The sequence below is a fragment of the Burkholderia sp. Ac-20349 genome (assembly GCF_017104865.1).
Taxonomy (GTDB): Bacteria; Pseudomonadota; Gammaproteobacteria; order Burkholderiales; family Burkholderiaceae; genus Burkholderia; species Burkholderia aenigmatica.
In genome coordinates this window covers 1-115,343 of sequence record NZ_JAAGPM010000002.1, presented here as the reverse complement: position 1 = coordinate 115,343, position 115,343 = coordinate 1, and the positions used below count along the sequence as shown (strand labels likewise).

Below are 115,343 nucleotides of genomic sequence, written 5' to 3'. Positions count from 1 at the left end.
TGGATCTCGCGCGCGCCCGGCCCGCCAGCCGCCGATGCGCGATGGTCGAGCCGTGCCAGCGCCGCATCGATCGCAGTCAGCTGGCCGCGCATGGCCGCTTCGAGCTGACGCACCGGCTCCGCGGGCAGGAACAGCGTATTGATCGCGAGCGTCACCGCGATCGCGTAGTTGACCGCGACCCACACCCACAACGTGGTACGCACCAGCAGTTCGGCCTGGTCGGTTCGATCGACGAACGTCTGCACGTAAATGACGACGATCGCGACGATGAAGAACACGACCCCGATCTTCGCCACCCGCATCATGTAGACGCTGAACAGGAACAGCGCGCTCGCGAGCAGAATCCGCAGCAACGGATAGTCGTAGGTGAACTTGAGCACGAGGATCGCGCTGCCGACCGCCACGGTCGAGCCGATCACGAACAGCACGCCGATCAGCCGCGTCACCACCACGTTCGCCTGCGTCACGTAGAACACGACGATCAGCGACAGCGCCAGGAGCGGCACCTGCAACGCCATCGACGCGACGATGACGAGCGCGCTTGCGAGCACGCAGCGCAGTGTCACGTTCAAGCGCCCCGGGTACGGCCGGATTTCGCCGCCGATGAAGCGGGCGAAGCGCTGCAGGCGGCTTGCGGCGGGATGCCCGGCGCTCATGTCACGCTCACCGTGCCGCATCGCGCACGGCGGCACCCGGCCGCAGCGTGGCCACCGCCGAGGTGCCGATCCGGAACGTCTCCGGGTCCGGGTTCCGCACCGCGATCTTCACCGGGAAACGCTGCGAGACGTGTACCCAGTTGATGCTGCGCGCCACGCGCGGCAACCCCTCCAGCACTACGCCGCCGTCGTCGGGCAATACCCCGTAGCTGATCGAATCGATCGTGCCGTCGAAGTGCCTGCCCGTGTCGCTCATCAGGTAGACGGTGGCCGGCATGCCCGCGCGCACGTCTTTCAGGTCGGTCTCGCGGAAATTGGCGATCACGTACCAGTGACGCGTATCGATCAGCGTGAAGACCGGCTTGAGCGCGGACGCGAACTGGCCGACCGTCGTGCGCAACGCAGCCACCCGGCCGTCGAACGGTGCGCGCACTTCGGTGAACTCGAGGTTCAGCTCCGCGAGGGCGATCTGCGCGTCGACTTCCGCGCGCTGCGCCACCAGCGCATCCACGCCGCTCACCGCCGCGGCCGCCTGCTGGGCCTGCAGCATCGCCGCGTTCAGCTCCGCCTGCGCCGCCCGTTGCGCGGTGCGTGCCCGATCGACGTCTTCCGCCGACGTATAGCCGTGCGCGAGCAGCGGCTCCACGCGATGCAGCGTATCCGTCGCCTGGTTGGCCTGCGCGCGCGACCGCTCGACCGCCGCCTTCACGGAATCGGCGTTGTACTGCTGTGCATTGACCGAGCGCTGCGTCAGCGCAATCTGCCGGTCGAGCGTGACCCGCCGGGCACGTGCCTGATCCAGCGCGTCCTGGTAGGGCCGCGGATCGATCCGGAACAGCAGGTCGCCACGCTTGACCGGCTGGTTGTCGCGTACCGGCATCTCGACGATCTTGCCGTTCACTTCCGGCACGACGTTGATCGTGTCGGCGTAGACATAGGCGTCGTCGGTCGTCGGCGCATGCTCGAGACGCCACAGGACGACGCCGAGCAACACCAGCGCGGCCACCACGATGAGCCAGGTAACGATGGACTTTTTGCGCGATGCGCCGGAAGCGTCGGACATAACGGTACGCGTGATCAGTGAGGAAAGAAGAGCAGCCAGAACGCCATCGCGAACACCGCGGCCAGTGCGGGGTAGCCGATCGCCACCGGCGCGAGCAGATCGCGCTTGCCGCACTTGCCCAGCACGACGTGGACAACCACGGTGCCCAGCACACCGCCGACGATGCAGAACAGCCAATCCGGAAAAGACGCGCCGAATACGGCAACCGACGGCGCGGGCGCGCATCCTTCGAGCAACAGGCTTGCCGCAATCGAAACGATGGTCAGGGCGGTGGACGAACGCATCTGCAAGGTACTCACGACAACGGGCAGGGACGGCATGACGGGATGCCGGCGAATGGATTCATGGATTGAACGAACAGGGCGCGAGAACGCGCGGGCGGGTTGCCGCGACAGCCGGACGCGGGTTCCGCCGCGTGGCGGAACACCTGTCGGGCCGGGATCCGGCACCGCGCGGCCCGATCTCCGATGTTAGAGGGCGGGGCGCGGCCGGAGAATCGTGAAATCGCACAACGAAACTGTGAAAATTTCCAATGCCGATCCGCGTCGGCCTGTGCCGTGCCGCCGGTCGAGCCCGGCGAAAACGCCGCCGGGGTGCGTCCTCGGCACCCCGACGGCGCGCGCGCCGGCCTAGAACGTATGACGAAGGCCGACCACCGTACCGACGGTCGTACCGGCGCCCTCGTGCAGCGCGCCGTTGATCGCGAGCCCGGTATTCATCAGGCCGTGGTTGTGAACCACGCCGACCTGCCCGTAAACCGTCGTCGCTTTCGACAGGAAGTACCGCAGCCCGATCGCGGTCAGCACCGAGTGGTTGCCGGTATCGTTGCCGTCGCTCGTCACCCATGCGCCCGCATCGGCTTCGACGGCAGGCGTGATGGTGTAGCTTGCGCCGGCGCCGTACACGCGGCTGTCGAACCCGCCGCTCACCTTGTAAAGCGCATAAGAACCCTTGACGGTCAGGCTGCCGAAACTGTATGCCGCGCCGATGGTGCGGCCGGTAAACGGAACCGTGCTGGGAATCGGCGTCCCCGCCGTGCCGCCCGCGTTGCCGTTGTAGAGCGCCGCCGTGACGAGGAACCCGCCTCGCTGATACTTGAGGCTCGCCGAATACTGCCGCCCCGCCTGGAAATCGCCCGCCTTCCCGCCCAGTCCGAACATCGCGCTGCCCTGGAAGCCGGCGATGTCCGGGCTCGTGTACGACACGGCGTTCTGGTTGAACAGCCCCGTCACCAGCACGCTGTCGACATAGATGACGGCGCCGCTGCCGAAATAGGCCACGTCGCGCGGATCGGTGCCGATCAGCGACAGCACGAACGGCGAGTATTGCAGGCCGGCCTTGACCGACCCGAAGCCGCCGCTCAACCCGATCCAGGCCTGACGGCCGAACATGTTGCCGTTCGAATTGCCGAACCCGCCGCTCGGGATGTCGATGCCGCTCTCGAGGACGAACGTGGCCTTCATCCCGCCGCCCAGATCCTCCACGCCCCGCAAGCCGAATCGCGATGCCGACGCGGCACCGTCGACCATCGCGAACTTGTGACCGTCGTTCGCGCCGGTCGCCGGATTCAGCGACTTGTTCGTGTAGAGCACGGCGGCATCGAGCACGCCGTAGAGCGTGACGCTGCTTTGCGCATGCGCCATGCCGGACGTCGCGCCCAGCGACGCAGCAATGGCCAGGCCAAGCGTTCCCTGACGCCATGTCGATTTCATGTCTATCCTCCAACCCAAGATCGTTATTTTCAATGTCGCGTCACGGCTGGATGCCGATCGGCGCTTTCGCTACACGTCACAACAGGTCCGTCACGGCCGGTTCTTGCGCCGCGCGGAGTCTTCCCGATCCGGACGCGTCACGTCCGGCAGAAACAGAACACGCATCGATGCGATCGACGACGCACCTGGCCGTCATCGACGGCATTGCATGTCGAACGGCAGGCAATCGCCGCGGGCCATTCGGCATTCGCTACCGAGGCGATCGAGCCGTCACCGCCCACGCCGACCCGCGCGGGCCAACGTTGCGGCAGCGGCCACGGCAGGCCGATCCGGCCCGATGCCGCACGCGGCTGATGGAGGGAAAGGCGGGCGCAATCGCGCGACGGACGGCCACGCGCACGACGGCGCACGTACGTCAGGAGGCGAACCGCGTCGGGCCCGCAGAGGGGATCGGCAGCAAGCAGGTACAGGTCGATGACGTCTGACCGATCGACGATGCGGTAGGCACAAAGGACTCCTTGACATACTTCCGGTAGGGATCGATTCGACGAAGCACGTTTGTCGCGACGTCATGCGAAACGATGATGACCGTATCGCAGCGCCGGATCGACGTGGACTGAATGCAAGACTAAAAGCAGGCCGGGGGGATGTGCCCCCCTCCAAAGGGGAGGCCGGAGTCTGACGACGGGGGGGGCGCGATGCGACTCCCCCCCTACCGTGGGAAAACCCTCATCGCAGTGGTGGCGACTATCATTAACATGATGTGGTGCATTCCGGACTATCCCCCATGAACTTGCCGTCCGAATCCGATGAGCCTCTCTGGAATCTCTCGCTGATACAGACAAAAATGGCGCCGCCGCGCCCGCCCCGGTTCCGTGTCGCGCGGCGGACGCTGTCGAAGAAACTGGCCGCGGCGGCCGAGCACGCGGTCACCCTCGTGATCGCGCCGGCAGGGTTCGGCAAGACCACGACGTTGTCCGAATGGTGCGAAGTACTGCGCACCCGGCATCAGCTCGTCGCGTGGCTGAGCCTCGACCAGGAGGACGACAATCCCGACCAGCTCGGCGCCTACCTCGTGGCTGCGTTGAACCACGGCACGGGCGGCATCGGTCAGCAGGCCGAAAAGCTGCTGCGCAACGATCCGATGACGCCCGGCAAGACCGTGATCTCCGTGCTGCTCAACGAGATCGCCGCGTGCGGCAAGCAGGTCTTTCTGATCCTCGACGACTTCGACCGGCTCACGTCTTCCCCGGTATGTGCGGTGGTGTCGCGCCTGTTGCGCTACGCGCCGGCCAATTTCCACGTGCTGCTCGGCGCGCGCGGCGAGCCGAGGCTGGCGCTTGCCCAGCTCCGGACCCACGGCCAGCTGCTGCGGATCGACGAATCGGACCTGCGCTTCTCCGCGGACGACGCGCAGGCGTTCTTCGCGCGTACCGGCACCGCGCCGCTCGACCGCGGCGCGGTCGAGATGCTGACCGACGCGACCGAAGGATGGATCACGGGCTTGCAGCTCGCGTCGTTGTCGCTGAAGGAAGAAGCGGACGCCACCAAGGTCGCGCGCGATCTCGCCGGCAATCGATTCGGCATCGACGCCTATCTCGACGACGCCGTCCTGTCGCACCTGCCGCGTCCCGTGTATCAGTTTCTGCTGCGGACATCGATCGTCGATCACCTGAGCCCCGGCCTCTGCGACGCCGTCATGGGCGCCGGCGCCCGCAGTTGGGAAAAACTCGACTGGCTCGAGCGTCACAACCTGTTCATCCGCGCGCTCGACGACGAGCGGCAATGGTTTCGTTATCACGCACTGCTATCCGACGCGCTGCGGCGGCGTGCCGCCCGGCAACTGGCCGATGAATTGCCGCGACTTCATCAGCGCGCCAGCCAGTGGTTCGCGGACGCGCGGCAATGGCCGGACGCCGTGCGCCACGCGCTTGCCGCCGGAGACGCGCTGCAGGCCGCGATCTGGGTCGAGAACTGCGCGGCGGCCTTGATGGATCGCAGCGACGTCAACACGTTGCTGAGCCTGATCGGCAAGCTGCCGCGTCAACTGGTGAAGTCGCGGCTGCGCTTGCGACTGGCAAACGCATGGGCGCTCGCGTTCCTGATGCGCATGCCGGAGGCCGGCGAGGTGCTGCGGCACGCGCAATCCGACTTTGCGCGCCATCATGACGATCGCACGCGAACGGAAGGCGAACCCGACACGGCGCTGCCGATCGAGATGATTGCCGTGGATGCGGCCATTTCCGGCTTCGACGACGACAGCTACCGGTCGCTCGAGCTGGGGCGCGAAGTCGTCCTCTCGTCGTTGCCTGCGTCCGCGTGGGTCAGGCGGCTCGGGGAAACGGCGCACATCTTCGGCCTGATCTACGACAGCCGCTTCGACGAAGTCGAGCGACTCAGGCAAGGCGCGGCCGCCGTCCCGGCCGACGATCACGACTTCATCTACGCCAACGTCTACCGCGAATGCATGTTCGGGCTGAACCTGCTGGTGAACGGCCGCCTGCCGGAAGCGATCACGCTGCTGGAATCGGCGATCGCGCATGCCGAGGCAAACGTGTTCCGCCATTCGGCGGCGGCGGCGGTTCCCGCGGGCTACCTGGCGGCACTCTGCTACGAGCAGAACGATTTGTCCCGCGCGCGGCAACTGATCAACGACCGCTCGGCCATCACGGCGGAAGCCTGCCCGCTCGGCTCCCTGTCGAGCTACTGCCGCACCGCGGCGCGGCTCCATGCGCGCAACGACGACATCGCATCCGCGCTGCTGTGCCTGCAACAGGCAAGCGAAATCGCCGCCTCCCGACACTGGCTGCGCATGCGCGCGTCGTGCGACGCGGAGATCGTCCGGCTGTGCCTGCAACAGGGCTGGGTCGATCGCGCCCGGGAAGCCGCCGACGCTCTGGACGCGCAGATGCCCGAGCAGATCCCGGCGCCGATGGGCAGTTTCATCGAGACGTGGGCAAGCTGGTGCGAGGTCAAGGCACGGCTCGATCTCGCGACAGGCCGGCCTGATCGGGCAGCCGAACGGCTGCGCGAGTTGAGGACCACGCTGTCCCGTGCCGGGATGACTTACCTGGAAGCGCGGATGTCGCTGTTGTACGCCGTGGCGCTCCAGCAGGAACACGCGCACGAAGCGGCGTTGGCCGCGCTGACGGACGCGCTGCGCTATGCGCAGCCGAACGGCATGATCGGCAGCTTCGTCGACGAAGGCGAACCGGTGCTGCGCCTGCTGACGACATTGAACCGCGAAACGTCCGAGCGCGGCGGCATTCAACCGGCCTTCGTCGATCGGCTGCTCGCCGCGTTCGACCCGCGTCGCACCCCGGCCGACGACGGCGACGCGCGCGACGCCCGAAACCTGCTCAGCACGCGTGAGATCGAGATCCTCAATCACATTGCCCGCGGCATGTCGAACAAGGAAATCGGACGTGCGCTGTGCGTCGCCCCCGAGACCATCAAGTGGCATCTGAAGAACATCTTCGAGAAGCTCAAGGTCGGCTCGCGCTTCGAGGCCGTCCAGAGCGCACTCGGCGTGACACCGACCGAGCGCGGCAAGGCCAGGGAAACCCATTCCTGAAACAAACGCAACGCATCGTATTCCTGACGATCAGTCTCGTCATTCCAGGCGTAACCGAACGAACCGGCGTTGCCCGATCGGTTCCGCATATTTCGACACCCAGCCGCTGAACAGCGCTCGCGCCGTTCGGCTTCATCCCCCAGGAAGGAGTTCATCGATGAGTAAGCTCACCACCGCTGCCGGTGCCCCCGTTGCCGACAACCAGGACGTGCAGACCGCCGGTCCTCGCGGCCCCGTGCTGCTGCAGGATCTGTGGCACATGGAGAAACTGGCGCACTTCCATCGCGAAGTCATCCCGGAACGCCGCATGCACGCGAAGGGCTCGGGTGCGTTCGGGATCTTTACCGTGACCGGCGACATCACGCAGTACACCCGCGCCAAGGTGTTTTCGCAGATCGGCAAGCAGACCGACCTGTTCGCCCGCTTCTCGACCGTGGCCGGCGAGCGCGGCGCGGCCGACGCCGAGCGCGACATCCGCGGCTTTGCGGTGAAGATGTACACCGAGGAAGGCAACTGGGACCTGGTGGGCAACAACACGCCCGTATTCTTCTTCCGCGACCCGCTCAAGTTCCCCGACCTGAACCACGCCGTCAAGCGCGACCCGTATACCAACCTGCGCAGCGCCGAGAACAACTGGGATTTCTGGACGGGGCTGCCGGAAGCCCTGCACCAGATCACCATCGTCATGAGCGATCGCGGCATTCCGCGCGGCTACCGTCACATGCACGGCTTCGGTTCGCACACGTACAGCCTCATCAATGCCGCAGGCGCGCGTCACTACGTGAAGTTCCACTGGATCTGCCAGCAGGGCATCGAGAACCTGAGTGACGACGAGGCAGCAGCCGTCGTGGCCAAGGATCGCGAAAGCAGCCAGCGCGACCTGCTCGAAGCCATCGACCGCGGCGACTTCCCGAAGTGGACGCTGTGCGTGCAGATCATGACCGAAGAACAGGCGCAGACCTACCGCTTCCACCCGTTCGACCTGACCAAGGTGTGGAGCAAGAAGGACTTCCCGCTGATCGAGGTCGGCGTGATGGAGCTCAACCGCAACCCCGACAACTATTTCGCCGATGTCGAACAGGCGTCGTTCGCGCCGTCCAACCTCGTGCCCGGCATCGGCCCGTCGCCGGATCGCATGCTGCAGTCGCGCCTGTTCGCGTATGCCGACGCGGCGCGCTACCGCCTGGGCGTGAACCATCACCAGATCCCCGTCAATGCGCCGAAGTGCCCGTATCACGCGTTCCATCGCGACGGCGCGATGCGCGTGGACGGCAACTACGGCCGCACCATCGGCTACGAGCCCAACACCCGCAACGAATGGCAGGAGCAACCGGCATTCGCCGAGCCAATCGAGAAGCTTTACGGCGATGCCAATCACTGGAATTTCCGTGAAGACGATGACGACTACTTCACGCAGCCGGGCGATCTGTTCCGCTTGATGACGCCCGAAAAGCAGCAGCTGCTGTTTGCGAACACGGCGCGCAACATCCACGGTGTATCGCAACCCATCATCGACAAGCACATCGAGCACTGCACCAAAGCCGACCCTGCGTACGGTGCCGGCGTCAAGGCCGCGCTGGATGCGCTGAAGGCCGGCACGCTGTAAATCATCCGCGCTCGCCCCCGTGCGGCTCGCGTCCACGGGGGCGTGCTCGACGGTGCGTTGCCGCGATCGAGCGAGCGGGTCCCGCCGGCCGGCGACGGTTCGCGCGATACCGCACCGGCAACGATGCCGACGTGTTTTATTCAAGGGAGCAATGGCGATGTTTGAAGCAATCAAAAAACGAACCGGTATTTCAAGAATCTTTTGCGGCTCCGTGCTGCTGGCCGGCTTGCTGGCCTCGACCGCGGCCTGTTCCGATCAGTCCGGCGCACCGGCTGCGACCGCTGCGCCTTCCACGGCTGCCGTGTCGGCCACGACCGCGAGTCAGCCGGCCGCTCATCCCCGGACGATCGTGTTCATTCACGGCATGTTCATGACGCCCAAGGCGTGGGACAACTGGCAGGCCTATTTCCAGAAGCTCGGTTATCACACCATCGCGCCCGCGTGGCCGCTGCATGACGGCACGCTCGAGCAGCAACGCTCGCCGGAAGCCCAGGCTGCGCTGGGCAAGCTGACGCTGGACGAGGTGATCGAGCGCTATCGGCAGGTGCTGCGCCAGCTCCCGGAAAAGCCCATCGTGATCGGGCATTCAATGGGCGGACTGGTCGCGCAGAAGCTGTTGTCGGAGGGATTGGCCGCCAAGGCCGTGGCCATCGATTCGGCGCCGGCGTCGGGCCTGATCGTCGCGAAATGGTCGTTCATCAAGAGCAACTGGCCCGTGATCAGCCCGTTCGCGAATGTCGATGAGCCCTTTGCGCCGACGTTCGATGATTTCCGCTATGCGTTTGCCAATTGCGTGCCGGAAGCCGAAGCGCAGCAGCTTTACCGTGACTACGCGGTGCCCGAGTCGCGCCGCGTCGGGCGCGGCACCAGCAGCAAGGTGGCGGAGATCGATTTCACGAAGCCGCACGGGCCGCTGCTGATGATTGGCGGTGAAGACGATCACATCATCCCCGCCGCGCTCAACCTCAAGAACTTCGAGAAATACAGCGACGCATCGTCGGTCGCGGATTTCCATCAGTTCGACGGGCAATGTCATGTGCTGATCGTGGATCAGAACTGGAAGGACGTGGCCAGCTACGTCAATGGCTGGCTGGACAAGCACTGAATGGAATGAACTTCCGCGCGCGTCGCGCAACGGCGCCGGCACGGCTACGACAGTAGCGTGAACCGGCCGTTGCGCGGCGTTGCCGCACGGTCCCGCAAGGGGTGCATTGGCGGCGAACTGCCGCGACGCAAGCGGCAAATCCTCTGTACCGCCAACCTTTGTTGAATCAGTTCAGCAGCACGACCGCTCCCGGACGTACCATTCAGGCTTCCCGGCGCACCGTCCGATCGTGCAAGGCATTCGTCAGGAGCGAATTCGTATGACCACCGCCATCCCCGAGATCTCGCCGGCCCTGCGCCAGTGGACCGCCAGCGTCGCCGAGAACAACGCCGCATTCGTCGATCGCGTGTACAAGGCCCTGATGATCGTCAAGCCCTGGCTGGATCTCGAAGCTCGACATCGCGCTCAAGCCGCGCAGCGCACACACATGACGGAAACCGACGAACAGGCTGCCGTACACGCCTTGCCCGAGGCTTGAAGCGGTTGCGTTTTCCTTCCCATTCCTGACCAAACCCATTCATCATGGAAAGCTGGACGATCGGTGCGCTTCTCAGCATGACCAACATCCTGATTCACGCGGCGGCGATGGTCCTCCTGGCTGTCGGTGCGCGTCGAATACGCCGCGCCCTCGACATGCAGCACGACACCATTCACGTGCAACTGCGCAAGCTGGTCGGCATCGTCACCTTCATCTGCATCACGCTCGGCACGCTGCATACGCTGGAAGCGGCTCTGTGGGCCGTCGTGCTGGTTCACCTGAACGCGCTCGGCTCGTTCAGCGACGCCCTGTTCTTCTCGCTCGACACGATGGCCACCCGCGGCGCGTCCGGCCTTTCGCTGACCCCGAACTGGCGAATGCTCGGCGCGATCGAGTCATCCGACGGCGTGCTGCTGTTCGGCATGTCCACCGCCTTCCTGTTCGCGGTCATTCAGGCCGACTTCGCAGCGATCGCCCAGTCGCTGCATCGCCCCGCGTCCTCCCGATAGCGGATCGACGGTCGATACCGCGCGGCACGCCGGTATCGGACAACTGACGCAACCCGCGTGCCGCACCGATTGCGCGCCGCGCAATGCGGCCTGTGGCCTGCGCGTTCGGGGGCCCTCCTCGCGACGCCACGCCCTCTTTCAACCTCGAAGCCGCGGATGGCCGAGTGTCGATCCCTCGCCGCACAATTTTCGGGTAGCCTGTCCGACGCACCTTTTGATAACGTTGCCGTTTCCGGGGCCGATGGACGCCACAAGCAGTCGCGCCGCCGCATAAAAAAATCGTTGTCCAGTTTTCGGTTGTGATGCGAGCGACGGGAAACCCATACTTTCCCCCCGCCCAACCGAGAAACGCATCATGACTTTTTCCCAGCTCCATCAACAAGCCGAACCGCTGTTGCTCGCCAACGTCTGGGATGCCGCCAGCGCCCGTGCCGCGGAAACGGCCGGCTACACGGCAATCGGGACGTCCAGCGCCGCCATTGCCGACTCACTGGGCTATGCCGATGGCGAGGGAGTCGGCTTTGACGAACTGAAGGCGTTGGTTGCCCGCATCCGGTCCGTTTCCGGCCTGCCGCTGACCGTTGACGTCGAAGCCGGCTATGGTGCGACGTCCGAGGCTGTCGTCGCCAACCTGCGTGAACTAGCTGCCCTGGGCGTCGTCGGTGTCAACCTGGAGGACAGCGTGGTGCGCGATGGCCAGCGTACGCTGGTGGACGTCGAGCCTTTTGTGCAGCGCCTGCGCGATATTCGTGCGGGCTTGCAGGCTGCCGGCGTTGAACTGTTCCTCAACGTGCGCACCGACACCTATCTGCTGGAGGTCGACCGTGCGCGCGAGGAAACCATCGCACGCGGTCGACGCTATGCCGAAAGCGGGGCGGACGGCCTCTTTGTGCCCGGATTGACCGACGAAGCGGATATCGCTGCAATCGTGGGCGGCGTCCCGCTCCCGCTGAACGTCATGTGCATGCCGACCCTGCCGTCGTTCGGGCGCCTGGCCGCACTGGGCGTCAAGCGCATCAGCATGGGCAATTTCCTGCACCAGCGGGCGCACCACGTGCTGCAGCAGCTGTTTGGCGATGTGCGCGCCGGGCAATCCTTCGATCCGGTGTTCTGCCATGCTGGTCACTGACACCCTGCAAGTCGACGCTTACTACCGCGCCTTGGTCGAGCGCGCGGCGGATCATGTCGGCATCTTCTATGTCGGGGTGAAAACGACGGGCGTGTTCTGCATCGCGACCTGTCGGGCGCGCAAACCCAAACGCGAGAACGTGGTGTTCTACACGGACCTGCGGGAGACGCTCAATGCCGGCTTTCGGCCCTGCAAACTCTGCCGGCCGACCGAGAACGCGCATGCAGCGCCACCGGACGTGGCCGAGGCCATCGACTGGGTACGCGCCCACCCGAAGGAACGCCTGAGCGACGCGCGCCTCAGGCAGCGCGGGCTCAGCCCGGAGCGGATCCGCCGCTGGTTCCAGCAGCACTACGGAATGAGTTTCCAGGCGTTCCAGCGTTCCTTGCGGATCAATACGGCACTGGAGGAACTGAAGGCTGGCCGTCGCACCATCGACGTCGCGCTCGACAGCGGTTACGACTCGCTCAGCGGCTTCGGCTACACCTGCCGGAAACTGACCGGGCGTGCGCCGACCGAGGCCGCGAACGTCATCCTCATCCACCGCTTCACCACGCCCCTGGGGCCGATGTTCGTGTGCGCCACCGAGCAGGGCGTCTGCCTGCTCGAATTCGTCGATCGGCGGATGCTCGAGACTGAATTCAAGGATCTTCAGCGACTTTTGCGAGCGCGCATCCTGACGGGAGAAAACGCGCACACACGCCAGGCCGAGCGTGAGATCGGCGAGTACTTCGCCGGTACGCGCAAGCAGTTCGATCTGACGCTGGACACGCCCGGCAGCCCATTCCAGCAATCGGTATGGCAGGCGTTGCAGGCCGTTCCGTACGGCAGCACGGCCAGTTATGGCGAGCAGGCGGAGAGGCTCGGCAAGCCCCAGTCGGTCCGTGCAGTGGCCGGCGCCAACGGCGCCAATCGCGTGGCGATCGTCATCCCCTGTCATCGGGTATTGGGGAAGGACGGGGCGCTCACCGGCTATGGCGGCGGACTGGCGCGGAAGCAATGGCTCCTCGAACATGAGAAGCGTCATGCATAGCGAGCGTCGGGAGGATGTACAACCCATCAAGGACAAGGTGGCGAATCGCTACCCGCCGTCTCCGAATCCCGAGGCATACTGGATCTCGGTTATTTTGTGAGAGGCATCGTGGTGGCGATGCCGATCTCGCTGCGTCAGCGAACGACGCCCGTCGACAGTCAGGTGCACGCCCACAATGGATCAGGATATTCAGAACATGCTCCGCCGCTATCGCGAGCGAGATATCGACCTGCCTCAGTTGCGCGTGTGGCTTGACGGCGAAAGAACGCGTGTGGGCGCACAAATCCCGCGCGGTGAATGGCTGAAGCTCACGCGCGGAAGCGAGGCGCAAAGCAACGGGGCAATCGCGCGCCTGCTTCCGGCCTGCGTGCACTGTCTCGGTATTGGCGAGCCGAAAGCATTCGAATCACGTCAGGAGTATCGGCAATACGCCGATCGTCATGACGCGGCCGTCGCAAACAGCGTCCTCGCCAACCTTCCTCAGCCTCAGTTCTCTTCCGAAGGACCCGATTCGGCAGGTTCGGTCATGTACTGTCGCTGCACCTGCTGCCGTTCGATCTGGGCATTCGTCGAGCCCGAGAAAGCGGATAACGGTTCGTGGAAGCGAATCATCTAGGCGCGGTATCCCAGCCATCGCCATCCAGGCGCCGTCGCAGCCGTGTATGCTAGTCGCCAGCCAGGCGCCGGGCCTCTGTCGTTTCAGCACGCCTGCGCAAGTCCGCCATTCAGCATTCAAGGAATGAGAGACTGATACCTATGCTCACGGTGCAAAGAAACCGATACTTCTCGGACATCACCGGTTTGATCGTTCTCGTGATCCTTGTGGCGATCCTGTCGATTTTCGTCCCGTCTTCCGACATCCCTCGCCCCCTGTGGGTTCCAATCTACGCTGCGTGGACTGTGTATGCGATTTATATCTGGCGCAAGGTTGAACCGGAAACAAAGCCCTGGCTCTTGATCGGCTTGTATTCGGCAGGTGGCGCGGCTGTGTGGTACGCCGTGACGCGAGCGATCAGTCGCTGGATTTTTGGGGCCGCCGAGCCCGAGCTTTCCAAAGGCTTCGACCTGTTCGTCGCATTGATGTGTTCCCCCGGCCTGACGTTTGTCGCGATCGCCGGCTGGGCGCGTTCACTTGTACGGCGCAAGCAAAGTTGAGGCCGTCGAAGCAATACTCGGCGTCGTACTCCACCAGCAAGCAGTGACCGAAAATGCACACAGCTGACGACGGGCGTCTCGTGATGAAACAGGTGAGAGCGGCCTTCTCCGAACGCATGAGGCCGACGTCGGTCATTCCGGCCGTCTCATCCCACACGAACGACTACGACGACGCGTTGCACTTCTCGAACCTGCGCTGGGATGAGACGACGGCTCACGACTGGACACAATACGCCGACGCCATTTACAGATTGACGCCCGAAGCATTCTGCTACTTTCTACCCGGGATCATCCGCGTTTCGGTCGAAGACAATCAGGTTGCACTGACGGTCATCGAGAGCTTGATGGGGTCGCTGGACAGATCGCCGGTTGCGGAATACTGGGATGACTATTTTCTGCAGCGCTGGCCCAAGCTGACAGACATCGAGTGCGATGCCGTGATCGAGTGGATTGTGTGGCTCAACGGACATCCGCTGTCGCCATTCTCGCAAGACACGATTCTTCGAGCGTGCGAAACCGTGGAACTGGTGAAGCAGCACCGGGCGGTGTAGCCGCTGCATGACGGCGATGGCTCGCGAGGGCGACCTGACGGATCACGGCCGGGACGTGCCGGAGGGCTTCCCCGGCGCTGGCCTCGGTGGCAGACCGGCCGCCGGGCTTGTCCAAAATGCCACCGCATATCAACGGGCGCATCGATCAACGATCGTCCTCCAGCCCTCATCCGCCACGGCTTTCGTGGCTACAGCTCGAGATCACCGTCGGGAATTTTTGAAGACAAGGCTTACTCCGCAAGCCATCTCCCGCGGTTGAACCCCATTAAAAGCAACAGAATCACCCTCAATCCAGATGCAATTAAAACCCCCAGAGAAGCTATATAGATATAAGAAAATCTACATAGCGGCCCAACCTTCTTCACCCCCCTTCCTTTAAGAAACATTCCTATAATTCAGCAAACGGAAATACGACATCGAGGGCCACAAAATGAGCGGCGCGGCAAATCCACTTTTCCGTTTTTCCTTACAGGATTATTCACCTGCCGACCGGTTCGACGCATGGCAGACACAGTATTCGATTGCAGAGTTTTCTTTAACCACGCCGATCGACCCGATCATTGACTACCAATTTATCGGATACACGCTTGGCAACATCTCGGTCGGTAAATGGACCTACCGTCATCCGGGGCGCGCGGCCATTCCGCTCTCGTACACGCTGAACCGTTCGACGGCGTTCATTCGGCGAGACGGGATGGACAACTACTCGTTCAACCTCCGGGACGCGGGAATCGTGCGCGGGGAAATCGATGGAAGGCCGGTGTTCGTACAGCCCGGGGACATCCTCGTCGTCGACCAGGCGCGTCCTTATCACCGTGAAATCCAAGCGGGCGACGCGGTCACGCTGCTGGTCGCGCGTGACTTGCTGCCGAACCTGCCGTCGAGCGTCCACGGCACCCTCTTCAGTGGCGGCATCAGCCAGCTCCTCGATAGTTTTCTGAGGAACCTGCTCGACCAGATCGGCACGCTGTCGCAAGCGGAAACGCTGCATGCCGAGCAGGCGACGCTGAGCCTGGTGAAGGCGATGCTCAGCCCGACCGCTCAAGAGATGTCGAATGCGCACAACGCGTTGCTGTCGACCCTGTACGTGAAGATCAAGGAATACATCCGGCAAAACCTCGAATCACCGGACCTGTCGCCGGATCGAATCTGCAAGGCGATCGGCATCTCGCGCTCGGGTCTGTACCGGTTATTCGAGCAGGACGGCGGTGTCGCGAATTACATCCGCAAACGCCGCCTGCTTGCGATTCACCGCGTGCTGATGTCGCCCGAGCGCTCACGGCACCGGATCGGCGACCTGGCATACCGGTACGGCTTCAACAGCAACACGCAGCTCAGCCGCGCGTTCAGGCTGGAGTTCGGTCACGCACCGAGCGACACGCGCATCGTCGCGGGGAACGCGCAGCATCGCTTGCAACGACACACGGATACCGACTACAACGGCTGGCTCGCGCAGATTCGCTGAACGACGTGGCGAACACCACGCGCGACGGCCCGGCGTGCAGTGCACCGGGCCGGACGGGCATCCTGCCGGGCGGTCAGGCGAACGCTGCCACGGCGGCAGCCGTGTCCTCGAAGATCCGATAGTGGCGGATCACGTTGCCGTCGATTTGTGCCACGACGGCGAAGTCGCTCTTGAAGGTCCGACCCGTCTTGCGCACGCGATGCTGCATGTAGCCGTACGCGAACACATGGTCGGCGGCTTCGGCCCATTGGCGGATCTCGAACTGCTCGGTCTCGAACTGCTCGGCCAGCGTGCCGAGCAGGCGTTCGACACCGGCCTTGCCGACGAAGCGCCCGTAGATCGGCAGGCTCTCGGGGCCCTGCGGCTCGAACACCGTCGCGTCGTCGATGACGGCGAGCGCGCCCGATACGTCACGGGCGCCGACCTTCGAGAAGAACTGTTGCAGCGGATTGAGTGCCATACGAACCTCCATGATCAGTGAATGGCAACGCAGGATTGTCGAGACCGGCCCCCGCCGCAACGCCGGTATGTCGCCATGCCGACGGCCAGGACTCGAACCGCACGAGCGTGCCGTCGACATGCGTCCAGCCGGCCGCGTCGACAGGCGGGAGGTGGCTGCGTGTGATGGTATGAAAGGGGCGGCCGCAACCGTTAGCGCTTTTGTCCCAATGCATCGACGATCCGTTTCTGTGCGCTCGCCCGCACCGCACGCCGTGTGGGTGGGACGCACAGTCAATCCATTGAAACGCGCCGGCTAACCGTTGCGCATCGCACTCGGTACATTTCCCTCCATCGTTGACTTCGCCGCGCGAGCCACCTCGTGCGCGTTGCCGCTTCCCGGGGGAGGTCAGCACCACCCCGCCCGCTTTCTTCATGCCGGTTCGCCAGCCGTCACCATCATGAGTCTCGAACAACTGTCGCCGTTACAGCGCGCCCCGCAGCCCCTCGCGGTAGCCCATGCCACGCTGACGCGTCCGGTCACGCTGCTGTTCGCGACGACGGCGGGATTCGTCGTCGCCAGCGTCTACTACGCGCAGCCGTTGCTCGACACGCTCGCGCACCAGTTCGACATCTCGCGCGCCGCAATCGGCGGCATCATGACGATCACGAGCGTCTGCTACGGGCTCGGCCTCCTGCTCCTCGTTCCGCTCGGCGATCTGTGGGATCGGCGCCGGATGATCCTGATCCAAACGGTCGTCTGCGCGCTCGCGTTGCTGGCAATCGCCACGGCCACGCGCACCTCCGTGCTGTTCGCCGGCATGGCGCTGATCGGCTTTCTGAGCGTCGTCACGCAGGTGCTCGTGTCATTTGCGGCCGGGCTCGCCGAACCGGCGGAACGCGGTCAGGTCGTCGGCACGGTGACGAGCGGCATCGTGCTCGGCATTCTGCTCGCGCGTACGTTCTCGGGCGCGATCGCCGACCTCGCGGGATGGCGCGCGGTGTATTTCACGTCGGCCGGCGTGATGCTGCTGCTTGCTGTCGTCCTGTCGCGCGTCCTCCCGCTTCATCGTCTTCCGGGGGTTGCCGAGCCGTATCCGCGCCTGATCGCGTCGGTCTTTGCACTTTTCGCGCAGGAGCGCGTGCTGCGCGTGCGCGCCTTCATCGCCTTCCTGCATTTCGCGGCCGCGATGACGCTCTGGACGCCGATGGTGCTGCCGCTCAGCGCGCCGCCGCTGTCGCTGTCGCATACGGAGATCGGTCTGTTCGGGCTCGCGGGCGCGGCCGGCGCGCTCGGCGCCGCACGCGCCGGCCGTCTCGCCGATCGCGGCTTGGCGCAATGGACCTCCGGCATCGGGCTCGCGTTGATGCTCGTGTCATGGCTGCCCACGGCGCTCGTGATGCATTCGCTCGCGGCACTCGTCGTGGGCGTCATCGCGTTCGACCTCGGCCTGCAAGCGGTGCACGTGACCAACCAGAGCCTGATCTACGGCGTGCGTCCCGATGCACGCAGCCGCCTGACGGCCGGCTACATGCTGTTCTATGCCGCGGGCTGCGCGTCCGGCTCGATCGCGTCGACCTGCGTGTATGCGCGCTTCGGCTGGGCCGGCGTCTGTACGCTCGGCGCCGCGTTCAGTGCAACCGCGCTGTTGTTCTGGTATGCGACGCTGCGCCCGCGCGCGTGATGTCCAAATGGAATTTATGAAGAGGTGGACTGCCGGGCATCCGATGTGACGTGGCGGTGGGTGCCCTCGATGCGACAACAACGACTTGGGGATGTCGATCGAACATTGTGTAAAAGGCCACCGCGTCCCAATATTGATCCGCCGTTTCTTGCAAGGCGATTCAAATATCATGCTTGATTCGCGGAATCCCGCCTTTTATCACGGTACAAAGACCAGCCCCATGCACATCGACACCGACTTCGAAGCCGCCGCGATCGACCACGTCGCCGATGCCACCACCGGCTCGCCCTTGCGCTTGCGTCTGCGCAGCGACAACGCGGCCGAATTCGCCCAATGGTTCGCCTTCGAGCTGGTCGATGTGCCGTCCGAGGGCATCGACGTACGCATCGAGGGCCTGGCCGGATCCTCCTACCCTAAAGGCTGGGTCGACTACCGCGTCTGCATGCACGCCAACGGCGGCGAGAAGGCGGCCTGGTGCCGCCTGCCAACGAACTTCGATGGCGACGCGCTCGCCTTCCACGCGCCCGGCCCCGCCGCGCGCCTGCGCTTCGCCTATTTCCCGACCTTCGACCGCGTCGCTGAGGACAATCTCGTCGCCCAGGCGACGCAAGCAGGCGCGACGCTGGCGACTCTCGGAGCCTCCGCGCTCGGCGAGCCGATCCGCATGCTCTCGTTCGAGGGCCGTGCACCGCGCTCGCGCCTCTGGTTTATGGCCCGTCAGCATCCTGGCGAATCGCAGGGCGGCTATTGTCTCGAGGGCCTCGTGCAGGCACTGTGCGGCGAGCTGCGTCCCGTCTGGGAGATCGGTGGCCACGCCGTGCACGTCGTCGTCAACGTCAATCCGGACGGTGTGCGCCTGGGCAACCTGCGCACGAACGCGCGCGGCGCCAACCTCAATCGCTGCTGGGACCGCGAGTATCCGGACGCGCCCGAGACGGCCGCCGTGCGCCGGCGCATGCAGGCGCTCGGTCTCGACCTGCTCGTCGACTTCCATGGCGACGAGGTTCTGCCCCACGTCTTCTCGGTGGGCGCTGACGGGAGCCCCGCCTGGACGCCACGCTTGCAGGTCTTGCGCCGCGCGTTCGACGAAGACCTGCTGCGACGCTCCCCCGTCTTCCAGACGGCGCGTGGCTATTCCGTCGACCGACCGGATCATGCGAGCCCGAAGAAGTGCATCCCGTGGGTCGCGGAGCAATTCGACGCGCTGGCGATGACCATCGAGTTGCCGTTCAAGGAGAGCGCTGACCGCCCACGGGACGATGCCGACGCCGCTGCATACGCCCGCACATTCGGACGGGCCGTGCTCGAGACCGCCCTGGCGCTTGCGCCGTCCTTGCGGCCTTAAGGTCCTTCGCGCCTTCCGTGGGGCATATGGGCGCCCCGGTTTGCCGAGCTTTCATTTGCGCGACGGCTTGAAGGTCGGGATTACGGCCATGCGCCCGGACTCTGATTCCGGTACAGGCCGGCTGTCCCTGATGGGATACGCCGGTCAAGATCTCGACAAAATAGCGTGCTCGATGGGATACAGGTCTACATTGATATCGAAGCGACGCACCGAAGACCTGCTGCGCTGCATAACGTCACTGGAGGCCGGAGCAGCGGGACGAGTCCGCAAAGCATGCAATGGACTCCGCTCCTCCCGTTCGCTCGAGAACAAAGTATTTTCCGATAGGCAAAAGGGGAGCTACTCGCGTCTCACGGGCATGTTACTGCCTTGCCTATTGAAATAATCAACGTTTTCTTCCGCATTCAAATATTCATGCCTCGACTTAGCAGCGCTTCACGATACGCACCCCCAAGGATTGGGTCGAACTTCCAGCTTGAAAACAACTTCCTTATTGAATTGCTTGAAAACATGTGCTCCAACGACGCAACAATCAAGCAAGATCGAATTTCCCGATCACCTTGCACATACAAATTTTCCAACCACCTCACCACATCAGCCACATCGCTCCTGGCTATCTTTCCGTCCTCTACAATCGAAACGAACCATCTCCCGAAATCCACCGCCGCAATATATCTTGAAATCAAGAACGACTGGGGATTGTCTGCCTCAACATAATCATTTGAAATGCACAATCCATAGAATTTCAAGAACAATCGCTTGCAATCACCAAACTCCATTGGAGGGACAATTTTCTCCGTGAAACTTCTCTTCGTAAGCTTGGCGTACAGCGACCCGAGCACCTCCGGTTGAGCGCTGTCCATAAATTTCAAAAGCTCACCGCGAGGAACTGATGCCTCGGAATTTTCGTAGAGCATTTCCAGCGCAAGCAACTCGTCGTTCATGATCGCATCACTCTAAATTGGATCACCTGCTCGGGTACGCTCGACCGAGAAGCCAATGACTCACTCGGGTCACCCGCCAGCCGCCGCAGCAGTCATTCCGCCCGGAGCGGCCCCTCCTACTGAAATTGCGCCGCATGGCTCGGCAACCGCACATGCGACGGCACGCCTGACACCACTGCATCTCGTAGGCACTGGCGGCCGTCTAAAAGCAGCGTTCCCGTCAACTGCCCGTTCAGAGCAGCACATGTCGTCCATCTAGCTCCGCACAACAATGAGGTGCCCAAGCATGACCACGTATGCCCGGCATTACAGCGGAACCGGTATCGAGCAGCCGTGCCCCTCCACTTTACGTTCAGAGCGACCGCATCGGCCTGCTGCGCAAGATGATGCATGCGCACAGTAGAAGTAATTCGATGGGGCGAACGCCGCTGCGCGCTGAGCGCATCATGCGCCTGCGGAACTTCCGAACGGAGGCAGCTATGAATCCCATCCCTGTGGGAGTCGACATTGGCAAGATCGTCTTCCAGATCCACTACATTGCGCCGAACAGCTGATAAATCATCAACAAATCGCTCAAGCGAGCGAACTTCCTCGAATATTTCGCCAACCTTGAGTCGTGCATGATCGGCATGGAAGCATGTGACGGCTCGCAGCACTGGGCTCGATCACTCAGCAGGCTCGGGCACCAGGTCCGTCTGATGGCTCCGCGCTTTGCCAAAGCATTCAACATCGGCAACAAGAACGATGCTGCGGACGCACGGGCAATCTGGCTGGCAGTGCAGCAGCCTCGCAATAAGATCGCGGTGAAGGGCGAGGCGCAACAAGCCGTGCTGGCCTTACATCCGCTGCGCCAGCAGCTCGTGAAGTTCCGCACCTCCCAGATCAACTGCATCCGTAGACTCTTGGGCGAATACGGCGAAGTCATGCCGGCGGGTCGGCGCGCCTTCGACGCGAATATCGCAGCCGTTCTCGATCGAGTCGGCGACCACGTCGCAGCACCGCTGATCGATACCCTCCAGGAGCAGTGCGCAGCCTTGACACACCTGGACGAGCCAATCACGCACATCGGGCAACGGCTTAAGCAGTGGATGAGCACCGACTTGAGCGCGCAAGCCATCGGCGCGATCCCGGGTGTCGGTCTGCTGACCGCCACCGCCGCAGTTGCCACGATCAGCGACGCGAAAGCATTCAAGTTCGGTCGCGAGTTTGCGGCATCCATTGGCCTGTTGCCCAGGCAAGTCGGCTCGGGTGGAAGGACAACGCTGCTGGGGATCAGCAAACGTAGCGACGCTTATCTACGTACGCTGCTCGTGCATTGCGCGAGCGTCATCAGCGTGCAACTTCGATCCAAACACCCCTGGGTTGAACAGCTGCTGAAGCGACGGCCTTACAACGTCGCGGTTGTCGCACTGGCCAACAAGCTTGCGCGCGTAATCTGGGCAGTGCACGCTCGCGGCAGACCGTATCTACAAGACTTTGTCAGCACAAAGCCGGCATAGCCCGACCTTAAACGTCAACGACAGAGGCGTGAAGTTCATCCGATCGCTCGGAGCAACAGAAGGAGATGACAGGACAGGTTGGACCGTGACTCGTTAAACCTGACTGTGCATTGGCGCTCATAGCGCGATAATTCGACCAGGCGCGAGCTCACGGCGTCTCGACACATCTGAAAATTCATCTTGACCGCTTCCGCCCCATTACGGTCAGACAGTCAACACGGAATCATCGGCCTTTGGAAATCACGTCGACCATGTATTTATTCAGATCGCGAAAATCCTGAACGGTCCAGGAGTGCGGCGCCAGCCTTACGCCGTTCTCCTTCAAAGTTCTCGGAATCAGGTCCCCGTTCGGACGGAGTATTACCGACGAAACAATGACGCCTGGATAATCATGGAGTCGCTTTTTGAACGCGGCAGTTGTGAGGTCAGGCGTGGCAGGATTGCTTTTCTTGGCCAATGGCCCGGTGCCCTTGATGTCTGCGCCATGGCACATAGCGCATCTCTGTATATAGAGATTTTTACCATTGATGTCTTGCGATAAGGCTAGTGAAGGTTGAGTCAACACCAACGCTCCTAGCGAAGCGATGAAAAATTCACTTATTTTCATTGGTCTTGCCGTATCGCGCAGATTGCCGGGTCGAGAAGTATAAACCCGCAATCGCCGAATGGACGTCCCTGGCCGACTGCAGACAGTGTGGTCAGTCATTGATTCCAGGGTCGGCTTGCCCCAAGGGCCGTGGTCGGCAAAGATAGCTTGCTAAATCACGGCGTTCATATAAGTACGCATTCTCTGCATCCGATTTCCCACTGGCGAATCAAGTTTCGAGGACTGATGCGGGTTACGTGACCCACAGCGCACACGAACCGGTCCTTTTCCTTCAACCCACGAAAGGTCGAATCCGGGCCAGTCAAGTCGTGCTTTTCGGCTGCGGCGCGTAGAGCGCGACTACAAGGTACCAGGCATGCAACGGGCTTGCCTTCCAGTTCGAGTGATGCCGCCATCACAAACTAAAGACGTCCCGCGTATCGCGCTGATCACCGTAGGTGTTCATCTCACACCCCTCCTCGAAGACCTCTGGAGGAACGGAGAAGACTTGGACCAGATCAATGGAATCTCATCGTATTCAAGTCAGGGACGGCCCGACGTTGGGAGACTCGAAAACAGAACCGCGCCGCACGATGTCTTGTGTCCGTGGAACGCTGCATTCGCCCCCTCGACCTTGAAACTCCCATCGCCGTCAGCGATAACGACTTCGCCATGCTCAGGACATACGCAACGGTCACCGATACGCCCAACCGCACGCCCCATCACTTTGCTGTTCGGCGCGCCTGTTTCTACGGTTCCACCATGGCTATGCCGATCACCAACTCGAATAATCCCGCGCATGTTTTCGATACTCCTGAATGACGTCTATTTCGTCAGGATCGTGTCCATACATTCGCCGATAGAGGTCGAGCATTGTGTAATCGTCATTTTGCTCAGACGTGTGACACGCCCAAGCGTCGTTCTGGTCGTACGGGGGACGCAATCCTTTATACAACCCCATACCGATCAACACGACGCCTCCGGCAACCACGGCGAAAGGGACGGCGACACAACAATGAAATACCCACTCTATCCGGCCGATTGGCGTGAAGCTGACAACAAGAACAAATAAAGGGCCGAAATAAATCCCGCCTCCGATCGCAGCCACACCGCCAATCAACGAGTTCCGGTGACGACGCAGTCCACGAGTATTCAACGCACCGTCCCCCATAACACCTCAAGCTACACTAGTACGAGAAGCCTTGACCGCGCCATGCCGGGTAGTCGCCATCGAACCGCTTGCCCCACCACGGCAAATACGCGTCACCCTCACCAGCCGCTCGAAACCAGTTCTGGTCGGGGTCAATCGGTGTCAGCTTGCTCGGCGGCTTTACAACGAGCGCGACTGGATGGTCCGGATCTGTTGTACCGGCAACCAGCGTATCGCCGCCCAAGTGATTCGCGCGACCAATCGCCAACGCAATATCGGTAAGCGCCGAACCTGCGCCCATGTCACCCAGTACCGCGGCGGTATTGAATGTCTGCTTCATGTGGTCGTATTCAGGCAAACTCTCGGTCAGTGATTGGGACAATGATGCAAGGCGAGCCGACGCAGCATCGCCGCCCTGACCGGCATCGTGCACAATAAATTTGAGATCCGTGACACCGATTCCTGCATTCTTGGTCGCTTGCTCAATTGTTGCTTTCCAAGCTTGCACGGCACGCGAAGCGCCCACCTTCGCTTCAAACTCGCTTGCATCTCCAACTGCCGGGCGCGCAATCCACGCAAGCGGCTCACGCTCGGTTTTGAATTCCGGCCCAGTCAGAATGAGGAGCACCAAGTTCTCATTCATCTGCTCGTCTTTCGGCGGGAAGCTCGGCGCATCCCAGCTCATCACCCAAGCGCTCTTATCCGGATGATCTCGCAGATAGTCAAGCGCGGCACTCAAAGAAGTGAAGCTGGCATTCGGGCCACCCTGAGTAACTTGCACATCCGGAGGGGTATTTTTGCTCCATAAATCTTTGAACTCGGAGTTTCCGATATTAAATTCTGCAACAACACGCTCTCTAATATAGTCGTGAACTTGCACCTTATTTAATCGATCTGACACGGCAATTCCGACGCGTATGCCTGCCAGCTCCCTCCACATTTTCTTACTGTCTGGCTTCACCGTGTAGAAGTAATCCGGATTCGTCACATACTTTTCCCCAAATAACAAGACCATCTGATCGATGTATTTTTCAAAAAAACCTTCGACCGTTTCCTGTCCGCCGTTCCCATCAGCAACGATAGCGACAGGTTGAAGCGTACTAAAACTCTTTGGGTCCGTTCGCACCATGTCATCGTTTTTGTTCGGCTTTGCCAGACCCATGGTCCATAGCAGTTGCCACTCCGTCGGATAGTCGCGTCGCTGGAGCGGGTTAAGCCATGCCAGTCCGACCACCTGCGCCATAAAGGGCTTATCGGACGATGCGGGTACTCCAGAGATAACTGCTGGCGCCGTCGCCCCGATCTCGGGAACACGGTTCTTCCACCAAGCCGTCGTGAATGCCAGCATCATCGCGGCAACCAGCAACGGGAGCAGGACATAACGCTTCATCAACGATTCCGATGTGAGTGCTTCGGGTTGTGGTGCATTCGCGTGGTGCGACCAAATAAAAGTGGCAATCGCCACAACAATAAAGGTGAGAGCACTGATCATCAACCTTTTTCGCCACGTAAGAATCATCGCCCCCCTTAGAAATAGCCGTCTAGGATCATCCAGCCGTCACGCTCGTCAATAATTTTGTTTGACATCCTGGCCTCACCATCATGCGAAATCCACGTCCCCAACTTTTGCTTTCTCATGACGCCGTCCAAGAAGTACTCACCGTACTTTTGGCTTGGGTCGCTTTTCGCCAAACTCGCGTTAAATCTCCAATCAGCTTGGACGCGAAGAGTAGCCCAATCGTCATCCGACAATTTACAAACGCCAACTGCCACATCATACGCAAGCGCCTTCTCCGCATGCTTCGGATTGGTCATCGTGGTTGAGTGGTTGGTCGGGTTATTTTCCTCAGTCCCCTTCAGGTAGTCGGTCAGGATCTGCTGGTTCAGCGGCGCCAATCCACCTTGCTGTTGCGGGTCTTGCCACCCCGGCTCTTCCGTTTTCACCCGACCATCCTTATCCATAAAGCCCGTTGCGTTCAGTCGGCGAATCCGTTGCCGCACGATCGCATGATCTTCGTAGCGTTGCTCAGCCTCGGATTTCGCATCACCAAGCGCAGGGGCCTTCCCATTGTAGTTATCGAGTGCGTCGCCCGGCTTGCGGTCTTCAGGTTTTTTGGCCTGGCGAGCCGACGCGGGAGGATCGTAATACTCGTTGAAGTCGCTGACCGCATTCGGACCGTCCATTGTTTTGCATGCCTTACCGCCATATTGAATTGCCTGTGGTTTGAACGGCTCATCGAGCTTCGGCGCACTGATCGTCACCGACCAACCTTTCGGCGGATCGCCATTAACCTTGGTTTTGACGAATCTCAGCAGGGAAAACACCCCTGACCCGAGAACAAAGGTCGATAGAATGTTCGCTCTCTCGATGTTGGAATTGGCCGCCAACATGGTTCGCCGGAAACTAAATTTCGTGACCGGCGAGGGGGGGTACCAAAAACCGGGGGTCGCACCTTTCCCGTATCGCCAGTCGTCCTCCCAATACCGATAGACTGTTCGAGGACCAGGCGGCAGGCCCACGTAATAGCCGGAAGCGAAAACTCGCTGGGTCAGTACGTTCCCCACGCCAATATCTCGCAGTTCCCCGTCGCTCAGTCCACGCCACCCCATGCCCTGGACGGTCACCGCCGAAATTACCTGATCGTGCGGGCAGCAGTACAAGGTTACCCGGCCGTAGGTAGACCCGTTTAGCCCATGATGCTGGCGGTCCAATGCAGCCTGAAAAGGCTTGCCGCCACTCGGTGACGGGCGCGTATTCGCCATATGCTTGTCGATATACGCCGCATCCATGTCGAATGGCCGACGCTCGTGGATGATGCTGAGGAAGTTTCCCAATGTCGTGATGCGAGCCTGATAGGTTTCGCGCCCGCGTCTACCGTCCTTGTCGAGCGTGCCGCGCTGTGTCCATGAGTCGGCAGCGCGTCCACCAAAATCATCCGTCATGACGCTGTATGGCGGATTCGCCAGCACATACGTATCGGCTACACAGCGCCCAGTCTTTCCATTGACGTCGCTCACGTTCTGTAGCTGATCGCCGAGAAATGCGGCCAGTAGACCAACCATGTTGCCCTGGCTATGACACACGACCGTAATCGGCATGTCCGCCTGCTTTCTTCGGATTGATTCGATCAACTTTGCAAGGCGTAGTGCAGCCATCACACCGTAGTGCCGCGCCGGGGTCGAGTAGACTTCGCGTGCCGTTATCGCATTCAGACTCTGCACTCTGAGCCAGCCAAACAACCGATCGTTGACGCCTTCGTGATACATGTCGGGAAGGCTCGAACAGCCATTCGCAAACGGCCCGCCACCCCAGTAGTTCTGTTCGTTCAGAAAGACGTTGGCCCCGTACTCCTTCAATTCCTCCTTGTTTGCCTTATAGCCCCATCGGAAATGAATAACCGGAGAAAACGACGGCGTCGACTTTACATACGTTTTGGAAGTCATCTTTGGGTTGATAAACCCGTCTGGCGTCAAACTGTCGATGTATTGCGCCGGTGTAAGCTGCCCTCCCTCGACCCCCTTGTGGGCCATCTGATCGTCTAGCCGACCGAGTCGCCGATTGAGCCCTTTGCACAGCCCTTCTTCGGCGGGCTTAAACCACTCCCCCTCGGAATTGACGCCGTGTACAAAGATCACGACGCCAGGCAATGGTGGACGTTGAATTGCAAGCGCATCTCCGCCAGAAAACTTCGTGACGCCTTCGCCGCTCGCCACTTGAAAACGTTTGCCCGATGCGGCGCCGGATGCGGAAGTCGATGGATTAGCCATGAGGTTCTCTCGTTCCTACTCGGTCATTCTTTTTCGAAGAAGTTGAAAGTCAGCTTTTCGAACTGGTTTGTGTCGATCTGCGAAAGACGGCCGGCCGCATCAGTCTGCCCGGAAACAAAGCCACCAGACGATCGCTGAACTTCACCGACAAAGTCCGTCGAAGGTTGCCCGTCCGTCGCTCTCACCAGTTTCGGAACACGACTGAGCGGCGCGTGACTAAACGTCGGCAGGTCAGCGCTCATACTGGCCGGACCATCCCATGTGTGACCGGCAGATTTCACGATGAATTGTCCAGGGCATCCCAGTTCAACATTCGAACCATGCAGCTTCAGATACGCTCCCCCTGCGGTCGTGAAAACCACTTCATCTTTCGACATGCCAATCAACTTGCCGCCGGCAGCGGTAAACTGAATATTCTTGGCAGAGTCGATCAGCGTATCGTTGCCCTGGCTTTGCAACTTGACCTTCCCCTGGTTCGCAATTGCCGATACGTCGCCGCCCTGCGAAAACAGTGCCACGTCGTGCCCGGCATCCAGTTTGATCTTCTGACCAGCGGCGGTTTGGACGCTTTCCAGCGCAACAGTATCGACGTTCTTGCCCGCATGCGTAGCGACGGTTTTCGGTGTAACGACACCGACGCCGTCCGGTGAAGTGATCGCGACAGCCGCCGCGCTTCCACTGCCACCACTGCCCTGAGCAGCCCCACTGCTCGGCCAACTCTGAACGGCTCCAACGAGATCCTGATGCGGCGTAGTATCGGCCGCAATGCCTTCATGCTGCGCGGCGTAGTCGCCGAGGCTTTTGAACAGGTCGACGCACTCCTGCATCAATTGAAGGCACTCCTCGCGATCGAGTTGATGCCCGCTCGCCTTCAATTGCTGCCATGCCGAGATAAGAACGCCCTTGCCACCCCGAACCGAAGCGTTCGCATCAGTGCGGACCTCGATCCCTTCTCCGCGTGGATCGCCCTGCCCGTTGTCACGTGGCTTCGTCAGGAAGCCCCCATTGACCGCACTGGCAGCGTGATCACTGCCAAGATGCATGCTGATCTGTTGCGACGTATCGTCGAATTGAAGTTGGTTCGCACGCGCGCCCTTGATCTCGCGACTGACGATACCCGACAGTGCCCGATTACCCGGCAGGTCGCCCGTATGGTGGAATTGTGCGGGGATGTGCTTGCCGTTACTCAGCACGCCAATGATCACGAGGCGATCGGCCTCTCCCGCAACGGGCGCGAGCAGGACTTCCATCCCCTTTCGCAACGGCATCGATATACCGAACCGCTCACCGGCCCAAGCGGTCAACACGCGGATCGGCGGACTGTCGGACGCGGTTCCACTCGTGCCGGCGCCGCTCTGGTGGGTGTGGTACTCACTGTAGAGCCCCATGATCTGGACGGAAGGTCGCCCAAGTTCGTCGCACCATACCTCTTCGTCGCCCGGCGTCACGACAACGCCAGTCAGCAGGTGAGCATGTTGGCGATCCGTGTAGGGATCGTATTCAGGTTTGAGAGAAATCCGACGGCGCACACATGAGAAGCTGTTTTCGTAGCGCGTATCAGCCTGATCATCGACCGGACGGAAGGGCTTCCGAGCCGTGGGGCCGCGCTCGAAATTGTGACTCAGTTCGAAAAGCTGACCTGCCTGCTCATGCACGCCGGCCGGCAGGTTGTTCCAAACGCTATGATGAATCGCGATGATCGTGAAATCCCGCTCCTCCGGCGACTGCGCATCAAGATGCGCCAGGCCATCGATGCCAAGCCAGGAGCCAACCGCGAGATTTCGAATGTTGCTGGTGCAGTCGATCTGCTCGCCCTGCATGTCGTAGGCCAGCATGCGATTGGCCGTCAGACGATCGTGATCGGCGGATGAATGGCCGGCGCGCGGGATGTCGATCTGGATATCAGCCAACTCGCGCGCCAGGTCGTTGCCGGCCGCGCCTTGATCGATGCTTGCATCGCGCGCCGCTTCGTCCATCGCGGCCGACTGCAAATTCCAGGAGGAACGCCCAACGTGCCCCGACACAAGCGTGCGATGGGGTGCAAACAGGAAAACCGAGTCGCGCTGCTCGGTCGCGGCATCGCGCGGGTGATAGCGCACCCGTCCTGCCGGCGCTTGGGGAAGCCCGCTCGATCCATCGCAGAACACCAAGGTATGAATCGGTGATTCGCCATCACGATTGCCATGCTCTGACTGCTTTGCCGGCCCAGCCTTCACAAACATCGTGATGCCTTCACGGCGACAGAGGCGCTCAAGGAACGCACTGTCTGATTCATTTTCTTGCAGGATCAGGGATCGTGCAGGATAGGCCGACGAGTCAAGTCCTGACAGATCGAATTCGAAAACACGGGCAAACGCAGCGCTGCGCGTTCGCCATTCGCTCAATACGGTCGAGATCACGTACGGTGCGTTCTGATTCAGAAATTTGCGCGAACGCCGACCTCGGCGGTGCAATGAATATGCGTCCACGATGCTGAGCTGGTAGCACGTGAGTTCGCCGTTGGACTGCCCCGTCTTCATGCCGTCGAAAATGGCATTGATGGTGTGCTCGGCACCTTGGTCGGTTGTGACGCATACGGAGACGGGCAAACCGAGAAAGTCGCGGTGGTCCAGATCATCGGATGTCGACACACAGGTCAGCGTGCCAGCAACGCCGGACATCAACGCTTCGTCTATATCGGCATGCTGGAGATTCAGTAGCGGACCGAGTCGAGCCTGCAAGGCTCCAAAATTGAGGCGGACAGGACGGCGATTCGCGTCGATACCCGTAGCGAACGCCTGGAGTTTTTTCGCAAGGCTGAGTTGCATGTTGCGCCCTCTTTTAACGTCGTATTGTCCGGCGCAGCGGGCGCGTTATCGACTTGCGCTTGCATACCCCGTCTTGGACACGTCCAGCCGTAAGGCGATCGAACGCATCCACTTCCCTCTCGAACGCACGATTAAACCACGTCGTCTACTTTCAGTACCCTCAAGTTGCTACAGCGCCCCGCACCGAATGAGGAACGCTCTCAGAATAATAGAATCACAAACTCAAGGCTTGAATAATGGCCCTAATTTTTGTCAAGGCAGTTTGACAATTTTAACGATTAACAAAAATTTTCGAATTGAAGGCGGATGGTCACGGCAAGGCATCCGACACCGATATAAGCGGCGCCCCACCTCGATGGGCAACTGCAGTACATCACCAATACTCCGAAACCCATCAGTTTATTTCTTACTATTGCCCTGAGCATAGATGACAGAACTATCAGGTGCCTCGCCATCTATTATTTACTTTTCGGAACGTAATCTGACGCAGTTCAGCTCCACGAACACCAATAAAACAATCAATTTGGCGTGCCTATCGGGGACCGTGCATCGGTTCATGTGTGCGATTCACGGAAATCGCTTCACTTTTTAGCTCGCCCCCAACACGCGCCGGTGATGTTCGTCGAGGGTCTTATCGACGCACCATTCGCAGTGCCGAATTTGCTCTTTGTCGTCGACGCCCCCGGTTTGTCCCTCGACGCACACTTTTCGAGAATCTGGCCCGATGGGCCGTTCTCGATCATGTCTGGTGTGATCTCGATGTACGAGCCGCCGACATTCAAAATCATCCCCTTCTCCGCGCGCAGGACCAACCGTCTCGAAGCGCTCTCGATCGTGACATCCTGCTGCGCCAGCATCGTCAACGCGTCGTTCTGGGCCTCGATCTCGATGGGGCGATAGGCCGACGAATGCCTAGCGGTTGCACGTGCGTGCGAGATGCTCCGTTGCGCCAAATAGCAAGCGCTATCTGGCATGGTTGCCTCATCTTGCGTCAACGTGAGCCTGCAGGCCGGTGGGAATGGACTTGTCCGATACCTGCAACGCCAACTCCGCCGCTACGGCATCCGCCCCGGCTTTGATGAAGATGTCGAGGTCGGCCGTGGGCAGGAAGCGCTTCATGACGGCCTCCAGCTCGCCCTTCCCGGTATCGTCCAGGCTACGATTGCCGTTCGCGAGCCGCGCCACCGCCGCGCGATAGCACCCGATATAAGCACGCTGCGCGGCAATCATGGCGAGTGGCTCGCCGGCTGGGCCGTGGCCCGTATAGAACAGTGCGATGTCGCCGGACAAACGTTCGAGCGCATCGAGGCTGCGCAGCCAGTCCGCCGTATGGCCGTCGTTCATGAAGGAATGGACGCCGTTGAAAACCATGTCACCGACGAAGGCGACACGCCGCTGGCATCCCGCGGTCCAGACCGAATCCCAGTGCGATTCGCCCGGGCCAAACTCCCTGACCTCGAACGGCACGCCATCGAAATGCAGCACGTCGCCGTCGCGCACGAAGCGATTGGGGAAGGTGCGCCGTACCGGCCAATCGTCGCCGAACACCGACTGCCACTGGACGGCCTTGGCATCGTCGATACGGCGCATGGCCTCGTCGACGCCCCGCGTGGCGATGACCGGCACATTGTCGAAACCGCGAATCAGCTCGCCGACACCGTTGTAGTGATCCGGATGCCCGTGCGTGATCAGCACCGCGAGCAAGGGTTTGCGCAGCGCATCCAGCCGATCACGCACCTGGCGCGCATCCGATACGGTCATCATTGCGTCGATGGCCACGACACCGTTCGACAGCTCGACCAAGAACGCGTTGGTGAGAAAGGTACGCGCACCGGAGGTGCAGGTCACCACATTGATTTCCGGCTCCTTGAAACCCGTCATTCGAAGGCTCTCTCATTAAGCGAAATCCCGCGAGACGTGCGGGACAGCAGGTTGACATCAATTTGCCCGTCGAGCAGGGCTTCGTCCGGCAGTCGTTAAGTGGCATACGCCACGCACAATTGCCGCGAAGCAGTCGGCCTGCCAATTAACGACAAGTCGCAAAAAAGCCGCCGCATTTCTAATTGCACACAGACCGCTAAACCGCCTGACCGGAATATCCAAAACTGTGCCATACCCTGACACTTCGTCATACTACAAAGTCATTTAGCGTCAGGGTCGCTAACACAACCTGGACATGAAGCGATGAACGCCATATCTTCGCAACATGTCCAGACGCAAAATCAGCAATGTGCTATGGGCCGCACTGGAACCGCTACTCCCGGCTTTCACGCCGTCGCCCAAAGATGGTCGATGACCGCGCAGCGCCGAACGGCATCCAGTATGTGCTGCAAACCGGTATTCCATAGAAAAATTTGCCGAAAGTGCTTGGCTTCGATGGACGTTTTCATGCAGTTTGATGGAGAAATAATGGAGTCGAGATAAAAAATCAGCGATGCCGGTGTCGCTTTCCGGGCGCACACAATCTGTTACGACAATGGCGAACCTGAATTGGATTGGAGTGCTATCTTTCGCCGGCCTTTCGTTTAAAGGACTCGTTGAAACGAATCGGCAGCAACGCAAGAAACCAGACTTCAGATTGAGCACAAGGAAGAGCATTCGCATGTTGAAGAAGATCGCCTCCGCATTTATCGTCACCGCGGCTGCGGTAATTTCACTGCCGGCCGCGGCGGACAACTGGGACAACGCGCTCGGCGGTGCGCTGGGCGGCATCGCCGGCGCAACCGTCGGCGATGCACTGGGCGGCCGCACCGGCGCGGTGGTGGGCGGCGCGATCGGTGGTGGCGCCGGCGGCGCGATCGCGGCAAACCGCGACGAGCGCGACGGCGCAATCATTGGCGGTGCGCTCGGCGGCGGCGCGGGCACCGCGGCCGGCCATGCGATGGGCGGCCGCAACGGCGGGCTCCTGGGGGCCGCACTCGGCGGTGGCGGCGGCGCGGCACTGGGCGGCAACCTCGGCCGCAACGCGCGGGAGCGCGACGATGCACGGGACCGCGACAACATGCGCAAGATGCGTCGCAACAAGCATCGCGACGACGAGGCGTACTACGACCGCTACGCTTACTGAGCGGTTCGTTGACGCCTGGCGAACGCGCATGCGATGAAATGAAATGCACGTTCCGCCCGTCAGGTCACACGGTGCATTTTCGCTGTCTGCGCGCCCGCCGAGGTCGCGCAGACAGCATGCAGCGCTTCCGCCGAATTCACGCTTGCACTACGCCAGCCCGGGTAGCGTGTCGCCAGCAGCGCCATCGTGAACGCCGCCCCCCATTTCGACCACATCGGTCGCACACTTCGCTTCGGAATCCGTTCATCACGCACAGCACGACAATGCGTGCGGCCACGCCGAGCGCAATCTCGAGAAGCTCAGCGCCATTTCCGCCGAGGCGTGAGGAAATCGCTATCGCCGAGGACGCAACGCATTCAAGCAAAGTGAATCGCGCCGTGGTTTGGTGGAGACCACCGCGTCTGGCGCTTTGCCGCGCGAGCGGAGTGACTCATAGACATCGTTTCAACTGACATGACGCGATGCGCCAAGAAAGGCTTCACATCAGTCGGCCCGATCGTCGACTGAACAACCTATACGCCGCAAATGAGCAGTTCGGTCCCGGAAGCATTTACGCTGCCAAATAGCGTCTTGCAGGGGGGAGATGAGCATCGTGCAGGGAACCGTCCGGTCGACGCGGCTGAACTTCGCGGTAACGGTTGGCGGTGCGGGAACTGTACTATTTCCAAACGGGATATGCACATCCTCGGGCTTTAAGGCCGGTACCGCGCTCAATTATCTCTACGGCGAGCTCTGTTGGTAATCGCGCATTGCGGGCACCATGTTCCCGCACTTATATTTATCGGTCGAGATTCCCAGATATGACCGCGATGGCATTGCCAAGTCAATTTGGTCCGACGGCCCTGATACTCTTTCGATAAACACAGTCCACCACGAGCGGTCGCAAGCGCTCGCATGTCATCAATTGTCTGACGCAATTTTAGGCCTGCACATTGCCGACACCAGTGCCCGAGCCAAATCTGACTAGCTATTGCCACCCATTCGTGGCCCATCGCACAACGAAAAGGGTATTTCGCGGCTGAACCCACATACGCATCCGTCAAACAAACCCCTCCCTTTTCTCGGGCGGCCGCCTGCAGACGTGCCAATCCATTGGGATCCACCTGCCCGGAGGTGGTTAATTTTGCGCAACGACCACACCAAGTTCCCCGGAAGATATCGTTTGCCCTGGCCTCCCAACGATGCCCCTTCGCACATTCGAATCTATATAGACGACTTTCGATCGTATAGCTGGATGAAAGACATTTTCCGTCTCTCTCTTGTGCTTTAGCGTGAAGCCGGGCCAAACCATCCGAACAACAGCTTCGTCGCGTCCCGTCACTATGCGCGCAGATCGGACACCAACGCCCCTCACTGATCTTCCTTCCCTCCACGCTCCACTCGTGCCCCGCTGCGCAACGAATTTGGTAACGCGCAAATAATCCAACGAATGGACCACTCAGAAGCGTCCCCCCTCGCTCTGCCAATTTACCCAACCATCTATCACGAATATCTTCCTGCCGACAGAATATGCATACCGGTGCACCGCTACTTCGATAGAGCAAGGTCAATGCCACACGCTCAAAAACGTGCCCATGAGCGCAAGCGAACTGATGACGTGAATTGACACCCATCCACTCACTCGTCAAACATTGCCAACCATATTTAGCAACGCACTGTCGCAATCTCTCAAGCATGCTCCCTCACTTCGCCGTCACAATCCCGCCGCATTGGCGCCTGAATTTTCAGCAAACCATCTAAAATTTCAGAACGCCCGCAACCCTGCGCTTTATTCGGAATCATCTGATCCTGAGAATTTAGGTTGCAGCACCTTTCTGACAGCCCCAACACCACGCACAAGAATTCATCCACACTTGCACATCAGCGGCATCAACAAGTCATTGGGAATTCACACATGACCACAAATGAATAAAGCACACCATGCCGCCAAAACGCAGTGACGCAAATCGCTCAAAGCAATACGATAAATTCAGGCGACGTCATTTTTTACATGAGACACAGCGAACAGCAGAGTTCGCATCTACACGGGCACACTACCAACAGCTCATACGACAGGCAGTTATCAAAATCTGCAATTTGCCAGCGTTTCGCGATATTTATAATTCTCTAGCCTTGAATTCAGGCATCAAAAAAAGCGCCCGAGGGCGCTTTTTTCGGAACTGACTAGCCAGCCGTCACGCTTAGAAGCGGTGACGCAGGCCAACCGTTGCTGCGGTTTGGCTGACCTTCGAGCTCGGGAACGCGTTGATATCGCCGTTGTAGATCGACGAACCCAAGCCGGCGCCCTTCGTGCCACGCTGGTACACCGCCTGAGCGTAGACGTCCGTGCGCTTCGACAGGTAGTAGTCGGCTTGCACGCCGAACTGATTCCAGTGAGTGCTGTTGTTGTTCAGTTTCGCATTCGTGTACGTATAGGCAGCGCCCAAGCCGAGAGCCGGCGTCAGGTTGTACTTCGCGTTGATTTCATAGTTGTCAGCGCGCAGCGTACCCAGGCCGTTCGTCTGGTTGTCGAGGCGCGATTGCGTCCATGCCGCGCCGACTTGTGCCGGGCCGAATGCATATGCTGCTGCAACACCATACGTACGCGTGCGGCCCTGAATGCCGAAGGCGTTGCCGCTCGTATCGACGGACGGGTTCACCGCGCCCGACGTGGACAGGCCAGCGTTGTTCGCTTGCGAGTACGCCGCACCCACCTTCAGGCCTTGGTACTGGTACGACACGCCGGCGCTGTATGCACGGTTGTTGGCAAAGTTCGTGCTGTTCGAGAACGAGTACGTGCCGCCGAATTGCAGACCCGCGTAGTTCACGCTTGTGTACTTGATCGTATTGTTCAGCGCGACGTCGCCGTTCGTGCTCAGACGGTCATTGTTCAGCGGGTGCGCGAAGTACGTGCCGCCCCACGAACCCGTTGCCGTCAGCGGCGCCAGGTAGTCTTGCGTCGCGTCGTACTGCTTACCCAGCGTGACCGTGCCGTACTGGCTCGACAGGCCGACGAAAGCCTGGCGGTTGAACATGCCGCCGTTGCCGTTCGCAAACTTGCCGTTACCGATGTTGAAGCCGCTTTCCAACGTGAAGATTGCCTTCAGGCCGCCACCGAGATCTTCCGAGCCACGCAGGCCGAAACGGCTCTGGTCAATGCCCGAACCCATCGAAAAGCGCGACTTGCCTTGGCCGGATGCGGTCTGGACGTTGCTTTGGTAGGTGATGCCTGCGTCCAGCACGCCGTACAGCGTGACGCTGCTTTGCGCGTGAGCGACGGTAGCGAACGATGCGGCAACTGCTGCAACGATCAGAGTCTTGTTCATTCGTGGAGCTCCCTTCTAAAAAGAGGCAGGTCTCGCGACCTTGTTCATAAACGGTCTGCAACCGCCCGGAGGACCTTGTTCTGTTGGTCATGTCCGGACAGATGCCCGTTTGGGAATCGCGAGTGTAAGAGCGGAGAAAGCAACGACCCTCGCCACAAAGAAGAAATTATGTATTTCTATTTTCACAATATCAAACCAACGAAAATACATAAGCCACTGTTATTAAATGATTTTTTTGCGCACCCCCGTGAACATTCACACGGTATCTTTGCCGCAATTTTCTTATGCACAGGCCTTGACAGTAGCCAAAAAACTACGCCACACAATCTCAACATTTCTCGAGCCAACCAGATCGCTTGTTCGTGCCCAGATTGATCGGCTTCATCCCGACGTACTCCCTAGGCAACGGTTGATCCATCGTCTCGATAGTCCTGACCTCCTCAGCGGGACTAGGAACGCGAGGTAGTTCCGAAAAAACTCGAACCCACAACGACAGCGGCGCACCGCCGGGTAAATCGCGGTGATATAACGGGGACACGATGGACATCGATCCACCAAGTTCACTCGATGGACTGGACGAGTCTGCGTTTATGTAAACCTGGAACTGCAGCCACATCCATTTTTGTGCGACGGCCTGCGATACAATCAGATAAGGATTCCTAAAATGAATCGTGCTTCGCGACCACAAATACCGGGTAAGCGCCTTGGGTGGTGCCAAAATCTGGAGGCCTGAGCCGAGTTGAACGGTCGATACCTGGCGTACGAACCCCGGCGCGGGCAATGGCAAATTGCAGCGTCAAGACTACAACACGATCAACGAGCAGCAGAACGGCGGGCGTAATCCGTACTCCAATGAGGACTCGAACCTGGGCCCGAAGAAATGCGGGTGTGGGAAGGGTACGAAGGTCCAACAAGAAGAGGTCGTGAAAGAGGTTCCGGCGATGGGGATGTATGGCATGCCTCTTTTGGAATCTCCCAATGGGTTGCCATCTTTTGGCTTGGGCGGAGCTGGGGCTGGGGGTATGGTTCCCGAATTCGTCATTCCGTGAGGAGCGTGATGCAAGACGCAATGAATCTTGGTTTCGAAAGGGCCGATGTCGCTTTGATCAGTCCGTGCCTGTCGTTCGAGTGGGCGATGGAGTTCGACGAAGGTCCTGAAATCTTCGATTTCTACAGGCGCGCGCGGGAAGCATTGGGCGATCGCCTGACGCACTACAACACCGGCGACGGACGCTGGAAGCCCATCAACAAGCGGGCGGAAAGTCTCGTCAAGACCTGGTGCGAAAACCCCGTCCCTTTTCCGAAGAAATTCTATTGCTTGATGGAAAATGGCGCCGATGCGGGGGCGACGGCCGGCAGCCTGCGAATCGACTTCGCCCATCGTCCGCATGTCGAACCGACGCCTGACGAACTCAAGCAATGGCGTGCGACCGAGCAGCGGTCACTCCCGATGCACACGATCCTCAATTTGACGTTGCCGCTCGACCATCCGCTGGTGACCGGCAATCGTGTCGCAGACTGGCTGTGCGAATTCGATATCGTGGCGAACAGACGCTTTATTTCGGGATCCTGTGGATTCGGGCTCAACTTTCCCATCAATTTTCCATCCCCCGATCTAGATACGGAAACCCGCAATCGGGTAGCCGCGTTGATGCAGCGATATCCTGGGTTCGATGTCGCGAGCGTCATGGTCGGCGTTGGCAACAAGTTGCGGCAGCGCGACCCCGAGTTCACGGAGCGGCATCAGGCAGCCATTGCGCGTCCCTATCTGAAACGGGCGAACTGGTTGACCTTCCTGAGCGAGAATCAGGTCGACTGGATCGGCGGCATTTCCGGGATCGAGGAACACATTGCCGGAACAGCGGTGCGTATGCGCCGGCTCAAACATGGTGTGTGCCTGCAGGCCACGCCGGAGCCGCAACTCGGAGACGCCTCTCGCGACGATTACGTTGCTGCATACAGTCCTGTGGCAAAACTGGTGCGGCCGGTCAGGCTCGATTCGGTGGATGGCGGCCTGCTGCCGTGGGAGTTTCGACAGCACGGGGTGCAGGATTGGCTCGATGTCTTCGATCGATCGAATCATTGACGAGGTATGCGTGATGCGAGTCGATATCACGGGACGCGGCATGGGCGTCGCTTATCTCGAAAAAAATGCAGAAGGGACCTCGCTTGAGGCTTCCGATCTGGTCATGTCTGATCCGTTGCCGTTATTTACCGGGTACATCGATCTTGGCTTTTATGTGAGCGACGCTCGCGAGAATCGCCGGGCATCGGCGACGGTCATGTCGTCGACATGGGATCCAGCGAGCGAAACGCAACGTTGGCGCATTGCCACGGATCATCTGCCGGCATGGCAGTGGCGGGTCGCGACCAATCTACTGGCGGCGATGGGCATTCGCTCCAGCATCGTGCACATTGAAGAACCTGACGCGAATGCGGTCGAGCGGGAGCTTGTCGTGGATCAAGGGGAATGGCCTCGCCCCCCGGTTGATGCGCCATTTGCGTTCGTGCAGAAGCTCGACGGGCGTGATTCGATTCACGAGTGTGAAGTACAAATCGAGTTCGATCAGCCCCTCGCCAAAGACGTCGCAACCCCGATATGTGCCGCGATCGAGACATGGGCGAACGTTGTCGCCCGGAGCGGCTTCGCTCCGCCGGGCGTCGATCCCGCGAACGTGGGAACGTTCGCGAGCGGCACCTATCAGTATGATTCGCATACGATTGCTTCGAGTTTCGACTACGTATTCAGAGTCGATCCGGCGTGTTTCGACGCACTCGTCGGCTATTTGTCGAGAATTCATCGTGACGGCCGAAAAATCCGTCGACTGACGGTGACCTGATGCCATGTCGGATAGCCGTACACGCTCCCCCGCTCCTGCCTCTGCCGATGAGCGTTCGAAGTGAAGTGGCGGTTGGGTACCCTCAGTGCGGCAACAACACGATGATGTAGATTTAATATTGCGTAAAAATAAAACACTGCAAAATATCGACCACAATATTCTCTCATAGAGAGTTATACGTCATCAAAATTGCGTGTAACGCAGTTTTTTATTCAACGACAACACATTGAGACCCCGGGCATCTTCTCTGAGAAACAACAACGCCCCACAGCAACCATCCCACCCTTTCCCCCGTACCGGCAATCGTCAAACAAACTGTACCGGTACTGTACAGAAAACCGTCGCTAAACTGACCTCCATCCCAGTCCAGAATCGAATGGAGAATCCGCGATGGAATTCCTCACCCTGAGCGCGCTGCCAGCCGGCATGCTGTTCGCGCTCGTCACGACGATCACGCCCGGCCCGAACAACACGATGCTGCTCGCGTCCGGCGTCAATTTCGGTTTCCGCCGCACCATGCCGCACTTGTGCGGCATCAGCATCGGCGTCGCGATCCTGATGCTCTGCGTCGGCTTCGGGCTCGGCGAGGTATTCAAGCGCGTCCCGCTGCTCTACACGATCCTCGAAGCCGCGAGCGTCGCGTACCTGCTGTACCTCGCGTGGCGCATCGGCACATCGGGCGAAGTGAAGGCGCACGGCGGCAAGCCGCGGCCGATGACGTTCATCGAAGCCGCCGCGTTCCAGTGGATCAATCCGAAGGCCTGGATGATGGTGCTGACCGCCGCAACGACGATCCGCCTGTCCGCCGACTACGGGATGAACGCCGCGTGGATGGCCGTCGTGTTCATCCTGATCGGCTTCCCGTGCATCAGCCTGTGGGCTGCGTTCGGCCTCGGCCTGCGCCGGTTCCTGTCGAACCGCCGCGCGTTGCGCATCTTCAACATGACGATGGCCGCGCTGCTCGTCCTGTCGTTGTATCCGCTTGTCGCGCATCTGCTGGCGTAGTGAGCGCTCACCGCGCGCCCGTTGAGATTCGTCCGATGCAGGCGTACCCTTTTGGTACGGGCGCGCGCAACCGTTTCGCCGGTTGCGCCGCTGCTGCCGGGAGAGTGCTGATGAAGCCATTGCTGAGGGCGGGCGAACACATCGAGGGGATGCACTGGATCGCCGAATATCACCCGCTCACGCACGAGATTCGCGTGCTGCGCGAAGACATCGAGATCGGCACCTACGGCGCGCCGCCGACGATGTTCGGCGAAGAGGAAGAGATGGGCGCCGCGAACCTCGCCGATCATCGCAGCCGGGAGGCCGCGCTGCGCGCGTATCTGCGCAACTTCGTGAAGAAACACGACGCGGAGGAATAGCCGGCGGCCCGACGGCCGCCGTATCGGCGGGCCGGCGCATCGCACCGGCCCGCGCTGCGCTCAATGCCCGAGCGATTCGATCTTGCCTGCCGGCTGCGTCACGCCATGCGGCCGCGCCATCTGCTTGATCAGCAGCGCGACACACGCGAGCAAGCCCGCGACGGCGATCGTCGCGAACACGCCTGCAAACGAGAAGTGCCGGCGCGTCAGTTCGGCGACGAGGAACGATCCCGCAATCCCGCCGAAGCGGCCGACGCCAAGCATCCACGCAACACCCGTGCCACGCCCTTCGGTCGGATAGAACGCGGCGGCAAGCGCCGGCATCGACGATTGCGCGGTGTTCATCAGCACGCCGGCCACGAATACGACCAGCACGAGCAGCCCGACGTTACCGGCCGCCTGCCCGATCGCATAGACGCTCACCGCGGTCAGCGCGTAGCACACGGCAATCACGCGGTTCGCGTTGAAGCGGTCCATCAGCACGCCGCACAGCACCGCGCCCACTCCGCCGAGCGGGAACAGCGCGGAGATCAGCGTCGCGCTCTTCGGCGTCAGGCCGGCATCCTTCAGCAGGATCGGCATCCAGTTGATCGACGCGTAGAAGATCACGAGCCCCATGAAGTATGCGAGCCACAGCATCACCGAGCCGACGATGTACGAGCGCGACAGCACGACGCCGAGGCCCTTGCTGCCGGTCTGCGGCGCGGCTTCGGTCATCGCGAACGAGCCGGCGTTCAGTGCATCGCGCGAGATGCGCGCGAGCGTCGCGCGGATCTTGTCGACGTTCTGGCCGTTGGCGACCATGAAGCGCACCGATTCCGGCATCTTGAGCAACAGCAGCACGCCGAGCAGCAGCGGCGTCACGCCGCCGAGGATCAGCACGCTGCGCCAGCCGAAATGCGGAATCATCCACGCGGCCAGGAAGCCGCCGAACGCGGCACCGAGCGGGAAGCCGCAGAACATCAGGTTGATCACGGTCGCGCGGCGCTTGTCCGGGCAGAACTCGCCCATCATCGTGACCGCGTTCGGCATCGCCGCGCCCAGCCCGACGCCGGTGATGAAGCGCAGGATCGTCAGGTGTCCGATCGTGGTCGAGAAGGCGGACATCAGGCATGCGACGCCGAACAGGAATACCGAGCAAAGCAGCAGCGAGCGGCGCCCGAGCTTGTCGGACAGCGGGCCCGACACGAGCGCGCCGCACGCGAGGCCGAACAGCGCGGCGCTCAGCACCGGTGCGAGATCCGGTTTGGTGAGGTTCCATTCGCCGAGCAGCGACGGCGCGATGAAGCCGATCGCGGCCGTATCGAAGCCGTCGAGCAGCACGATGACGAAACACATGAGGAATACGAGCCATTGAAAGCCGCCGAACGGCTGCTCGTTGATGAAGGTCTGGACATCGACCACGGGTGTGCGATTCATCGCTAGTCTCCTGTGTCGATCCAGGTTAGCGCTTTAGCGCTTACCTGGATCCCATGCTATGCGGTCGATCCAAGTTAGCGCTTTAGCGCTTACTTGGATCCCATGCTATGCGGTCGATCCAGGTTAGCGCTTTAGCGCTTACTTGGATCCCATGCTATGCGGTCGATCCGGGTTGGCGCCTTAGCGCTTACCTGGATCCCATGCTTCGCGGTCGATCCAGGTTGACGCCTTAGCGCTTACCCTGGTCGCATGCATAGCTAATTGTTTATAAGCGACGCGACCTCGGAACCGCGTCTTGCCTTTGTTCGCGCGCCGGCCATCCGGTGCGCCGCGCGCCGATGCTCTGCCGGCGCGTTCATTCATCGCAGAGGCCCGCCAACCATCAGCGGGCCTCGACTCAACATCGAACTACGTCCGGCACTTAACCGGCCGCATCCTGCTCCTTGAAGATCTTGTCCGCGAGATGGAACGCGGAATTCGCGGCCGGCACGCCGCAATAGATCGCGGTCTGCAGCAGCACTTCCTTGATCTCGTCGCGCGTCACGCCGTTGTTGCGCGCGGCGCGCAGGTGCAGCGCCAGTTCCTCGCCACGGTTCAGCGCCACCATCATCGCGATGGTCAGCAGGCTGCGCGTATGGCGCGGCAGGCCGTCGCGCGTCCAGATCTCGCCCCATGCATAACGCGTGATCAGGTTCTGGAACTCGTCGGTCACCTCGGTGCGGTTCTCGAGCGAACGGTCGACGTGCGCGTCGCCGAGCACTGCGCGACGCACCTTCATCCCTGCTTCGTAACGTTCCTGGTCATCCATCGCCGGTGCCTCACGCGGTCAGGAAATCGAGCAGCGCGCGGTTGAAGCCGTCGGTGCACTCGATGTTCGAAATATGCGCGGCGTCGAATTCGACGTGCTGCGCGCCCGGAATCGCGGCGGCCAGTGCGCGGCCCTGGTCGGGCGGCGTCGACATGTCCTTCGCGCCGGTCACGACGAGCACCGGCAGCGCGATGCCTTTCACCTCTTCGCGCAGGTCGGCCGCATTCAGCGCGTCGCAGTTCGCCGCATAGCCGTCCTTGTCGGTATGCACGAAGGTGTCGCGGATCGCATCGAACAGGCGCGGCTCACGCTCGACGAACGCGTCGGTGAACCAGCGCGGCAGCACGGCATCGGCGAGCGCGGCCATCCCTTCGGCACGCGCCTTCTGCGCACGCGGCGCCCACACTTCCGGCGAGCCGATCTTCGCGGCGGTGTTCGACAACACCGCGCGAACGATGCGCGACGGGAAGCGTGCGGCGAGGGCAGCGCCCGTCAGCCCGCCCATCGAGATCCCGCAGAAATGCGCGCGTTCAATGCCGACGTGGTCGAGCAGGCCGATCACGTCGCCGGCGAGCTGCTCGACCGTGTACGAACCGGCCGGCGCGTCGGAATGGCCGTGGCCGCGCATGTCGTAGCGCAGGATGTTGAAGTGCTGCGTGAGCGGACGGATCTGCGGTGCCCACATCTGCAGGTCGGCGCCGAGCGAGTTCGAGAAGACGAGCCACGGCGCGTCGTCGCGCGCGGCACGGTCGATCCGGTAATGCAGTTTCACGCCGTTGACAGTGGCGAAAGGCATCAATGTTCTCCTGGTGATTGCGCGCCCGCGTGCAGCGCGAGCACGGCGTCGACGTAGGCCTGCGCCTCGCCGACGTAATGAGCGGGATCGAGCAGCCGCGCGAGCGCGTCGCGCGACAGGTGCCCCGATACGGTCGCATCGGCGGCGAGCACGTCGAACAGCGTCGCGCCCGTGTGTACGGCTTCCTTCGACGCATGCTCGACGACGTGGTGCGCGTCGAGCCGGCCGATCTTGTCGCCGAGCGCGAGCATCACCGCTTCGCCGAGAATCAGCCCGCGCGTCAGGCCGAGGTTCGCGGCCAGGCGTTCGGTGTTCACGTCGAGGCCCGCGACGATCTGCGCGATCTGCGCAAGCGCGCCGCCAGTCAGGCGCGCGAGATCGGGCAACGCGTCCCATTCGGCCTGCCAGCCGCCGAGCGCGCGTTCATGTTCCTGGACCATCCCCGCGAACACCGTCGCGACGAGGTTCGGCGCACGCACGGCAGCCGTCAGCACGGCTGCGCAACCGACCGGGTTGCGCTTGTGCGGCATCGTCGACGAGCCGCCCTTGCCGGCGGCGGCCGGCTCGCCAAGTTCGCCGACTTCGGTTTGCATCTGCAGCGATACGTCGCGCGCGATCTTGCCGAGCGTACCCGTCAGCATCCCGAAGCAGGACGCGGCTTCCGCGATGCGGTCGCGCTGCGTGTGCCACGGCACGGCCGGGGCCGCGAGCTTCAGGTCCGCCGCCAACGCGGCCGTGACGCCGGCCGCCTGCTCGCGCAGGCTCGCGAGCGTGCCGGCCGCGCCGCCGAACTGCAGCACGAGCGCACGCTCGCGCAATTCGGTGAAGCGCGCGCGATGGCGCAGCAGCGCATCGAGCCATTGTGCGAATTTCAGGCCGAGCGTGATCGGCAGTGCCTGCTGCAGCCACGTGCGGCCGATCATCGGTGTCGCGCGATGCGTGCGCGCAAGCGCCGCGAGCGACGCACATGCTTCGTCGAGCATCGGCTCGAGCACGTCGAGCGTGTCGCGCAACTGCAGCACGGTGGCGGTATCGATGATGTCCTGGCTCGTCGCTCCCCAGTGCACGAACTTCGCGGCCTCGGGATCGTCGGCCTTCACCTGCGCGGTGAGTTGCTTGACGAGCGGAATCGCGAGATTGCCGCCGAGCGCCGCGCCGTGCGCGAGTGCGTCGGCGTCGAGCCGGCTGGCATCGCACGCGCGCTCGATCGGCGCGACCGCGGCGGCGGGAATCACCTGCTGCGCGGCAAGCGCTCGCGCGAGTGCAGCCTCGACGTCGAGCATCCGCTGGATCGTCGCGCGGGGCGACCAGATCCGGTTGAGCGGCTCGGTGCCGCAGATGAGGGAGGTCAGGCGGGCGCTGTCTTCGAGCATGGCATCAGATTGGGGAAACGGCGTGCGCCTATTGTCCACCCAAGCGTGCCGGCCTGCGCGCGAGACACGCGCCGGCACGCCGGTGGTTCAGGCAGCGGCCTTTTGCGTCGCGTCGATCAGCGGCACGCCGGTCAGCTTCTGCAGTTCGTCGAACGACAGGTCGGTGAAGATCTCGCTCACCGCGAGGCCGTCGGCCGTCACGTCGAGCACCGCGAGATCCGTATAGATACGGCTCACGCACTGCACGCCGGTAACCGGATACGAGCACTGCGCGACGATCTTGCTCTCGCCCTGCTTCGTCAGGTGCTCCATCATCACGAACACCTGTTTCGCGCCGATCGCGAGATCCATCGCGCCGCCGACCGCCGGAATCGCATCGGGCGCGCCCGTATGCCAGTTCGCAAGGTCGCCGGTCGCGGACACCTGGAACGCGCCGAGCACGCAGTAGTCGAGATGGCCACCACGCATCATCGCGAACGAATCCGCGTGATGGAAATACGCGCCGCCGGTGAGCAGCGTCACATGTTGCTTGCCGGCGTTGATCAGTTCATCGTCTTCCTCGCCGGGCGCGGGCGCGGGGCCCATGCCGAGCAGCCCGTTCTCGCTGTGCAGGAAGATTTCCTTGCTCGGGTCGAGGTGGTTCGCCACCAGCGTCGGCACGCCGATGCCGAGGTTCACATACGCGCCTTCGGGGATGTCCTGGGCGACACGCTTGGCCATTTCATCGCGGGTCAGTCGTTTCATTTGAATGCTCCTGTCGACCGGAGTTGGCGCTTCAGCGCTTACTCCGGTCCCATACAAAGTTCGGGCGCTCAGGCGGCTTGGGACGTGGCGTGTTCGGCGGCCAGCTCGGCCGCATGCGCGGCCTGCGGCACCTCGACGATGCGCTGGACGAAAATGCCCGGCGTCACGATGTGTTCCGGGTTCAGCGCGCCGAGCGGCACGACTTCCGACACCTGCACGATCGCGACCTTCGCGGCGCTGGCCATGATCGGCCCGAAGTTGCGCGCGGTCTTGCGATACACGAGATTGCCCCAGCGATCGCCCTTGTACGCCTTCACGAGCGCGAAATCGGCATGGATCGGCGTCTCGAACACATACGGCTTGCCGTCGATCACGCGCGTTTCCTTGCCTTCCGCGAGCTTGGTGCCGTAGCCGGTCGGCGTGAAGAAGCCGCCGATGCCGGCGCCCGCCGCGCGGATACGCTCCGCGAGGTTGCCCTGCGGCACGAGCTCCAGCTCGATTTCGCCGGCACGGTACAGCCCGTCGAACACCTGCGAGTCGCTCTGGCGCGGGAACGAGCAGATGATCTTGCGCACCTGCTTCGCCTTGAGCAGCGCCGCGAGGCCCGTCTCGCCGTTGCCCGCGTTGTTGTTGACGATCGTCAGGTCGCGCGCGCCCTGTTCGATCAGCGCGTCGATCAGCTCGGACGGCATGCCGGCCGTGCCGAAGCCGCCGATCATGATTGTCGCGCCGTCGTGGATGTCGGCCACCGCCGACTGAAGCGATTCGAAAATCTTGTTGACCATGTCTCTTCCTGATACGAACCCGCGGCTCGATGCGCGGCCTGTCGAGGGGACACGCGCGTGCCGCGTGCCGCGCCGGGGCCGATCTCGATCCCGGTATTTGTTCGCTATTCGAACCTAGATTCGATTAGCGAACGATGGGCCGATCATAGAGTCGCGCACAGCGCGTTGTCAAGGCGGGTTCCCTCGGGGGCCGTCGCATCGTCGAACGGCAGCCCGACGTAGTTTTCGGCGAGCGCCTGCGCGGCAGCCCGCGAGCGCGTCACATATTTCAGCTCGGCAAACTTCAGGCGATTGACGAACGGCGAATCCTCCGGCGACGAGTGCAGCATGTTCGTCATGAAGTACGAGAAGTGCTCGGCGCGCCACACGCGTTCGAGGCAGGTCGCCGAATACGTGTCGAGCAGCGTCGCGTCGCCGTTGCGGTAGCGCGCGCCGAGCGCGCGGGACAACGCGCGGACGTCGGCCACCGCGAGGTTCATCCCCTTCGCGCCGGTCGGCGGCACGATGTGCGCGGCGTCGCCGGCGAGGAACAGGCGACCGTGCTGCATCGTCTCGGATACGAAGCTGCGCATCGGCGTCACGCTTTTCTGCGTGATCCGGCCCTCGGTCGGCGTCCAGCCCGTGTCGTTCGAGAAGCGCGTGTGCAATTCGTCCCAGATCCGCGTGTCGGACCATTCGGTGAGGTCTTCGTCGGGCTTGCACTGCAGGTACAGGCGCGTGACCGTCGGCGAGCGCATCGAGAACAGCGCGAAACCGTTGTCGTGATGCGCGTAGACGAGCTCGTCGAGCGACGGCGCCGCGTCGGCGAGGATGCCGAGCCATGCGAACGGATAGACGCGCTCGAACGTGTTCAGCCGCTCCGCCGGAATCGTCTGCCGCGCGATGCCATGGAAGCCGTCGCAGCCGGCGATGTAGTCGCAGTCGATGCGGTCTTCGCGGCCGTCGGCATGCTTGAACGTGACGAACGGGTGCTCGCCTTCGACGTCGTGCAACGCGACGTCGCTCACTTCGAAGTGCATCGCGTGGCCATGCTCGACGCCGGCCGCGATCAGGTCGCGCACGACTTCATGCTGGCTGTAGACGGTGATCGCGCGCCCGCCGGTGAGCGCGGACAGGTCGATGCGATGGCGCTGGCCCGAGAACAGCAGTTCGATGCCGTGATGTTCGAGCCCTTCGCGACGCATCCGGTCGCCGAGGCCGGCTTCGTTCAGCGTGTCGACCGTGCCCTGCTCCAGCACGCCGGCACGGATGCGGTTCTCGCAGTATTCGCGCGAACGCGCTTCGACGAGGATGGAATCGACGCCTTGCAGGCGCAGCAGATGGGACAGCAGAAGGCCGGACGGACCGGCGCCGATGATCGCGACTTGGGTGCGCATTGTTCGTCTCCTGAACATTAATTCGAATCGTGGAACACATTTGAGCGCTTTCCCGACTATGCGGCAACGCGATTCAGGAGATATGTTGTATACGTTTTGACGATACTGGCCTGGCGATGGATACGCTCGATCTGAACCTCATTCCCTACCTCGTCGCGCTCGACGACACGCGCAACGTGAGCCGCGCGGGCGACCTGCTCGGCGTCAGCCAGCCGCGCGTGAGCACGGCGCTCGGCCGCCTGCGCGAGTATTTCGGCGATCCGCTGTTCGTGCGGACGTCGCGCGGGATGGAGCCGACGCCGCGTGCGCTCGCGCTGCTGCCGGCCGCCCGCGACGCGCTCGCACAGATCGAGCGCGGCCTCGTCGCGCCGCACGACTTCGACCCGACCGTGAGCACGCATACGTTCTCGATCGCGCTGTCGGACGTCGGCGAAATCGTGTTCCTGCCGAAGCTGCTGCAGGCGTTCGCGACGCGCGCGCCGCATGCGAACCTGCGCTCGGTCTCGCTCGCGCACGACGAGGTCGGTCGCGGCCTCGAAGCCGGGACGATCGATCTCGCGGTCGGCTACTTTCCCGATCTCGACGGCAACAACTTCTTTCAGCAGCGGCTGTTCACGCACCGGTTCGTGTGCCTGATGCGGCGCGGCCATCCGTTCGAGCAAGCGCCGCCGTTCACGGTCGAGCAGTTCCTCACGTGCGGGCACGCGGTGGTGCGCGCCGAAGGCCGCAGCCAGGAAGTGCTCGAGAAGTACCTCGCGAAGCAACGCATGCAGCGCCGCGCGGTGCTCGAGACGCCGCACTTCATGAGCCTGCCGTTCATCCTGAGCCGCACCGACCTGATCGCGACGGTGCCGCACGCGATCGGCTATGCGTATGCGGCGGAACACGCGTTCATCGTGCCGGTCGAACCGCCGCTCGCGTTGCCGCGCTTCGACCTCAAGCAGCACTGGCATCGCAAGTACCACAACGATCCGCGCACCGCGTGGCTGCGCGGCGTGGTCGCGTCGCTGTTCAACGACGAGCAGGACGAATGGCCGAAGTGAGTCTAGGGCCTGTTCCCGCTCATAACGGGCTTGCGCTGGCCGCCAGAAGGGCCGAGCGCAAGGAATGCGACGAAGCGAATACTCGACGTATTCGCGAGGAGCATGACGCGGCGATCGGCCCTTCTGGCGGCCAGCCCCACGAATGAATTTTTCCAAACAGGGGAACGCGCGTTGCCGGCCGTATTGCGGCGTCGATCGTCGCTTGTTTGGCTCGGCCAAACGGCGCTCCTCACTCCTTGCACTACGACCGGCAACGCACGTTCGCAAGCCCGTTATGAGCGGGAACAGGCCCTAGGCCTCATACGCGACCCGCAAAAGCATGAAACAATGCCCGGATTCCGCGCCGCCCCGGCGGCGGCATTCGATGGAGCAGATAGATGGCTAAAAAGAAGTCCGCACGGCCCGAGCCGACCGCATCCCGCCCGAGCCGTGAAGAAGCAGAAGACGCGGTTCGCGTGCTGTTGCGCTGGGCCGGCGACGACCCTGCGCGCGAAGGCCTGATCGACACGCCCGCACGCGTCGTGCGCGCGTACGAGCAGTTCTTCGCCGGCTATGCGCTGGAGCCGCGCGACATCCTCGCGCGCACGTTCAGCGAAGTCGACGGCTACGATGAAATGATCGTGCTGAAGGACATCCGCTTCGAGAGCTACTGCGAGCACCACATGGTGCCGATCATCGGCCGCGCGCACGTCGCGTATCTGCCGAATCATCGCGTGGTCGGCATCTCGAAGCTTGCGCGCCTCGTCGACGCGTTCGCGAAGCGCCTGCAGATCCAGGAAAAGATGACCGTGCAGATCGCCGACACGCTGTTCGACGTGCTGCAGCCGAAGGGCGTCGGCGTGATCCTCGAAGCCGCGCACCAGTGCATCTCGACGCGCGGCGTGCACAAGCCGGGCGTCGAGATGGTCACGTCGCGCATGCTCGGCACGTTCCGCACCGATCCGTCGACGCGGCGCGAATTCCTGTCGATCGTCGCGAATCCTTCTTCAGTGAACCTGACGAATACGTAATGGAGCAGACGAAGCAAGCGGCGCACGCGCCCGTCGTGCTCGTGACCGGCGCCGCGCGCCGGGCCGGGCGCGCGTTCGCCGAGTATTTCGCCGCGCACGGCTATCGCACCGCGGTGCATTACGACCGTTCGGCCGATGCCGCGCAGGCGGCGGCCCGCGCGATCGCCGAACGCGGGCACGATTCGGTTGCGTTGCAGGCCGACCTGTCGGATGCCGCGCAGATCACCGCGCTGATCGACCAGGTGTATGCGCGCTTCGGGCGCCTCGACGTGCTCGTCAACAATGCGTCGGTATTCTGGCAGGACCATTTCCCGAGCTTCGACCTCGCGGCATTCGACCAGGCGTGGGCCGTCAACTGCCGCGCGCCGATCCTGCTCACGCGCGCGTTCTACGAACGGGCCCGCGCAGCCGGCACGCAAGGTGTCGTCGTGAATGTGGTCGACCAGAAGATCAAGGAAAACTTTCACCGCGACCATTTCAGCTATACGGTCGCGAAAGCCGCGCTCGGCAACCTCACGCAGATGCTCGCGCTGTCGTCCGCGCCGGTGCTGCGCGTGAACGCGGTATTCCCCGGGCTGATGCTGCCGAGCGACGACCAGACGCAGGCCGACTTCGAACACGCGAGCCGCGCATCGACGCCGCTCGCGCGCATCGCCGGCCCCGACGACGTCGCGAGCGCGATCCTGATGCTGACGGGCAACGCGTACAACGGCGTGGATTTCGTCGTCGATGCAGGGCAGAACCTGATCCGCGTCGACCAGGACGTGCTGTACAAGCACCGCGCGCCCGACGGCAAGCACTGACCGCACGCGCGCGGCGACCAGCGGCCGGCGGCCGCGCGCCGCGTTACGGTTTCTCGGCGCTCCCGCCTTCCCGCACCTTGCCTTGCGCGACGCTCGTGCCGGCCGGCACGCTGTGCGTGAGCCACACGTTGCCGCCGATCACCGAGCCGCGCCCGATCGTCACGCGGCCGAGAATCGTCGCGCCCGCATAGATCACCACGTCGTCCTCGACGATCGGGTGCCGCGCATTGCCCTTGACCAGCGCGCCTTCGCCATCGGCCGGGAAGCTCTTCGCGCCGAGCGTGACGGCCTGATACACGCGCACGCGCTCGCCGATGATCGCGGTCTCGCCGATCACGACGCCCGTGCCGTGGTCGATGAAGAAGCTCGGGCCGATCTGCGCGCCCGGATGGATGTCGATGCCGGTCGCCGAGTGGGCGATTTCATTGATGAACCGCGCAAGCAGCGGCACCCCAAGCTGGTGCAGCGCGTGCGCGAGCCGGTGGTGCATCATCGCCAGCACGCCGGGGTAGCACAGCAGGATCTCGGTGATGTGCTGCGCGGCCGGATCGCCCGCATACGCGGCCTGGATATCGCTGACGAGCAGCGCGCGGACCGCCGGCAACTGCCGGCCGAATTCGCGCGCGATTTCGAACGCGCGTTCGTCGAGCTCGGCGAACGGTGTATCGACATGCTCGGGCAGGAACGGCAGCGCGCGACGGATCTGTTCGGACAAAATGCGCAGCGTGCTTTCGAGCGTGTGGCCGACGTAGAAGTCGACGCTTTCGTCGGTCAGATCCGGTGCGCCATAGTGCGTCGGAAACATCGACGCGCGCAGGCCGGTCACAATCTTGCAGATCGCGTCGCGCGACGGCAGTTCGCGGATGCCGCGCGGATGGCGCGTGCGATGGAGTTCCTCGCGCGACTCGCGCAAGCCGGCAACGATTTCTTCAAGGCCCCACTGACGGGCGGGTGATGTCGACATATGCCAATGCAGGCAGCCGCGCTCGGTCGCACGGCCGCTAATAAAGTGACGGGTTCCGCAAGATTACCGCGTTTTTTGTCCCGCAGCGGCACGCCGGGGATCGGCCGGACGGCCGATGGCGCCGAATCGCGGCGGCGTCAGATCGTGATGCTGCTCGCGTCGATCCACCGCACGGCCCAGTCGCGCGCGTGCGCGATCGCGGCGCCTTCGTCGTGAAACTGGAGCTCGATCGGAAAAAACCGGTTCGCAACGAGCTCCCCGTCGCTCGATCGGGAGATCACGACGTAGGGTTTGAACGAACCGTCACTGGCGCGCGCAGGCGCGCAGTTCAACAGATAACCGCGGTGCGTGAAGGCAGTAGTCGCTTGCATGAATCCGCCACCTCTAGTCCCTTGCTTTGTTGTTCACTACCCGTCTTAAAGGGTGCTGCGGCCCCCCGGCGCGGGCAGAGGCGGCGCGACCGAATCCCCTGTCGCCGCTTCGCAGGAAAAGAATCATACTCTGTAGAAAACGGGTGTTCTAGCTGAAATAAATCATGACAAATCAGTGCGCGTCGCGCGACCGCGGCGATCGCCCGCGCGCCTTTTCCCGTCACGCCCGGAACGGGATTTGCTTCGATCCGGCACGCTTCGCCGCGAGGAGAGCCGCGATGGAAACATCCGGTCAAATCGATCGTTCGCGCCCGCGCAGCATCGAGCTCGACAACGACGACACGCACGACAGTACGGTCGACACCGACGGCAAGAACCGCGAGGCGGCGCGCCTCGCCGGCGGCGGACCGATCTCGCCCGACGAGATCACGCGCAGCAACGCGTCGCTCGTCAATGCGATGCCGGAAGCCGGCGACGGCTTCGCCGGTTTCGACAGCCGCCCCGGCGGCAATCATCCGGCGTTCGCGCTGCGCGCGGGCTACATGGTGGTCGAGAAAGGCTTCGACGCGCCGCAGCCCATGAGCGATGCGCTGTTCGGCCCCGTCCACCGGATGTACGGCAGCGCATACTGGCCCGGCCACCAGCGGCGGCCGGAGCGCGTATTCGAGCTGACGTCCGTACCGGGGTAGCGGGCGCGGCGTTTGAATCGATCGTTCGTTTGCGAACCGGCATCGGCCGACGGCCGATGGCTGGGGATCGGCGCGCCACTGTGCGCCGACCGCGCACGGGTAACCGCGCGCTGCAACAGCGGACGATTCCGCGCAGCGGCACCGGCGATTTCATGCATGCCGTGAATCGCACCAACGCACATGCGTTGATCGAGGTCATGTCGAAACGGCACGGTTGCGATTGAATGGCGATGGCGGCGATGCGTCCGCGTGACTGTCGCGCCGTGTCGATGCGACCGGTGTGCGCGGCGATGCGGGTGCACGTGCCGCACGCAACACCGATGCTTGCGCACGCCATCCGGGCGACGCTGCGGACGGCGGCGGCGACCACGCTGCACGACACATGTCACACGGCGCGTGACGCGCGGCGCAGCATGCGCCACGTGCATGGCCGTGCGACGCAGAAACGTCAGCGGCACCGCCACGCGGCACGGCCGGCACCTCGCTGCAAAGTCCCGGTCATTGGTTTACTCTGCCTCGCAGCAGTGTGCATTGCCCCGCCCGATCGGCCATCCGGCCGACTTCGTTTCAACCCGCCACTCGGAGACACTATGTACAAGCGTATTCTGGTTGCCGTCGACGGCAGCGACACGTCCCGCCATGCGTTCGATGCCGCGCTGGCGCTCGCGAAATCGCACGGCGCCGAGCTGCAACCGTTCTACGTGGTCGAGAACGCCGCGATCTACTACAACGTGCCCGGCTACGATCCGTCCGTGCTGCGCGATCAGCTCGTCGCGCAAGGCAACGCACTCGCGAAGGATTTCACGACGCTGATGCAGGCAGCAGGCGTGAAAGGCGAGACGAAGCTGAGCGAAGCGACGTCGCTCAACGACGTATCGTCGCTGATCCTCGACGGCGCGAAAGCGTTCGATGCCGATCTCATCGTGCTCGGCACGCACGGCCGCCGCGGGTTCCGCCGCCTCGTGCTCGGCAGCATCGCCGAGCAATGCGTACGCCACGCGACGCTGCCCGTGCTGCTGATTCCGGCGGCCGCCAACGTCGACGAACCGGCTGCATGAACGGCGGTCGGCATGCGCGGCCGGTCGCGACGTTTTGTCACCCGACAGCCGCAAGTTGCGGTGGGACAATGATTCCGTCGATTCAACGCCGGAGTAAACGATCATGCTGACGCCCGTCGCTACACGTCCCGCCGCCACGCCTCATGCGGGCAGTTGGGCTCCTCGCCAGGCTGCGCACTGCTCGACGTGCGCCATGCGGCACCTGTGCATGCCGCAGGGCCTGGCGCCCGAAGCGCTCAGTCGCCTCGAGTCGGTCATCTGCGCGGCGCGCCCCGTCAAGCGCGGCGAAGCGCTGTTCCGCGAAGGCGACGCATTCGACAACCTGTACGCGGTGCGTTCGGGTTCGCTGAAAACCGTCGCGACGCGCCACGACGGCCGCGAGCAGGTCACCGGCCTGCATCTCGCCGGCGAAGCGCTGGGCCTCGACGGCATCTGCGACGACACGCATCCGCGCACCGCGGTCGCGCTGGAAGACAGCTCCGTCTGCGTGATCCCGTACAGCGCGCTCAAGACGCTGTGCTCGGAAGCCGGTTCGATGCAGCTGCGCATGCACAAGCTGATGAGCGAACAGATCGTGCGCGAAACGTCGCAAACGATGCTGCTCGGTTCGCTCAATGCCGAAGAACGCGTCGCCGCGTTCCTGCTCGACGTATCGTCGCGCTATCTGAAGCGCGGTTACTCGCCGTCGGAGTTCAACCTGCGGATGACGCGCGAAGACATCGGCAGCTACCTCGGCATGACGCTCGAAACGGTCAGCCGCACGCTGTCGAAATTCCAGAAGCGCGGCCTGATCGAAATGCAGGGCCGCCACGTCCAGATCGTCGATTTCGACGGCCTGCAGCACCTCTGATGCCACACGGCGCGCCCCTCGCGCGCGCCGCCCGCCTCGCCTCACCGATCAGTCGAGAAACAGCGCGGCGCGCGCCTTCAGCGCCGCGCTGAAATCGTCGAGCCAGCCGATCGACAGGCGCCAGCTCTGCCAGTACAGTTCGATGTCGACGGTTCGCCCGCGCGACATGTCGACCAGTTCGCCCGCCGCCAGCTGGCGGTCGACCATCCGGTCCGGACACATTCCCCATCCCAATCCCGTTTCGCACGCACGCAGGTAGCCCGCGACGTGCGGTATCCAGTGCTGCGGCGGATCGAGATCCGCGCGCGTCACGCGCCGGATGAAACGCGCCTGCAGCCCGTCCTTCGGGTTGAACATCACGCACGGCGCGCGGCGCAGCGCATCGCGCGTGATGCCCGCGCCGAAGTAGCGCTCGTAAAACGCCGGCGAGCACACCGCGCGATAGCGGATGCGCCCGAGCCGCTCCGACCGGCACCCCTGGATCGGCTCGGCCTGCGCGGTCACGGCGCCCTGCACGCTGCCGTCGCGAATGCGCGACGCCGTGTAATCCTGGTCGTCGATCACGAGGTCGAGCAACGTCTCGCGCTCCGTGCAGAACGGCCCGACCGCGTCGATGAACCACGTCGCGACGCTGTCGTCGTTGACGGCCACACGCAACGTCGGCCACGCGCTCGCGATCTGACCCGGCAGCGCCGGCATCCGGCCCCCCAGCTCGGCCTCGAGCAGTTGCACGCGCTCGGTATGCCGGCACAGCAGCGCCCCTGACGTGGTCGCGACGCACGGCTGCCCGCGCTTGACGAGCACGCTGCCGACCCGTTCCTCCAGCAGCTTCACGCGCTGCGACACCGCCGACGCCGTGACATTCAGCTCCTTGGCTGCCCGCTCGAACGAGCCGTGCCGGATCACGGCCGCGAGGGCATCGAGCAACGCGTAGTCGAGCATTAGATTTCCTTAATCTGCATTAGGTGAATTAGCTTCTCTTATTTTCATGCTGACCGCAGACTAGCGCTACCCGATTCATCCGTCCACTGCTTCTACGGCTGTCACTCTCCATGAACTGGCTCGCTTTTTCCCACGGCGCCGCACTCTGCGGATCGCTCATCGTCACCATCGGCGCGCAGAACGCCTTCGTGCTGCGGCAGGGCATCATGCGCTCGCATATCGGCAAGATCGTGCTGCTGTGCGCACTGTCCGACATGATCCTGATCGGCGCGGGCGTCGGCGGCGCATCGGTGCTCGTCGAACGCTATCCGACCTTCGTCCACGTCGTGCTGTACGTCGGCCTCGCGTATCTCGCATGGTTCGGCATCAACGCGCTGCGCCGCGCGTTCAAGCCGGGCCACGAAACGCTCGACGTGCGCGGCGACGCGGTCGCGCCGCCGCCGCAAAGCGGCCTGGCGATCGTGCTGATGACCCTCGCGTTCACGTGGCTCAACCCGCACGTGTATCTCGATACGTTCCTGCTGATCGGCACGGCCGGCGCACGCGAGCCGGAAGGCACGCGGCTCTCGTTCGCGATCGGCGCGATGTCGGTCAGCGTCGTGTGGTTCCTCGGGCTCGGCTACGGTGCGCGACTGCTGGCACCGTGGTTCCGCAAGGCTGTCGCGTGGCGCGTGCTGGACGGCGCGATCGGCAGCATGGTGCTGTTTCTCGCGGCCGTACAGTTGCGCTGACCGGCACACCGTCGCACGGGCGGCCGTTCGCCGCCCGTCGTCCCGCCCGCTCCGGCGCCACGCCGGAGCATCTCCCCTCCCGCCCTTCCACCCGCTCCCGTCCACGCGCGATTCCGCGCTCAGGCGCGCCAGCCGCGACAAAAATCGGTTCCCGATCGAACGCAGCCACACGAAGCGCTCACGCAACGGACAGGGTGTCCGTCAACTGCGTCAAACCGTCCGTCATCGCGACGGCGCGCCGCCTGCACGAATCGGAGCGATCGGCGAGAATGTCCGGCGTCCCGCGACAACGGCGTGACCGCACCACGTACCCCGTCGTCTCGCCGTGATCGTCGCGGCCCATCCCGCAGTTCCATTCCGTCACCCCGCAGATATCGGAGCAGAACATGGCACTACGCACCCTCGGCACGTCGAACATCCAGGTTTCGCCGCTCGCGTTCGGCGGCAACGTCTTCGGCTGGACCGTCGACGAGAACACGTCGTTTGCGCTGCTCGACGCGCTCGCCGACACCGGCATCAACTTCATCGACACGGCCGACGTCTATTCGGCCTGGGCCCCCGGCAACAGCGGCGGCGAATCGGAAACGATCATCGGCAAGTGGCTCAAGCGCTCCGGCAAGCGCGAACAGGTCGTGATCTCGACCAAGGTGGGCCTGCTGGCCGCGCGCGCGGGGCTGACCCGCGACAACATCCTGAAAGCCGCCGACGATTCGCTGCGCCGCCTGCAGACCGACTACATCGACCTGTATTTCTCGCACAGCGATCTCGCCGATACGGCCCCGCTCGAGGAAACGCTCGGCGCCTATCAAACGCTGATCGACGCGGGCAAGGTGCGGATCATCGGCGCATCGAACTACAGCGGCGCACGCCTGCGCGAAGCCGCCGACATCAGCAAGCGCGACGGCCTGCCCGCGTATCAGGTCATCCAGCCGGAATACAACCAGCTCGACCGCGCCGACTACGAACGCGATCTCGAACCGGTCGTGCGCGACCTGAAGCTCGGGGTCGTCAACTACTACGCGCTCGCGAGCGGCTTCCTGTCGGGCAAGTACCGCAGCGAGGCCGACCTGAAGAAGAGCGTGCGCGGCGATCGCGTCGCCGGGTACCTCAATGAACGCGGGCTGCGCATCCTCGCGGCGCTCGATGCGGTAGCCGAGAAGCACGGCACGCAGCCGGCCGCGATTGCGCTCGCGTGGCAGATCGCCCGGCCGACGATCACCGCGCCGATCGCGAGCGCGACGTCGCTGGCGCAGCTGGAATCGCTCGGCGAAGCGATCCGCGTTCAGCTCGATCAGGACGACATTCGGCAGATCGACGAGGCGAGCGCGGGCTGAAGCCGGTGGCGGGCCGGTCGATCGGATCGCGCCGTCTGTGCGGTTCCACGACCGGCCGGTGTCATGTGCGCTCCCGTGTCGCCGCACTCGCGGGGGCGGGTAATTCGTGAGTGGCGGATGGATACAATGGCGTGCGCCCCGGGGGCCAGCGGCGCGGCCCGGCCATGTGACCGTCGAATTCCGCGACAACAGGATGGGTTACGAGCAGGACGTTTCGCTCGGGCTGACGTCGTCTTCGCCGAAATAACCGGGCGACACCTGTCTGCAGTGCGTACCGAAATGCACGCCGCATAGACGAAAACCGTCGTCGCGTTTTGACTGGCACGGCCGCTTGTGTTGACTCAGCCGGACATCGCTCACGCTTGCAGCCGCAACGCCCCGCTGCAAGCGCATCACGCGCCCGCCCCGGTCTTTCACCGATTGACCATGCCCTCCGACCTGCCCGAGACTGCGCCGCTCGGGCGGTCATTGGGAGAACGTCATGCCGGACACCAGCACGGAGATCGCCACGATCTCGACGCGCGCCGTACGCGGCCACGAGCGCGTCGACTTCTGGGTCGACCATGTCGCGCGCACGCTCGTGCGGATCGAATGCAGCGGCAAGTCGTCCGAAGGCATCGACGCGACGCTGCGCAAGCGCGACCTCGGGCTGTTCGGCGCATGCGACATCGTCGCGAACCGGCACGCGGTCGTGCGCACGCCGCACAACATCCACGCGGACCAGCGCGACGCCGTGTTCATCTGCCTGATGCACGCCGGGCAAGGCTATACGTTCCAGGACGTCGACTGCATGCAGCACGGGCCCGGCGATCTCGTGCTGTACGACACGTCGATGCCGTACGGTCACGGCTTTCCCGCCGACATGGCGATGACCGTGCTCGACGTGCCGCGCGACGTATTCGAGGCGCGCGTCGGCCCGTGGCGCTACCGCAGCCTCGTCAAGATCGATCGCGACGACGGCGTCGCGTCGTGGGCCGTGCGGCAGGTCTACGCGCTGCTCGCCGCGCAGCAGGAGCCGACGCCCGATGCGCGCGAACGGCGCGCCGCCGCGATCCTCGATCTCGTGCAGTCGATGCTGCGGCTGCGCGACGGCGACGCGTCGCCGACCAAGTCGACCGTCCACACGCTGTCGCGCGCCAAGGCGTTCATCGACAGCCATCTCGCCGACGATGACCTCGACAGCCGGGCGGTGAGCCGCGCGATCAACCTGTCGCCGCGCCAGCTCGCGCGCGTATTCGAGATTGAAGGGATGCCGCTCACCCGCTACATCCTTGCGCGACGGCTCGAACGCTGCCGCGCCGACTTGCGCGACCGGTCGCTGAAGCACCTGACGGTCAGCGAGATCGCATTCCGCTGGGGCTTCAACAACAGCGCACACTTCAGCCGCAGCTATCGCGCGCGCTTCGGCGAAACGCCGAGCGATACCCGCGCGCCTGCGCCGGCACCGGCCGACGCGCGCTAGTCCGCCACCTGCCACCCTCCACCCGCCGCCGTGTCCCTGCGAGGCAAGCACGGCGTCCGTCCCGGTCAAATGGGGCGGCATGGCGCTCGCTAAGCTGGCTTCCTGCGCGGCGGCACTCGTTTCGCCGCCCGACAGCAAGGAGAAGAAGCGGGATGGAGACGTACGACCATATCGTCGTCGGCGGCGGTTCGGCCGGCTGCACGGTCGCGCACCGGCTGGTGAAGGCCGGCAGGCGCGTGCTGCTGCTCGAGGACGGCCCGAAGGACGACAGCCTGTTCATCCGGATTCCGGCGACGTTCATCCGCGTGCTCGGCACGCGGCGCACGGTCACGTTCGAAAGCGAGCCGCAAGCCGGTGCGGCGGGACGCAAGACCTACGTGCCGCAGGGCCGCACGCTCGGCGGCGGCAGTTCGGTCAACGCGATGCTGTACGTGCGCGGCACGCGCGACGACTACGACGACTGGGCCGCGCTCGGCTGCACGGGCTGGGGCTGGGACGACGTGCTGCCCGTGTTCAAGCGTGCCGAATCGCACCTGCGGCTCTCCGAGCCGTTTCACGGCACCGACGGGCCGCTGAAGGTCGGCGACACGCGCTTCCGGCATCCGTTGAGCCTCGCGTTCGTGAAAGCCGCACAGGAAGCCGGCATCGCGTACAACGACGACTTCAACGGCGCCGCGCAGCATGGTGCCGGCTTCTACCACACGACGATCTTCGACGGGCAGCGCGGCAGCACCGCGGCCACCTATCTCGCCGACGCGCTCGGCCACCCGAACCTGCGCGTGCTGACCGGCTGCCGCGTCACGCGCATCCGCTTCGACGGCCGGCGTGCGAACGGCGTCGAATGGCGGACGGGAGGCGGTGCGACGGGTTCGGCCACCGCGCGCGCCGACGTCGTCCTCGCAGCCGGTGCGCTGAGCACACCGAAACTGCTGATGCTGTCGGGCATCGGGCCTGGCGCGCACCTGCACGCGCACGGCATCGACGTGCTGCACGACAGCCGCGACGTCGGCGCGAACTACCAGGACCATCTCGAAGTCTCGATCTACGGCCGCAGCCACGCGCCCGTCAGCCTGCTCGGCGAGGATCGCGGACTGAAGGCGCTGCGGCACGGGCTGCAGTGGATGCTGTGCCGCACGGGCCTGCTGACGTCGAACGTCGTCGAATCCGGCGCGTTCGTCGACACGACCGGCAGCGGCCGTCCGGACATCCAGTTCCACGTGCTGCCGACGCTCGTCGGCGACGTCGATCGCACACCGCTGCCCGGCCACGGCCTGTCGATCAACCCGTGCCTGCTCAGGCCGCGCTCGCGCGGTTCCGTGCAACTGCGCGGCAACGATCCGGCCGCGCCCATTCTGTTCGACAGCGGTGCGCTGTCCGACCCGGCCGACGTCGACGGCCTCGTGCGCGGCGTCGCGCTCGCGCGGCAGATCATCCGTGCGCCGTCGCTCGCCCGCATCGTGCGCGAAGCCGAGACGCTGACCGACACGGCACTCGCCGACTACGTGCGGCATCGCGCGAAAACGGTCTATCACCCGGCCGGCACCTGCCGCATGGGCAACGACGAACATGCGGTCGTGACGCCGCGCCTCTCCGTGCAAGGCGTCGACGGATTACGGATCTGCGATGCATCGGTGATGCCGCGCATCGTGTCCGGCAATACGAACGCGCCGACGATCATGATCGCGGAGCGCTGCGCTGAATTCATGCTGGCGGAGTGACGCAACGCGGCGCGCAGGCGCTTTCGTTCACGACAATAAAAAACGGCGCGTGACACACGCGCCGCCACATCAACTGCCGGTATCAGCTCCCGGCCGCGCGCGCCGCCTCGCGCAGCGCCATCGGCGACGCGCCATAGCGATCGCGAATCGCACGGCTGAAGTGCGCCTGGCTCGAAAACCCCCAGCGAAACGCGATCTCGCCGACGCTCGTCTTGCGCAGCCGCGCATCGGTCAGCTCGCGATGCGCATGCGACAGCCGCTCCGACCAGAGGTGCTGCGTGATCGACTCGCCTTCGGCCGCGAAGAGCCGGCTCAGATGCCGCAGCGACAGCCCGACCGCATCGGCGACGGCCTGCGGACCGAGTTCCGGGTCGCCGAGGTGCGTCGCGATGTACTGCTTCGCGGTCAGCAGATACGACAGCGAAGCCCGCGACGCGCCCGCACCATTCACTTCCGCGTCGATGAGTTCCGCGATCAGCGTGCGCGTGTGTTCGGCGAACCGTGCGGCATCGCGCTCGACCGGATCCTTCATGAAGCGCTCGACGCTCGCGCGCAACGTCGCGCCGAGCATCGCGCCCGCGCCCGGCTTCGGCGCGATCCGCAGCGGCAGCGCCGCCAGTTCCGCATCGAGCCGGTCGTCGAACGTCGTGATCGGAATATCGATCAGCAGCTGCCGCATCGGCGTCAGGAATCCGAACAGATAGGGCACGCGCGTGTCGTAGACGACGACATCGCCGGCATCCGCGAGCAGGCAGCGATCGCGCTGGATGAAATACGCGCGCCCGCTCAGGATCTGGCACGCGAACAGCGACTCCTTCGGTAGCTGGCGCACCAAGGCGGGGCTGCGCTCGATCACGTGATCCTGGCCGCTGATGTCCGCGATGCCGAGGCCCGGCAGCGCGATATCGGTCTTCTCGACCTCGAGCCCGGCCGGCGACAGCGACGAGCAGCGCAGGCCGACCAGCGTCGCCGCATTGAACGCATCCCAGTACGCCATCCTGTCGCGCGCCGGCACGTCGGCGGTCGAGCCTCGCGTGCGGGCAAAAACGGTCGTATTCGTCACGTCGCCTCCTGCTGGCGCCTGTCGTGCGGAGCAGCACGGATTGGGGGATGGTTCGTCTGGATTCTGGTGCGATGCAATGTCCGGCGCGGTCAAGCAATTCGTCCAGCCCAGTCAAGAGCGGCGCGCACCGGCTGGCTAAAGTCGAGCCCACGACACCTCATACAAGGAGACAAACCGTGGTCGACAAAGCCGTAGCCGAATTCTGGCAAAACATCCCGCCGATTGCCAATCCGTTCAAGCCCGATGCGCTGCCCGAAGCGTACATCGCGAACGCGGCCACCGACGACGAGCGCTATTACGTTCCGTTCACCGAAACGGTTTCGTCGCGACCGCTGTGGATCTCGCCGTCGCAGAACAAATGGTGCGACATCCTGATGGCCAAGGAAGCCGGGCTCGTGAACCGGCACTATCACCCGCACGAGGTATTCGCTTACACGCTGTCAGGAAAGTGGGGTTATCTGGAGCACGAATGGACCGCGACGCGCGGCGATTTCGTGTACGAGACGCCGGGCGAAGGCCACACGCTCGTCGCGTTCGATCACCCCGAACCGATGCGCGCGTTCTTCATCGTCAAGGGGCCGCTGATCTGGCTCGACGAAGCCGGCAACCCCGACGGCTACTTCGACGTGCACTCGTACATCGCGATGTGCAAGGCGCATTACGAGAAGGTCGGCCTCGGCGCGCAAGCGATCGAGAAGCTGTTCCGCTGACGCGCGGCGAGGCTCACCATGACATCCCCTTCCTCCTCCAGATCCGCCTGGACGTATGAAAACAGGCTGCTGCTGATCCTGTTCATGACGTTCGGCTTCGTGTTCTTCGACCGCCTCGCGCTGTCGTTCCTGTTCCCGTTCATGTCGGCCGAGCTGCACCTGACGAACACGCAGCTCGGCATGGTGTCGTCCGCGCTCGCGCTCACGTGGGCGTTGTCCGGTGCCGTGACCGGCGCGTGGTCCGACGCGCGCGGCACACGCAAGCCGCTGCTGATCGCGGCCGTGCTCGGTTTTTCCGTGTGTTCGGCGCTGTCGGGGCTCGTCGGCGGCTTCGCGAGCCTGATCGCGTTCCGCGCGCTGATGGGCATCGCCGAAGGCCCCGTGCTGCCGCTGTCGCAATCGCTGATGGTCGAAAGCTCGACGCCGAGCCGCCGCGGGCTGAACATGGGCCTGCTGCAAGGCTCCGCCGCCGGCCTGCTCGGCGCGATGATCGGCCCGCCGGTGGTCATCGGCATCGCGACCACGTACGGCTGGCGCGAAGCGTTCTACGTGTCGTGCGTTCCGGGCTTCCTGATCGCGTTCTGCATCTGGCGCTGGGTGCGCGAAGTGCCGCCCGGCGGCGTGCGGCACGCGCAGGCCGATACCGCCGGCGCGCCGGCCGCGAGCGGCGCGGCAGTCAGCCGCTGGGCGCTGCTGAAGGAACGCAACATCCTGCTCTGCATGCTGATCAGCTGCTTCTTCCTCACGTGGTTCATCGTGATCATCTCGTTCGCGCCGGTATTCCTCGTGGAAAGCCGCCACCTGTCGCCGTCCGACATGGGCGTCGTGATGACCTGCCTCGGCGCCGCCTGGGTGTTCTGGGGCTTCGCGGTGCCGGCGATCTCCGACCGGATCGGCCGCAAGCCGACGATGATCGCGTTCGCGCTGATTGCCGCCGTGTGCCCGGTCGTGCTGATCCATGCCGGCTCGCTCTGGGCGCTCGGCGCGCTCGTGTTCGCCACGTACACGGGCCTCGGCTGCTTCACGCTGTTCATGGCGACGATCCCCGCCGAAACGGTGCCGCCGCGCGCAATCGCCAGCGCGCTCGGCCTGATCATGGGCGCGGGCGAGCTGATCGGCGGCTTCGTCGCGCCGACCGTCGCCGGCTTCGCGGCGGACAAGTACGGCCTGCAGTTTGCGATGTGGACGTCGGCTGCCGGCGCGATCCTCGCGTGCGTGCTGTCGTTCGGCCTCGTCGAGACCGCACCCGCCGTGCTGCGCAAGCGCGCGCTCGCCGGCACGGCCGCGAGCCGTCTCGATGCACACAACCTCGGAGGGCGCTGACATGCGGGCACTTCAATGGCATGGCCCACGTGACGTCCGTCTCGTGGAAATCGACAAGCCGCGCGTCGGCCCCGGCGACGTGCGCATCGCGGTCGCGTATTGCGGAATCTGCGGCAGCGACCTGCACGAATACGCGGACGGCCCGCACGCGATACCGGTCGACACGCCGCATCCGCTGTCGCGCCGCACCGCGCCACTGACGCTCGGCCATGAGTTCAGCGGCACCGTCGTCGAAGTCGGCGACGGCGTGACGGCGCTACGCGCGGGCGATCGCGTCGCGGTCGAGCCCGAGTATCGCTGCCACCAGTGTGCGTACTGCCACGCGGGGTCGTACAACCTGTGCGTGTCGATGGGCTTCGCCGGGCTGATGGGCGACGGCGGGATGGCCGACTTCGCGGTCGTGCCGGCCTACATGCTGCATCGCCTGCCGGACGGCGTGAGTCTCGAACAGGCCGCCGTGATGGAGCCGGCCGCCGTCGCGCTGCACGCGTTGCGGCGTGGCGAACTGCGGCTCGGCGAAACCTGCGCGGTGTTCGGGCTCGGACCGATCGGCCTGCTGCTGATCATGCTCGCGAAGCTGCAGGGGGCAACGACGCTCGTGGCCGTCGACGTGTCGCCCGAACGGCTCGCAGCAGCCAAACGCTTCGGCGCAACGCATACGTTCGATGCGCGCGCACTCGGCGCCCCCGCGCTGCAGGACGCGATCCGCGCGGCCACGGGCGGGTTCGGCGTCGACGCGAGTTTCGAAGCGGCCGGGTTGCCAGCCACGTTCGAATCGGCGATGCAGGCGCTGCGCAAGGGCGGCCGCGTCGTCATGGTCGGCCTGATGCCGCACGCGGGCTTCGACGCGTTCCGCGCGGTCAACGACGAGCTGACCATCACGACGAGCGTCGGTTACCGGCACGCGTATGAAGACCTGCTGCGCATCGTCGCATCGGGCGCGCTCGACCTCACGTCCATCGTCACGCGCACCGTGTCGCTCGAAGAGGCCGTCGCCGACGGCTTCGACGCGCTGCTCGCCGACCGCGCGCAGATCAAGATCCTCGTTTCACCCGCGCAACGGCCGGCCCGTCGCGCGCACACCATCGGGAGCGTCGAGCATGAGTCGTCAGTGGGCGTTTGAGGGCCAGTCCGTCATCGTGACGGGCGGTACATCGGGCATCGGTGCGCGCACGGCGATGCGCTTTGCGGAAGCCGGCGCGTCGGTCGTCGCGCTCGGGCTCGATGCGGCGGGCCCGCATGCGCCCGTGCATGCCGGGATCCGGTGCGTGGAACTCGACGTGACCGACAGCGATGCGCTGACACGCACGATCGCGGCGCTGCCGCGGCTCGACGTGCTCGTCAACGGTGTCGGCATCAGCCGGCACGCGGACGAATACCGGATGGACCAGTTCGAGCGCGTGCTGAACGTGAACCTGACGTCGGTGATGCGGGCCTCCGACGCCGCGCGGCCGGCGCTGTCGGCGCACGGCGGCAGCATCGTCAATGTCGCGTCGATGTACACGTACTTCGGCAGCAAGGACCGCCCCGCGTACAGCGCGAGCAAGGGTGGCATCGCGCAGCTCACGCGCTCGCTCGCGCAGGCGTGGGCCGATCGCGGCATTCGCGTGAACGCGGTCGCGCCCGGCTGGATCGACACACCGCTCAGCAGCGGCCTGATGGCCGACACGCAGGCGTCGCGGCGCATCCTCGAGCGCACGCCGCTCGCGCGCTGGGGCACGGCCGACGAGGTTGCAGAAGTCATCCTGTTCCTGTGCTCGCCCGGCGCATCGTTCGTGACCGGAGCGGTCGTGCCGGTCGATGGCGGGTATTCGACGGTCTAGCGCGCGGCTCGACGGGCATCGGCAGGCGCGCGAGTGCCGCCGATGCCCGTCGCACACCGGTTGCCGCCGAACCGGGATTCGACCGGCTCAGGTTTTTTCATATCAATCAGTAGTCCAATCAAAAATATCCGATCCGATCGGAAACATGTGAGGAGCACATTGGAGATGACGAAAAAGACCCTTCTGGCGCTTGCGGCATGCGCCCTTCCCGCCGCATCGTTCGCGCAGAGCAGCGTGACGATGTTCGGGTTGATGGATGCCGGCATCAGCTATGTCAGCAATCAGGGCGGCCACGGTGCCGCGAAGTTCGACGACAACATCTTCTTCCCGAACCTGCTCGGTTTCGAAGGCAAGGAGGATCTCGGCGCGGGCACGCGCGCGATCTTCCGGCTCGTCAACCAGTATTCGCTCGGCAACGGCTCGATCATCGGCGGCGGGCTGTTCGCGCGCACGGCCTATGTCGGGCTGCAGAACGACCGGTACGGCACGCTGACGCTCGGCAATCAGTACGAGTTCATGGTCGACGCGCTGGCCGCGAGCGGCAACGAGATCGCGCAGGATCTCGTCGGCCTGTACGGCTTTCGCAACGGCCCGTTCGACAAGCTCGCGTTGCCGAACAACCCGACCGGCGCATTCGACTGGGATCGCGTCGCGGGCAGCAATCGCGTGGCCAATTCGGTCAAGTACACGAGCCCGTCGCTGTCGGGCCTGACCTTCGGCGCGCTGTACGGTTTCGGGAACGTCGCGGGGTCGGTCGGCGCGAACAACACGGTCAGCGTCGGCGCAAGCTACGACAACGGCCCGTTCGGCGCCGGCGCGGCCTATACGAACCAGAAGTACGGCGCGACGGACGGGCTGCCGCCGACCAGCGTGCGCAACTGGGGTGCGGGCGTGCACTACACGCTCGGCACGGTCACGGGGAAAGCGCTCTTCACGACCGTACGCAACGCGCAGAACGGCGCGGGCGCGTGGTCGGCGGAAGCCGGCGCCGCGTGGCGGCCGGCGCCGGCATGGGTGATCGGCGCGAGCTACACGTACATGAAGGGCAACGACACGCTCGACAACGCACACGCGCACCAGTTCCTGGCCGCCGTCCAGTACTGGCTGTCGAAGCGCACGATGGTCTACGTGGCGGGCGTGCATCAGCGCGCAAACCACGGCAGCAATGCGCAGATCAACGGCGTGATGGACGCGAACGGCGCGTCGAGCGGCGCGCTGCAATCGATCGCGCGGATCGGGTTCAGCACGCGGTTCTAGGCCGCTGCCTCCGGCGGATCCGGTCGGCGATCCTGCGTCCGGATCGCCTGACGACACGGGCGCGGCGCCAGCCTCCCTGCCGCCCGCGTCATCACACGCGGCCGGCCACCCGCCGATTCCGATCGCACAGCATGGATGCACGCAGCCGCTGCTAACCCGACGATTCCGCGCCGCCCCCATCCTGCATCGCTGCTTCCCGACATTGCGACGGCGTGACGCCGAAGCGCCGGCGAAACAGGCGCGCGAAATAGGCCGGATCGGAGAACCCCGACTGCAGCGCGAGACGCGTAATGCTCGCGCCGTCGGCGCCGGTCTGCGACAGCACTTCGTGGCACTTCTCGAGCCGCAGGCGCTGGATCATCGCCTGCGGCCGCTCGCCGATCGACTCGAACGCCTGGTAAAGCGTGCGGCGGCACACCTTCAATGCGGCCGCAATGCGATCGGGCGACAGTTCGCCGTCGTCCAGATGCCGATGCATGTATTGCTGCGCGTCGCGCAGCAACGTCTCGCGGATCTTGCGCCGCGAAGCGGGCGCCGTGCCGTCCGTGAAATCGATTGCCTCGGCGAGCAACGTCGCCACCAGTTCCAGCACGCCGAAGCGGCTGCGCGGATTCATGCGCCGGCCCTCGGCGATCATCGCCTGCAGGCTGGCCAGCGCCACGGCCGCGCCGCCCGTCGTCGGCATCGCGCGCCCGATCGCGTGGCGGGCCAACGTCAGCAGCGCGTCATGATCGGCCACTTCGCACAGCATCGTGACGAATTCGCCGTGTGCGTCGCTTTGAATCCAGTACGGGCTGCTTGCCTCGTACACCGTGAAATGCCTTGGCGGCACGACCACTTCGCACGCACCCTGCTCGAGTCTCGCCACGCCGCTCAATTGCCAGATCACCTTGACGTAGCGGTGCTTCAGCGTCTTGCAGGCGTCGCGTCCGATGGAGGCGCTATGCGCGCTTGCCGCAATGCGCGCCACGCGGCAGCGCGCATGATCGAACACGTCGACGCTGGCGTCGAATGCACCGGACGCGCCGGCGTTGAGCTCCAGCGGAAAGAACCGATGCCGGATCTGCTCCGACCAGCACGATAGTGCGCCCTCCCGCAGCGGCGGATGCGATCCCGAATCGACCATGACGTTCGCCTCCAGAAATATCCGGCTTTCAAGTACGTCCATTGCCTGGCCGCCTGCATGCGCAGGCAGCGGGCTCGACGATCGACTCGCCCGGCTTCCGGTCGCGTGCGGCGACACGCACTCGGCAAGCATCGATGAGAGGGGATCGGCTCGTAGCGTACGGCGCGTCGACGCAAAAGAACATTCGCACAACTCCCATGCGCGACCGGAACGCTACCTGACGCAGTAAAGATTTCACCTAGATGCACCGCACTCCTGATGGCTCTGCACGCAAACACATGCGAGCGGAAAACTGGCGCGGCACCCTGCTGACGGGCGGAAACCGGCTTCCCGCCGGGCTTCACGCAACCGGCCCATGCCGTCACGCACCCCGTCCAAAGACAAACAGCGGCCGCTCACGCGCCGCAGCAGGAGACAAACGATGAAACGACGATCCATTTCCCTGATGCTGTCCGCACTCGCCGTCGCGCACGGCGCCCACGCAACCGAAGGTGGCGGCTCCGTGTACCCGACCGGGGCAGAAGGCTACCTGTGCTGCGCACTGCCACCGCCCGGGCTCTATGCGCTGATCTATGCGGAGCGCTATCACGCCGGCGAACTGCGCGATAACGACGGCCGCAACGTCGCGCCGCCGGACTTCAGCATCACCGCCTATTCGGTAACGCCGCGGATCGTGTGGGTCACGCCTTACACGTTTGCCGGCGCATCGCTGGCCATGCATGCGCTGCTGCCGCTCGTGACGCTCGACGTGCACGCGGGCGGGCAATCGCAACGGCGAACCGGCGTCGGCGACATGACGTTCGGGCCGGCGCTCGGCTGGCACGTCACCCCGACGCTGCACACGCTGCTCGCCGTCGATTTCTTCGCGCCGACGGGCCGGTACGACAAAAGCGATCTGGCCAACATCGGCCGAAACTACTGGGCGATCCAGCCGATCGCGGGCATCTCGTATGGCGGCCGTACCGGGCCGGTGTTCGACGCGAAGCTCATGTGGACCTTCAACCAGCGCAACCACGCGACGGACTACCAGTCCGGCCAGGAATTCATCGTCGACTATTCGGCGGGCTGGGGTTTCGGCAACGGCCTGACGGTCGGCGCGGGCGGCTATGTCTACCGGCAGATGACGGACGATTCGCAGGCCGGACACACCATCGCCGGCAACCGCGGCCGTTCGTTCGCGATCGGCCCGTCGATCAAGTACGACAGCGGAAAGGGCTGGTTCGTGACCGCCAAATACCAGATGGAAACCGATGTGCGAAACCGCCCGGAAGGCGCGGCGTTCTGGCTCAAGGCCGTGTTTCCGCTCTGATTCGAATGGGTCCGCGTCGGCGTCGCCCGACGCGAAGGCGGCGCAGGTCATCCCTGCGCCGCCCGTTTCAGCGTCCGAGCAGCAGATCGGCGCCGCGTTCGCCGATCATGATCGCCGGCGCATTGGTATTGCCGCTCGGCACCTGCGGGCAGATCGAGCAATCGATCACGCGCAGATTGGAGAAGCCGTGCACGCGCAGCGTCTTCTGGTCGACCACCGACGTGCGCGGATCCGTGCCCATCCTGCAGGTGCCGGCCGGGTGATAGACGGTCTTGATGTCCTGCCGCACGAATCGCTCGATCGCCGGCAGATCGTCCGGATCGATCCGGGCCGGTGCGACGATTTCCTTCACGTGCGCCTGGAGCGCCTTCGCCGACAGGATCCTGAGCCCGGCCTGAACGGCCCGGATCTGGCCGTCGAGGTCGGCCGGGTCGCTCAGGAAGTTCGCATCGATCGTCGGCAGGTCCGCCGGATCCCGGCTGCGCAATCCCACCTGCCCGCGCGATTTCGGTTGCAGATGGCCGACCTTGACCGACATGCCATGCTCGCTCGCCGGCGGCTTCTCGCCCGGCGTATTGTCGAAATTGTCGAGCAGCGGCAGGAAGTGGAACTGGACATCGGGCCGCCCGGTGCCCTGCGTGTCGATGAATGCGCCGCCTTCAAGGATGTTGCTGGTCAGCAGGCCGCTCCTGAAGCACTTCCATTGCAGGAAATGGCGCATCGCGCGGAGCCCCGTGTTCTCGCCGTAGAGGCTCGCCGGCGTGCGAATCGACGCCTGCACCGACATGTGCAGATGATCGTGGAAGTTCTTGCCGGCCGGCAACGCGGCAACCGTATCGATCCCGAGCGCGGCGAGCTGCTCCGCCGGCCCGATGCCGGACAGCATCAGCACTTTCGGACTCCCGATCGCCCCCGCGCTCACCACGACTTCGTTGCGCACGCGCACCGACACGGGCGCATTGCCGCCCTCGCTGAATTCGACCGCGACCGCACGCCCGGCCTCGGTCCGGATCCGGTGCACGAGCGCGCCGGTCACCACCTTCAGCTTCGCGTCGTTGCGCACCGATGCCAGATAAGTCTGCGCGGTGCTCGCGCGTTCGCCGTTGCGCGTCGTCGTCTGGTAATAGCCGATGCCCTGCTGCACTTCGCCGTTGAAATCGTTGACGTAGGGCAAGCCCATTTCCTGCCCGGCCCGGATGAACGCGGCCGTCAACGGATGGCGATAGCGGTTCTCGCTGACGGGCAGCGGGCCGGTCTGGCCGTGATACGCAGGCCCCAGGCTTTCGTTCGCTTCCGCCTTCTTGAAATACGGCAGCACGTCGTCGTAGCGCCAGTCCGTGCATCCCCACTGCGTCGCCCAGTCGTCGTAGTCCTCGCGCTGCCCGCGGATATAGATCATCCCGTTGACGGAACTGCCGCCGCCCAGCACCTTGCCCTGCGCGATGATCATGCTGCGACCGTTCGCGTTCGGCTGCGGCTCGGTCATGTAGGGCCACGATTTCTTCTGGAACACCTGCATCACGCCGCCCGGAATCCGGTGGAACGGATTGTCGTCGCGCGTGCCGGCCTCCAGCACCAACACCGAACCGGCATTCTGCTGGATCAGCCGCGCGGCCACGACGCAACCGGCGGAACCCGCGCCGATGACGACGTAATCGAAGGTCAGGTCTTGAGTAGTCATGTGTCTGTCGATAGGGATGGGCGGGCAAGCAACGCAATGCCCGCTATCTTGTTGTTGTGGTGTCTCCGTGCCGAAACGTCCGCGGCTACATCGCGATCGTGACGACCTTCTCCTCGAGGTACGCATCGAGCCCGCTTTGCGACAGGTCGCGCCCGACGCCACTGTCCTTGAAGCCGCCCCACGGCAGCCGCGCGTCGAGCGGGCTCCACGCGTTCACCGCGACCGCGCCGACCCGCAGACGGGCAGCGGTGCGGTGCGCGGTCGCGAGATCGCGGGTCCACAGCGACGCGGACAGCGCGTAGACGGTGTCGTTCGCCAGCGCGACGGCCTCGTCTTCCGTATCGAACGGAATGATCGTGCCGACCGGCCCGAACACTTCGTCGCGCGCGATGCGCATTGCCGGATCGACGTTCGCGAACACCGTCGGCCGCACGAAGAAGCCTTGCGACGGCACCGGCTCGTCGCCCGCGACCATCGTCGCGCCGTCGCGAAGCGCCGCTGCGATATGCGACTTCACGCGATCGGCATGGCGGGCGCTGATCAGCGCGCCCATCTGCGTCGCCGGGTCGAACGGCGTGCCGACCCTGACCGACCGCGCCGCATGCGCGAGCGCGCCGACCACGTCATCGTAGTGACGGCGCTGCACCAGCACGCGCGAGCCGGCCGCGCAGGTTTGCCCCTGGTTGACGAACAATCCCATCGCGACGCCGGCGATCGCCTGCTCGAGATTCGCGTCGTCGAAGATGATTTGCGGCGCCTTGCCGCCGAGTTCCAGCGTCAGCCGCTTGAACTGCGCGCCGGCTTCGCGTGCGATCGAGCGGCCGACCTCGGTGCTGCCGGTGAAACTGATCTTGTCGACACCCGGATGATTGACCAGCGCGGCCCCGACCGACGCGCCGATGCCGTGCACGAGATTCACGACGCCCGGCGGAAAGCCCGCCTGCACGGCCAGGTCCGCCAGCGCGCCGACCGCGAGCGGCGCGTCCTCCGACGGCTTGACCACGACCGTGCAGCCGGCCGCGAGCGCGGGCGCCAGCTTCCAGCACGCGATCATCAGCGGCGCATTCCACGGCACGATCAGGCCGGCGACGCCGACCGCCTCGCGCACCGTGTAGTTGAGGGTCGGGCGCCCCATGAAGCCGCCGGTCGGAATCTGGCGGCCTTCGAGCTTGTCCGCCCACCCGGCGAAGTAGCGCAGCGTGTCGATCGACATCGGCAGGTCCATCATGCGGACCTCCATGGCCGGGCGCCCCTGTTCGCGCGCGAGCAGTTCGACGAAGCGCTCCGCGTCGTGCTCGAGCAGGTCGGCCAGCCGGCTCAGCAGCTTCGCGCGCTCTGCGCCGGACAACCGGCTCCAGTGCCCGCCGTCGAATTGCGCGCGGGCCGCGCGTACGGCCCGATCGACGTCGGCGCCGGTGCCGGCCGCCACGCGCGCAAGCAGGTGTCCGGTGCACGGTTCGAATTTCTCGAACCACTCGCCCTGGGCGGCGTCGCACGCCTCGCCCGCGATCCGGTGTTGAAGGGTGTACTCGGCTGTCATGTGGCTGTCTCCAGATTAAACGCCGATCCCGCACTGAAAGGCGGATCGGCATATCTGGCCCACTGTAGGACGCGGGTTCTGGCGGCGCTGGGACATCCGTGCACCGAATGCAGGATTCACATGCACATGCGCGCGAAGTGTTCGTCGGCGGCGAACGCGGGTACACATGTCGGACGGTATCGGCGTGCTCACCCATAGACGATGGGTCGGTTTCGGGCGGGCGTTCAAGGCGCCGTTCGAGTGTAGTCCGGGGGCATATTGCGACGCACGCCGGCATGCCCCCGTGGCGTGACGCGATCCGCGTCCGGAGCGCGCGCGGGTGTCAGATGAATCGCAGCGAACCGTTGCCAACCTGACGTGCGAGGACCGGCGGGCAACTTCACTGCATCGTCGCCGAGCCCTTTCCCTCTTTGGCAACCCGGGCGGCACTGGATGCGCCGGACCAGAGCAACGCCGGCAATTGCCGCGACGACAGAACCGGCTCGTCCGCCGCACGCAATCCGGGCAAGCGATGCCACGCCACGCCAGGCTCGCGATGATGCTGTTGGTGATAGTTGATGTGGTACGGCCAGATAAAGAAGCGCCCCAGTAACCCGACGCGCCACGAATAGGTCCAGTCGTGCCAGCCCGCCGTGACACCCGGGCCGCCACTGTGTTCTGCAATGCTGCGGATTTTCTGCAGCAGCGCCCCGATCGTCACGAGGGGAATGAACCAAAGCGCCGCAAGGGTCAGCAGCTCGCGCACCGTGCATCCATGCACCAGCGGCGCCAGCAGGACACCCCAGGTCGCCATCGCCGCAAGCAGCGCGCGCGACATGGGTGCACCTCGCCCGTTCGCACGCCGGTATGCACGCATGTTTTTCACCATGTTGACGACGAGCAGATCACCGAGCAATTGTCGAATGAGCGGGAGCGTGTCGAGCGGCTCGAACTTCCATGGCTGCGCGTGATAGAGATAATTCCGCTCAGGATCCTGCGAAGTCCCGACGTGCCGATGGTGTGTGAGATGCAGCGGACGATAGAATTCGATGGGCACGAGGCCTGGTACGCCGATTGCGACGTTGATCAGAAAGTCGTTCGCGAAACGGCGGCGGGTCAAATGATAGTGCGTCGCATCGTGATACAGAATGAATAGCGCGTGTTGTCGGGTCGCGACAACGACGGCCGCGGCGAGGTAACCGCCCCAGTGCGCAGCCGACAACGCAACGCGCAGCGTTACAACGATGCAAAGCCATTCGAGCAGCAATGCGCCGGCCGTACGCAAGTCAACGTCGAGACGGACGAGCAGGGCCGTCGCACAGCCCACGCCAATGCCGAGCGCGGCACCGACGAGCATGTCCGTGACTAGATGCTGCCCGGTCGTCAGGACCGTGAGCGCCAACACTACGCTCCACGCGGCGTAATAGCGCGCGGCACGGACACGTAGCAGCGCCAGCACGACGGTTACCGCCACCGGCAGCGCAACATGTCCGCATGGACTCGCTGCGAGCGGCGTGTCGATCCGATACAGCCAAGCGAGCCATCCGGTCGCGACCGGTGGCCGGATGACCGCGGTCGGCCAGAACAGATGACTGACGAGGCACAGGCCTGCCGCAAGCGCACCCGCGAAAAAGGCGGGCAGCAGCCAATCGCTGCGCCGGCCGAACCAGACGATCGACGGCATCACGAGCGCGTAACTCAAATAAAGCGGCACGCTGGCGGGTACGTGCGGCACAAACGCATCGTACGGTCCCGGCCGCAACAGCGCCACGGGCGCCATCGGTGCGTGCGTGACCCAGAAGTACAGCGCGCCCGACACGGCCACGTAGATTGCGAGCCAGCGCCACGCATGGAACGCTGACGGTACGCGGGAAACGGAAACGGGAGGTATGGCGCGCATGATAAAAGGGAGCGGCTCGATCGCGTATCATAATAAATCGTTTTGCATGATTAACGACGCTATGCCGCTTCGAGCCAGTTCCATCCAACGTGCGCAACTGCGCGACGTCGACGTTGCACATATGTATGCGCTCTACTCGACCTGCTACCGGGATACGGAACGGGCACGCTTCGAACACGACCTCGACGACAAGACGCACTGCGTCATCATGCGCGATGACACGGGCGTGCTGCGCGGCTTCTCCACGCTCAAACTCTACGAACAGCAGTGGCGCGGCACTACGCTGCGCATCCTGTTTTCCGGCGATACGATCGTGGATCCCGCGTGCTGGGGCAGCCAACAACTCGCGTTTTGCTGGATCCGGCTCGCCGGTGAGCTCAAGCGCCGCGCGCCCGACGCCGCGCTTTACTGGTTTCTCATCTGCAAGGGACATCGGACGTACCGCTACCTGCGCGCGTTCGCGCACGACTTCTCCCCGCGATTCGACCGGCCAACTGAACCTGCGAGTCAGGCATTGCTCGATCATCTGGCTGTCGAACGCTTCGGGCAGGCATACGACGCCGCGTCGGGCATACTCGACTTTGCGGTACCGCAAGGCCGCCTCTCCCCCGCCCTTGCCGATGTGCCGGACATACACCGGCGTATGCCCGACGTCGCGTATTTTCTCGAACGTAATCCGGACTATGCGCGCGGCAACGAACTCGTCTGTCTGTGCGAACTGACGCCGGAAAACCTCCGGCCGATGGCGAGGCGGATCTTCACCGGTGAATGAGCCGACGACGCGGATCCGTCCGGCCACTGTGGCCGACAACGAGCGACTCCTGGCATTTCAAGCGCGATATGCAATGCGCGGCGGGCTACCGCTTCGCTTCGATCGGTCGCCGGATTACTTCGCGCTACATCGGTGTCATTCGGACGACTACCGAACCTGGCTTGCGGAGGACCAAACCGGGCGCGTCAAGGGAATGGCAAGCATGGTCGTTCGCGACGGTTACCTCGTCGGCGAGAAACAGCGTATCGCTTACCTTGGCGACTTGCGCATCGCACCCGATCGCGAGTTGGCGCGCATATGGGTCGACTATGTCGCCGATCGCCTCGCGGATCTCGCCCGGTACGAGGATGTGCAACATACGTACTGCTGCGTCATCCGCGACAACCGGATCGCAACGCAATCGCTATTCGGGACGGGCAAGCGGACCCGGCTCGGATTTCGGCATTGGCGCGGCTACAGTAATGTATCGATCTATGCACGGCGTTTCGCTGGGCGACGCTGCGGCTCCGTCAGGATCACGAACGCATCGGGCGCGGATGCCGACGCACTCCGCGCATTCCTGGACCATGAATCACGCTCCCAGCCCTTCGGTTGCGTCTTTACGACGGACGAATTCGCGCGCCGCCTGAGCGCATGGCCCGACTTCGGGATCGAACGTTTCATGATCGCACGCAACGCGCAAGGTCGTATCGTGGGCTGCGTTGCTCCGTGGGATGCGGGACGTATCAAGCGCATCATGCTGGAACGTCTGCCGCGCTCCCTCGGAGCACTGCGCTACGGCTTCAACGCGATCGCGCCGTTGCTCGGACGCCCTCCCATCGCAGCACCCGGCCAGCCGCTTCAGGACACCTACCTGACCCATCTGCATGTGAGCGGACGCGACCCGGACATCGCACAGGCACTGCTCGATGCGGTCTGGCAACGAGAGCGGAGCCGCTATGCCCTGCTGCAGCTTTGCCTGTACGATCACGATCCGCTATGGCCCGCCTTGCACGGCTATCGGTACACCGCACTGCCGATGGATCTATACACGCTATCCACGCCCGGTGCGAGCGCACTCGATCCAGGTGGCGCCGAAGCGATCCCGGGATTCGAGATCTATCTCGTCTGACCGCTCGCGACCGCTGCCGCTCGCGTGTCGTTCAGGAGCGCAACGAGTGCAAGCCAGAAACGTCCCGCATCGAAGCCGGCGCCGCCGAGTACGGGCTGGCCATGGTCGAGATGCGGCACGCACACTTGGGGCATGCCGCGAATCGTCTGGTGGTCGAGGTAGAACTGTCCGTCATGCGCACAACCGGGACGGTAGCTGTCGAGGCGTGCGTGATGTGCGTCGAACCGGGACGTGCGTTCTATCGACCAGCTCACGACATGCACACAGTGCAGGCCACCGGGCACCGCAGACAACAGATTCGCGATGCCCGCGTCGCGCCCGCTGCCGATATCGCGCGAGCCTGCATGCAGCCAGCGTGTGCGCAGCAATCTCCCGGCGGCTCGACCCAACCATGCGGGATCGATGCGCGCCCCCTGCTGCTCGAGCAGGCCATCGACGATCGCACTCGGGCCGACGGGCGGCTGAACGAGTGCGATACCGTCGCAGCGGGCACGAAGCCCTGAATCCGCATGCAGCGCCGCCAATGCATCGAGCCCACCCTTGCTATGGGTAAGGACGATAAAGCGGCGATCAGTGGGCAGGCGCGCATACAGGTTGCGCACGATATGCGCGCCCTGCTCGGCAACCGCGCGCGATGAGCGGACCGGCACACGCAAGACTGGGTACCGCGCGGCACGCAACGCCCGCGCAGCATGCCGGAAGCAGGCAGGTATCCACTCGGAATAGAGTCCCGCAATCAGCACGATGACGGTGTCCGGGGATGCGTGGGCGCCATGCGCGTGCCAACATTCGATGAAGCGCCGGGTCCAGTCGAGTGCTGCGGGTGCCGGTTCGAACGGCGTCGATGGGTAGTGTTGCCGCCACTCGTCGAAGCCGGACGGCGACCATGCCGGACACCGTGCGCTCATGCCGGCTCCGTTGTCACGCCATCGGCAGCGAGTGCCGCGCGGGCAGCAGCCAGCGTGGCCGGATTCCCGATTCGGGCAGGATGAAAACGCGGCGAGAACCATGCCAGCCACGCGGGCAGCACGCGGGTAACGATGCCCGGCGCGCCGAACAGCCACCAGCCAAGCTGTGCCCAGCTTCGCCAATTGCCGGCGTCGCGGTCGGCACGCGCGAGACGGACGATGAAATAGCCCAGATCGACGATGAAGCATGCCGTGACCCCGAGCATCGCCGCCGTCCGCATGAAATAGCGCTTGATCGCGCCGCCGCCGCAAGCGCGAAATACGTCGAACGCGACGGCCTTGTGTTCGGTTTCCTCTATCGCATGCCACCGCCAGATCGCGGCCATCGACGGGTCGACGCCGTCGAGAATGGCCGGATCGCGCAACAGCAGATCGGCCAGAATGGCCGTGTAGTGCTCGAGACAGGCAGTGAAGGTCAGTTGAAGCAGCGGTGGCGCGACCCGCCGGCATTGTTGCTGCCGTCTCCGCATGAGCGCCTCGAGCGCGTCGACAGGCATGCCCTGGCGAGCCAGGCGCCGGTTGTACGCGCGATGCTCGCGAATGTGGGCCGCTTCCTGGTAGAGGAAGGCATCCGCTTGCGCGGCGAGCATGCCGTCGGCCGGCAGCACGTCGCGGTACTGCCGCACGCTATCGACAAAGAACTTCTCGCCAAGTGGAAACATGATCGAGAATGCGTCGAAAAAGCGCGTCACGCGCCTTTTGTCACGATACCAATATCGCGGAATGTGTTCGGCAAAGCAAAAACGCAGATTGCGTCGATGGATGTCTGCCGCGTCGTTGCAGCGTTCATGCATTGAATCGTCGGTTCGTTTTGCGGACATGGTCGTGGCCGATCGTGGCGTAACGCGCACGGCCAGCGCAGGCGCGCGTGTTGTTCGATGGTGGCGATCAAAGGTATGCTCTGCGTCGCCGCCACCATCCATGCCCGAATTGTATGTTCGTTGCCAATGCATGCGCCATAGATAATCGTTCGCGACATTTCGATCGGCTGAATCTCTGCGTACTCGCGCTGCAGAGCGTTGCATGGGTCGGCATCCTGACGTGGCTGTCGCACGGTACGAGCCCCTTCCGCTGGCTGTCGCTCGTACCGTTCTGCCTGATCATGCAAGGGGTGTTTTCGATGATGCACGAAACATTCCACGGTTTCGGGCATCGGAGCCGGGTGGTCAACTACTTGATGATGGGGTGGGCATCGACGATGTTCGGCGCGGCGGCCACGCTGATCCACGTGAATCATCTCGGTCACCACATACGCAATCGAACGCTCGCGGAGCGGGTGGACTTCGTCGAGCCGGACGCTTCGCTGTGGCGCAAGCGAATCGAATACTACGCGGCGATCGTGGGTGGCATCTGGTTCGCGAGTTTCGTGGGCAGCTTCGTCCTGGCCGTGCTTCCGAGTCGCATTCCCCACGGCTGGGCGAAGTACGGACACGACAACACGTATGCAGCTGCGTTCAGAGACTTCGACCAGGCCGAATTTCGACGAATTCGATACGAAACCCTCGCTGGTGTGGCCGCGTGGATTGCCCTGGGTGCATTGCTGGACTGGCGCGCGCTCGACATCGCGCTTGCCTACCTCGCATTCGCGTTTTCGTGGTCGTCGCTCCAATGGGTGTATCACATGCACACGCCGCTCGACGTTGTCGAGGGCACATACAACATGCGTGCGCCCACGATGATCCGCTGGGCGTTCCTCAACTTCAACTACAACCTGACGCATCACCGGCATCCGAGCCTGCGCTGGCAGGAGCTTCATGCAAGCTCCGACGCGGCTGAGACGCGACCGCTGTGGTACGGTTGGCTGCATGTGTTCGAGGCGCCCCGGCGTTTGCCCAGCGATCCGACGCAGCTCGAAAAGACCTATTTCTGACGAGAGGACGCACGTGCGTGCACAGGATGCGTGGGCCGCGTTTGGCGCGGCTGCAGAACCCTTCCGTCGCGCGTGGCTCACCGCTCTCGATGCGCCGGGCGACGCGCAGGCGGCCTATCTGTCACGCTTGCTCGCCGCGAATCGGAACACGACGTTCGGCATTGCCAACGGGTTTGCCGATATCGCAAGTCCGGCACAATTTCGCGAGCGCGTGCCGGTGGCCCCCTACGCCGGCATGTCCCGATGGATCGATCGTGCACGCCAGGAGTCCGCTCCGATCCTGACCGCGCAAGCGCCACGCTTCTTCGAGCGCACGAGCGGCGGCAGCGAGCAGCAAAAGCTCATCCCCTATACGCCGGCCTTTCTCGAAGAATTGCAGTTCGCGCTGATCGTCTGGCTCTCCGATCTGCATCGCGCCGTGCCCGGCGTCGCGGCCGGGCGCGCGTACTGGTCGATGTCACCTCCACTGCAAGCGCGCGAACGCGCTCCCAACGGCATCATGATCGGATCGGACAGCGATCTCGATTACCTGGCCGACAGCCCGCTCGTCGATCTGCTGCCGACGCTCGTCGCACCATCGCTGTCGGGTGATGGTCGGGCGTGGCGCAATGAAACGTTGCGCGCGCTGATCGCCGCTGATGATCTGGCCTTCATCAGCGTATGGAGCCCGACCTTCCTGACCAGTCTGCTTCGTCCGCTGTTCGACGACGCCGAACCGCAACGCCGCGATACGCTCGCCTTCCTGTTCGATTCGCTGCCGTCTAACCGTACGGCAGCGCTGCGGCGCGCACTCGACGATGGCCACTGCGGCCGGCTGTGGCCGCAACTCGCTGCAGTGAGTTGCTGGATGGACGGCCCGAGCAAACACTACGCCGCACATGCCCGCACCTTGTTTCCGCAGGCCGCATGGCTCCCGAAAGGCTTGTTTTCCACCGAGGCGGTGGTCAGCCTGCCGTTCGGCGATACGGCCGGCTGTCCCCTCGCCGTCTGCAGCCACTTCCTGGAGTTCCTGCTCGACGACGGAACCGCGATAGGCGTGGAAGAACTGAAGCCGGGCGATACGGTCGAGGTCGTCGTGACGACCGGAGGCGGCCTGTACCGCTATCGGCTCGGCGACCGGGTCCGTGTGACCGGATATGCGGGACGAACGCCATGCGTGGCCTTCGTCGGGCGGGCGGGCACGCAAAGCGATCTGGTCGGTGAAAAGCTGGACGAAGCCTATCTGGCTGCGTCGCTTTCCGAGGTGCTGCAACCGGGCGATGAAGGTTGCGTGATTCCGTGCGCGGACGCGGATCCGCCCCATTACCTGCTGTTGCTTGCAAGCGATACGCAGGACGTTGCCGCCCTGCGCGATGCGCTCGAACAGGCGCTCGCCCGCGCTTTTCACTACCGGCACGCACGCACGGTCGGCCAGCTTGGCCCGTTGCGCGCGGTTCGCCTACCCGGGGGCGCCGCCCAGCTGGCGGATCTCCTCCAGCGAGCCCACGAGCGTGCAGGCATCCGGGCTGGCGATGTCAAACCCCGCGCACTGGTGGCCAAGCCCGCCGTGGCGGACGCACTCCGCGCATTCATCGAGGACGCGTGCTCATGTTGAACATACCGATCGCATCAACGTGTCCCCCGTGCGACGAATCCGCGCCGGACGCCGATGGCGAAGCCTTCGGCGCGCTCGTCGAGCAATGGTACGTCGGGGGCACCGAAGCCGAGGTCAAGCAGGACAAACCGTTCGGCACGCGCGTACTCGGCCTCGGCATCGTGCTATTCCGGGCGGCCGACGGCGAGATCGTCGCGCTCGTCGATCAATGCGTGCATCGCGGCACCCGGTTGTCGGCCGGGAAAGTCATCGACGGCTGCCTCGTCTGTCCGTATCACGGCTGGCATTACGACCAGCACGGCAGCGTCACCCGAATTCCCAGCATCGACGGCGCAAGCGCCGAACCGACCGGTACGACCTACCCCTATCGTCAGCGCAGGTTGCCGGTGCTGACTCGGCACGGCCTCGTCTGGGTCTATCGCGGGCGAGGCGATCCAGCGCTGAAGCGGCCGTTCGACATGCCGCACTACGGCGAACGGCCGTGGCAGTCGTACTACATGGTCAATACGTTCGATGGCGATCTCGGTGCGCTGGTCGAGAACTTCATGGACGTCCCGCATACGGTGTTCGTGCACGACCGGATCTTTCGCTCATCCACTGGGCGGCGCCTACGGGCGACCGTCGAACTGAAGCAGCAGAGCGTCGAGGTCACGTATCACGATGACGGCGACAAGATCGGCATGCTGGACTGGCTGACCAATCCGTCCAGGGAACCGCTTCGGCATACCGATCATTTTTATGCACCGAACGTCACGCGGTGCGACTATCACTGGGGTAGCCGCTCGAGTTTTCTGATCATCAGCCAGATCACGCCGCTCGACACGCGTCGATCGCGTGTCTATACGTACATCGCCTATCGCTTTGCCTTGCCGGCCGCGGTGCTGCGCGCGCTGAAACCGCTGCTGCACCTCTACACGCATTCCGTGATCCAGCAAGACGTGCGAATCATGCGTGCGCACCGCGAGGGACTCGACAACGCCGCAGGCTTCACGCCGTCAAGTGTGCGCGCCGATGTAGTCCACATTGCGATCGGCCGGTTGTTGGCCGCGACGCAGCGTGGCGAGCCGTTGCCCGATGCGCAATGCGGCACGAAGCCGATGGAATTCGTGATCTGAGCGTCACCGGCGCGATCGGGCGAGGCCCGGCCGGCTCGACCGGCGCACCGCCCACGTGCCCCGTATTTCCGTTAGCCTCCCGTCTGGTCCTGGCTCGCGATCAGGCGTGCTCCGCATGCCAGCAAGTCGCCGTCGCATGCGGTGACTTGCCCGTCGAACCGGGCGTGGCCCGACACCGTCGCAATGAAGGTCAGGCCGTGAATCTCGCAAATCGCGGGATCGTGCAAGCGCGCAATCGCGCGCCCGTTGATTCGCGAGTTCGGCGCCCCGGACACAACGCGTCCACCGTGGCTGTGCACATCGCCTTCGATGATGTATCGCTTTTGACCCATGACGTGTCGATCCGGTCCGTCAGAAATCCCAGCTGAACGTCTGCGGATGCGCCTGCCGCGACGCGACGTCCGGCGGCGTCAGCATGACGATCGTGGCGTGAAGCGGATCCCGCAGGTTGATCAGTGCGCTCGTCTTCCCGTCGCCATAACCCATCATCAGCGCCAGCGCGGTCTGGACCCAGATCGAGCTCGTTCCGGTGTCGCCACCGATACGGCGTTGCATGTCGAATGCGTCTTTCGGATCGTCAATATCGACATGCTGCGGGTTGTCGTGCAGCGACTGCACCAGCAACGCGAGATTGGCGGTCGAGGTGCCGGTGTCGTAGAACATCCGTCCCGGCTGCTCGCCGGGCGCAAGCGTGCCCACTGCCTGCTGCCAGCCGGCGCGGATCTTTTCGATTCGCTCGCCTTTCTTCAACGGCGCTCCGTGCCCGTTGCTCAGGTCAACCCGGACCGGCCGATGCAGATTGGCAAGAACCGGCCATTTGTCGTACTCCTTCAGTTGCCACGTCGTCCACGGAATCGGCACCCACGGGTTCGGCTTGAAGCCGTCCGGCATCTTCAAAGACGCGGTCTTCCAGAACTCGGGGAGCTTCGCCTGCCAATAGTCCCAAGACATTTCATAAACACCGGGCGCGGGCCTTGGATAGGACTTCTGCTGCGCCCAGAAATAGTTCCACAGCTTGATGACGTCATATTGCGTCTTGGTCTTGTCGATCGCCTCCGGCGCGTCGACAACATAGGGGCGAATCATCCGATCGACGCGATCCTTGCGCGTCACCAGCATCGCAACCAGACTATCCGGATTTTGCGGAACGAAATTGCCGTTCGCGTTCGACTTGTCCAGATAATCACCATTCGGCGTGCGCATGTAGCCTCGCGTCACCAGACCGTCTTCGGCCAACACCACGACGGCTGGCAAATCCGGATGCTTCTCGAAGAAATCGAATAGACGCGCTACCGCCGTGTCGCCATGCTCGCCGTGAATCTCGTCGAGCCGGATGTATAGCGTGTTACCAATGCCCGCGCCGTTATCGGCGCTGTTGATGTGGGTCGCCATGCGGTCAGCATGCGGATCATCGGCGTTACGGGGCGGTCCCAGTACCACTACGGGAATAGGCCAGTAATCGACCCAGTTACGCAATGCATAGCCGAACACGTTGTTCTGGCGCTTGGCGTATTCCGAATCGCGCGTATCGCTTGACCATGGATATTGCTTGGGATCTTGCAGCAGCAGCGTTCCGCTCGACCCAGTCTCATCCAAGCGCATCAATAGTGCCCGCTGCCTGAAGCGGTCAACCGTCACGCCGATACGCCGAATTTCCAATGTGAATCGCGGATCCTGTGATCCCGTTCCGGCCGTTGCCACACTCTGAGCAGACGGTGCGGTACTGGCTTCGTCTCGACGTACTGAATCCTTGCGCAGCGATGCACCATAGGTGAGGCTCACGCCTCCAGCCAGCAATAGTGGCGGCAGGATCAACAACAGCAATCGCCTTATCATCGTCATATTTTCCAGAAACGAAAATCCATATCTTGCAGTCAACTGGAATACCACGAGCCAAATCAAAGTGAGGCTCGCGAACAAAAAGAGAAATATCCGCGATCCTGATACGCGCGGGACCGATGTTGTCGTCATGAAGCGTCAACCGTGCATGTGGTGGGGTGAACGAGCATGAATCTGCTTGTTGATCTCATCGTTTCTCATCTCGATGGTTTCGCTGACAACGCCTAGAGGAAAGGCCGGGGGAATGACGTCTTCTCCAGGAAAATTTCCTTGGTCGTAGTATTCGCAGTTCGCTCTTATGATGCGCAGCGTCTGCTCGTCCAGGCTCGTATGGGCTTTCGTCAATTTGTCGATCCTGCTCATCGGTGTACGCCAGTCAGCGACAGCACGCAGCAGCGTCGCCCAATCTGGATCGTCCAGCACACGAGCCTGGCCAACGGACACATCGAATGCGGTCGCGCAACGGTGATTTCTACGACCACTCATAACCGCCGAATGATATGAACTTTCGGCCCAGTGCGTGTTCATCAATCGGATCTTGGCTTCGTTGAGTGTCTCCTGCCGATAGACGATGATGTGCCCAGGCGACGGCGGTACCGTCGACACGACCTTGCCCACCTTGCATTGATCGTCGGAATCCTTGCCCGCATTCAACGACGCCTCCACTTCTGCCGGCGTTGGCGGCGTTCCATCCGCGCTCATCGGCCAGTCGATGGTTTGTGCAGGCAGTTGCTGCAACGCCCCTTCGCCACTGTTCGTGCTCAATGCAATTTCCGCTTCGAGCTGGTCGATGGATTGTTTGCCGGGAGCATGCTCGCCCGCGTTTTTTTTCGAGAGCGGCGTTGCTTCCGTTCCAGGCAATACATTGCCTTCCATTTCGGGATCGAACGGTGGCGTCAATGCTTCGCCATTAATATTGCGCTCGGTTCCGACGGTGGTCTGTGTCGACTTCACCCAATTCGTGAAGCCGCCCGGTAAGCCATGGGATGTCTCGCCCTTTTCTCGCATCGTAAAGGTTCCGGGCGGCGTACCCACCTGAACCGGTTTCCCCTGCCGCAGTCGTCGGGTGAAGACGCGTTGCCGGAACGCCGCCGACAACAGATCGATTTTTTCAGGCTTGCTTCCCTGCTGCACCGCACGCACGTCGACGGAGTCGGGCAAGCCGGAACAACCCATGCCATTGACGCCGCGCAAACCGACGGTCGCATCCTCCGGGCTGAAGTACATGTACACTTTTCCGCGATTGTCGCGCTCTGCAAACACGACGCATTCGTTGCCTTGCAACCCGCTCAGGCGCGTCGCCTGCGCGGGATCCCACGTTGGGCCGACGATGCCAAAATTGTCCCGTCCTGGCTCGTACTTCAATTGATCGAGTGGCGGCGTCGGATATTTGCCGCTCGCCACATGCTGCGCAAGGTTGGCCAGCGTTTTCGCACGGGCGTAGGTCGTTTGCTGCTGATCGCCACGTTGCAGCAGCCGATCCATGAACTCCTCGCTCAGGCTGTACGGCGAGTCGATCAGGACCAGCGTGTCGGCAGGACGGTCAGCCGGGCCACATTGGTTTGGAATCAGCCCCTCGACGAGATAGGCCTGAGCGAGCAGCGATATCAGCGTGCCCTGGCTATGCGCAATGATGTTGACGGTCCCGTCCGGATCGATAAGGCGGATTTGCCTGACCAGTGCCGCGAGGCGCCGCGCCGCCAGCACCATGTAATGGCGATTTTCCGCTTCGCGAAGCGGGTGTGTCGGGTCGCCCTGCATCCGGTCGAGAATCTTCGTCGTCATTCCCCCTTTGAAATTCGAGTCGAACATGTCGGGGATGTTGTTGGTCGCATTGGCAAAGAATCCGCCGTTGCGCGCGCGATGCTCGTCAAGGCGGTTGCCGAACCGATCAACGTACTGGCCGTTGACCTTCTCCTGATTCGGGTCGCGCGGTAAGTCCTCCTTCCCGACACGCAGCCCCCAATAAAACGGAATCAACGGGCTTTTCGTATCCTCGCCTTCCTGCCGACGATAGATGACGTCATCCATGTTCTTCATCATGTCGGCAACGCTCACCATGCTCGCGTCGTTCGCCATCCGGCCGTGCGAGTATTCGGCGCCCTTGAAATCGGTGCGACCGAGGCGGTCGTTCAATCCCTCGCACAGCCCGCCTTCGACCGTGCCGAAATCCGTTCCAAGGTCATTCACGCCATGGATCAGGATCGTCGTGCATGGAAAGCGATTTTGTACGTCGGTATTGACGCACGCATCCTGCGGCCGGTTGCAATTGAGAATCGCCTGACGTTCGCCGACGATCCGGGGCGACGAGGTTGTGGTATCGGACATGATCGCCTGCCTTAAACGTCGAAAACCTGAATGTGTGCAATGTGCATCGCGTCGCTCGATGCCAGCTCCGTCAACCCGTGTGCATCCGAGACCCCGTTAATGATCTGGCCATTGCGCAGCGTGATCTTGTACGGGCGATTCGGTACGGGATGCGTACCGTCGTCACCATCGGTGCCGGGATACCGCAAGCGGAACTTCTGATCGGCACCGCCGCGATTGAAGGCCGGTGGCGCAACGTGGTCCGTGTTCGGGCCGACGAAATCATGTCCCGCCGTGTGCGCGGTGAACGCACCGTCGGAACCGACCTCGACGCCGCCACCGACTTTCACGTAGCTGCCGTCTTCCGCGACGAGTCGGATCGACTTGCCCGAGATCAAAACCTCGTCCCCGACGGACATGATCCGTACCCCCTTCTGGGCAGTCGCCGAAAGCGTGTCCTGTTGCGCCTGCAGGATTACCGGGCCTTCGCCGGCAACCGCACGTACACCTTCGCCGCGACCGAACAGATGCATGCCTTGGCCGGCCGTCGCGATCATGCGCTGGCCACTCACGAATTGGAGGTTCTGCTGGGCAATCTGGTCAATATTCTCGCCGGCATACATGACGTGAGTCTTTGGCGTGATATTGACCGAACCCGCCTTTGCGCCGAATGCCATCAGTGCGTGGGAGTCTCCAGCGCCAGCATCCGATGCGTTAGCGTCCCCTGGACGACCGTCCCCCGGCGCCCATCCCTTGAAAGCGCTGACAACGGCTTGCTGCCCAGCGGCATCGGTCGCAGTGCCGCCGTGCTGTCCGGCATAATCGCCTAACGCCTTGAATAGCTCTGCGCACTCGCCGAGCAACTGGACAAGTTCCTCGCGATCAAGTTGTCCGCCGCTCGCCTGCGTACGCGCATAAGTGGTCAGCAGCATCCCCTGCGCCGCGCGTAACGCCGCTGCCGCGTCCGTGCGCAATTCGGCGCCTTCGCCACGGTCTTTGCCTTGTCCGTTGTCGCGTGGCTGCGTCAAATAGCCTAGATTCAACTGACTATGTGCATGCTCAGACGCAAGTTGCGCGCTGATTTGCTGTGGCGTGTCGTCAAGACGAAGCTGGTTGTAGCGCCGCCCCTTGACTTCCTTCGTCTTGATACCGGAGAGATAGCGATTGCCAGGCAGACTGCCCGTATGAGTGAAACTCGCCGGCAAGTTCGCGCCATTTGCCAGCACCCCGATGATGACGAGCCGGTCGGGATCCCCGCCGAGACTCCCAAGCAGGACTTCAGTGCCCACTCGAGGCAGGAACGTCTCGCCGAAATTCGGCCCGGCCAGACTCGATGCCACGCGGATCGGTGCGCTGTCACTCTCGTTGCCGTTCGTTCCAGCACCCTGCGCATGCGCGTGATCGCTGGAATCCTGGCCGAGAATCTGCACGAACACGCAGCCGTTCTCATCGCAACTCACTTCCTCTCCGTCGGCCCCGACCACGCGCCCGGTAATCAGCGGCGTCGGCGGAAGATCGGTCTTCGGATCGTAGAGCGGTGTGAGCGGCGTGCCGCGCGGCACGCACGAAAACGCATTCTCGTAGCGCGTGTCCTGTCCGGACGGGTCACCACCGATCATCGTTCGGGGCCGTTGAAGCGTATGGCTAGCGGCAAACAGCGTCTGCGCGCGCTCGTTCAACTCTTTAGGCAGATTGTTCCAGACCTCGTGGTGCAGCGATGTAATCACGAATTGCCGCTTGTCGGAAGGGAACGTGCCCCACTCGTCATCGCCGGCGATCGTGATCCATGATCCCACTGCAAGGTCGCGAATGCCGCTTACGCCGTCGTATCGAACCGCCTGCGCTTCGTGAGCCAGAATGCGGTCCTCTGTCATCCGCTCGTGGTCTGCCCACGAATCCGCCATATGCGGGACGTCGATCAAGACGTCCGTCAGCAATTTCGCGAGATCGTTACCCGATTCGCCTTGATCGATCTTCGTCGAAGCGCTCGATTGGTCCATACGGGCATAGCGGTAGTCCCACGAAGGGCGAGTCGATTCTCCCGATATCAACTGCTGGCGCATCGTCAGAGCAGTGATGGTGTCGCGCTGTTCCGTTCCTGCATCTCGCGGATGGACGCGCACCGTACCCGCGGTGGACTCGCTCAGTTTTTGCGGGTCATCGCAGAACACCAAGGTATGCACGGGAGGATCGCCGTCCTTCGTCTCGCCGCTTGCCCGTCCAGCGCGCACGAACATCGTGATGCCGTCGCGACGTGCGATCCGGGAGATGAAGTGAGCGTCGGATTCGTTAACCTGGCGTACGAAGGATCGACTTGGATAGCGGGATCTGTCCAGTTGGGTCAGGTCGAACTCGAACGCCTGCGCGAGGGCCACGCTACGCTGTCGCCATTCGCTCAGGACGACCCCAAGTACATCGACAACGCTCACGTTACGGAAGATGCGGGAATTGGTGCGCTGTTGCAGCAGGTTCACCGCGTCGGTGACAGTGAACTGGTAAACGGTCAGTTCCCCGTCGGTCCGACCGATCTGTACCGCGCTGACAATTGCATTGATGACATGCACTTGGCCGCGATCCGTGACGATACCGAGTGAAACCGGCGCGCCAATGAAAAGCTTCGGCGGCAGATCGCCCTGTTGCGAAATGCAGGTCAGATAACCGTTGATGCCGGTCATCATGCTTTCGTGGATGCTCGCGTGCTGCAGCGCAATTTTCGACTCCAGCGCTCGCTGTGCCTTGCCCCAGTTCAGTACGACGGGCCGCCGATTCGCATCGATTCCCGATACGAAATTGCGAAACGACTCTCGGATATTCACGACGGCCTCTCAGTTTTAATTCGTTATAAGCCGACGGATGTTGCTGTTCTATATAGCCGGCGACTGCGCGCGAGTTTATCAAAATGTCACAAAGAAATAAAAAACGATCCAGGCCGATTAGCAATTTTTCACGTTATTCGACGAAGGACACTAACCCTCAGCCGCGCCATCGGGCCGGTACGGAGTAAGCCCCGAACGTCTGCTGTCTCTTGAAAACCCTACGGGTCTGCCCCGCGCGAAACCGGCATCGGTTCCTGATCGCGCGCTCCTGCCGTCCATCCAACCCCAATAAATCCCCTTGACGACCTATCTTTCGATATATATCTTTAGATATGTTTTACGATATATAGGACACGATCATGCGACACACCCCTTCCCGCGGCCATGCCCGATGCGACGGTCATGGTGCGCATGCCGGCCCTGACTGGTTCGCCGGTCTCTGGTACGCAATCGGCCGCCACCGTCGCGGCCACGACTCGTTCGGTGGCGGCCCGTTCGGCGGCCGTGGCGGGCGCGGCGGCTTTGGCGATTTCGGCGACGACGGCATGCCGCGCGGCCGCCAGTTCAGCTCCGACGATCTCCAGCTGCTGTTGCTCGCGCTGGTCGCCGAGCAACCAAGCCACGGCTACGAGCTGATCAAGGCGCTCGACACGCGTTCGAACGGTTTCTATAGCCCGAGCCCCGGCATGGTGTACCCGGCGCTCACGTATCTCGAAGAAGTCGGCTTCGTCGCGTCTCAGGCGGAAGGCAACCGCAAGCGCTACGCGCTGACCGACGCCGGCCGCGCGCATCTCGACGCCCAGCGCGAACGGGTCGACACGCTGTTCGCGCGCCTCACGCACCTCGCACGCAAGATGGAGTTCATGCGCCGCGCGTTCGCCGGGGAATCGGCGGGCAATGAAACGCAGGACGAAGCGCAAGCAGGCTGGCTGCCGGAGTTCGTCGAGGCACGCCTCGCCCTCAAGCGCGCGCTGCTGCACAAGAGCGCTGCCGACGCCACCGAACAGCGGCGCATCGCGGCCATCATGCGCCGCGCGACGGCCGAAATCGAAGGCGGCACCGGCGCGTAAGCCGCGCCGCCCCGTCAAAACCTAAGGAGAACGGATTGATGCAGAACACATCCGACCGCACCGTGACCCGCGTGCGCCACACCCTCAAGTTCCGCTTGCTGCAGGTCCTGCGCGTGCATGCCGTGACGCCGCACCTGCTGCGCGTCACGCTCGGCGGCCCCGATCTCGCGGATTTCGAATCCGCGTCGTTCGACGATCACGTGAAAGTATTTTTCCCGCCGCCCGGTGCCGAACGGCCCGTGCTGCCGACGCTCGGCGAGAACGGTCCCGAGTTTCCGGAAGGCGAACCGAAGCCGGTCGCGCGCGACTTCACACCGCGCCGCTTCGACCGCGCCGCCGGTGAACTCGATCTGGAATTCGTGCTGAACCATCCGGGCCCCGCGTCGCAGTGGGCCGCGCAGGCACGCGTCGGCCAATGGCTCGGCATCGGCGGCCCGCGCGGTTCGTTCGTCGTCCCGACCGGTTTCGACTGGCACCTGCTGATCGGCGACGATACGGCGCTGCCGGCGGTCGCGCGGCGTCTCGAGGAATTGCCGGCCGGTGCACGCGTGGCCGTCGTGATGGAAGTCGCGGATCGCACCGCGCAGATCGCGTTCGACACGCATGCCGACGTGCATGAAATCTGGCGCTTTCGCGCCGAAGCCGACGCGGCGGACGGCGACGCGCTGCTGAATGCCGTGCGCGACCTGCCGCTGCCGCCGTCCGGCGACGGCTACGTCTGGGCGGCCGGCGAAGCGCTGTCGATGCGCGCGGTACGCCAGCACCTGACCGGCGAGCGCGGCGTCGACAAGTCGCGCATCCGTGCGGCGGCGTACTGGAAGCGCGGCGCGGCGGCCGTGCACGAAACGCTGGAAGACTGAGGAGGGATCCGGGTACCCGACAAAGGGGTACCCGGTTGAAATCGAACGGCCGATGTCACAATCGTCGCGTCGGCGCACCAGCGGGCTTGGCACCGCTATCGTGGCTGGTATATATCTGTGTGTGCGACGCCGCTGTCGGGCGACAGCCGCCGCAGCCCGCCCAGGAGCGCCCGGTCATGACAAAAGAAAGCCACGCTTCGCCGTTCCTTCGCAACCTGAAGATCGCCGGCTATTGCGGCCTTGCCGCGGTGGTACTCGCGCTGTTCGTCGCGATGTGCGCGATCCTGAAGGAAAGCGCGCTGGACCGCGACTCCGCACAACACCCGGCCGATACGCCGGAACTGCACGATGCGGGCGGCGGCCCGTCCGCATCGGCCGAATCGGCCAAGACACCCGGCTGACGGCGTCCTGCCCGATCGCCTGCCGCTTACGGCGCGTGCCGGCGCCCCATTACGACTGCATGCACCGAATCGCCGAGCCGTTCGAGCAGCGCGGTCACGCGTTGCCCGTACAGGTGCGCGGCCAGCGCGCCGGCCGTGCCGACCAGCACGCCGCCGGCCATGTCGAACGGCCAGTGCACGCCCGCATAGATACGCCCCCATGCAATCGCCGCGGCCATCGCGGCCATCACGAACCCGGTGAGCCGGGTCGTGCCGCCCAGCATCAGCCCGGCCGCCATGCTCCACGCGAACGTCATGTGATCGCTCGGAAACGAGCTGTCCGGCGCGTGCGGAATCAGTTGCGTGCCGACGCCGGCCATGAACGGGCGCGGCGAGAACCAGAAATGCCCGATGACCTGCGCAAGCGCGAGCGCCACGCACACGCCGACCCCGGCTTCGATCGCCTGGCGCCGCGTCGGGCGCGCACCGAAGATCCAGGTCAGCAGCAGCATCGCGGGCAACGCATAGACGAGCCAGTCGGCGGCGAAGATGGCGAGGCGGGCAACGCCCGGTTGCGGCGCAACCCCGGCGTTGATGGCGGAAAAGAGGGTGAGATTGAGGGTCTGCATGAATCCGGTTGCGTGGGGCGTAAAAAATCGGCCGGTTTCCCGGCCTGATACGAACGATGCTAAGGCGCACCCGCTTAAGCAATGCTTAATACGGACGCCGCACGCGATGAAGCCCGCTGCGGCGAACGCACTTAGAGCCTGCACTGCAGCACAAGTTCACACATTTGTCACATTTCCGCGCGACCGTCTCCCGAAAAGGCTCACCCGGCATCCCGTAAAGACTCACCTTTTTCACATCGCGGCGTCATCGACGCGTGCGAACATCGGGACGCCGGGTGCCATCCATGCCGTTTGCATCATTCATCTCAATATTTACGTCGCGAATTCTTCGAAATCGGCAACAATTAATTCCAAATGCGGCATCGCACAACGGCAACGCACAGGCATAGGATTACGAGCTTACGAGCACTCATCCACGAAGCGATCAACAACAAGGAGTCCGCATGAAACCCAGCGATGTCCGATCGAAAGCGTTTGCGATGCCGTTGACCAGCCCTGCCTTCCCGATGGGCCCTTACCGTTTCGTCGATCGTGAGTTCCTGATCATCACGTATCGCACCGATCCGGACCGTCTCCGCGAAATCGTCCCCGAGCCGCTGCAGATCACCGAGCCGCTCGTGCATTACGAATTCATCCGCATGGCCGATTCGACCGGCTTCGGCGACTACACGGAAAGCGGCCAGGTGATTCCCGTCGAATACAACGGCCAGCCGGGCGGCTACACGCTCGCGATGTATCTCGACGATCACCCGCCGATCGCCGGCGGCCGCGAACTGTGGGGCTTCCCGAAGAAGCTCGCGTCGCCCACGCTGCACGTCAACACCGACCACATCCTCGGCACGCTCGACTACGGCAAGGTGCGCGTCGCCACCGGCACGATGGGCTACAAGCACAAGGAACTCGACATCGACGAGCAGACCAAGCGTCTCGCCGGTCCCAATTTCCTGCTGAAGATCATTCCGCACGTCGACGGCACCGCGCGCGTCTGCGAACTGGTGCGCTATTACATGCAGGACATCAAGATGAAGGGCGCGTGGACGGGCCCCGCATCGCTCGAGCTGGCGCCGCACGCGCTCGCGCCCGTGGCCGACCTGCCCGTGCTCGAAATCGTCGAAGCCCGCCACCTGGTCGCAGATTTGACACTGGGCCTTGGCGAAGTCGTCTACGATTACCTGGCTCAGTAACACGTCCGCAGTCCTTTCTCCCTGTCAATCCTTTCACCACGGGAATTCGAACATGAGCAACCTGAATGGCAAGACCGCAGTCGTCACGGGCGCCGCGAGCGGCATCGGCAAGGAAATCGCACTCGAGCTGGCCAAAGCCGGCGCGGCCGTCGCGATCGCCGACCTGAACCAGGACGGCGCAAATGCGGTCGCCGACGAGATCAACAAGGCAGGCGGCAAGGCGATCGGCGTCGCAATGGACGTGACGAACGAGGAAGCCGTGAACAGCGGGATCGACAAGGTAGCCGAAGCGTTCGGCTCGATCGACATCCTCGTGTCGAACGCGGGCATCCAGATCGTCAACCCGATCGAGAACTACTCGTTCTCCGACTGGAAGAAGATGCAGGCGATCCACGTCGACGGCGCATTCCTGACGACCAAGGCTGCGCTCAAGCACATGTACAAGGACGATCGCGGCGGTGTCGTGATCTACATGGGTTCGGTGCACTCGCACGAAGCGTCGCCGCTGAAGTCGGCCTACGTGACGGCCAAGCACGGCCTGCTCGGCCTGGCCCGCGTGCTGGCGAAGGAAGGTGCGAAGCACAACGTGCGCTCGCACGTCGTGTGTCCGGGCTTCGTGCGCACGCCGCTGGTCGACAAGCAGATTCCGGAGCAGGCGAAGGAACTCGGGATCAGCGAAGAGGAAGTGATCAAGAAGGTGATGCTCGGCAACACGGTCGACGGCGTGTTCACGACGGTGCAGGACGTCGCGCAGACGGTGCTGTTCCTGTCGGCCTTCCCGAGCGCCGCGCTCACGGGCCAGTCGTTCATCGTCAGCCACGGCTGGTTCATGCAGTAACGTCCCCGCCTCCCGACAGGGAGGCGATTCCCGCATCACCGCCTATTCTCACTACTCACGATGGCGTGCCGTCCGTCGACGTCACGTCATCCGTTTCCGCCATCCATGGCGGGATTTCTCGGAGAACTGATGAAACCGCACGCCCGAACAGAAAAACAGGCTGTCGATGCGGCAGACCTGCATCACGAAGCCGGCGCACCGGCCGCCGCGCGCACGCTGCCGTACGAGACGATCGCGCTCGTCCTGCAAGGCGGCGGCGCGCTCGGCGCGTACCAGGCCGGCGTGTTCGAAGGGCTGCACGAGGCGGGCGTTCCGCTCGACTGGATCGCGGGCATCTCGATCGGCGCGCTCAACACCGCGCTGATCGCGGGCAATGCGCCCGAGCATCGCGTCGAGCGGCTGCGCGAGTTCTGGGAAACGATCTGCAAGCCGGCGTTTTTCCCGACGGTTCCGGCCGCATTCGAATTCGCGCTGTTCAACAGCATCGACCAGATCCGCACGTTCTTCACCGCATCGCAGGCCGCGAGCGCGATGATGCAGGGCCAGCAGGGCTTCTTCGTGCCGCGCTTTCCGCCGCCGGTACCGGGCGTGTCCGATCATCCGGAAAAGATCAGCTGGTACGACACGTCGCAACTGCGCGCGACGCTGCTGAAGCTGTGCGATTTCGACCGGATCAACTCGGGCGAGACGCGCGTGTCGGTCGGCGCGGTCAACGTCGGCACCGGCAACTTCGTGTACTTCGACAACACGCGCACCCGCCTCGCGCCCGAGCACTTCATGGCGTCCGGCGCGCTGCCGCCCGCGTTCCCGCCGGTCGAGATCGAAGGCGAGTACTACTGGGACGGCGGCGTCGTGTCGAACACGCCGCTGATGGAAGTGCTGCGTGCCCGGCCGCGCCGCGACACGCTCGCGTTCCAGGTCGATCTGTGGAGTGCGCGCGGGCCGCTGCCGCGCTCGATGGCCGATGTCGCCGAACGCACGAAGGACGTGCAGTATTCGAGCCGCACGCGTTTCGTCACTGACACGCTGCAGCGCGAACAGCGCTACCGCAACGTGCTGCGCCACGTACTCGACCAGGTGCCGGAAGAGCAGCGCAAGGCCGATCCGTGGTGTGTCGAAGCCGATGCGATGTCGTGCAGCAAGAAGTACAACATCCAGCACCTGATCTACCAGCAGAAGGCGTACGAGCATCACTACAAGGATTATCAGTTCGGTCTGTCGACGATGCGCGACCACTGGTCCGCGGGTCTCGACGACATCCGCAAGACGCTCGCAGTCAAGGACGGCCTCGCGCTGCCCAACAACGACTCGGGCTTCGTGACGCACGACATTCACCGCAAGCGGTAATGCCGTGCGCGACGGATCGGCGCGATGCATGCGCCGGTCCGTCCTCTTCTCCGATTCGACATGCCGATTTTTATCGCACTCTTCGCGCTCATCGCTGCCGGATGGGGCGCGGTTCACCTGTTTCACGTCATCGCCGCGCAATTCGGCCAGCCGGTCGCGATCGCGGCCGCCGTGCTCGCCGCCGCAATCCTGATCGCACTGATCGCCTGGTGGATCAAGCGCCGCCGCGACATCGCACCGAACACGAAGGAAGAAGGCTGGACCCATGTCGTGCATCGCGCGTGGGGCGAGCTGCGCGTATCTGCGACGCAAGGGCTGCTGTGGCTGTCGCACGACGGCGCGGACGGCCGCTATACGCTGTCGCAGCTCGACGGCTGCCAGGCCGCGCCGATCGGCGGCCGCTGGCATCTCGTCGTGCACGTGCGCGATGCCGTGCGCAGCGAATGGAAACTGCCGATGATGGACAAGCGCGATGCGCAGCGCTGGGCGCGCGTGCTGACGCTCGCGAAGGACAACCGGCTTTGATACGGTGCGCGGCGCGTACGCCGGTGCGCCCAGCACGACCCGCCGCGCCGGTTGTCCCGCATTCCACGCGCTATCGCGCCTTCAGCGCCCACAACGCATCGAGCACGTGCTGCGTCGCACGCTCGACCGGTCCCGCCCGATGGGCAATCCCCAGTTCCCGCCACAACGCCGGACGCAACGGCCGCATGACGATGCGCGCATCGGGTAGCGGAGCGCCGGCCTCGTGCGGCAGCAGCGTCGCGCCGTAACCCGCGGCGACCAGGCTCTTGATCGCATCGTTGTAGTTGAGTTCGATCCGCGGCTCGGGCCGATGGCCGCCAAGTGCGAACCATTCCGTCGTGAGCCGTGACAGGCGCGTGGTCGCGTCGTTGAGAATCAGCGGGCGGGCGGCCAGATAGCCGGGCGTCACGCGCGCCGGAAGCGGCCAGTCCGCCGGCAGAAAAGCCATCACCGGATCGCGCCGCCACGCACGGATCGACAGCCCCGCGACCGCCGTCTGCGGCAGCGCCACCAACCCGACATCGAGCGCGCCCTGCGCAATGCGCGCCAGCGTGTCGTGCGACGTGAGCACCGCGATCTGGACATCGATGTCCGGATGCTGCTCGCGCAACCGGGCTACCGCCTGCGGCAACAGGTGCGCGATCGCCCCGGTCGATGCGCCGAGACGCACGCGTCCGGTCAGCCCCTGCACCTGCCGCTGCACATCGTCCAGCGTCGCTTCGACCTCGGCCAGCAGGCGGCGCGCGCGCTCCACCAGCACCTCACCGATGACCGACGGCCGCACGTTTCCGCGCGTGCGGGACAGCAACGGCGCGCCGACGCGGCTTTCCAGTTCGGCAACATGAAGACTGACGGTCGGCGGCGCGAGATGAAGCACCTGCGCCGCGGCGACGAAGGACCCTTGGTCCGCGATGGCGACCAGCGTACGCAGACGGTCGAGGCTGATCTCCCGCATCCTTCCCCCTTTCGTTCAGAAAAGCTGAATCTGGCAGTCAGTAAATTCAACTTTTCCTATTCTAGGCGTTCGATGGACGATACGGTTTTACTGCCGACCGAACGCAAGGAGTGCGACCATCATGAGCGACCCGACTGTCTACATCGACGGCGATCAAGGCACGACCGGATTGCTGATCCACGAGCGCCTGCGCGGGCGCACCGACTTGCGGCTCGTCACGCTGCCGGATGCCGAGCGCAAGGATCCCGTGCGGCGCGCCGAAGCGATCAACGCAGCCGACATCGCGATCCTGTGCCTGCCCGACGCAGCCGCGCGCGAAGCGGTCGGCTTCATCCGCAATCCGGCGGTGCGCGTGATCGACGCGAGTTCGGCCCATCGCACGCAGCCGGATTGGGTCTACGGCTTTCCCGAGATGGCCGACGGGCATGCGCAGACGATTGCGCACGCGCGGCGCGTCACCAATCCGGGCTGCTACCCGACCGGCGCGATCGCCTTGCTGCGGCCGCTGCAACAGGCCGGCCTGCTGCCGCGCGACTATCCGGTGAGCATCCACGCCGTCTCCGGCTACTCGGGCGGCGGGCGGGCGGCCGTCGACGCCTTCGAATCGGCAGGCGCTTCGCACGCGAAACCGCTACAGGTCTACGGCCTCGCACTCGCGCACAAGCATGCGCCCGAGATCCAGCTGCATGCCGGGCTGGCGCACCGCCCGTTGTTCGTGCCGGCGTACGGTGCCTATCGGCAAGGCATCGTGCTCACCATACCGGTCGAGTTGCGCCTGCTCCCGGCCGGCGTGACTGGTGAGCAGTTGCATGCGTGTCTCACGCACCATTACGCCGATGCGCGTCATGTCGATGTCACGCCGCTCGCGGAAACGCAAGCGCTCACGCATCTCGATCCGCAAGCGCTGAACGGCACCAACGACCTGCGGCTCGGCGTGTTCGTCAATGCCGAACACGGCCAGGTGCTGCTGTCCGCCGTGTTCGACAATCTCGGCAAAGGGGCATCCGGCGCGGCCGTGCAGAATCTCGACCTGATGCTTGGCGCGGTGGGGGCGGCGAAAGCGGCATAAGCCGCGTGCGGACACCATCGTCGGCCGGCCCGGCACATCGCGACCGCCGATGCGTCGGTGCCTGCTGCACGCCACCGGCTCGCGACGCGATTGCGAGCCGGAAACGGGCGCCTGCCGATGTTCGGCACATCCCCCCGTAAAAGCTCACCTTTCGCCGATTTCAGGCGCTCTCGTCACCCGCTGCGGCATTCAAGCCGGCCAGCGTCTCCGCCAGAAAATCCACGCATACGCGCACTTTCGCCGATGCCGCGACGCGTTCCGGATACACGGCCCAGATGTTCGCGGGCTGGATTGCATCCGGCAGCACACGACACAGCGCACCGCGTTCGATCAGCGGCCCGGCTTCCCAGATCGAGCGCAGCACGATGCCGCGCCCGGCCAGCGCCCATTGCACGGCCACCTCGCCATGGTTCGTCGACAGCGTCCCGCCGACCTTCACCGTTGCGGTTTCGCCGCGCACGTTCAGCCGCCACACGCCGAACGGGTGATCGCGCTCCTTGATGGCAAGACAGTCGTGCGACGCGAGATCCGCGAGCGAGCGCGGTGACCCGCGCCGTGCGAGATAGTCGGGCGACGCACACAGCACGCGGTAGTTCGCGGCGAGGCGGCGCGCGATCAGGTGATCGGCAATCTCGTCGCCGATGCGCACGTCGAGGTCGTAGCCTTCGCCCGCGACATCGACGAGCCGGTCGAACAGATCGAGCCGCACATTCAACTGCGGATAGCGCGCAGTGAAGTCGAGCAGCGCCGGCGCGACGATATGCCGGCCGAAGCCGAAGCTGCTCGAAATGCGCAGCGTGCCGCGCGGCACCGTGCGCGTGGTCGACACGTCCTCGACCAGATGATCGACGTCGTCGAGGATCTTCTCGGCGCGCGCGTACACGCGTTCTCCGGCTTCCGTGACCGTCACGCGGCGCGTCGAGCGATGCAGCAGGCGCGTGCCGAGCTGCGCCTCGAGCAACGCGATGCGCTTGCTGACATAGGCGGGCGACACCGCGAGCTGCTCGGCGGCCGCACTGAAGCTGGTCAGGCGGACGACCAGGCTGAACACGCGCAGGTCGTCGAGATTCGGCGATTTATTCACGATTCGTGGAAAGTCGATTAACCTTTCGCGCGATTTTAATCCGGATGGAAATAAATAGAATGGCGCCATGATCCGCTGCGCGTCACGCCGGCAGCGGCCCGACCCACGATGAAGGAGGAGCACTCGCATGAACGACAGGACTTACCGGATCGCCGTCATTCCCGGGGACGGCATCGGCCGTGAAGTGATGCCCGAGGGCCTGCGCGCACTCGATGCCGTGACCGCACGCTTCGGCGTGCGCTTCGACTTCGTCGAGATCGACTGGGCGAGCTGCGACTACTACGCGCAGCACGGCAAGATGATGCCGGACGACTGGAAGGCGCAGTTGTCGGGCATGGACGCGATCCTGTTCGGCGCGGTCGGCTGGCCCGCAACCGTGCCCGATCACATTTCGCTGTGGGGCTCGCTGCTGAAATTCCGCCGCGAGTTCGACCAGTACATCAACCTGCGGCCTGCGCGCCTGTTCGACGGCGTGCCGTCGCCGCTCGCCGGCCGCCGCGCGGGCGACATCGACTTCATGATCGTGCGCGAGAACACCGAGGGCGAGTATTCGTCGGTCGGCGGCACGATGTTCGAAGGCACCGATCGCGAGATCGTGATGCAGCAGTCGATCTTCACGCGTCACGGCACCGAGCGCGTGCTGAAATTCGCGTTCGAACTCGCGCAGCGGCGCGCGAAGCGCCTCACCGTCGCGACGAAGAGCAACGGCATCGCGATCAGCATGCCGTGGTGGGATGCACGCACGGCCGAGATGGCCGAACGCTATCCCGACATCGCCGTCGACAAGCAGCACATCGACATCCTGTGTGCACGCTTCGTGCTGCAGCCGGACCGCTTCGACGTCGTCGTTGCATCGAACCTGTTCGGCGACATCCTGTCGGATCTCGGGCCGGCCTGTACGGGCACGATCGGCATCGCGCCGTCCGCGAACCTGAACCCCGACCGCACATTTCCGTCGCTGTTCGAACCCGTGCACGGCTCCGCGCCCGACATCGCGGGGCAGTTCATCGCGAACCCGATCGCGATGATCTGGTCGGCGGCCTTGATGCTCGACTTCCTCGGCAACGGCGCGGGTCGCGAACGCGAAGCGCACGATGCGATCGTCGCCGCAATCGAGGACGTGTTGCGCACGGGGCCGCATACGCGCGATCTCGGCGGCAACGCGGGAACGCAGGAAGTGGGCGAAGCGATCGCCGCGCGGATCGCGGGCTGACGATCACGCCCGGCGTGATCGCACGCGCCGGGCGGCGACTGCACGAGTCGGCGTGCGGTGAGCAACGCGCAATGCGTTTGCGCACTCGTAGGGATTCCGATTCGTGCGCGATGAAGTCGAGCGGTGAGCAACGTCGCGCCGCAATGCGCACGGTTCGCACTCTCCGTTGCCGGCACGAACGCGATCGGTGAGTTGCACATCATGCGCGTACACACCGATCGTCAATCCACTCCCGACCCTGTGCGATATTCGATCGGTGAGATGCATCACGCGGTGAAGCACACCGTTGCATGCCGATACGCGCTTCACACGCTGGCGACGTGTGCGACCTGTCCGCGTTGCCCGGGACGATGCCGCATCGAACGGCTTGAAACACACAGTCCGACGCGACATTTCACCTCGTCCCGAAAAATCTCACCTTTAGCGCATCGACTCCCGAATTTCCTCACCCTTGAAACCCTGTGATGCCTGCAATGATCCGTCGAGTCGACGCGCCCGTCACAGCCCGAGATCGGACAACCCCGGATGATCGTCCGGACGACGGCCGAGCGGCCAGTGATAGAGACGATCTTGCTCGCGGATCGGCAGGTCGTTGATGCTCGCGTGGCGATGCGCCATCAGGCCGTTTTCGTCGAATTCCCAATTTTCGTTGCCGTATGAACGAAACCAGTTGCCGGCGTCGTCGTGCCATTCGTATGCGAAGCGCACCGCGATGCGATTGCCGCCGAATGCCCAAAGCTCCTTGATCAGCCGGTAGTCGAGCTCGCGCGTCCACTTGCGCTGCAACAGCCCGACGATCTCGTCGCGGCCGGTCACGAATTCGGCACGGTTGCGCCATCGGCTTTGCGGCGTATAGGCGAGCGACACGCGCTGCGGGTCGCGCGTGTTCCACGCGTCCTCGGCGGCGCGCACCTTCTGGCGCGCCGTTTCGAGCGTGAACGGCGGAACGGGCGGACGGACTTCGGGGGAAGCGGACATGGGGTGCTCCTGTTCAGGTGATGGCCACGGACGCCCGCGGCCGGTTCGGATTCGCGGCTTCGACTACCGTGACACCGCGTCGAGCAGCAGTTCGGCCGTTGCGCGCGCATCGCGCGCGGCGCTTACATCGCCGGTCACGAGCGCCACGCCGATCGCGCCGTCGATCAGCACGAGCCACTGGCGCGCCAGGCGCGCGAGCCCGCGACGCTCGAGGCCCGTTTCGTCGGCATACGCATCGAGCCGCTCACGCACGAATGCCAGCAGGCGTGCCTTGTGTGCACGCGCGACGACACGCACGGGATCGTCGGCATCGGGAATCTCGCCCGACGCGTTCAGGAACGCACAGCCATGAAAGTCGGGCTGTCCGAACCAGTCGCGCAGCACGTCGAACATGCCGAGCAACTGCACGCGCGGCGCCTTGCCGCGCGCCAGCGTTGCATCGACGAACCAGCGCATCCAGCGCTCGTCGCGGCGTTCGAGCGCGGCCACCACCAGCGCTTCTTTCGATTCGAAATGCGAATAAAAGCTCTTTCGAGCCGCGCCGGATCGCTTGACGATCGCATCGACGCCCGTCGCATGGATGCCGCCCGAATAGATCAACGCTTCGGCCGCATCGAGCAGCCGGTCGCGAACGGCCGGTTCGCCGGAGGAGTCGTGAGGTGTGTTCATGGGTTTAAGGTAGAACGATCGTTCTCCATCGTCAACACCCGCATGCAAAAGCCCTGTCGACGTGAGGGCTGAATCGCTTCATGGCTGTGCGCCGCGGCCCGCCGCGTTTACGACATTTTTTCTTGAAGCGGATGCGCGACGCTCACTACACTTCGGTCACCCTGTCTGGGCGAAAGGACATCATGCAGCGACCGGAAACCGCGCGCCCCGCGCGTGCCTATGCGGCTTATGCCAAGCGGCTCGATGGCCGCGTCGTCGTGCGGCGCTTCGATCCGCGCAACGATTCGTACGACACGTTGACCGCGCTGCTGCATCGCGCCTTCGCACCGCTCGGTGCGTTGGGTTTCAACTGCCCGTGCGTCGATCAGCCGGCCTCGGCGACGCGCGAACGCGTGCTCACCGGCGAGTGCTTCGTGGCGCTCGGCAATGCGCACCTGGTCGCGACGATGACGATGCGTTCGCACGATCCCGATTCCCGCTGCGATCCGTACCGCAGCCGGCACGTCGCGACGCTCGGCCAACTGGCCGTCGATCCCGTCTGGCAGGATCGCGGCATCGGCCGTGCGCTGCTCGCATTCGCGCAACGGCGGGCCGCCGCGCGCGGCGCGACGCACCTCGCACTCGACGCGCCATACGCGGCGATCCGGCTCATCGATTTCTATCGCCGCGAAGGATTTCAACCGGTCGACGTGATGCGCTTTCCGGGACACAACTACGACAGCACGATCCTGTGCAAATCCGTCAGCATCGCGGACAGTCGCATCGTGGCCGGCGATACGACGCAGATCGAGGTCGCGCGGCACGTCGGGGCGGCGTCATGAAACACGATATGCCGAAGCGCGAAGGCGGCGACGATCACACCCCACTCACCGTCCGGCAGGCACGCGTGCGCGCGGCGCTGCGGCTGCGCGGGGTGTTGAAGCTGACGATTCTCACGATCGCGGTCGCGCAAGCGCTGGCATTCGCGTTCGAAAGCCTGCTGGTCATGACCGGTTTCGCGCCCGATGCCGCGACGGTGCTGCTGTTCCGCTTCGTGACGTGCGCGCTCGTCAGCTTCTGGCTACAGGCGGACGCGTTGCGCGCGTATCAATACGCGGCGCAACACGGGTTCGTCACCGCTCCCGTCGCGCACGGCGACCCGGTCGAGGTTGCACCGCAGTGCCCGAAACGCTGGCTCGTCGTGTTGAGTCTTCAGCTCGACCCGCGAGGGTTGAATGGTGAACGGATCAAGTAGCGGTCTGCACACCGATCGATGTCGATTGATGTCGATCGCCCCGCGCATGAGTGAGTCGCAATGCGGCGTGAAGGCTCACGGTTGATGGCGCGGTCGGCACGGCATCGCACAGGACGCGTAACGAACGACCACGCGGCAAGCCAAGAGGGAAGTGCTCGGAAGAGGGGAGCAGGTGCCGAACGGCGGGATAGCGGGAAGCGACACAACTGTCGACAGGTGAAGTGAACGTGCGATTGCAGGTCACCGATGTGCGTTCGCGCCGCGATTCGGCGCGCAAACACAGCTCCCGAATAATCTCACCTTGAGCCGAGATTCGCGCGTTTCGATCGCGAAAACACAGACGTAAAACAAAAACGGGGCAGGCGGCGAACACGCCGCACTGCCCCTGCGGCGCTCAGGCCGTCCAGTCGAGAATCACCTTGCCGCTTTCGCCAGACAACATCGCGGCGAAGCCCTTCTCGTAATCGTCAGCCGCAAAGCGATGCGTGATGATCGGCGACAGGTCGAGGCCGCTCTGCAGCATCGCGACCATCTTGTACCAGGTCTCGAACATCTCGCGGCCGTAGATGCCCTTGATCTCGAGCCCCTTGAAGATCACCTGGTTCCAGTCGATCGCCGTCTGCGCGGGCGGAATGCCGAGCAGCGCGACCTTGCCGCCGTGGTTCATCGCCTCGAGCATGCTCGTGAACGCGCTCGGCACGCCGGACATTTCGAGGCCGACGTCGAAGCCTTCGGTCATGTGCAGATCGGACATCACGTCGCGCAGCGACTCGCGTGCGACGTTGACCGCGCGCGTCGCGCCCATCTTGCGTGCGAGCTCGAGCCGGTAGTCGTTGATGTCGGTGATCACGACGTTGCGCGCGCCGACGTGCTTCGCGATCGCGACGGCCATGATGCCGATCGGGCCCGCACCGGTGATCAGCACGTCTTCGCCGACGAGGTTGAACGACAGCGCCGTGTGCGTCGCGTTGCCGAACGGATCGAAGATCGACGCGAGATCGTCGGAGATCTCCGGCGGAATCTTGAATGCGTTGAACGCCGGAATCGCCAGATACTCGGCAAACGCACCTTCGCGGTTCACGCCGACGCCGACCGTGTTGCGGCACAGATGCCGGCGCCCCGCGCGACAGTTGCGGCAGAAGCCGCACGTGATGTGGCCTTCGCCGGACACGCGATCGCCGATCGCAAAGCCGCGCACTTCCTGCCCCATCTCGACGATCTCGCCGACATATTCGTGACCGACGTGCATCGGCACGGGAATCGTCTTCTGCGCCCAGTCGTCCCACTTCCAGATATGGATGTCGGTGCCGCAGATCGCCGTGCGGCGGATCTTGATCAGCACGTCGTTGTGGCCGACTTCGGGACGCTTCACGCGCGTGAGCGTGAGGCCGGGGCCACGTTCGAGCTTTGCCAGTGCTTTCATGATCGCGCCTCCGTCAGATGATGCCGAGCGACTTGCCGACGCGCACGAACGCGGCGACCGTCTGGTCGATCTGCTCGGGCGTATGCGCGGCACTCATCTGCGTACGGATGCGCGCACGGCCACGCGGCACGACGGGGAACGAGAAGCCGATCACGTAGACGCCTTCGTCGAGCAGCTTGTCGGCCATGTTCGTCGCGAGCTGCGCGTCGCCGAGCATCACCGGGATGATCGGATGCGCGCCCGGCACCAGCGTGAAGCCCGCTTCGGTCATCTGCTGGCGGAACCGTGCGCCGTTTTCGCGCACGCGCTCGCGCAGCTTCGCGCCTTCGTCGCTGCCGAGCAGTTCCAGCACCTTCAGCGATGCCGCGGCGATGCTCGGCGTGAGCGTGTTCGAGAACAGGTACGGGCGCGAGCGCTGGCGCAGCAGTTCGATGACCTCGCGACGCGCGGCGACATAGCCGCCCGATGCGCCGCCGAGCGCCTTGCCGAGCGTGCCCGTGATGATGTCGACACGACCTTCGACGCCGCAGTGCTCGGGCGTGCCGCGGCCGTGGGTGCCGATGAAGCCGACCGCGTGCGAATCGTCGACCATCACGATCGCGCCGTAGCGATCGGCGAGATCGCAGATGCCTTTCAGGTCGGCAATGATGCCGTCCATCGAGAACACGCCGTCGGTCGCGATCAGCTTGTGGCGCGCGCCCGCTGCGTCGGCTTCCTTGAGCTTCGCCTCGAGGTCGGCCAGGTCGTTGTTCTTGTAGCGGAAGCGCTTCGCCTTGCAGAGGCGAACGCCATCGATGATGCTCGCGTGGTTCAGCTCGTCGCTGATCACCGCGTCGTTCTCGTCGAGCAGCGTCTCGAACAGCCCGCCGTTCGCGTCGAAGCAGCTCGAATAGAGGATGCTGTCCTCGGTGCCGAGAAATGCGGCCAGCGCGCTTTCCAGTTGCTTGTGCACGGTTTGCGTGCCGCAGATGAAGCGCACCGATGCCATGCCGAAGCCGTCCTGGTCGAGGCCGGCCTTTGCCGCATCGATCAGGCGCGAATCGTTCGCCAGACCCAGATAGTTGTTCGCGCAGAAATTGAGCACGCCGGCACCGCCGGCGAGCCGCACGTCCGCCGCCTGGGGACTCGCGATCTCGCGCTCGGTCTTGTAAAAACCGTCCGCGCGGATCTGGTCCAGCGTCCCGCGCACCTGGGCGAGAAAGGCATCACGCATCGCAAAGCTCCTGACAGGGTTTCGCATTCCGCAACGCGCCACTCGTGGCGGCGGCGCAACGGCCTGCTACTGTTATAGTCGGTCGTTCGGTTGACCGCATTTATCCGATATTCCGAACTAAAATTCGAAATATCGAACAACTCTAAGCGAACGGAATCCAAATGGCAAGTTCCTCCGGTTCGCGGCGCACGCCTGCCAGCGCCGCACCGCAACCGCCGGCCGCAACGCCGCCACGTGTCGGCGAGCAGATCCAGCGGCTGCGCAACGAACGCAAGCTGACGCTCGACGACCTGTCGCGCGCGGCCGGCGTATCGAAATCGATGCTCTCCGAGATCGAGCGCGACAAGGCCAACCCGACGATCGCCGTTGCGTGGCGGCTGACGAACGCGCTCGGCATCACGCTCGACGAGCTGTTCTCGCAGCCGAAGGCACCCGAGACCATTCGCGTGGACGGCCCGCACGACATCCCGACGCTCGCCGGCCATGACGGCCGCTACCAGTTGCGCGTGTGGGGCCCGATCGACCTCGCCGGCAAGTTCGAGTGGTACGAGCTGACGCTGCCGAGCGGTGGCGCGCTGATATCGAACGCCCACGAGCCCGGCACGCGCGAGCACCTCACCGTGCTGCAGGGCGCGATGGAAATCGAAGCCGCGGCGGCCAGCCGGCGCCTGAAGGTAGGCGACACCGCGCGTTACCCGGCCGACGAGGCGCACGCGATCCGCAATCCCGGCAAGGCCGAGGCGCGGGCATTGCTGATCGTGATACATCGCTGACGTCGCGGATAGCTGGCCAAAGGGCCAATTGCAGGCCGGTTGCGGAAAACACTGTATGTTTGTACAGTATACGGACATTCCGCCATGCATGGGCCGGAGCTGGCGCACCGAGGCGCCCGCCCGGTCGACAGGAGCCTGCAATGACAGAAGAACAAGATTTGGCCGCGCTCAGCTTCAAGGCTGCCGCGCACGACCTCGAGCTGATCGTCCGGCATATCGCCGGGCGCTACATCCACCAGCGCGTCCCGCTGACGTGGCGCCTGTTGCACGCCATCGAGGCCGAAGCACTCGCCGATCTCGGCTTTGCCAGCCGGCACGAGGCCGGCATGCGTCAATTGTTCGAACGGCAGTTGGACATGACATTTCCCGAAACGGACGATCCGATCGACTTCGGGCGCTCGAATGCGCTGCCTGCCGTTTTTTCGTTCGCGGTTCTCGCGTACGAAGCAGCGGCAAAGTCGTCGCTCGACACGGCGCCGCACGAGCGTGCGCACCGCCCGTCCAAGGCGTGGGGCGACTGACTGCCCGCCCGGGCTACCGCGCACGGTGGCCTTGTCCAGCCTCTTGCAGCCCGAAGCGTTGCGGAAAGGGCTACCATATACGCAACTAACGGAATAAATCACATGTCCCTTCCCGCCTCTCCCGACACCCCAGCACGCCCGGAAGAAACGGATCTGTTCGACCGCGGCGCATCCGACTGGATCATCTCGCCCGAAGCCGCATTCGATGCATGGCTCGCCATGCAGGACTATCGCCGCTCGTCGGCCGACGTCTATCGCGCACAATGGGGCGCGTTTCTCACATGGATGCGTGCGCACCAGAAGAATCTGGCAACCGTCGATACCGCAACCATCGCGAACTTCGTCGGCGAACTGCCGATCCGGAAAACCCAGCGAATGCGCTATTTGCGGCTGATCGAGCGCGTGCTCGACCACATCCGGCGCACCGAATATGCATCGACCAACCCGGCCCGGTTCATTGCTCAGGATGGCGAAGCGAACTGGCGCAAGGCACGCGACAACGAACCGACCGGTTTCCTCACGCCAGCCGAGCGCGCGACGTTGCTCACTTACCTGTTTTCGCCGATCGGCGTATCCGGTTCCGCGTACTGGAAGGAGCGGCGCGACCGCGCGCTCGTCGCCGCATTTCTCGGTGCCGGCATCAAAACCGGCGAAGCTCGCGCACTCACGATTAGTTGCATCAATACGAGTGGAACGTCGCTGCAGATCGAGTCGACGCATCCGGATTTCGCACGCGAAACGCACCTGGCATCGTTCGCGATCGCCCTGCTCGAAGCCTGGCTCACCGAGCGCAAGCGCCAGGAAATCCCTGGCGAACTCGTGTTCCCGGCATCCCACGCCGGGCGACCGATGCACAAGGCGACGATGCTGCGCGCCATCGACGCGATCGTCGAATCCGCCGGGCTCACGTCGTCGCGCACCGCGCGCGCGAGCCCGCAAACGCTGCGCAATACCTACGCGGCCGAACTGTTCGAACACGACGTGCCGCCCGAACGGGTCGGCAAATGGCTGGGCTTCATGCGGCCGATCTCGTCGAACCGCCTGCATCGCGCATGGAAAAACTGGCGCGACGGTCTGGCCGACAGCAACGGTGACGCGTCCGACCGCGACGAAACTCACTGATCGCCAAACGGCTGCTCACGCGAAGCGATCCGTGAGCAGCCTTGCGTGGCGCCGCCTCACCGTTTCACAGCTCCCGAAAAACCTCACCTCAAGCTCCCCGGATCGTCTCACCTGTGCCGCGCAGCCGATCCTGGCATCACCTGTGTGCAAAGTGCGCGACGGCTTCGAATCGGGACGGCCATGCGCCCGAAGCGTGTTCGCACTCGGGGCAGGCCACTTCAAAACCCTCTTCACCATGTGACAGTTCCGGCTCGCCATCGCAATGCGGGCAATGGGCCGGCACCGGCGTGTCGTGATCCAGTGAGGTGCCGATCGCGGCAAACGCCTCGGCATCCAGTTGCCCCGCATCGGCGAGGCGGCGGATCAGCGTCGCGATTTCCGGATTCATGCCGCGGCTCGCACGCAGCGAACTCACCTCGCGCGTCGCCCGTTCCAGTTCATCACCTTGGCTGCGCAACTGTTCTTCCAGCCGGTCGGCGCGGGCCTTGGCCGAACTCAGTTGCTGCAGGAAATCGAATTCCTTGCGCTGAACGTCGCGCAAACCGCTCTGATAGGTCGACGCCATGCTGCGCAACGAATCCAGCTCGACCAGCATCGGCTTGACGCGGCGTTCGGCTTCGGCCACCGCGTCCTTGATTTGCTGCGCGTAGTGCTCGGTGCGCTGCTGCAGTTCGGCTTGCAGCGCATCGATACGGTCGCGCAGCGTGGCGTTCTGCGCCTGCTCGGCTTCGACACGGCCGGCGGCGGCAGCCAGTTCCTTTTCCAGTCGAGCGACTGTGGTGAGCAACGTCGCTTCGCTGGCCGAACCGTGCGTCGTTTGCGATGCGAGCTGGACCTCGAGTTCGGTCACGCGAGCCTGCAATTGCTCGTTTTTCGCTTCGCCCCGCGCGAGTGCGCCCTCGAGCGTCTCCTGGCGGACGGTTGCGTCACGCAACCGCTGTTCGGCGTCGGCAACGCCGGCGCGAACCTGTTCGCGATCGCCATCGAGACTGTCCCGCGCCGCTTTCAACGCTTCTTCATAGAGTGCGCCGAGCAACGCACCGGCCTTTTCCTCGACGGCCTTCGGGATCGCGGCACCGTCGAGCCTGACTTTGGACGCTGAACGGATCCGTTCCCAGAAATGGTCGATGTCTTTCGGGATATCGCTGGCACTGCCGGTTTGGGTGAGATCGCGGACGTTGGCAGCCGACGGCCGGATGCCGAGATCGAAGAACAGCCGCTTGCATGCGTGAAGAGACAATTCCTGCCGTCGCGCACCGCTCGCGCGCAGCGATTCCAGTTCGTCCCGAATGGCTTGACGTATTTCGTCCAGGGTCATCGCTGTGCTCACAGACATTGAAGTGTGGCAATCATAACGAAATACGTATTTATTGATACTTGTTTCGGCTCGACGTTGTGAATTTACGTCGTATCGCACAGAAATCGGGTCTGTGAGCCAATCCGGACGACTGTGGTCCAGGATTCCGTGAAACAAAGCGAAGAAAGTCAGCCAAGTCCTTGTCGCACAAGCATTTTCCCGCAGACCCCGAATTTCGGCATTTGTTTCACATGATCACGGATCCGATTGCCTGTGGGGGTTCAGGGGTTGAGGTGTCTGTGGAAAACTCATCAGCCGATGTCTTGAGAGTATTAGAAGTAAACACCCTTGAACCCTTAGTTAAAAACGTTAACGCCACGGCACAGCCTTATGCTGCAAGGCTTTCCGGCCGACAAGGTGAAGTTTTACGGGAGCCAAGGTGATCTTCTGCGGGAGCTGACGTGATGGGGTTCAGGGACCAGCGTGAGCCGTTGCAGGAAAGGTCGTGAGCGGATTCGGGATCACAGTGAAACACAAGATTTCCCAAAGGTGAGGCTTTTCGGGGCCTCACAGCCACAGAACCCGCGCTGTGCCTGACTGCACAGTTTTCTGCCTGTGCAGACATAGGTGAGAATTTGCAGGACCTTCTTCACGCCCCGATTCTGACCATCTTTTAGGCAGTTTCAGTGAAAGGTGAGGTTTCACGGGACTCCAGGGCGGTTTGGTGTGAGGATTTCCGGGAAACGAACGCCATTTTGCACAGCAAAAGCACGCTTGGGGGCCTGTGATGGCCTAAAGGTGAGGTTTTTCGGGAGGGAAATCCGGGTTTTCCTGCCCGGATCCCGTTGAGGTGAGATTTTTCGGGGCCTGGATCACAGGCTGCGATTCGGGCCACAGGTGAGTCTTTCCGGGAATGGAATTTGCCCGAAAAATGGTCAAAGGTGAGGCTTTTCGGGATCGATGAGCTGCCGAATTCGCCGAAAAGCCCGCCAGGACTGGAAGAAATCTCGTTTTTGCTGTGCCTCTTTTTGGTTCAGGTGAGATTTTTCGGGGGCTGACACAGCGTTGTCGTATGAAGGATTTCCGTCGAAAGGTGAGGCTTTTCGGGGGATGTCAGTGGCGCACAGCTAAATGCCTTCTGTGCATAAGTATCGGATCGCATTGGGTTTTTTGATACTGCGACAGTTACGGTGAGGTTTTTCGGGAGCCATTCCGTTGCCTGTGAAGGCACAGCGATTTTTCCGGAAGGTGAGCTTTTTCGGGAGGCGCTGATAGCGAATCCCGCGCGTGTCGGGCATTCGTCGACAACGAGACGAATGAACACACTGTGCTCGAGGTGAGTATTTTCGGGACCTGACACGGTTTGTGCACTGTACAATGCGCGCCCGGGCCGGCACAGCAGGCCCGATCGGGGTGCGCGGGCCGGTTTCACAGGCGTCTTCCGGGATGCCGAGCCCGATCGCGATCTCCCGATGAGTCGCGCCTGTACATGCATACAGGCCGATGTGGGTCGATCGGGAGCCGCGGTGAGGTGGGATCGCAACCCTGTGCCGAACGCACAGCTGCGCAGTCGTAAAATTACGACAAATCGAAAGGTGAGCCGATACGGGAGCACATTTCGCACGTATCGTGCACAGGTGAAATTCTGTGAATCGGTGCATCCCGCAGCACGTCTGGACGAGTCCGGAACGCTGCAAATCCGGAGCGGTGAGGGTTTTCGGGAGCGCCTGGGGTGAGTGCCGTTTTGCACGCGCACTTCACCCGCTATGGTGAGCATGTCGTTCTGGACGCACTTCACCGCAGGCGCTATCCTTCCGGAAAACTTCTCCTCCGACCCGACGTATGGCCACGACGAAGCGCGCCAAGAAAACCGATGTGGATGTGGTGAGTGCCAGTTCAGCCGAATTGCGGAAGGCCGTCGAGGCGATCGCAATTCAGCCGAAGAGCGGCAAGATCACGCTCCTCACTCGCAAGCTGTTCAATGTCCTGCTGGCCGTGGCGCAGCAGGCCGACGACTCGGGCGATACGTATCGCGCGCTGCTGTCGGACATCGTCGCCAACTCCGCTTTCGATTCGAACGACACCGCGCTGGTGAAGGAACACTTGCGCCGTATGGTGTCGGTGCAGGTCGAATGGAGCACGGGGACGTCCAGCCAGAAGCCGGGCCGCAAGTGGGGGATCTCGACGCTGATCGCCGATGCGGAAATTCTCGAGGATCCGGCGACCCGCCGCGTGTGGGTCGAATTCTCGTTCGCACCGAAGATCAAGAAGAAGCTCCTCGACCCGGTCCAGTATGCACGCCTGAGCCTGCAGTTCCAGAGCCAGCTGCGCAGCAGCGCCGGCCTCGCGCTGTACGAAATCTGCGTGCGCTACCTGACGAACCCGAGCCACCTGACGATGCGCGAGCCGTGGGAATGGTGGCGGCCGATCCTGTCGGGTACGCCCGACACGGAAGCCGGCGACGAGGCGAAGCGCGAGTACAAGTACTTCAAGCGCGACTATCTGCGTCCCGCGATCGCGGAAGTCAACGCGGTCACCAACATCTTCGTCGAGCTGATCGAGCACCGCGAAGGGCGCCGGGTGGCGGAGATCCAGTTCCGCGTGACCGAGCGCAAGCAGCCGATGCTCGCACTCGACGAACACCCGAACGTGTTCGACAGCACGCTGGTCGACCGGATGGTGAAGCTCGGGATCCCGCTGAAGGAAGCGCAGACGCTCTATGCGGACAGCGAAGAGAATCGCATTCGTGCCGCGCTGCAGATGACCGAGCAGCGGATGCGCAGCACGACGCTGCCGCCGGTGCGCAGCGCGCCGGCATTGTTCAAGGATGCGTTGAAGAAGGGTTATGCGCCGCCGGTCGAGTCGGTCGACGCGCTGCCTGCCGGCACGCCGTCTGCGAAGGTTGCCGCGGCCCAGCCGGACGATCTGAAGGCACGCCTGCTGAGCGAGTTCGCGGCGTTCCGACGCAAGGAAGCGAAGGTACTGTACGAAGAGCAGGGCGACGCCGAGCGCGAAGTGGCGCGCGAGTCGTTCGAGTCGGAGGTGCTGCCGACGATGGGCACGCATCTGCGCGATGACTGGCGCAAGCGCGGCCTCGATTCCAAGCTGGCCGAGACGGCGTTTTTCGACTGGCTGGCCCAGAAGACCTGGGGCGAGCCGACGGACGGCGATCTGCTGTCGTTCACGCTGAACCAGTCGCGGGCCGCCTGAGGCCCGCTCAGGCCCGCTGACGGGCCGCCGCCGGCCCCGCCCTCAGTTGCGGGGCCCGGCGTCCTCACCAGGCCCTGCCGGCCGTTTCCGTCACTCCGACAACAGCATCCGCTCGAGCTGCTCGAGGATCGCGTCGCGCTTGTCCTTCGGGAGACCGCGCAGGCGCAATTCGATGCGATCTTCCCCATACGACTTCAGGTCGCCGACCGCCTTGCCGCCGAGCTTGATCTCGAGACGCTGCGCATAGCGTTGACGGCCCGCAGCCTTCGGCGTTTCCTGTGCCGCGACGCGGCCCTTGACGATGTCCGACACCTGGCGCGTGCTGAGATCGTCCGACACGATCTTGTTGATCAGCCGCAGCGTGGCCTCGGTGCCGCGCGCGTTGTGATAGCGGCCGACCTGATACGCCATGTTCGAACCGAAGCGATCAGGGCGCGCGACCATTTCCTGCATGATCGCTTCCGGCAGCTTGCCGATCGACAGCGCGACGGCCACCGTCGATTCGTCGAGGCCGAGGTGCTCGGAGAGTTCCTTCTGGCTCTGGAAATGCTTGTCGTCGAGGAAGCGGCGCCACACGACGGCGTTGTCGAACACCGTCTGCGAATCGCGCTGGACGTTGAGATCGTAGCCGAGCTTGTAGCTCTGGATGCCGATCGGCACGTCGATCACGATCGCCTTGACCGATTCCTTGTTCGCTTCCTTCAGTGCCCGCACGCGGCGGCCGCCATCGCTGACGAAGTACGTGCCCGGGTTGTCGTAATCCGGAATCACGTGGATCGCCTGCTGCTGCCCTTGCTTCGCGAGGTTGACCGCGAGTTCGGCAATCGACGATTTCAGATAGAAGTGCCGCGGATTGAACGGGCTATGCTTGATCGCCTTCAGCGACAGCTCGATCACCTGCCCCGGCGCATAGCGGTTCTCGAGGCGCCACGCGCGATATTGCGCCGTTTCATCGATCGACGGATCGAGCGTGAGCTCGGGCGCGGGCGGCGGCGCGATGTCTTTCTTCGCGGATTTGGTCGGCGCCGGGGTGGGCGCCTCGGACTTGACGATGCCGTCGATCGCATTGAGTCGATCGAGCGCCGTGCGCTTCTCGCTCGTCGTGATATCCGGGCGCGCTTGGAATCCTTTGGCAAATTGGGAGGGTTTCATGTGACTCCTTTGTGCGCATAAAGTCAGGGCAGCATGGCGACGATTTCGTCGGCGCATGCGCGAATTTCTGCGGCGGCCAGCTTGCCGCCGCGATCGTTCATCTGCAGCACGGTCTGACCGAGCGCCATCGCCTGCTTGTACGCTTCCCGGGTCGGGATCTGCGTCTTCAGCAACGGGAAGCCGAGTTCCTCGAGCGCGCGCTTGAGCTCGCGGGTCAACATGCGCTTCTCTTCGGTCTTGTTCAGCAGGAAGACGGCGCGGAGGTCTTCGTTCATGACCTGCGCCTGCTGGATCAGTTTGACCAGCCCGACGCTCGACCAGTAATCGGCCGGCGACGACGACGTCGGAATCACGGCAATCGATGCGGCCAGCAGGACGACGCCCGATACTTTCTCGGTGATCGACGGCGGGCAGTCCACGACGATGATGTCGTAGTCGTTGATGAACTTCTTGATCTCGCGATGGATCTGGCCATCGGCTTCGGCCAGGTTGACGACCGGAAACGGAATGCCGGTTTCGCTGTCGCCGGATGCGCTCGACCAGTGAACCAGGGTGTTTTGACGGTCTGCGTCGATGACGAGGATGCGCTTCCCTTTTTCATGGAACGCGGCACCGAGGTGCATGGCAATCGTGCTTTTGCCGACGCCACCTTTCTGTTGAGTGACTGCAATGATTTCCGCGGCCAATTTTCACTCCTATTTTGGTCGTTGGAATTCTACAGGACGATATTTGAATTTCAATGAAATTGTCGTTCGACAACTACGCGTTGGCCATTCGGACTATCGGTTTATGCGCATAAACGTACCGGCGATGACCGCTGGTTCGATGGGATGGTGTGGCGGACGCGTGAAACGTCGATGGGTGACTCGGAGGTGTCATCACGTATGGCGTTGTCGGGGTGAGTAGCGAGTTGCCGCAGGATTGCGGTGCACTGCCCTTTCGTTCGATAGGGCAGTCTTGCCTGAGAGGCGGGAAGTTTGTGCGCATAAACCCCCGGGAACCGAGCTCGTCGATCGTGCCGTGCGACTGGAAGGCCGGCGTTTCAGAGAGTGAGTGGTGAGCGGTGTGCTCCGCCGGGGGACGCACGGTCGAGGTGTACCACTGAACCTGCGTACGTCGGCACGGCGCACTGTCTGGGCGCTACGTTTATGCGCATAAACCGTGAGCGATAGACGGCGAGCGGCGAAGGATCACATCTCGACCGCGCCGGAATCCCATGCGCGGTGATATCCCCTGCGAGGGAGCACATCGACGCAGGGCAGCACATCGACACAGGCAGCACATCGACACAGGCAGCACATCGACACAGGCAGCACATCGACACAGGCAGCACATCGACACAGGCAGCACATCGACACAGGCAGCACATCGACACAGGCAGCAC

General features: G+C 63.6%; 100 protein-coding genes and 2 pseudogenes (1 of these 102 running past the window's edge). 57 read left to right on the top strand and 45 right to left on the bottom strand.

The features are described from left to right. From G3N61_RS01420 to G3N61_RS01405, 4 genes are all read right to left on the bottom strand, one after another. A protein-coding gene (locus G3N61_RS01420) for an FUSC family protein (RefSeq protein ID WP_205821163.1) crosses the window boundary here: on the bottom strand, positions 1 to 656 show its start. 1,438 nt of this gene lie to the left of the window's left edge; only the first 656 of its 2,094 coding nucleotides appear in the window; the start codon lies at positions 654 to 656; its stop codon lies off the left edge, out of view. Between the two features lie 7 nt (positions 657 to 663). After that, the gene (gene mdtN, locus G3N61_RS01415) at positions 664 to 1,719 is read right to left on the bottom strand and encodes a multidrug transporter subunit MdtN (RefSeq protein ID WP_089454021.1); all 1,056 of its coding nucleotides are present in this window, start codon (positions 1,717 to 1,719) and stop codon (positions 664 to 666) included. Between the two features lie 14 nt (positions 1,720 to 1,733). After that, on the bottom strand, positions 1,734 to 2,039 hold the full coding sequence (locus tag G3N61_RS01410; protein WP_241017499.1) for a YtcA family lipoprotein: 306 nt from the start codon (positions 2,037 to 2,039) through the stop codon (positions 1,734 to 1,736). 309 nt (positions 2,040 to 2,348) lie between these two features. After that, a complete protein-coding gene (locus G3N61_RS01405; protein WP_043186024.1) occupies positions 2,349 to 3,431 on the bottom strand; it encodes a porin in 1,083 nt (360 codons plus the stop codon). A 167-nt stretch (positions 3,432 to 3,598) separates the two neighbouring features. On the opposite strand from G3N61_RS01405, the gene G3N61_RS01400 reads away from it, so the two are divergent. The 12 genes from G3N61_RS01400 to G3N61_RS01345 all read left to right on the top strand — a co-directional run bounded on the left by G3N61_RS01400 (position 3,599) and on the right by G3N61_RS01345 (position 16,036). Next, entirely contained in the window at positions 3,599 to 3,916 is a 318-nt protein-coding gene (locus G3N61_RS01400; protein WP_205821162.1) for a hypothetical protein, read from the top strand. Positions 3,917 to 4,278: 362 nt separating this feature from the next. Next, positions 4,279 to 7,005 (top strand): LuxR C-terminal-related transcriptional regulator, encoded by a 2,727-nt coding sequence (locus tag G3N61_RS01395; RefSeq protein WP_205821161.1) that lies wholly within the window; start codon positions 4,279 to 4,281, stop codon positions 7,003 to 7,005. 157 nt (positions 7,006 to 7,162) lie between these two features. Further along, positions 7,163 to 8,611 (top strand): catalase, encoded by a 1,449-nt coding sequence (locus G3N61_RS01390; RefSeq protein ID WP_205821160.1) that lies wholly within the window; start codon positions 7,163 to 7,165, stop codon positions 8,609 to 8,611. Between the two features lie 211 nt (positions 8,612 to 8,822). Next, positions 8,823 to 9,716: an alpha/beta hydrolase gene (locus tag G3N61_RS01385; protein ID WP_205821159.1), complete on the top strand. Its 894-nt coding sequence runs from the start codon at positions 8,823 to 8,825 to the stop codon at positions 9,714 to 9,716. A 259-nt stretch (positions 9,717 to 9,975) separates the two neighbouring features. Further along, entirely contained in the window at positions 9,976 to 10,194 is a 219-nt protein-coding gene (locus G3N61_RS01380; RefSeq protein WP_205821158.1) for a hypothetical protein, read from the top strand. 44 nt (positions 10,195 to 10,238) lie between these two features. After that, positions 10,239 to 10,703: a two pore domain potassium channel family protein gene (locus G3N61_RS01375; RefSeq protein ID WP_205821157.1), complete on the top strand. Its 465-nt coding sequence runs from the start codon at positions 10,239 to 10,241 to the stop codon at positions 10,701 to 10,703. Between the two features lie 355 nt (positions 10,704 to 11,058). Continuing rightward, complete coding sequence (locus G3N61_RS01370) at positions 11,059 to 11,832, top strand: isocitrate lyase/phosphoenolpyruvate mutase family protein (protein WP_205821156.1); 774 nt, start codon at positions 11,059 to 11,061, stop codon at positions 11,830 to 11,832. Next, positions 11,819 to 12,865: a methylated-DNA--[protein]-cysteine S-methyltransferase gene (locus G3N61_RS01365; RefSeq protein WP_205821155.1), complete on the top strand. Its 1,047-nt coding sequence runs from the start codon at positions 11,819 to 11,821 to the stop codon at positions 12,863 to 12,865. The genes G3N61_RS01370 and G3N61_RS01365 overlap by 14 nt, the downstream gene beginning before the upstream one ends. A 175-nt stretch (positions 12,866 to 13,040) precedes the next feature. Beyond that, positions 13,041 to 13,481, top strand: a complete 441-nt coding sequence (locus G3N61_RS01360; protein WP_205821154.1) for a hypothetical protein — start codon at positions 13,041 to 13,043, stop codon at positions 13,479 to 13,481. A 140-nt stretch (positions 13,482 to 13,621) separates the two neighbouring features. After that, entirely contained in the window at positions 13,622 to 14,020 is a 399-nt protein-coding gene (locus G3N61_RS01355) for a hypothetical protein (protein ID WP_205821153.1), read from the top strand. 53 nt (positions 14,021 to 14,073) lie between these two features. Continuing rightward, positions 14,074 to 14,571, top strand: a complete 498-nt coding sequence (locus G3N61_RS01350) for a hypothetical protein (protein ID WP_205821152.1) — start codon at positions 14,074 to 14,076, stop codon at positions 14,569 to 14,571. Positions 14,572 to 15,001: 430 nt separating this feature from the next. Beyond that, entirely contained in the window at positions 15,002 to 16,036 is a 1,035-nt protein-coding gene (locus G3N61_RS01345; protein WP_089454031.1) for a helix-turn-helix domain-containing protein, read from the top strand. Between the two features lie 73 nt (positions 16,037 to 16,109). Here the strand turns inward: G3N61_RS01345 and G3N61_RS01340 are convergent, their stop codons facing one another. Next, on the bottom strand, positions 16,110 to 16,496 hold the full coding sequence (locus tag G3N61_RS01340; protein ID WP_241017498.1) for a nuclear transport factor 2 family protein: 387 nt from the start codon (positions 16,494 to 16,496) through the stop codon (positions 16,110 to 16,112). A gap of 439 nt (positions 16,497 to 16,935) precedes the next feature. Here G3N61_RS01340 and G3N61_RS01335 point away from each other — a divergent pair, with 439 nt between their 5' ends. Both G3N61_RS01335 and G3N61_RS01330 read left to right on the top strand, forming a co-directional pair. Beyond that, positions 16,936 to 18,159 carry an MFS transporter gene (locus G3N61_RS01335; RefSeq protein ID WP_205821151.1) on the top strand — a complete coding sequence of 408 codons (1,224 nt, stop codon included), beginning with the start codon at positions 16,936 to 16,938 and terminating at the stop codon, positions 18,157 to 18,159. Between the two features lie 220 nt (positions 18,160 to 18,379). Continuing rightward, positions 18,380 to 19,504: a M14-type cytosolic carboxypeptidase gene (locus G3N61_RS01330; RefSeq protein WP_205821150.1), complete on the top strand. Its 1,125-nt coding sequence runs from the start codon at positions 18,380 to 18,382 to the stop codon at positions 19,502 to 19,504. Between the two features lie 404 nt (positions 19,505 to 19,908). On the opposite strand, the gene G3N61_RS01325 is transcribed toward G3N61_RS01330, so the two are convergent. Beyond that, a complete protein-coding gene (locus tag G3N61_RS01325; protein WP_205821149.1) occupies positions 19,909 to 20,448 on the bottom strand; it encodes a hypothetical protein in 540 nt (179 codons plus the stop codon). 479 nt (positions 20,449 to 20,927) lie between these two features. Between G3N61_RS01325 and G3N61_RS01320 the strand changes: the two are divergent. After that, a pseudogene (locus tag G3N61_RS01320) lies at positions 20,928 to 21,947 on the top strand (IS110 family transposase). Between the two features lie 223 nt (positions 21,948 to 22,170). On the opposite strand, the gene G3N61_RS01315 reads toward G3N61_RS01320, so the two are convergent. From G3N61_RS01315 to G3N61_RS01285, 7 genes are all read right to left on the bottom strand, one after another. Then, positions 22,171 to 22,554, bottom strand: a complete 384-nt coding sequence (locus G3N61_RS01315; RefSeq protein ID WP_080741714.1) for a cytochrome c — start codon at positions 22,552 to 22,554, stop codon at positions 22,171 to 22,173. A gap of 522 nt (positions 22,555 to 23,076) precedes the next feature. Then, positions 23,077 to 23,334 (bottom strand): PAAR domain-containing protein, encoded by a 258-nt coding sequence (locus G3N61_RS01310; protein WP_080741715.1) that lies wholly within the window; start codon positions 23,332 to 23,334, stop codon positions 23,077 to 23,079. Between the two features lie 386 nt (positions 23,335 to 23,720). Continuing rightward, a complete protein-coding gene (locus G3N61_RS01305; protein ID WP_241017497.1) occupies positions 23,721 to 25,175 on the bottom strand; it encodes a virulence factor in 1,455 nt (484 codons plus the stop codon). Between the two features lie 35 nt (positions 25,176 to 25,210). Beyond that, positions 25,211 to 27,451: a DUF3274 domain-containing protein gene (locus tag G3N61_RS01300; RefSeq protein WP_205821148.1), complete on the bottom strand. Its 2,241-nt coding sequence runs from the start codon at positions 27,449 to 27,451 to the stop codon at positions 25,211 to 25,213. A gap of 23 nt (positions 27,452 to 27,474) precedes the next feature. Next, complete coding sequence (locus G3N61_RS01295) at positions 27,475 to 30,258, bottom strand: type VI secretion system Vgr family protein (protein WP_205821147.1); 2,784 nt, start codon at positions 30,256 to 30,258, stop codon at positions 27,475 to 27,477. Between the two features lie 581 nt (positions 30,259 to 30,839). Next, the gene (locus G3N61_RS01290; protein WP_230624445.1) at positions 30,840 to 31,232 is read right to left on the bottom strand and encodes a DUF2345 domain-containing protein; all 393 of its coding nucleotides are present in this window, start codon (positions 31,230 to 31,232) and stop codon (positions 30,840 to 30,842) included. A 7-nt stretch (positions 31,233 to 31,239) separates the two neighbouring features. Then, the gene (locus tag G3N61_RS01285; RefSeq protein ID WP_205821146.1) at positions 31,240 to 32,139 is read right to left on the bottom strand and encodes an MBL fold metallo-hydrolase; all 900 of its coding nucleotides are present in this window, start codon (positions 32,137 to 32,139) and stop codon (positions 31,240 to 31,242) included. A 325-nt stretch (positions 32,140 to 32,464) separates the two neighbouring features. Between G3N61_RS01285 and G3N61_RS39355 the strand changes: the two are divergent. After that, positions 32,465 to 32,603: pseudogene (locus tag G3N61_RS39355) on the top strand (IS5/IS1182 family transposase); the annotation flags it as partial. 257 nt (positions 32,604 to 32,860) lie between these two features. Next, positions 32,861 to 33,325 (top strand): glycine zipper domain-containing protein, encoded by a 465-nt coding sequence (locus tag G3N61_RS01280; protein WP_043186102.1) that lies wholly within the window; start codon positions 32,861 to 32,863, stop codon positions 33,323 to 33,325. Between the two features lie 2,180 nt (positions 33,326 to 35,505). Here the strand turns inward: G3N61_RS01280 and G3N61_RS01275 are convergent. After that, positions 35,506 to 36,630: a porin gene (locus G3N61_RS01275; protein WP_043186104.1), complete on the bottom strand. Its 1,125-nt coding sequence runs from the start codon at positions 36,628 to 36,630 to the stop codon at positions 35,506 to 35,508. A gap of 1,069 nt (positions 36,631 to 37,699) precedes the next feature. Between G3N61_RS01275 and G3N61_RS01270 the strand changes: the two genes are divergently transcribed. From G3N61_RS01270 to G3N61_RS01255, 4 genes are all read left to right on the top strand, one after another. Next, positions 37,700 to 38,716, top strand: coding sequence for a type VI immunity family protein (locus tag G3N61_RS01270; RefSeq protein WP_205821145.1), 1,017 nt, complete (start codon positions 37,700 to 37,702; stop codon positions 38,714 to 38,716). Continuing rightward, on the top strand, positions 38,691 to 39,470 hold the full coding sequence (locus G3N61_RS01265; RefSeq protein ID WP_205821144.1) for a hypothetical protein: 780 nt from the start codon (positions 38,691 to 38,693) through the stop codon (positions 39,468 to 39,470). The genes G3N61_RS01270 and G3N61_RS01265 overlap by 26 nt, the downstream gene beginning before the upstream one ends. A 390-nt stretch (positions 39,471 to 39,860) precedes the next feature. Next, complete coding sequence (locus G3N61_RS01260) at positions 39,861 to 40,475, top strand: LysE family translocator (RefSeq protein WP_043186113.1); 615 nt, start codon at positions 39,861 to 39,863, stop codon at positions 40,473 to 40,475. A gap of 110 nt (positions 40,476 to 40,585) precedes the next feature. Next, on the top strand, positions 40,586 to 40,834 hold the full coding sequence (locus G3N61_RS01255) for a hypothetical protein (RefSeq protein WP_043186116.1): 249 nt from the start codon (positions 40,586 to 40,588) through the stop codon (positions 40,832 to 40,834). A gap of 60 nt (positions 40,835 to 40,894) precedes the next feature. On the opposite strand, the gene G3N61_RS01250 is transcribed toward G3N61_RS01255, so the two are convergent. From G3N61_RS01250 to pobA, 7 genes are all read right to left on the bottom strand, one after another. Next, positions 40,895 to 42,253: an MFS transporter gene (locus G3N61_RS01250; protein WP_205821143.1), complete on the bottom strand. Its 1,359-nt coding sequence runs from the start codon at positions 42,251 to 42,253 to the stop codon at positions 40,895 to 40,897. Between the two features lie 421 nt (positions 42,254 to 42,674). Continuing rightward, on the bottom strand, positions 42,675 to 43,061 hold the full coding sequence (pcaC, locus tag G3N61_RS01245) for a 4-carboxymuconolactone decarboxylase (protein ID WP_034206288.1): 387 nt from the start codon (positions 43,059 to 43,061) through the stop codon (positions 42,675 to 42,677). A gap of 10 nt (positions 43,062 to 43,071) precedes the next feature. Then, entirely contained in the window at positions 43,072 to 43,857 is a 786-nt protein-coding gene (gene pcaD / locus G3N61_RS01240) for a 3-oxoadipate enol-lactonase (RefSeq protein WP_205821142.1), read from the bottom strand. Next, positions 43,857 to 45,230 (bottom strand): 3-carboxy-cis,cis-muconate cycloisomerase, encoded by a 1,374-nt coding sequence (locus tag G3N61_RS01235; RefSeq protein ID WP_205821141.1) that lies wholly within the window; start codon positions 45,228 to 45,230, stop codon positions 43,857 to 43,859. The genes pcaD and G3N61_RS01235 overlap by 1 nt, the downstream gene beginning before the upstream one ends. Before the next feature lie 87 nt (positions 45,231 to 45,317). After that, positions 45,318 to 45,974, bottom strand: a complete 657-nt coding sequence (locus G3N61_RS01230; protein ID WP_034189746.1) for a CoA transferase subunit B — start codon at positions 45,972 to 45,974, stop codon at positions 45,318 to 45,320. Positions 45,975 to 46,042: 68 nt separating this feature from the next. Further along, positions 46,043 to 46,759, bottom strand: coding sequence for a 3-oxoacid CoA-transferase subunit A (locus G3N61_RS01225; protein ID WP_043186141.1), 717 nt, complete (start codon positions 46,757 to 46,759; stop codon positions 46,043 to 46,045). Between the two features lie 143 nt (positions 46,760 to 46,902). After that, entirely contained in the window at positions 46,903 to 48,135 is a 1,233-nt protein-coding gene (gene pobA, locus G3N61_RS01220; RefSeq protein ID WP_043186144.1) for a 4-hydroxybenzoate 3-monooxygenase, read from the bottom strand. A gap of 116 nt (positions 48,136 to 48,251) precedes the next feature. Here pobA and G3N61_RS01215 point away from each other — a divergent pair, with 116 nt between their 5' ends. From G3N61_RS01215 to G3N61_RS01205, 3 genes are all read left to right on the top strand, one after another. Further along, entirely contained in the window at positions 48,252 to 49,178 is a 927-nt protein-coding gene (locus G3N61_RS01215; RefSeq protein WP_043186147.1) for a LysR family transcriptional regulator, read from the top strand. 377 nt (positions 49,179 to 49,555) lie between these two features. Further along, on the top strand, positions 49,556 to 50,188 hold the full coding sequence (gene folE / locus G3N61_RS01210) for a GTP cyclohydrolase I FolE (RefSeq protein WP_089454048.1): 633 nt from the start codon (positions 49,556 to 49,558) through the stop codon (positions 50,186 to 50,188). After that, positions 50,188 to 50,991, top strand: coding sequence for an SDR family oxidoreductase (locus tag G3N61_RS01205; protein WP_043186151.1), 804 nt, complete (start codon positions 50,188 to 50,190; stop codon positions 50,989 to 50,991). Before folE ends, G3N61_RS01205 begins: the two co-directional genes overlap by 1 nt. A gap of 43 nt (positions 50,992 to 51,034) precedes the next feature. Here the strand turns inward: G3N61_RS01205 and epsC are convergent, their stop codons facing one another. Further along, positions 51,035 to 51,955, bottom strand: a complete 921-nt coding sequence (epsC, locus tag G3N61_RS01200; RefSeq protein WP_043186152.1) for a serine O-acetyltransferase EpsC — start codon at positions 51,953 to 51,955, stop codon at positions 51,035 to 51,037. A gap of 137 nt (positions 51,956 to 52,092) precedes the next feature. After that, the gene (locus G3N61_RS01195; RefSeq protein ID WP_043186155.1) at positions 52,093 to 52,326 is read right to left on the bottom strand and encodes a hypothetical protein; all 234 of its coding nucleotides are present in this window, start codon (positions 52,324 to 52,326) and stop codon (positions 52,093 to 52,095) included. Between the two features lie 278 nt (positions 52,327 to 52,604). Between G3N61_RS01195 and G3N61_RS01190 the strand changes: the two genes are divergently transcribed. The 3 genes from G3N61_RS01190 (at position 52,605) to fnr (ending at position 54,923) form a co-directional block, all read left to right on the top strand. Beyond that, complete coding sequence (locus tag G3N61_RS01190; protein ID WP_043186157.1) at positions 52,605 to 53,015, top strand: DUF3005 domain-containing protein; 411 nt, start codon at positions 52,605 to 52,607, stop codon at positions 53,013 to 53,015. Between the two features lie 590 nt (positions 53,016 to 53,605). Next, a complete protein-coding gene (locus tag G3N61_RS01185; protein ID WP_043186158.1) occupies positions 53,606 to 54,073 on the top strand; it encodes a universal stress protein in 468 nt (155 codons plus the stop codon). 103 nt (positions 54,074 to 54,176) lie between these two features. Next, positions 54,177 to 54,923, top strand: a complete 747-nt coding sequence (fnr, locus tag G3N61_RS01180; RefSeq protein ID WP_043186160.1) for a fumarate/nitrate reduction transcriptional regulator Fnr — start codon at positions 54,177 to 54,179, stop codon at positions 54,921 to 54,923. Between the two features lie 48 nt (positions 54,924 to 54,971). On the opposite strand, the gene G3N61_RS01175 is transcribed toward fnr, so the two are convergent. Further along, on the bottom strand, positions 54,972 to 55,865 hold the full coding sequence (locus G3N61_RS01175) for a LysR family transcriptional regulator ArgP (RefSeq protein ID WP_043186162.1): 894 nt from the start codon (positions 55,863 to 55,865) through the stop codon (positions 54,972 to 54,974). A 110-nt stretch (positions 55,866 to 55,975) separates the two neighbouring features. Between G3N61_RS01175 and G3N61_RS01170 the strand changes: the two genes are divergently transcribed. The 4 genes from G3N61_RS01170 to G3N61_RS01155 all read left to right on the top strand — a co-directional run bounded on the left by G3N61_RS01170 (position 55,976) and on the right by G3N61_RS01155 (position 61,110). After that, positions 55,976 to 56,596, top strand: coding sequence for a LysE/ArgO family amino acid transporter (locus tag G3N61_RS01170; protein ID WP_043186165.1), 621 nt, complete (start codon positions 55,976 to 55,978; stop codon positions 56,594 to 56,596). Between the two features lie 386 nt (positions 56,597 to 56,982). Next, positions 56,983 to 57,930: an aldo/keto reductase gene (locus tag G3N61_RS01165; RefSeq protein WP_205821140.1), complete on the top strand. Its 948-nt coding sequence runs from the start codon at positions 56,983 to 56,985 to the stop codon at positions 57,928 to 57,930. Between the two features lie 481 nt (positions 57,931 to 58,411). Then, positions 58,412 to 59,392, top strand: coding sequence for a helix-turn-helix domain-containing protein (locus G3N61_RS01160; RefSeq protein ID WP_205821139.1), 981 nt, complete (start codon positions 58,412 to 58,414; stop codon positions 59,390 to 59,392). Positions 59,393 to 59,544: 152 nt separating this feature from the next. Continuing rightward, entirely contained in the window at positions 59,545 to 61,110 is a 1,566-nt protein-coding gene (locus G3N61_RS01155; protein ID WP_205821138.1) for a GMC family oxidoreductase N-terminal domain-containing protein, read from the top strand. Positions 61,111 to 61,192: 82 nt separating this feature from the next. On the opposite strand, the gene G3N61_RS01150 is transcribed toward G3N61_RS01155, so the two are convergent. After that, positions 61,193 to 62,173 carry a helix-turn-helix domain-containing protein gene (locus G3N61_RS01150; protein ID WP_205821137.1) on the bottom strand — a complete coding sequence of 327 codons (981 nt, stop codon included), beginning with the start codon at positions 62,171 to 62,173 and terminating at the stop codon, positions 61,193 to 61,195. A 176-nt stretch (positions 62,174 to 62,349) separates the two neighbouring features. Between G3N61_RS01150 and G3N61_RS01145 the strand changes: the two genes are divergently transcribed. The 5 genes from G3N61_RS01145 to G3N61_RS01125 all read left to right on the top strand — a co-directional run bounded on the left by G3N61_RS01145 (position 62,350) and on the right by G3N61_RS01125 (position 67,286). Next, complete coding sequence (locus G3N61_RS01145) at positions 62,350 to 62,883, top strand: 2,4'-dihydroxyacetophenone dioxygenase family protein (protein ID WP_043186175.1); 534 nt, start codon at positions 62,350 to 62,352, stop codon at positions 62,881 to 62,883. An 18-nt stretch (positions 62,884 to 62,901) separates the two neighbouring features. Then, the gene (locus tag G3N61_RS01140) at positions 62,902 to 64,206 is read left to right on the top strand and encodes an MFS transporter (protein WP_205821136.1); all 1,305 of its coding nucleotides are present in this window, start codon (positions 62,902 to 62,904) and stop codon (positions 64,204 to 64,206) included. 1 nt (position 64,207) lies between these two features. Beyond that, entirely contained in the window at positions 64,208 to 65,329 is a 1,122-nt protein-coding gene (locus G3N61_RS01135; RefSeq protein WP_205821135.1) for a 2,3-butanediol dehydrogenase, read from the top strand. After that, positions 65,307 to 66,029: an SDR family oxidoreductase gene (locus tag G3N61_RS01130; RefSeq protein ID WP_043186180.1), complete on the top strand. Its 723-nt coding sequence runs from the start codon at positions 65,307 to 65,309 to the stop codon at positions 66,027 to 66,029. Before G3N61_RS01135 ends, G3N61_RS01130 begins: the two co-directional genes overlap by 23 nt. A 165-nt stretch (positions 66,030 to 66,194) precedes the next feature. After that, positions 66,195 to 67,286 carry a porin gene (locus G3N61_RS01125; protein ID WP_089454056.1) on the top strand — a complete coding sequence of 364 codons (1,092 nt, stop codon included), beginning with the start codon at positions 66,195 to 66,197 and terminating at the stop codon, positions 67,284 to 67,286. A gap of 151 nt (positions 67,287 to 67,437) precedes the next feature. On the opposite strand, the gene G3N61_RS01120 is transcribed toward G3N61_RS01125, so the two are convergent. Beyond that, positions 67,438 to 68,454, bottom strand: a complete 1,017-nt coding sequence (locus tag G3N61_RS01120) for a helix-turn-helix domain-containing protein (RefSeq protein WP_241017496.1) — start codon at positions 68,452 to 68,454, stop codon at positions 67,438 to 67,440. Between the two features lie 379 nt (positions 68,455 to 68,833). Here G3N61_RS01120 and G3N61_RS01115 point away from each other — a divergent pair, with 379 nt between their 5' ends. Further along, entirely contained in the window at positions 68,834 to 69,721 is an 888-nt protein-coding gene (locus tag G3N61_RS01115) for a transporter (protein WP_205821133.1), read from the top strand. A 67-nt stretch (positions 69,722 to 69,788) separates the two neighbouring features. Here the strand turns inward: G3N61_RS01115 and G3N61_RS01110 are convergent, their stop codons facing one another. The 3 genes from G3N61_RS01110 to G3N61_RS01100 form a co-directional block, all read right to left on the bottom strand. Further along, complete coding sequence (locus tag G3N61_RS01110; RefSeq protein WP_089454059.1) at positions 69,789 to 71,402, bottom strand: GMC family oxidoreductase N-terminal domain-containing protein; 1,614 nt, start codon at positions 71,400 to 71,402, stop codon at positions 69,789 to 69,791. An 85-nt stretch (positions 71,403 to 71,487) separates the two neighbouring features. Further along, positions 71,488 to 72,942, bottom strand: coding sequence for an aldehyde dehydrogenase family protein (locus G3N61_RS01105; protein ID WP_205821132.1), 1,455 nt, complete (start codon positions 72,940 to 72,942; stop codon positions 71,488 to 71,490). 379 nt (positions 72,943 to 73,321) lie between these two features. After that, positions 73,322 to 74,821 (bottom strand): fatty acid desaturase family protein, encoded by a 1,500-nt coding sequence (locus G3N61_RS01100; RefSeq protein ID WP_205821131.1) that lies wholly within the window; start codon positions 74,819 to 74,821, stop codon positions 73,322 to 73,324. Between G3N61_RS01100 and G3N61_RS01095 the strand changes: the two genes are divergently transcribed. Both G3N61_RS01095 and G3N61_RS01090 read left to right on the top strand, forming a co-directional pair. Then, the gene (locus G3N61_RS01095) at positions 74,811 to 75,593 is read left to right on the top strand and encodes a hypothetical protein (RefSeq protein ID WP_241017495.1); all 783 of its coding nucleotides are present in this window, start codon (positions 74,811 to 74,813) and stop codon (positions 75,591 to 75,593) included. The genes G3N61_RS01100 and G3N61_RS01095 overlap by 11 nt on opposite strands. Then, positions 75,586 to 76,704: a hypothetical protein gene (locus G3N61_RS01090; RefSeq protein ID WP_205821130.1), complete on the top strand. Its 1,119-nt coding sequence runs from the start codon at positions 75,586 to 75,588 to the stop codon at positions 76,702 to 76,704. Before G3N61_RS01095 ends, G3N61_RS01090 begins: the two co-directional genes overlap by 8 nt. Here the strand turns inward: G3N61_RS01090 and G3N61_RS01085 are convergent. Together G3N61_RS01085 and G3N61_RS01080 are read right to left on the bottom strand one after the other, a co-directional pair. Continuing rightward, positions 76,692 to 77,447: a hypothetical protein gene (locus tag G3N61_RS01085; RefSeq protein ID WP_346778530.1), complete on the bottom strand. Its 756-nt coding sequence runs from the start codon at positions 77,445 to 77,447 to the stop codon at positions 76,692 to 76,694. The two genes, G3N61_RS01090 and G3N61_RS01085, sit on opposite strands and share 13 nt — an antisense overlap. 161 nt (positions 77,448 to 77,608) lie before the next feature. Beyond that, a complete protein-coding gene (locus G3N61_RS01080; RefSeq protein ID WP_241017494.1) occupies positions 77,609 to 78,595 on the bottom strand; it encodes a metal-dependent hydrolase in 987 nt (328 codons plus the stop codon). A gap of 11 nt (positions 78,596 to 78,606) precedes the next feature. Between G3N61_RS01080 and G3N61_RS01075 the strand changes: the two genes are divergently transcribed. The 3 genes from G3N61_RS01075 to G3N61_RS01065 are packed head-to-tail and all read left to right on the top strand — an operon-like array spanning position 78,607 to position 82,251. Then, entirely contained in the window at positions 78,607 to 79,542 is a 936-nt protein-coding gene (locus tag G3N61_RS01075) for a fatty acid desaturase (RefSeq protein ID WP_205821129.1), read from the top strand. A gap of 13 nt (positions 79,543 to 79,555) precedes the next feature. Beyond that, on the top strand, positions 79,556 to 81,136 hold the full coding sequence (locus G3N61_RS01070; RefSeq protein ID WP_205821128.1) for a GH3 auxin-responsive promoter family protein: 1,581 nt from the start codon (positions 79,556 to 79,558) through the stop codon (positions 81,134 to 81,136). Beyond that, complete coding sequence (locus G3N61_RS01065) at positions 81,130 to 82,251, top strand: aromatic ring-hydroxylating dioxygenase subunit alpha (RefSeq protein WP_205821127.1); 1,122 nt, start codon at positions 81,130 to 81,132, stop codon at positions 82,249 to 82,251. The genes G3N61_RS01070 and G3N61_RS01065 overlap by 7 nt, the downstream gene beginning before the upstream one ends. A gap of 71 nt (positions 82,252 to 82,322) precedes the next feature. On the opposite strand, the gene G3N61_RS01060 is transcribed toward G3N61_RS01065, so the two are convergent. The 4 genes from G3N61_RS01060 to G3N61_RS01045 are packed head-to-tail and all read right to left on the bottom strand — an operon-like array spanning position 82,323 to position 89,213. Further along, positions 82,323 to 82,583, bottom strand: coding sequence for a PAAR domain-containing protein (locus tag G3N61_RS01060; protein ID WP_205821126.1), 261 nt, complete (start codon positions 82,581 to 82,583; stop codon positions 82,323 to 82,325). A gap of 19 nt (positions 82,584 to 82,602) precedes the next feature. Beyond that, a complete protein-coding gene (locus G3N61_RS01055) occupies positions 82,603 to 84,222 on the bottom strand; it encodes a DUF2875 family protein (protein WP_241017493.1) in 1,620 nt (539 codons plus the stop codon). Between the two features lie 6 nt (positions 84,223 to 84,228). Further along, a complete protein-coding gene (locus tag G3N61_RS01050; protein ID WP_205821125.1) occupies positions 84,229 to 86,418 on the bottom strand; it encodes a DUF3274 domain-containing protein in 2,190 nt (729 codons plus the stop codon). An 11-nt stretch (positions 86,419 to 86,429) separates the two neighbouring features. Beyond that, on the bottom strand, positions 86,430 to 89,213 hold the full coding sequence (locus G3N61_RS01045; protein WP_205821124.1) for a type VI secretion system Vgr family protein: 2,784 nt from the start codon (positions 89,211 to 89,213) through the stop codon (positions 86,430 to 86,432). 359 nt (positions 89,214 to 89,572) lie between these two features. On the opposite strand from G3N61_RS01045, the gene G3N61_RS01040 reads away from it, so the two are divergent. From G3N61_RS01040 to G3N61_RS01030, 3 genes are all read left to right on the top strand, one after another. Next, positions 89,573 to 90,283 carry a PadR family transcriptional regulator gene (locus G3N61_RS01040; RefSeq protein ID WP_205821123.1) on the top strand — a complete coding sequence of 237 codons (711 nt, stop codon included), beginning with the start codon at positions 89,573 to 89,575 and terminating at the stop codon, positions 90,281 to 90,283. Between the two features lie 38 nt (positions 90,284 to 90,321). After that, positions 90,322 to 91,143, top strand: a complete 822-nt coding sequence (locus G3N61_RS01035; RefSeq protein ID WP_205821122.1) for a siderophore-interacting protein — start codon at positions 90,322 to 90,324, stop codon at positions 91,141 to 91,143. Positions 91,144 to 91,319: 176 nt separating this feature from the next. Beyond that, entirely contained in the window at positions 91,320 to 91,544 is a 225-nt protein-coding gene (locus tag G3N61_RS01030) for a hypothetical protein (RefSeq protein WP_043186205.1), read from the top strand. Between the two features lie 26 nt (positions 91,545 to 91,570). Here G3N61_RS01030 and G3N61_RS01025 read toward each other — a convergent pair whose 3' ends face one another. After that, positions 91,571 to 92,152, bottom strand: coding sequence for an undecaprenyl-diphosphatase (locus tag G3N61_RS01025; RefSeq protein WP_089451530.1), 582 nt, complete (start codon positions 92,150 to 92,152; stop codon positions 91,571 to 91,573). Positions 92,153 to 92,595: 443 nt separating this feature from the next. On the opposite strand from G3N61_RS01025, the gene G3N61_RS01020 reads away from it, so the two are divergent. The 4 genes from G3N61_RS01020 (at position 92,596) to G3N61_RS01005 (ending at position 96,046) form a co-directional block, all read left to right on the top strand. Further along, positions 92,596 to 93,336, top strand: coding sequence for an acetoacetate decarboxylase (locus tag G3N61_RS01020; protein WP_043186208.1), 741 nt, complete (start codon positions 92,596 to 92,598; stop codon positions 93,334 to 93,336). A 52-nt stretch (positions 93,337 to 93,388) separates the two neighbouring features. Then, complete coding sequence (locus tag G3N61_RS01015) at positions 93,389 to 94,174, top strand: 3-hydroxybutyrate dehydrogenase (RefSeq protein WP_205821121.1); 786 nt, start codon at positions 93,389 to 93,391, stop codon at positions 94,172 to 94,174. 129 nt (positions 94,175 to 94,303) lie between these two features. After that, entirely contained in the window at positions 94,304 to 95,521 is a 1,218-nt protein-coding gene (locus tag G3N61_RS01010; RefSeq protein WP_043186213.1) for a patatin-like phospholipase family protein, read from the top strand. Between the two features lie 60 nt (positions 95,522 to 95,581). Further along, positions 95,582 to 96,046, top strand: coding sequence for a hypothetical protein (locus G3N61_RS01005; RefSeq protein ID WP_043186497.1), 465 nt, complete (start codon positions 95,582 to 95,584; stop codon positions 96,044 to 96,046). A 70-nt stretch (positions 96,047 to 96,116) separates the two neighbouring features. Here the strand turns inward: G3N61_RS01005 and G3N61_RS01000 are convergent, their stop codons facing one another. After that, positions 96,117 to 97,001, bottom strand: coding sequence for a LysR family transcriptional regulator (locus tag G3N61_RS01000; RefSeq protein WP_205821120.1), 885 nt, complete (start codon positions 96,999 to 97,001; stop codon positions 96,117 to 96,119). Positions 97,002 to 97,122: 121 nt separating this feature from the next. Here G3N61_RS01000 and argC point away from each other — a divergent pair, with 121 nt between their 5' ends. Then, a complete protein-coding gene (argC, locus tag G3N61_RS00995) occupies positions 97,123 to 98,070 on the top strand; it encodes an N-acetyl-gamma-glutamyl-phosphate reductase (protein WP_205821119.1) in 948 nt (315 codons plus the stop codon). A gap of 160 nt (positions 98,071 to 98,230) precedes the next feature. Here argC and G3N61_RS00990 read toward each other — a convergent pair whose 3' ends face one another. After that, complete coding sequence (locus G3N61_RS00990; RefSeq protein ID WP_205821213.1) at positions 98,231 to 99,154, bottom strand: LysR substrate-binding domain-containing protein; 924 nt, start codon at positions 99,152 to 99,154, stop codon at positions 98,231 to 98,233. A 127-nt stretch (positions 99,155 to 99,281) separates the two neighbouring features. Between G3N61_RS00990 and G3N61_RS00985 the strand changes: the two genes are divergently transcribed. Then, positions 99,282 to 100,367 carry a tartrate dehydrogenase gene (locus tag G3N61_RS00985; RefSeq protein ID WP_089451534.1) on the top strand — a complete coding sequence of 362 codons (1,086 nt, stop codon included), beginning with the start codon at positions 99,282 to 99,284 and terminating at the stop codon, positions 100,365 to 100,367. 498 nt (positions 100,368 to 100,865) lie between these two features. On the opposite strand, the gene G3N61_RS00980 is transcribed toward G3N61_RS00985, so the two are convergent. Together G3N61_RS00980 and G3N61_RS00975 are read right to left on the bottom strand one after the other, a co-directional pair. Further along, positions 100,866 to 101,345: a nuclear transport factor 2 family protein gene (locus G3N61_RS00980; protein WP_043186223.1), complete on the bottom strand. Its 480-nt coding sequence runs from the start codon at positions 101,343 to 101,345 to the stop codon at positions 100,866 to 100,868. Positions 101,346 to 101,408: 63 nt separating this feature from the next. Then, a complete protein-coding gene (locus G3N61_RS00975; RefSeq protein ID WP_089451535.1) occupies positions 101,409 to 102,014 on the bottom strand; it encodes a TetR/AcrR family transcriptional regulator in 606 nt (201 codons plus the stop codon). 182 nt (positions 102,015 to 102,196) lie between these two features. Between G3N61_RS00975 and G3N61_RS00970 the strand changes: the two genes are divergently transcribed. Both G3N61_RS00970 and G3N61_RS00965 read left to right on the top strand, forming a co-directional pair. After that, complete coding sequence (locus G3N61_RS00970) at positions 102,197 to 102,835, top strand: GNAT family N-acetyltransferase (RefSeq protein WP_089451536.1); 639 nt, start codon at positions 102,197 to 102,199, stop codon at positions 102,833 to 102,835. Then, on the top strand, positions 102,832 to 103,248 hold the full coding sequence (locus G3N61_RS00965; protein WP_205821118.1) for a hypothetical protein: 417 nt from the start codon (positions 102,832 to 102,834) through the stop codon (positions 103,246 to 103,248). The genes G3N61_RS00970 and G3N61_RS00965 overlap by 4 nt, the downstream gene beginning before the upstream one ends. 394 nt (positions 103,249 to 103,642) lie before the next feature. Here the strand turns inward: G3N61_RS00965 and tdh are convergent, their stop codons facing one another. Beyond that, positions 103,643 to 104,671, bottom strand: coding sequence for an L-threonine 3-dehydrogenase (gene tdh / locus G3N61_RS00960; RefSeq protein ID WP_011356765.1), 1,029 nt, complete (start codon positions 104,669 to 104,671; stop codon positions 103,643 to 103,645). Between the two features lie 13 nt (positions 104,672 to 104,684). Then, the gene (locus tag G3N61_RS00955; RefSeq protein ID WP_089451538.1) at positions 104,685 to 105,884 is read right to left on the bottom strand and encodes a glycine C-acetyltransferase; all 1,200 of its coding nucleotides are present in this window, start codon (positions 105,882 to 105,884) and stop codon (positions 104,685 to 104,687) included. A gap of 161 nt (positions 105,885 to 106,045) precedes the next feature. Between G3N61_RS00955 and G3N61_RS00950 the strand changes: the two genes are divergently transcribed. From G3N61_RS00950 to G3N61_RS00940, 3 genes are all read left to right on the top strand, one after another. After that, positions 106,046 to 106,657, top strand: coding sequence for an XRE family transcriptional regulator (locus G3N61_RS00950; protein ID WP_205821117.1), 612 nt, complete (start codon positions 106,046 to 106,048; stop codon positions 106,655 to 106,657). Positions 106,658 to 106,797: 140 nt separating this feature from the next. Beyond that, the gene (locus G3N61_RS00945; RefSeq protein WP_043186236.1) at positions 106,798 to 107,178 is read left to right on the top strand and encodes a DUF2471 family protein; all 381 of its coding nucleotides are present in this window, start codon (positions 106,798 to 106,800) and stop codon (positions 107,176 to 107,178) included. 102 nt (positions 107,179 to 107,280) lie between these two features. After that, entirely contained in the window at positions 107,281 to 108,300 is a 1,020-nt protein-coding gene (locus tag G3N61_RS00940; protein WP_175023559.1) for a tyrosine-type recombinase/integrase, read from the top strand. A 136-nt stretch (positions 108,301 to 108,436) separates the two neighbouring features. On the opposite strand, the gene G3N61_RS00935 is transcribed toward G3N61_RS00940, so the two are convergent. Further along, positions 108,437 to 109,618 carry a DNA-binding protein gene (locus G3N61_RS00935; protein WP_043186242.1) on the bottom strand — a complete coding sequence of 394 codons (1,182 nt, stop codon included), beginning with the start codon at positions 109,616 to 109,618 and terminating at the stop codon, positions 108,437 to 108,439. A gap of 1,821 nt (positions 109,619 to 111,439) precedes the next feature. On the opposite strand from G3N61_RS00935, the gene G3N61_RS00930 reads away from it, so the two are divergent. Then, a complete protein-coding gene (locus G3N61_RS00930; protein ID WP_043186245.1) occupies positions 111,440 to 112,807 on the top strand; it encodes a replication initiation protein in 1,368 nt (455 codons plus the stop codon). A 90-nt stretch (positions 112,808 to 112,897) separates the two neighbouring features. Here G3N61_RS00930 and G3N61_RS00925 read toward each other — a convergent pair whose 3' ends face one another. Continuing rightward, complete coding sequence (locus G3N61_RS00925) at positions 112,898 to 113,959, bottom strand: ParB/RepB/Spo0J family partition protein (RefSeq protein ID WP_043186247.1); 1,062 nt, start codon at positions 113,957 to 113,959, stop codon at positions 112,898 to 112,900. 23 nt (positions 113,960 to 113,982) lie between these two features. Beyond that, positions 113,983 to 114,645 (bottom strand): ParA family partition ATPase, encoded by a 663-nt coding sequence (parA, locus tag G3N61_RS00920; RefSeq protein ID WP_043186252.1) that lies wholly within the window; start codon positions 114,643 to 114,645, stop codon positions 113,983 to 113,985. Between the last annotated feature and the right edge of the window lie 698 nt (positions 114,646 to 115,343).

Excerpts from the sequence above, each read along its gene's own strand:
- mdtN (WP_089454021.1), bottom strand. The coding sequence starts at position 1,719 with ATGTCCGACGCTTCCGGCGCATCGCGCAAAAAGTCCATCGTTACCTGG.
- G3N61_RS01410 (WP_241017499.1), bottom strand. The coding sequence starts at position 2,039 with ATGCCGTCCCTGCCCGTTGTCGTGAGTACCTTGCAGATGCGTTCGTCC.
- G3N61_RS01405 (WP_043186024.1), bottom strand. The coding sequence starts at position 3,431 with ATGAAATCGACATGGCGTCAGGGAACGCTTGGCCTGGCCATTGCTGCG.
- G3N61_RS01400 (WP_205821162.1), top strand. The coding sequence starts at position 3,599 with ATGCGATCGACGACGCACCTGGCCGTCATCGACGGCATTGCATGTCGA.
- G3N61_RS01395 (WP_205821161.1), top strand. The coding sequence starts at position 4,279 with ATGGCGCCGCCGCGCCCGCCCCGGTTCCGTGTCGCGCGGCGGACGCTG.
- G3N61_RS01390 (WP_205821160.1), top strand. The coding sequence starts at position 7,163 with ATGAGTAAGCTCACCACCGCTGCCGGTGCCCCCGTTGCCGACAACCAG.
- G3N61_RS01380 (WP_205821158.1), top strand. The coding sequence starts at position 9,976 with ATGACCACCGCCATCCCCGAGATCTCGCCGGCCCTGCGCCAGTGGACC.
- G3N61_RS01375 (WP_205821157.1), top strand. The coding sequence starts at position 10,239 with ATGGAAAGCTGGACGATCGGTGCGCTTCTCAGCATGACCAACATCCTG.
- G3N61_RS01370 (WP_205821156.1), top strand. The coding sequence starts at position 11,059 with ATGACTTTTTCCCAGCTCCATCAACAAGCCGAACCGCTGTTGCTCGCC.
- G3N61_RS01365 (WP_205821155.1), top strand. The coding sequence starts at position 11,819 with ATGCTGGTCACTGACACCCTGCAAGTCGACGCTTACTACCGCGCCTTG.
- G3N61_RS01360 (WP_205821154.1), top strand. The coding sequence starts at position 13,041 with ATGGATCAGGATATTCAGAACATGCTCCGCCGCTATCGCGAGCGAGAT.
- G3N61_RS01355 (WP_205821153.1), top strand. The coding sequence starts at position 13,622 with ATGCTCACGGTGCAAAGAAACCGATACTTCTCGGACATCACCGGTTTG.
- G3N61_RS01350 (WP_205821152.1), top strand. The coding sequence starts at position 14,074 with ATGCACACAGCTGACGACGGGCGTCTCGTGATGAAACAGGTGAGAGCG.
- G3N61_RS01345 (WP_089454031.1), top strand. The coding sequence starts at position 15,002 with ATGAGCGGCGCGGCAAATCCACTTTTCCGTTTTTCCTTACAGGATTAT.
- G3N61_RS01340 (WP_241017498.1), bottom strand. The coding sequence starts at position 16,496 with ATGGCACTCAATCCGCTGCAACAGTTCTTCTCGAAGGTCGGCGCCCGT.
- G3N61_RS01335 (WP_205821151.1), top strand. The coding sequence starts at position 16,936 with ATGAGTCTCGAACAACTGTCGCCGTTACAGCGCGCCCCGCAGCCCCTC.
- G3N61_RS01330 (WP_205821150.1), top strand. The coding sequence starts at position 18,380 with ATGCACATCGACACCGACTTCGAAGCCGCCGCGATCGACCACGTCGCC.
- G3N61_RS01325 (WP_205821149.1), bottom strand. The coding sequence starts at position 20,448 with ATGAACGACGAGTTGCTTGCGCTGGAAATGCTCTACGAAAATTCCGAG.
- G3N61_RS01315 (WP_080741714.1), bottom strand. The coding sequence starts at position 22,554 with ATGAAAATAAGTGAATTTTTCATCGCTTCGCTAGGAGCGTTGGTGTTG.
- G3N61_RS01310 (WP_080741715.1), bottom strand. The coding sequence starts at position 23,334 with ATGCGCGGGATTATTCGAGTTGGTGATCGGCATAGCCATGGTGGAACC.
- G3N61_RS01305 (WP_241017497.1), bottom strand. The coding sequence starts at position 25,175 with ATGATCAGTGCTCTCACCTTTATTGTTGTGGCGATTGCCACTTTTATT.
- G3N61_RS01300 (WP_205821148.1), bottom strand. The coding sequence starts at position 27,451 with ATGGCTAATCCATCGACTTCCGCATCCGGCGCCGCATCGGGCAAACGT.
- G3N61_RS01295 (WP_205821147.1), bottom strand. The coding sequence starts at position 30,258 with ATGCAACTCAGCCTTGCGAAAAAACTCCAGGCGTTCGCTACGGGTATC.
- G3N61_RS01290 (WP_230624445.1), bottom strand. The coding sequence starts at position 31,232 with ATGCCAGATAGCGCTTGCTATTTGGCGCAACGGAGCATCTCGCACGCA.
- G3N61_RS01285 (WP_205821146.1), bottom strand. The coding sequence starts at position 32,139 with ATGACGGGTTTCAAGGAGCCGGAAATCAATGTGGTGACCTGCACCTCC.
- G3N61_RS01280 (WP_043186102.1), top strand. The coding sequence starts at position 32,861 with ATGTTGAAGAAGATCGCCTCCGCATTTATCGTCACCGCGGCTGCGGTA.
- G3N61_RS01275 (WP_043186104.1), bottom strand. The coding sequence starts at position 36,630 with ATGAACAAGACTCTGATCGTTGCAGCAGTTGCCGCATCGTTCGCTACC.
- G3N61_RS01270 (WP_205821145.1), top strand. The coding sequence starts at position 37,700 with ATGAATCTTGGTTTCGAAAGGGCCGATGTCGCTTTGATCAGTCCGTGC.
- G3N61_RS01265 (WP_205821144.1), top strand. The coding sequence starts at position 38,691 with ATGTCTTCGATCGATCGAATCATTGACGAGGTATGCGTGATGCGAGTC.
- G3N61_RS01260 (WP_043186113.1), top strand. The coding sequence starts at position 39,861 with ATGGAATTCCTCACCCTGAGCGCGCTGCCAGCCGGCATGCTGTTCGCG.
- G3N61_RS01255 (WP_043186116.1), top strand. The coding sequence starts at position 40,586 with ATGAAGCCATTGCTGAGGGCGGGCGAACACATCGAGGGGATGCACTGG.
- G3N61_RS01250 (WP_205821143.1), bottom strand. The coding sequence starts at position 42,253 with ATGAATCGCACACCCGTGGTCGATGTCCAGACCTTCATCAACGAGCAG.
- pcaC (WP_034206288.1), bottom strand. The coding sequence starts at position 43,061 with ATGGATGACCAGGAACGTTACGAAGCAGGGATGAAGGTGCGTCGCGCA.
- pcaD (WP_205821142.1), bottom strand. The coding sequence starts at position 43,857 with ATGCCTTTCGCCACTGTCAACGGCGTGAAACTGCATTACCGGATCGAC.
- G3N61_RS01235 (WP_205821141.1), bottom strand. The coding sequence starts at position 45,230 with ATGCTCGAAGACAGCGCCCGCCTGACCTCCCTCATCTGCGGCACCGAG.
- G3N61_RS01230 (WP_034189746.1), bottom strand. The coding sequence starts at position 45,974 with ATGAAACGACTGACCCGCGATGAAATGGCCAAGCGTGTCGCCCAGGAC.
- G3N61_RS01225 (WP_043186141.1), bottom strand. The coding sequence starts at position 46,759 with ATGGTCAACAAGATTTTCGAATCGCTTCAGTCGGCGGTGGCCGACATC.
- pobA (WP_043186144.1), bottom strand. The coding sequence starts at position 48,135 with ATGCGCACCCAAGTCGCGATCATCGGCGCCGGTCCGTCCGGCCTTCTG.
- G3N61_RS01215 (WP_043186147.1), top strand. The coding sequence starts at position 48,252 with ATGGATACGCTCGATCTGAACCTCATTCCCTACCTCGTCGCGCTCGAC.
- folE (WP_089454048.1), top strand. The coding sequence starts at position 49,556 with ATGGCTAAAAAGAAGTCCGCACGGCCCGAGCCGACCGCATCCCGCCCG.
- G3N61_RS01205 (WP_043186151.1), top strand. The coding sequence starts at position 50,188 with ATGGAGCAGACGAAGCAAGCGGCGCACGCGCCCGTCGTGCTCGTGACC.
- epsC (WP_043186152.1), bottom strand. The coding sequence starts at position 51,955 with ATGTCGACATCACCCGCCCGTCAGTGGGGCCTTGAAGAAATCGTTGCC.
- G3N61_RS01195 (WP_043186155.1), bottom strand. The coding sequence starts at position 52,326 with ATGCAAGCGACTACTGCCTTCACGCACCGCGGTTATCTGTTGAACTGC.
- G3N61_RS01190 (WP_043186157.1), top strand. The coding sequence starts at position 52,605 with ATGGAAACATCCGGTCAAATCGATCGTTCGCGCCCGCGCAGCATCGAG.
- G3N61_RS01185 (WP_043186158.1), top strand. The coding sequence starts at position 53,606 with ATGTACAAGCGTATTCTGGTTGCCGTCGACGGCAGCGACACGTCCCGC.
- fnr (WP_043186160.1), top strand. The coding sequence starts at position 54,177 with ATGCTGACGCCCGTCGCTACACGTCCCGCCGCCACGCCTCATGCGGGC.
- G3N61_RS01175 (WP_043186162.1), bottom strand. The coding sequence starts at position 55,865 with ATGCTCGACTACGCGTTGCTCGATGCCCTCGCGGCCGTGATCCGGCAC.
- G3N61_RS01170 (WP_043186165.1), top strand. The coding sequence starts at position 55,976 with ATGAACTGGCTCGCTTTTTCCCACGGCGCCGCACTCTGCGGATCGCTC.
- G3N61_RS01165 (WP_205821140.1), top strand. The coding sequence starts at position 56,983 with ATGGCACTACGCACCCTCGGCACGTCGAACATCCAGGTTTCGCCGCTC.
- G3N61_RS01160 (WP_205821139.1), top strand. The coding sequence starts at position 58,412 with ATGCCGGACACCAGCACGGAGATCGCCACGATCTCGACGCGCGCCGTA.
- G3N61_RS01155 (WP_205821138.1), top strand. The coding sequence starts at position 59,545 with ATGGAGACGTACGACCATATCGTCGTCGGCGGCGGTTCGGCCGGCTGC.
- G3N61_RS01140 (WP_205821136.1), top strand. The coding sequence starts at position 62,902 with ATGACATCCCCTTCCTCCTCCAGATCCGCCTGGACGTATGAAAACAGG.
- G3N61_RS01135 (WP_205821135.1), top strand. The coding sequence starts at position 64,208 with ATGCGGGCACTTCAATGGCATGGCCCACGTGACGTCCGTCTCGTGGAA.
- G3N61_RS01130 (WP_043186180.1), top strand. The coding sequence starts at position 65,307 with ATGAGTCGTCAGTGGGCGTTTGAGGGCCAGTCCGTCATCGTGACGGGC.
- G3N61_RS01125 (WP_089454056.1), top strand. The coding sequence starts at position 66,195 with ATGACGAAAAAGACCCTTCTGGCGCTTGCGGCATGCGCCCTTCCCGCC.
- G3N61_RS01120 (WP_241017496.1), bottom strand. The coding sequence starts at position 68,454 with ATGGACGTACTTGAAAGCCGGATATTTCTGGAGGCGAACGTCATGGTC.
- G3N61_RS01115 (WP_205821133.1), top strand. The coding sequence starts at position 68,834 with ATGAAACGACGATCCATTTCCCTGATGCTGTCCGCACTCGCCGTCGCG.
- G3N61_RS01110 (WP_089454059.1), bottom strand. The coding sequence starts at position 71,402 with ATGACTACTCAAGACCTGACCTTCGATTACGTCGTCATCGGCGCGGGT.
- G3N61_RS01105 (WP_205821132.1), bottom strand. The coding sequence starts at position 72,942 with ATGACAGCCGAGTACACCCTTCAACACCGGATCGCGGGCGAGGCGTGC.
- G3N61_RS01095 (WP_241017495.1), top strand. The coding sequence starts at position 74,811 with ATGGCGCGCATGATAAAAGGGAGCGGCTCGATCGCGTATCATAATAAA.
- G3N61_RS01100 (WP_205821131.1), bottom strand. The coding sequence starts at position 74,821 with ATGCGCGCCATACCTCCCGTTTCCGTTTCCCGCGTACCGTCAGCGTTC.
- G3N61_RS01080 (WP_241017494.1), bottom strand. The coding sequence starts at position 78,595 with ATGGATGGTGGCGGCGACGCAGAGCATACCTTTGATCGCCACCATCGA.
- G3N61_RS01075 (WP_205821129.1), top strand. The coding sequence starts at position 78,607 with ATGTTCGTTGCCAATGCATGCGCCATAGATAATCGTTCGCGACATTTC.
- G3N61_RS01065 (WP_205821127.1), top strand. The coding sequence starts at position 81,130 with ATGTTGAACATACCGATCGCATCAACGTGTCCCCCGTGCGACGAATCC.
- G3N61_RS01060 (WP_205821126.1), bottom strand. The coding sequence starts at position 82,583 with ATGGGTCAAAAGCGATACATCATCGAAGGCGATGTGCACAGCCACGGT.
- G3N61_RS01055 (WP_241017493.1), bottom strand. The coding sequence starts at position 84,222 with ATGACGACAACATCGGTCCCGCGCGTATCAGGATCGCGGATATTTCTC.
- G3N61_RS01050 (WP_205821125.1), bottom strand. The coding sequence starts at position 86,418 with ATGTCCGATACCACAACCTCGTCGCCCCGGATCGTCGGCGAACGTCAG.
- G3N61_RS01040 (WP_205821123.1), top strand. The coding sequence starts at position 89,573 with ATGCGACACACCCCTTCCCGCGGCCATGCCCGATGCGACGGTCATGGT.
- G3N61_RS01035 (WP_205821122.1), top strand. The coding sequence starts at position 90,322 with ATGCAGAACACATCCGACCGCACCGTGACCCGCGTGCGCCACACCCTC.
- G3N61_RS01030 (WP_043186205.1), top strand. The coding sequence starts at position 91,320 with ATGACAAAAGAAAGCCACGCTTCGCCGTTCCTTCGCAACCTGAAGATC.
- G3N61_RS01025 (WP_089451530.1), bottom strand. The coding sequence starts at position 92,152 with ATGCAGACCCTCAATCTCACCCTCTTTTCCGCCATCAACGCCGGGGTT.
- G3N61_RS01020 (WP_043186208.1), top strand. The coding sequence starts at position 92,596 with ATGAAACCCAGCGATGTCCGATCGAAAGCGTTTGCGATGCCGTTGACC.
- G3N61_RS01015 (WP_205821121.1), top strand. The coding sequence starts at position 93,389 with ATGAGCAACCTGAATGGCAAGACCGCAGTCGTCACGGGCGCCGCGAGC.
- G3N61_RS01010 (WP_043186213.1), top strand. The coding sequence starts at position 94,304 with ATGAAACCGCACGCCCGAACAGAAAAACAGGCTGTCGATGCGGCAGAC.
- G3N61_RS01005 (WP_043186497.1), top strand. The coding sequence starts at position 95,582 with ATGCCGATTTTTATCGCACTCTTCGCGCTCATCGCTGCCGGATGGGGC.
- G3N61_RS01000 (WP_205821120.1), bottom strand. The coding sequence starts at position 97,001 with ATGCGGGAGATCAGCCTCGACCGTCTGCGTACGCTGGTCGCCATCGCG.
- argC (WP_205821119.1), top strand. The coding sequence starts at position 97,123 with ATGAGCGACCCGACTGTCTACATCGACGGCGATCAAGGCACGACCGGA.
- G3N61_RS00985 (WP_089451534.1), top strand. The coding sequence starts at position 99,282 with ATGAACGACAGGACTTACCGGATCGCCGTCATTCCCGGGGACGGCATC.
- G3N61_RS00980 (WP_043186223.1), bottom strand. The coding sequence starts at position 101,345 with ATGTCCGCTTCCCCCGAAGTCCGTCCGCCCGTTCCGCCGTTCACGCTC.
- G3N61_RS00975 (WP_089451535.1), bottom strand. The coding sequence starts at position 102,014 with ATGAACACACCTCACGACTCCTCCGGCGAACCGGCCGTTCGCGACCGG.
- G3N61_RS00970 (WP_089451536.1), top strand. The coding sequence starts at position 102,197 with ATGCAGCGACCGGAAACCGCGCGCCCCGCGCGTGCCTATGCGGCTTAT.
- G3N61_RS00965 (WP_205821118.1), top strand. The coding sequence starts at position 102,832 with ATGAAACACGATATGCCGAAGCGCGAAGGCGGCGACGATCACACCCCA.
- tdh (WP_011356765.1), bottom strand. The coding sequence starts at position 104,671 with ATGAAAGCACTGGCAAAGCTCGAACGTGGCCCCGGCCTCACGCTCACG.
- G3N61_RS00955 (WP_089451538.1), bottom strand. The coding sequence starts at position 105,884 with ATGCGTGATGCCTTTCTCGCCCAGGTGCGCGGGACGCTGGACCAGATC.
- G3N61_RS00950 (WP_205821117.1), top strand. The coding sequence starts at position 106,046 with ATGGCAAGTTCCTCCGGTTCGCGGCGCACGCCTGCCAGCGCCGCACCG.
- G3N61_RS00945 (WP_043186236.1), top strand. The coding sequence starts at position 106,798 with ATGACAGAAGAACAAGATTTGGCCGCGCTCAGCTTCAAGGCTGCCGCG.
- G3N61_RS00940 (WP_175023559.1), top strand. The coding sequence starts at position 107,281 with ATGTCCCTTCCCGCCTCTCCCGACACCCCAGCACGCCCGGAAGAAACG.
- G3N61_RS00935 (WP_043186242.1), bottom strand. The coding sequence starts at position 109,618 with ATGACCCTGGACGAAATACGTCAAGCCATTCGGGACGAACTGGAATCG.
- G3N61_RS00930 (WP_043186245.1), top strand. The coding sequence starts at position 111,440 with ATGGCCACGACGAAGCGCGCCAAGAAAACCGATGTGGATGTGGTGAGT.
- G3N61_RS00925 (WP_043186247.1), bottom strand. The coding sequence starts at position 113,959 with ATGAAACCCTCCCAATTTGCCAAAGGATTCCAAGCGCGCCCGGATATC.